This window comes from Streptomyces sp. NPDC017890, assembly GCF_044328675.1.
Classification (GTDB): Bacteria; Actinomycetota; Actinomycetes; order Streptomycetales; family Streptomycetaceae; genus Streptomyces.
In genome coordinates, this window is sequence record NZ_JBIRHU010000008.1 from 55,959 (window position 1) to 167,390 (window position 111,432).

At 72.2% G+C, this 111,432-nt stretch carries 104 protein-coding genes and 7 pseudogenes (2 of these 111 running past the window's edge); 48 read left to right on the plus strand and 63 right to left on the minus strand.

Translation table 11 applies throughout. The features are described 5' to 3' along the window. From ACH4F2_RS12365 to ACH4F2_RS12375, 3 genes are all read right to left on the minus strand, one after another. A protein-coding gene (locus ACH4F2_RS12365) for an FAD-dependent oxidoreductase (RefSeq protein ID WP_398132659.1) crosses the window boundary here: on the minus strand, positions 1-992 show its 5' portion. The gene continues 562 nt to the left of window position 1, outside the view; only the first 992 of its 1,554 coding nucleotides appear in the window; it begins with the start codon at positions 990-992; its stop codon lies beyond the left edge, outside the window. Then, on the minus strand, positions 989-1,795 hold the full coding sequence (locus tag ACH4F2_RS12370) for a methyltransferase domain-containing protein (protein ID WP_398132660.1): 807 nt from the start codon (positions 1,793-1,795) through the stop codon (positions 989-991). Before ACH4F2_RS12370 ends, ACH4F2_RS12365 begins: the two co-directional genes overlap by 4 nt. A gap of 91 nt (positions 1,796-1,886) precedes the next feature. Continuing rightward, on the minus strand, positions 1,887-3,089 hold the full coding sequence (locus tag ACH4F2_RS12375; RefSeq protein WP_398132661.1) for a lycopene cyclase family protein: 1,203 nt from the start codon (positions 3,087-3,089) through the stop codon (positions 1,887-1,889). 403 nt (positions 3,090-3,492) lie between these two features. On the opposite strand from ACH4F2_RS12375, the gene crtI reads away from it, so the two are divergent. The 4 genes from crtI to ACH4F2_RS12395 are packed head-to-tail and all read left to right on the plus strand — an operon-like array spanning position 3,493 to position 7,542. After that, positions 3,493-5,010, plus strand: coding sequence for a phytoene desaturase family protein (gene crtI, locus ACH4F2_RS12380; RefSeq protein WP_398132662.1), 1,518 nt, complete (start codon positions 3,493-3,495; stop codon positions 5,008-5,010). After that, on the plus strand, positions 5,007-6,014 hold the full coding sequence (locus ACH4F2_RS12385; protein WP_398132663.1) for a phytoene/squalene synthase family protein: 1,008 nt from the start codon (positions 5,007-5,009) through the stop codon (positions 6,012-6,014). The genes crtI and ACH4F2_RS12385 overlap by 4 nt, the downstream gene beginning before the upstream one ends. Beyond that, positions 6,014-7,036: a DUF5914 domain-containing protein gene (locus ACH4F2_RS12390; RefSeq protein ID WP_398132856.1), complete on the plus strand. Its 1,023-nt coding sequence runs from the start codon at positions 6,014-6,016 to the stop codon at positions 7,034-7,036. Before ACH4F2_RS12385 ends, ACH4F2_RS12390 begins: the two co-directional genes overlap by 1 nt. Positions 7,037-7,050: 14 nt before the next feature. Beyond that, positions 7,051-7,542, plus strand: a complete 492-nt coding sequence (locus tag ACH4F2_RS12395; protein WP_398132664.1) for an MSMEG_6728 family protein — start codon at positions 7,051-7,053, stop codon at positions 7,540-7,542. Positions 7,543-7,544: 2 nt separating this feature from the next. On the opposite strand, the gene ACH4F2_RS12400 is transcribed toward ACH4F2_RS12395, so the two are convergent. Beyond that, the gene (locus ACH4F2_RS12400) at positions 7,545-8,294 is read right to left on the minus strand and encodes a hypothetical protein (RefSeq protein WP_398132665.1); all 750 of its coding nucleotides are present in this window, start codon (positions 8,292-8,294) and stop codon (positions 7,545-7,547) included. Between the two features lie 192 nt (positions 8,295-8,486). On the opposite strand from ACH4F2_RS12400, the pseudogene ACH4F2_RS12405 reads away from it, so the two are divergent. Then, a pseudogene (locus ACH4F2_RS12405) lies at positions 8,487-8,892 on the plus strand (EamA family transporter); the annotation flags it as partial. On the opposite strand, the gene proP reads toward ACH4F2_RS12405, so the two are convergent. The 7 genes from proP to ACH4F2_RS12440 all read right to left on the minus strand — a co-directional run bounded on the left by proP (position 8,856) and on the right by ACH4F2_RS12440 (position 18,069). Next, positions 8,856-10,391, minus strand: coding sequence for a glycine betaine/L-proline transporter ProP (gene proP / locus ACH4F2_RS12410; RefSeq protein ID WP_398132666.1), 1,536 nt, complete (start codon positions 10,389-10,391; stop codon positions 8,856-8,858). The pseudogene ACH4F2_RS12405 and the gene proP sit on opposite strands and share 37 nt — an antisense overlap. A gap of 165 nt (positions 10,392-10,556) precedes the next feature. Continuing rightward, entirely contained in the window at positions 10,557-11,894 is a 1,338-nt protein-coding gene (locus ACH4F2_RS12415) for a lipase family protein (RefSeq protein ID WP_398132667.1), read from the minus strand. Positions 11,895-12,122: 228 nt separating this feature from the next. Beyond that, positions 12,123-12,716, minus strand: coding sequence for an exonuclease domain-containing protein (locus tag ACH4F2_RS12420; protein ID WP_398132668.1), 594 nt, complete (start codon positions 12,714-12,716; stop codon positions 12,123-12,125). A gap of 56 nt (positions 12,717-12,772) precedes the next feature. Next, positions 12,773-14,842 (minus strand): iron ABC transporter permease, encoded by a 2,070-nt coding sequence (locus tag ACH4F2_RS12425; protein ID WP_398132669.1) that lies wholly within the window; start codon positions 14,840-14,842, stop codon positions 12,773-12,775. Between the two features lie 7 nt (positions 14,843-14,849). Beyond that, positions 14,850-15,836: an ABC transporter substrate-binding protein gene (locus tag ACH4F2_RS12430; protein WP_398132670.1), complete on the minus strand. Its 987-nt coding sequence runs from the start codon at positions 15,834-15,836 to the stop codon at positions 14,850-14,852. Beyond that, positions 15,833-16,693 (minus strand): ABC transporter ATP-binding protein, encoded by an 861-nt coding sequence (locus tag ACH4F2_RS12435; protein WP_398132671.1) that lies wholly within the window; start codon positions 16,691-16,693, stop codon positions 15,833-15,835. Before ACH4F2_RS12435 ends, ACH4F2_RS12430 begins: the two co-directional genes overlap by 4 nt. Positions 16,694-16,887: 194 nt before the next feature. Continuing rightward, positions 16,888-18,069: a spore photoproduct lyase family protein gene (locus ACH4F2_RS12440; protein WP_398132672.1), complete on the minus strand. Its 1,182-nt coding sequence runs from the start codon at positions 18,067-18,069 to the stop codon at positions 16,888-16,890. Between the two features lie 167 nt (positions 18,070-18,236). Here ACH4F2_RS12440 and ACH4F2_RS12445 point away from each other — a divergent pair, with 167 nt between their 5' ends. After that, on the plus strand, positions 18,237-18,434 hold the full coding sequence (locus tag ACH4F2_RS12445) for a hypothetical protein (RefSeq protein ID WP_398132673.1): 198 nt from the start codon (positions 18,237-18,239) through the stop codon (positions 18,432-18,434). Positions 18,435-18,562: 128 nt separating this feature from the next. Here the strand turns inward: ACH4F2_RS12445 and ACH4F2_RS12450 are convergent, their stop codons facing one another. The 6 genes from ACH4F2_RS12450 to ACH4F2_RS12475 form a co-directional block, all read right to left on the minus strand. After that, the gene (locus ACH4F2_RS12450; RefSeq protein ID WP_398132674.1) at positions 18,563-19,204 is read right to left on the minus strand and encodes a sugar O-acetyltransferase; all 642 of its coding nucleotides are present in this window, start codon (positions 19,202-19,204) and stop codon (positions 18,563-18,565) included. Positions 19,205-19,298: 94 nt separating this feature from the next. After that, positions 19,299-21,347 carry a glycoside hydrolase gene (locus ACH4F2_RS12455; protein ID WP_398132675.1) on the minus strand — a complete coding sequence of 683 codons (2,049 nt, stop codon included), beginning with the start codon at positions 21,345-21,347 and terminating at the stop codon, positions 19,299-19,301. Between the two features lie 161 nt (positions 21,348-21,508). After that, positions 21,509-23,554 carry a beta-galactosidase gene (locus tag ACH4F2_RS12460; RefSeq protein WP_398132676.1) on the minus strand — a complete coding sequence of 682 codons (2,046 nt, stop codon included), beginning with the start codon at positions 23,552-23,554 and terminating at the stop codon, positions 21,509-21,511. Positions 23,555-23,647: 93 nt separating this feature from the next. Further along, positions 23,648-24,991: an ABC transporter substrate-binding protein gene (locus ACH4F2_RS12465; RefSeq protein ID WP_398132677.1), complete on the minus strand. Its 1,344-nt coding sequence runs from the start codon at positions 24,989-24,991 to the stop codon at positions 23,648-23,650. Positions 24,992-25,076: 85 nt separating this feature from the next. Continuing rightward, positions 25,077-26,027, minus strand: coding sequence for a carbohydrate ABC transporter permease (locus ACH4F2_RS12470; RefSeq protein WP_398132678.1), 951 nt, complete (start codon positions 26,025-26,027; stop codon positions 25,077-25,079). A 6-nt stretch (positions 26,028-26,033) separates the two neighbouring features. Next, the gene (locus ACH4F2_RS12475) at positions 26,034-26,960 is read right to left on the minus strand and encodes a carbohydrate ABC transporter permease (RefSeq protein WP_398132679.1); all 927 of its coding nucleotides are present in this window, start codon (positions 26,958-26,960) and stop codon (positions 26,034-26,036) included. A 295-nt stretch (positions 26,961-27,255) separates the two neighbouring features. Here ACH4F2_RS12475 and ACH4F2_RS12480 point away from each other — a divergent pair, with 295 nt between their 5' ends. From ACH4F2_RS12480 to ACH4F2_RS12490, 3 genes are all read left to right on the plus strand, one after another. Then, entirely contained in the window at positions 27,256-28,242 is a 987-nt protein-coding gene (locus ACH4F2_RS12480; protein ID WP_398132857.1) for a LacI family DNA-binding transcriptional regulator, read from the plus strand. A gap of 102 nt (positions 28,243-28,344) precedes the next feature. Beyond that, positions 28,345-28,899, plus strand: a complete 555-nt coding sequence (locus ACH4F2_RS12485; protein ID WP_398132680.1) for a thiamine pyrophosphate-binding protein — start codon at positions 28,345-28,347, stop codon at positions 28,897-28,899. Continuing rightward, positions 28,896-30,047 (plus strand): SDR family oxidoreductase, encoded by a 1,152-nt coding sequence (locus ACH4F2_RS12490; protein ID WP_398132681.1) that lies wholly within the window; start codon positions 28,896-28,898, stop codon positions 30,045-30,047. The genes ACH4F2_RS12485 and ACH4F2_RS12490 overlap by 4 nt, the downstream gene beginning before the upstream one ends. 109 nt (positions 30,048-30,156) lie before the next feature. Here the strand turns inward: ACH4F2_RS12490 and ACH4F2_RS12495 are convergent, their stop codons facing one another. The 10 genes from ACH4F2_RS12495 to ACH4F2_RS12540 form a co-directional block, all read right to left on the minus strand. Continuing rightward, complete coding sequence (locus tag ACH4F2_RS12495; RefSeq protein WP_398132682.1) at positions 30,157-30,954, minus strand: ribonuclease BN; 798 nt, start codon at positions 30,952-30,954, stop codon at positions 30,157-30,159. A gap of 502 nt (positions 30,955-31,456) precedes the next feature. After that, positions 31,457-31,858, minus strand: coding sequence for a hypothetical protein (locus tag ACH4F2_RS12500; protein ID WP_398132683.1), 402 nt, complete (start codon positions 31,856-31,858; stop codon positions 31,457-31,459). Positions 31,859-31,955: 97 nt separating this feature from the next. After that, on the minus strand, positions 31,956-33,179 hold the full coding sequence (locus ACH4F2_RS12505; protein WP_398132684.1) for a cytochrome P450: 1,224 nt from the start codon (positions 33,177-33,179) through the stop codon (positions 31,956-31,958). Next, entirely contained in the window at positions 33,176-34,417 is a 1,242-nt protein-coding gene (locus ACH4F2_RS12510) for a cytochrome P450 (protein WP_398132685.1), read from the minus strand. The genes ACH4F2_RS12505 and ACH4F2_RS12510 overlap by 4 nt, the downstream gene beginning before the upstream one ends. After that, positions 34,414-35,043: a GTP-binding protein gene (locus tag ACH4F2_RS12515; protein WP_398132686.1), complete on the minus strand. Its 630-nt coding sequence runs from the start codon at positions 35,041-35,043 to the stop codon at positions 34,414-34,416. Before ACH4F2_RS12515 ends, ACH4F2_RS12510 begins: the two co-directional genes overlap by 4 nt. Continuing rightward, entirely contained in the window at positions 35,024-35,371 is a 348-nt protein-coding gene (locus tag ACH4F2_RS12520; RefSeq protein ID WP_398132687.1) for a DUF742 domain-containing protein, read from the minus strand. Before ACH4F2_RS12520 ends, ACH4F2_RS12515 begins: the two co-directional genes overlap by 20 nt. Next, entirely contained in the window at positions 35,368-35,775 is a 408-nt protein-coding gene (locus ACH4F2_RS12525) for a roadblock/LC7 domain-containing protein (RefSeq protein ID WP_398132688.1), read from the minus strand. Before ACH4F2_RS12525 ends, ACH4F2_RS12520 begins: the two co-directional genes overlap by 4 nt. Further along, entirely contained in the window at positions 35,772-37,403 is a 1,632-nt protein-coding gene (locus ACH4F2_RS12530) for an ATP-binding protein (RefSeq protein ID WP_398132689.1), read from the minus strand. The genes ACH4F2_RS12525 and ACH4F2_RS12530 overlap by 4 nt, the downstream gene beginning before the upstream one ends. A 196-nt stretch (positions 37,404-37,599) precedes the next feature. Then, positions 37,600-38,913 (minus strand): cation:proton antiporter, encoded by a 1,314-nt coding sequence (locus ACH4F2_RS12535; protein WP_398132690.1) that lies wholly within the window; start codon positions 38,911-38,913, stop codon positions 37,600-37,602. A 76-nt stretch (positions 38,914-38,989) separates the two neighbouring features. Then, positions 38,990-39,682, minus strand: a complete 693-nt coding sequence (locus tag ACH4F2_RS12540; protein ID WP_398132691.1) for a GAF and ANTAR domain-containing protein — start codon at positions 39,680-39,682, stop codon at positions 38,990-38,992. Between the two features lie 225 nt (positions 39,683-39,907). Between ACH4F2_RS12540 and ACH4F2_RS12545 the strand changes: the two are divergent. After that, a pseudogene (locus tag ACH4F2_RS12545) lies at positions 39,908-40,091 on the plus strand (ABC transporter ATP-binding protein); the annotation flags it as partial. Positions 40,092-40,124: 33 nt separating this feature from the next. Here the strand turns inward: ACH4F2_RS12545 and ACH4F2_RS12550 are convergent. Then, on the minus strand, positions 40,125-40,565 hold the full coding sequence (locus tag ACH4F2_RS12550; protein WP_398132692.1) for a hypothetical protein: 441 nt from the start codon (positions 40,563-40,565) through the stop codon (positions 40,125-40,127). Between the two features lie 102 nt (positions 40,566-40,667). Between ACH4F2_RS12550 and nsrR the strand changes: the two genes are divergently transcribed. Together nsrR and ACH4F2_RS12560 are read left to right on the plus strand one after the other, a co-directional pair. Next, complete coding sequence (gene nsrR / locus ACH4F2_RS12555) at positions 40,668-41,114, plus strand: nitric oxide-sensing transcriptional repressor NsrR (RefSeq protein WP_398132693.1); 447 nt, start codon at positions 40,668-40,670, stop codon at positions 41,112-41,114. 91 nt (positions 41,115-41,205) lie between these two features. Then, positions 41,206-42,402: a globin domain-containing protein gene (locus ACH4F2_RS12560; RefSeq protein ID WP_398132694.1), complete on the plus strand. Its 1,197-nt coding sequence runs from the start codon at positions 41,206-41,208 to the stop codon at positions 42,400-42,402. Positions 42,403-42,465: 63 nt separating this feature from the next. Here ACH4F2_RS12560 and ACH4F2_RS12565 read toward each other — a convergent pair whose 3' ends face one another. Continuing rightward, a complete protein-coding gene (locus ACH4F2_RS12565) occupies positions 42,466-42,816 on the minus strand; it encodes a hypothetical protein (protein WP_398132695.1) in 351 nt (116 codons plus the stop codon). Positions 42,817-43,073: 257 nt separating this feature from the next. On the opposite strand from ACH4F2_RS12565, the gene ACH4F2_RS12570 reads away from it, so the two are divergent. Next, positions 43,074-43,763: an adenosylcobinamide amidohydrolase gene (locus tag ACH4F2_RS12570; RefSeq protein ID WP_398132696.1), complete on the plus strand. Its 690-nt coding sequence runs from the start codon at positions 43,074-43,076 to the stop codon at positions 43,761-43,763. 117 nt (positions 43,764-43,880) lie between these two features. On the opposite strand, the gene snpA is transcribed toward ACH4F2_RS12570, so the two are convergent. Next, entirely contained in the window at positions 43,881-44,564 is a 684-nt protein-coding gene (gene snpA, locus ACH4F2_RS12575) for a snapalysin (RefSeq protein ID WP_398132697.1), read from the minus strand. 216 nt (positions 44,565-44,780) lie between these two features. On the opposite strand from snpA, the gene ACH4F2_RS12580 reads away from it, so the two are divergent. Together ACH4F2_RS12580 and ACH4F2_RS12585 are read left to right on the plus strand one after the other, a co-directional pair. Further along, positions 44,781-45,719 (plus strand): LysR substrate-binding domain-containing protein, encoded by a 939-nt coding sequence (locus ACH4F2_RS12580; protein ID WP_398132698.1) that lies wholly within the window; start codon positions 44,781-44,783, stop codon positions 45,717-45,719. A 74-nt stretch (positions 45,720-45,793) separates the two neighbouring features. Then, on the plus strand, positions 45,794-46,591 hold the full coding sequence (locus ACH4F2_RS12585; protein WP_398132699.1) for a PepSY domain-containing protein: 798 nt from the start codon (positions 45,794-45,796) through the stop codon (positions 46,589-46,591). Between the two features lie 157 nt (positions 46,592-46,748). Here ACH4F2_RS12585 and ACH4F2_RS12590 read toward each other — a convergent pair whose 3' ends face one another. The 3 genes from ACH4F2_RS12590 to mdlC form a co-directional block, all read right to left on the minus strand. Next, positions 46,749-48,002 carry an MFS transporter gene (locus ACH4F2_RS12590; protein WP_398132700.1) on the minus strand — a complete coding sequence of 418 codons (1,254 nt, stop codon included), beginning with the start codon at positions 48,000-48,002 and terminating at the stop codon, positions 46,749-46,751. A 74-nt stretch (positions 48,003-48,076) separates the two neighbouring features. Next, positions 48,077-49,531, minus strand: a complete 1,455-nt coding sequence (locus ACH4F2_RS12595; protein WP_398132858.1) for a benzaldehyde dehydrogenase — start codon at positions 49,529-49,531, stop codon at positions 48,077-48,079. 42 nt (positions 49,532-49,573) lie between these two features. Further along, a complete protein-coding gene (mdlC, locus tag ACH4F2_RS12600; protein ID WP_398132701.1) occupies positions 49,574-51,154 on the minus strand; it encodes a benzoylformate decarboxylase in 1,581 nt (526 codons plus the stop codon). Between the two features lie 95 nt (positions 51,155-51,249). On the opposite strand from mdlC, the gene ACH4F2_RS12605 reads away from it, so the two are divergent. The 4 genes and pseudogenes from ACH4F2_RS12605 (at position 51,250) to pgm (ending at position 55,091) form a co-directional block, all read left to right on the plus strand. Beyond that, complete coding sequence (locus ACH4F2_RS12605) at positions 51,250-52,188, plus strand: LysR substrate-binding domain-containing protein (protein ID WP_398132702.1); 939 nt, start codon at positions 51,250-51,252, stop codon at positions 52,186-52,188. Between the two features lie 126 nt (positions 52,189-52,314). Next, positions 52,315-52,437 (plus strand): annotated as a pseudogene (locus ACH4F2_RS12610) (peptidase E); the annotation flags it as partial. Between the two features lie 170 nt (positions 52,438-52,607). Continuing rightward, positions 52,608-53,036 (plus strand): hypothetical protein, encoded by a 429-nt coding sequence (locus ACH4F2_RS12615; protein ID WP_398132703.1) that lies wholly within the window; start codon positions 52,608-52,610, stop codon positions 53,034-53,036. 414 nt (positions 53,037-53,450) lie between these two features. Beyond that, a complete protein-coding gene (gene pgm / locus ACH4F2_RS12620) occupies positions 53,451-55,091 on the plus strand; it encodes a phosphoglucomutase (alpha-D-glucose-1,6-bisphosphate-dependent) (RefSeq protein ID WP_398132704.1) in 1,641 nt (546 codons plus the stop codon). A 39-nt stretch (positions 55,092-55,130) separates the two neighbouring features. Here pgm and ACH4F2_RS12625 read toward each other — a convergent pair whose 3' ends face one another. Together ACH4F2_RS12625 and ACH4F2_RS12630 are read right to left on the minus strand one after the other, a co-directional pair. Beyond that, positions 55,131-56,336: a cytochrome P450 gene (locus tag ACH4F2_RS12625; protein ID WP_398132859.1), complete on the minus strand. Its 1,206-nt coding sequence runs from the start codon at positions 56,334-56,336 to the stop codon at positions 55,131-55,133. A 129-nt stretch (positions 56,337-56,465) separates the two neighbouring features. Continuing rightward, positions 56,466-57,434, minus strand: coding sequence for a LysR family transcriptional regulator (locus tag ACH4F2_RS12630; protein WP_398132705.1), 969 nt, complete (start codon positions 57,432-57,434; stop codon positions 56,466-56,468). Positions 57,435-57,541: 107 nt separating this feature from the next. On the opposite strand from ACH4F2_RS12630, the gene ACH4F2_RS12635 reads away from it, so the two are divergent. Further along, on the plus strand, positions 57,542-58,279 hold the full coding sequence (locus ACH4F2_RS12635; protein ID WP_398132706.1) for an SAM-dependent methyltransferase: 738 nt from the start codon (positions 57,542-57,544) through the stop codon (positions 58,277-58,279). Between the two features lie 132 nt (positions 58,280-58,411). Further along, positions 58,412-58,882 (plus strand): ATP-binding protein, encoded by a 471-nt coding sequence (locus tag ACH4F2_RS12640; RefSeq protein ID WP_398132707.1) that lies wholly within the window; start codon positions 58,412-58,414, stop codon positions 58,880-58,882. A gap of 77 nt (positions 58,883-58,959) precedes the next feature. On the opposite strand, the gene ACH4F2_RS12645 is transcribed toward ACH4F2_RS12640, so the two are convergent. Together ACH4F2_RS12645 and ACH4F2_RS12650 are read right to left on the minus strand one after the other, a co-directional pair. After that, positions 58,960-59,511, minus strand: coding sequence for a GNAT family N-acetyltransferase (locus ACH4F2_RS12645; protein WP_398132708.1), 552 nt, complete (start codon positions 59,509-59,511; stop codon positions 58,960-58,962). 69 nt (positions 59,512-59,580) lie between these two features. Next, a complete protein-coding gene (locus tag ACH4F2_RS12650; protein WP_398132709.1) occupies positions 59,581-60,306 on the minus strand; it encodes a hypothetical protein in 726 nt (241 codons plus the stop codon). Positions 60,307-60,408: 102 nt separating this feature from the next. Here ACH4F2_RS12650 and ACH4F2_RS12655 point away from each other — a divergent pair, with 102 nt between their 5' ends. The 4 genes from ACH4F2_RS12655 to ACH4F2_RS12670 all read left to right on the plus strand — a co-directional run bounded on the left by ACH4F2_RS12655 (position 60,409) and on the right by ACH4F2_RS12670 (position 65,739). Further along, a complete protein-coding gene (locus tag ACH4F2_RS12655) occupies positions 60,409-62,304 on the plus strand; it encodes a SpoIIE family protein phosphatase (protein WP_398132710.1) in 1,896 nt (631 codons plus the stop codon). A gap of 489 nt (positions 62,305-62,793) precedes the next feature. Next, entirely contained in the window at positions 62,794-63,561 is a 768-nt protein-coding gene (locus ACH4F2_RS12660) for a hypothetical protein (RefSeq protein WP_398132711.1), read from the plus strand. A gap of 106 nt (positions 63,562-63,667) precedes the next feature. Further along, positions 63,668-64,399 (plus strand): class F sortase, encoded by a 732-nt coding sequence (locus ACH4F2_RS12665; protein WP_398132712.1) that lies wholly within the window; start codon positions 63,668-63,670, stop codon positions 64,397-64,399. Positions 64,400-64,581: 182 nt separating this feature from the next. After that, positions 64,582-65,739 (plus strand): SchA/CurD-like domain-containing protein, encoded by a 1,158-nt coding sequence (locus ACH4F2_RS12670; RefSeq protein ID WP_398132713.1) that lies wholly within the window; start codon positions 64,582-64,584, stop codon positions 65,737-65,739. An 88-nt stretch (positions 65,740-65,827) separates the two neighbouring features. Here the strand turns inward: ACH4F2_RS12670 and ACH4F2_RS12675 are convergent, their stop codons facing one another. Next, positions 65,828-66,856 (minus strand): methyltransferase, encoded by a 1,029-nt coding sequence (locus ACH4F2_RS12675; protein ID WP_398132714.1) that lies wholly within the window; start codon positions 66,854-66,856, stop codon positions 65,828-65,830. 59 nt (positions 66,857-66,915) lie between these two features. Next, positions 66,916-67,986 carry a nitrous oxide reductase family maturation protein NosD gene (locus tag ACH4F2_RS12680; protein WP_398132715.1) on the minus strand — a complete coding sequence of 357 codons (1,071 nt, stop codon included), beginning with the start codon at positions 67,984-67,986 and terminating at the stop codon, positions 66,916-66,918. A gap of 142 nt (positions 67,987-68,128) precedes the next feature. On the opposite strand from ACH4F2_RS12680, the gene ACH4F2_RS12685 reads away from it, so the two are divergent. From ACH4F2_RS12685 to ACH4F2_RS12700, 4 genes and pseudogenes are all read left to right on the plus strand, one after another. Further along, positions 68,129-68,926: a restriction endonuclease gene (locus ACH4F2_RS12685; RefSeq protein WP_398132716.1), complete on the plus strand. Its 798-nt coding sequence runs from the start codon at positions 68,129-68,131 to the stop codon at positions 68,924-68,926. A gap of 77 nt (positions 68,927-69,003) precedes the next feature. Next, complete coding sequence (locus tag ACH4F2_RS12690; protein ID WP_398132717.1) at positions 69,004-69,540, plus strand: isochorismatase family cysteine hydrolase; 537 nt, start codon at positions 69,004-69,006, stop codon at positions 69,538-69,540. Positions 69,541-69,580: 40 nt separating this feature from the next. Further along, a pseudogene (locus tag ACH4F2_RS12695) lies at positions 69,581-69,877 on the plus strand (MFS transporter); the annotation flags it as partial. Between the two features lie 184 nt (positions 69,878-70,061). Beyond that, positions 70,062-70,424: a transglycosylase family protein gene (locus ACH4F2_RS12700; RefSeq protein ID WP_398132718.1), complete on the plus strand. Its 363-nt coding sequence runs from the start codon at positions 70,062-70,064 to the stop codon at positions 70,422-70,424. A gap of 61 nt (positions 70,425-70,485) precedes the next feature. On the opposite strand, the gene ACH4F2_RS12705 is transcribed toward ACH4F2_RS12700, so the two are convergent. From ACH4F2_RS12705 to ACH4F2_RS12725, 5 genes are all read right to left on the minus strand, one after another. Next, positions 70,486-71,451 carry a YihY/virulence factor BrkB family protein gene (locus ACH4F2_RS12705; RefSeq protein ID WP_398132719.1) on the minus strand — a complete coding sequence of 322 codons (966 nt, stop codon included), beginning with the start codon at positions 71,449-71,451 and terminating at the stop codon, positions 70,486-70,488. 293 nt (positions 71,452-71,744) lie between these two features. Beyond that, positions 71,745-72,152 (minus strand): hypothetical protein, encoded by a 408-nt coding sequence (locus tag ACH4F2_RS12710; protein ID WP_398132720.1) that lies wholly within the window; start codon positions 72,150-72,152, stop codon positions 71,745-71,747. A gap of 148 nt (positions 72,153-72,300) precedes the next feature. Next, positions 72,301-73,137, minus strand: coding sequence for an ABC transporter ATP-binding protein (locus tag ACH4F2_RS12715; protein WP_398132721.1), 837 nt, complete (start codon positions 73,135-73,137; stop codon positions 72,301-72,303). 226 nt (positions 73,138-73,363) lie between these two features. Next, positions 73,364-74,092 carry a S1 family peptidase gene (locus ACH4F2_RS12720; protein WP_398132722.1) on the minus strand — a complete coding sequence of 243 codons (729 nt, stop codon included), beginning with the start codon at positions 74,090-74,092 and terminating at the stop codon, positions 73,364-73,366. A 553-nt stretch (positions 74,093-74,645) separates the two neighbouring features. Then, on the minus strand, positions 74,646-75,398 hold the full coding sequence (locus ACH4F2_RS12725) for a sulfite exporter TauE/SafE family protein (RefSeq protein ID WP_398132723.1): 753 nt from the start codon (positions 75,396-75,398) through the stop codon (positions 74,646-74,648). A gap of 337 nt (positions 75,399-75,735) precedes the next feature. On the opposite strand from ACH4F2_RS12725, the gene ACH4F2_RS12730 reads away from it, so the two are divergent. The 6 genes from ACH4F2_RS12730 to ACH4F2_RS12755 all read left to right on the plus strand — a co-directional run bounded on the left by ACH4F2_RS12730 (position 75,736) and on the right by ACH4F2_RS12755 (position 80,948). Next, entirely contained in the window at positions 75,736-76,908 is a 1,173-nt protein-coding gene (locus ACH4F2_RS12730; protein WP_398132724.1) for an ATP-binding protein, read from the plus strand. Continuing rightward, positions 76,905-77,306, plus strand: coding sequence for a roadblock/LC7 domain-containing protein (locus tag ACH4F2_RS12735; protein WP_398132725.1), 402 nt, complete (start codon positions 76,905-76,907; stop codon positions 77,304-77,306). Before ACH4F2_RS12730 ends, ACH4F2_RS12735 begins: the two co-directional genes overlap by 4 nt. Next, positions 77,303-77,680 carry a DUF742 domain-containing protein gene (locus ACH4F2_RS12740; RefSeq protein WP_398132726.1) on the plus strand — a complete coding sequence of 126 codons (378 nt, stop codon included), beginning with the start codon at positions 77,303-77,305 and terminating at the stop codon, positions 77,678-77,680. Before ACH4F2_RS12735 ends, ACH4F2_RS12740 begins: the two co-directional genes overlap by 4 nt. Next, the gene (locus ACH4F2_RS12745) at positions 77,655-78,248 is read left to right on the plus strand and encodes an ATP/GTP-binding protein (protein ID WP_055420198.1); all 594 of its coding nucleotides are present in this window, start codon (positions 77,655-77,657) and stop codon (positions 78,246-78,248) included. Before ACH4F2_RS12740 ends, ACH4F2_RS12745 begins: the two co-directional genes overlap by 26 nt. A 15-nt stretch (positions 78,249-78,263) precedes the next feature. Then, entirely contained in the window at positions 78,264-79,613 is a 1,350-nt protein-coding gene (locus ACH4F2_RS12750; protein ID WP_398132727.1) for a cytochrome P450, read from the plus strand. 207 nt (positions 79,614-79,820) lie between these two features. Further along, entirely contained in the window at positions 79,821-80,948 is a 1,128-nt protein-coding gene (locus ACH4F2_RS12755) for a tryptophan dimethylallyltransferase family protein (RefSeq protein ID WP_398132728.1), read from the plus strand. Positions 80,949-81,048: 100 nt separating this feature from the next. Here the strand turns inward: ACH4F2_RS12755 and ACH4F2_RS12760 are convergent, their stop codons facing one another. The 3 genes from ACH4F2_RS12760 to paaI all read right to left on the minus strand — a co-directional run bounded on the left by ACH4F2_RS12760 (position 81,049) and on the right by paaI (position 84,237). After that, a complete protein-coding gene (locus ACH4F2_RS12760) occupies positions 81,049-82,347 on the minus strand; it encodes a flavin-containing monooxygenase (RefSeq protein WP_398132729.1) in 1,299 nt (432 codons plus the stop codon). Positions 82,348-82,480: 133 nt separating this feature from the next. Continuing rightward, entirely contained in the window at positions 82,481-83,827 is a 1,347-nt protein-coding gene (paaK, locus tag ACH4F2_RS12765) for a phenylacetate--CoA ligase PaaK (protein WP_398132730.1), read from the minus strand. Next, the gene (gene paaI, locus ACH4F2_RS12770; protein ID WP_398132860.1) at positions 83,824-84,237 is read right to left on the minus strand and encodes a hydroxyphenylacetyl-CoA thioesterase PaaI; all 414 of its coding nucleotides are present in this window, start codon (positions 84,235-84,237) and stop codon (positions 83,824-83,826) included. Before paaI ends, paaK begins: the two co-directional genes overlap by 4 nt. 226 nt (positions 84,238-84,463) lie before the next feature. On the opposite strand from paaI, the gene paaA reads away from it, so the two are divergent. From paaA to paaE, 5 genes are read left to right on the plus strand one after another with little or no spacing between them, the layout of a single operon-like run. Further along, on the plus strand, positions 84,464-85,441 hold the full coding sequence (paaA, locus tag ACH4F2_RS12775) for a 1,2-phenylacetyl-CoA epoxidase subunit PaaA (RefSeq protein WP_398132731.1): 978 nt from the start codon (positions 84,464-84,466) through the stop codon (positions 85,439-85,441). After that, positions 85,438-85,731 (plus strand): 1,2-phenylacetyl-CoA epoxidase subunit PaaB, encoded by a 294-nt coding sequence (gene paaB, locus ACH4F2_RS12780; RefSeq protein WP_375916687.1) that lies wholly within the window; start codon positions 85,438-85,440, stop codon positions 85,729-85,731. The genes paaA and paaB overlap by 4 nt, the downstream gene beginning before the upstream one ends. 9 nt (positions 85,732-85,740) lie before the next feature. After that, positions 85,741-86,568 (plus strand): 1,2-phenylacetyl-CoA epoxidase subunit PaaC, encoded by an 828-nt coding sequence (paaC, locus tag ACH4F2_RS12785; protein WP_398132732.1) that lies wholly within the window; start codon positions 85,741-85,743, stop codon positions 86,566-86,568. Next, positions 86,562-87,077: a 1,2-phenylacetyl-CoA epoxidase subunit PaaD gene (gene paaD / locus ACH4F2_RS12790; RefSeq protein WP_398132733.1), complete on the plus strand. Its 516-nt coding sequence runs from the start codon at positions 86,562-86,564 to the stop codon at positions 87,075-87,077. The genes paaC and paaD overlap by 7 nt, the downstream gene beginning before the upstream one ends. Then, on the plus strand, positions 87,077-88,198 hold the full coding sequence (gene paaE, locus ACH4F2_RS12795; protein WP_398132734.1) for a 1,2-phenylacetyl-CoA epoxidase subunit PaaE: 1,122 nt from the start codon (positions 87,077-87,079) through the stop codon (positions 88,196-88,198). Before paaD ends, paaE begins: the two co-directional genes overlap by 1 nt. Before the next feature lie 27 nt (positions 88,199-88,225). Here paaE and ACH4F2_RS12800 read toward each other — a convergent pair whose 3' ends face one another. The 4 genes from ACH4F2_RS12800 to ACH4F2_RS12815 all read right to left on the minus strand — a co-directional run bounded on the left by ACH4F2_RS12800 (position 88,226) and on the right by ACH4F2_RS12815 (position 92,029). Further along, a complete protein-coding gene (locus ACH4F2_RS12800) occupies positions 88,226-89,464 on the minus strand; it encodes an alginate lyase family protein (RefSeq protein WP_398132735.1) in 1,239 nt (412 codons plus the stop codon). 365 nt (positions 89,465-89,829) lie between these two features. Beyond that, positions 89,830-90,735, minus strand: coding sequence for an aminoglycoside phosphotransferase family protein (locus tag ACH4F2_RS12805; RefSeq protein ID WP_398132736.1), 906 nt, complete (start codon positions 90,733-90,735; stop codon positions 89,830-89,832). 67 nt (positions 90,736-90,802) lie between these two features. Continuing rightward, the gene (locus ACH4F2_RS12810; RefSeq protein WP_398132737.1) at positions 90,803-91,396 is read right to left on the minus strand and encodes a tellurite resistance TerB family protein; all 594 of its coding nucleotides are present in this window, start codon (positions 91,394-91,396) and stop codon (positions 90,803-90,805) included. A gap of 252 nt (positions 91,397-91,648) precedes the next feature. Next, positions 91,649-92,029 (minus strand): winged helix-turn-helix transcriptional regulator, encoded by a 381-nt coding sequence (locus ACH4F2_RS12815; protein WP_398132738.1) that lies wholly within the window; start codon positions 92,027-92,029, stop codon positions 91,649-91,651. A gap of 104 nt (positions 92,030-92,133) precedes the next feature. Here ACH4F2_RS12815 and ACH4F2_RS12820 point away from each other — a divergent pair, with 104 nt between their 5' ends. Together ACH4F2_RS12820 and ACH4F2_RS12825 are read left to right on the plus strand one after the other, a co-directional pair. Continuing rightward, positions 92,134-92,541 (plus strand): RidA family protein, encoded by a 408-nt coding sequence (locus ACH4F2_RS12820; RefSeq protein ID WP_398132739.1) that lies wholly within the window; start codon positions 92,134-92,136, stop codon positions 92,539-92,541. 217 nt (positions 92,542-92,758) lie between these two features. Beyond that, on the plus strand, positions 92,759-92,959 hold the full coding sequence (locus tag ACH4F2_RS12825; RefSeq protein WP_398132740.1) for a hypothetical protein: 201 nt from the start codon (positions 92,759-92,761) through the stop codon (positions 92,957-92,959). Between the two features lie 30 nt (positions 92,960-92,989). Here ACH4F2_RS12825 and ACH4F2_RS12830 read toward each other — a convergent pair whose 3' ends face one another. Beyond that, the gene (locus tag ACH4F2_RS12830; RefSeq protein WP_398132741.1) at positions 92,990-94,045 is read right to left on the minus strand and encodes a LacI family DNA-binding transcriptional regulator; all 1,056 of its coding nucleotides are present in this window, start codon (positions 94,043-94,045) and stop codon (positions 92,990-92,992) included. A 128-nt stretch (positions 94,046-94,173) separates the two neighbouring features. On the opposite strand from ACH4F2_RS12830, the pseudogene ACH4F2_RS12835 reads away from it, so the two are divergent. Next, positions 94,174-94,882 (plus strand): annotated as a pseudogene (locus ACH4F2_RS12835) (beta-galactosidase); the annotation flags it as partial. 60 nt (positions 94,883-94,942) lie between these two features. Here the strand turns inward: ACH4F2_RS12835 and ACH4F2_RS12840 are convergent. The 7 genes and pseudogenes from ACH4F2_RS12840 to ACH4F2_RS12870 form a co-directional block, all read right to left on the minus strand. Then, positions 94,943-95,881 (minus strand): TauD/TfdA dioxygenase family protein, encoded by a 939-nt coding sequence (locus tag ACH4F2_RS12840; RefSeq protein ID WP_398132742.1) that lies wholly within the window; start codon positions 95,879-95,881, stop codon positions 94,943-94,945. A 287-nt stretch (positions 95,882-96,168) separates the two neighbouring features. Continuing rightward, positions 96,169-97,011, minus strand: a complete 843-nt coding sequence (locus ACH4F2_RS12845) for a class II glutamine amidotransferase (RefSeq protein WP_398132743.1) — start codon at positions 97,009-97,011, stop codon at positions 96,169-96,171. A 46-nt stretch (positions 97,012-97,057) separates the two neighbouring features. Beyond that, a pseudogene (locus tag ACH4F2_RS12850) lies at positions 97,058-98,535 on the minus strand (glutamate-cysteine ligase family protein). A 149-nt stretch (positions 98,536-98,684) separates the two neighbouring features. After that, the gene (locus ACH4F2_RS12855; RefSeq protein ID WP_398132744.1) at positions 98,685-99,182 is read right to left on the minus strand and encodes a peptidylprolyl isomerase; all 498 of its coding nucleotides are present in this window, start codon (positions 99,180-99,182) and stop codon (positions 98,685-98,687) included. A gap of 49 nt (positions 99,183-99,231) precedes the next feature. Then, positions 99,232-100,230, minus strand: coding sequence for a type I glyceraldehyde-3-phosphate dehydrogenase (gap, locus tag ACH4F2_RS12860; RefSeq protein WP_398132745.1), 999 nt, complete (start codon positions 100,228-100,230; stop codon positions 99,232-99,234). Between the two features lie 229 nt (positions 100,231-100,459). Continuing rightward, positions 100,460-101,416 (minus strand): GlxA family transcriptional regulator, encoded by a 957-nt coding sequence (locus ACH4F2_RS12865; RefSeq protein WP_398132746.1) that lies wholly within the window; start codon positions 101,414-101,416, stop codon positions 100,460-100,462. Positions 101,417-101,441: 25 nt separating this feature from the next. Then, positions 101,442-102,314: an SGNH/GDSL hydrolase family protein gene (locus ACH4F2_RS12870; RefSeq protein WP_398132747.1), complete on the minus strand. Its 873-nt coding sequence runs from the start codon at positions 102,312-102,314 to the stop codon at positions 101,442-101,444. 544 nt (positions 102,315-102,858) lie between these two features. Between ACH4F2_RS12870 and ACH4F2_RS12875 the strand changes: the two are divergent. The 3 genes and pseudogenes from ACH4F2_RS12875 to ACH4F2_RS12885 form a co-directional block, all read left to right on the plus strand. Continuing rightward, positions 102,859-103,104, plus strand: a pseudogene (locus ACH4F2_RS12875) (DUF4303 domain-containing protein); the annotation flags it as partial. A 268-nt stretch (positions 103,105-103,372) separates the two neighbouring features. Then, the gene (gene htpG / locus ACH4F2_RS12880; protein WP_398132748.1) at positions 103,373-105,274 is read left to right on the plus strand and encodes a molecular chaperone HtpG; all 1,902 of its coding nucleotides are present in this window, start codon (positions 103,373-103,375) and stop codon (positions 105,272-105,274) included. Between the two features lie 645 nt (positions 105,275-105,919). Continuing rightward, a complete protein-coding gene (locus tag ACH4F2_RS12885) occupies positions 105,920-107,218 on the plus strand; it encodes a YeeE/YedE family protein (RefSeq protein ID WP_398132749.1) in 1,299 nt (432 codons plus the stop codon). Positions 107,219-107,269: 51 nt separating this feature from the next. Here ACH4F2_RS12885 and ACH4F2_RS12890 read toward each other — a convergent pair whose 3' ends face one another. Next, on the minus strand, positions 107,270-107,827 hold the full coding sequence (locus ACH4F2_RS12890; RefSeq protein ID WP_398132750.1) for a TetR/AcrR family transcriptional regulator: 558 nt from the start codon (positions 107,825-107,827) through the stop codon (positions 107,270-107,272). A gap of 10 nt (positions 107,828-107,837) precedes the next feature. After that, positions 107,838-108,419, minus strand: a complete 582-nt coding sequence (locus tag ACH4F2_RS12895) for a sugar O-acetyltransferase (RefSeq protein ID WP_398132751.1) — start codon at positions 108,417-108,419, stop codon at positions 107,838-107,840. A 122-nt stretch (positions 108,420-108,541) separates the two neighbouring features. Here ACH4F2_RS12895 and ACH4F2_RS12900 point away from each other — a divergent pair, with 122 nt between their 5' ends. Continuing rightward, entirely contained in the window at positions 108,542-109,183 is a 642-nt protein-coding gene (locus ACH4F2_RS12900; protein ID WP_398132752.1) for a CatB-related O-acetyltransferase, read from the plus strand. 42 nt (positions 109,184-109,225) lie between these two features. Next, the gene (locus ACH4F2_RS12905) at positions 109,226-109,942 is read left to right on the plus strand and encodes a GntR family transcriptional regulator (RefSeq protein WP_398132753.1); all 717 of its coding nucleotides are present in this window, start codon (positions 109,226-109,228) and stop codon (positions 109,940-109,942) included. A gap of 50 nt (positions 109,943-109,992) precedes the next feature. Here the strand turns inward: ACH4F2_RS12905 and ACH4F2_RS12910 are convergent, their stop codons facing one another. Together ACH4F2_RS12910 and ACH4F2_RS12915 are read right to left on the minus strand one after the other, a co-directional pair. Next, positions 109,993-110,841 (minus strand): amidohydrolase family protein, encoded by an 849-nt coding sequence (locus tag ACH4F2_RS12910; RefSeq protein ID WP_398132754.1) that lies wholly within the window; start codon positions 110,839-110,841, stop codon positions 109,993-109,995. Next, on the minus strand, positions 110,838-111,432 hold the 3' portion of the coding sequence (locus ACH4F2_RS12915; protein ID WP_398132861.1) for an aldo/keto reductase. Its footprint extends 398 nt past the window's final position; 595 of the gene's 993 nt are visible here — the last part of the coding sequence; its start codon lies off the right edge, out of view; the stop codon is at positions 110,838-110,840. The genes ACH4F2_RS12910 and ACH4F2_RS12915 overlap by 4 nt, the downstream gene beginning before the upstream one ends.

Sequence of the window (111,432 nt, forward strand, 5' to 3'; positions counted from 1 at the left end):
GCGTTCCGCAGCCGCGCCACCCGCTCGCGCCACCCGGCGTCACCCAGGTGCGGTGAGCGGCCCACCACCTCCCGCAGACCGCCGGTGTCCAGAGCGAGCACGACCCCGTCGTACGGCCGGGCGCCGGTGGCGTCGACCACCAGGTGACCGCCGGACGGACCGGGCCGGACGGCCTCGACGGACGTGCTCGTCCGCACCCTCACCCCACGCCGCGTCAGATGCTCCGCGAGGGGATCCCACAGCGCCTGCGGGAACGGCTCGCGGGGGACGTCGAACAGCAGTCCCTCGCTGGAGCCGAGGAAGTAGATGTGGAACATCAGCGCCATCTCCGCGGCGGACAGCTCCCGCGGGTCGGCGAAGAAGCTGCGGGAGAACACCTCGAAGGCCAGATGCCGCGCGGCCGCGGGGAAGCGCAGGGTGTCGAGGAAGTCGTGGGCGCTGACGTCGTCCAGCCGTTCGTGGACGCGGCGCGTGCGGACGTCGAGGAGAGGCAGCGCCGCGGCGGGCCGCATGGCCAGCAGGTCGCGCGGCCTGAAACTGGGGCTCAGGGCGACGAAGCCCAGGGCGCTGAACGGGGGAGTGCGCGGTACCCGGCGGAAACCGTCGCACAGCCCGCTGCTGTGCCGCAGCGGATAGTCCGGCAGGCCGGTCAGCATGCCCAGCCCGGGATCGGAACGGCGCAGCAGGCTCCGCAGGTTGTAGTACTGGCGGAAGAAGGCGTGGAAGCCCCGGCTCATCGTGGCGGGCGTCCCGTCGGGCAGCTCGACCGGCCGGCCGGCGACGCGGCCGCCGAGTACGGGTTCGCGCTCGTGGAGCACCACGCGTACCCCCCGCTCGGCCAGGACGGTCGCCGCCGCCAGCCCCGCGATGCCGCCGCCGATCACCGCCACGGACGGCGGTTCACCGGTCACCCGTGCCCGGCCCGGCCGGGGAGCGACGGCCTGTGCGCGCCGGTCCCGCCCAGGAGGCCGCGCCCCGCCGCGCCGGCTCACCGGACACCGCCCGTCTCCGTGCCGCCCGTCTCCGTGCGGCGGGCTCGCTTGCCCTGCGGTGCTGCGTGGCCCGTGCGCGCCCCGTCCGTCCCCGTGTCGGCGCGGCGGGCGACGAAGGTGTGGGTGACGCCCGTCTGCCAGCCCGGCAGCGGCAGGATCCGGACCCGCTCGAACCCGGCCCGGCCCAACCGGGCGCCGAACGCCGGCGCGGTGTCGAACGCCGCGACGCTGCGCCACAGGTGCCGGTAGAGGTCACGGTCGCCCGTGGCCGTGCCCAGCGGCAGGATGACGCCCCGGCACACCGCGGCCCACACCAGCCGGTGCGCGCGCCGCCCGCCGAGCGCGTACTCGTGAACCGCCAGCCTGCCCCCGGGAGCCAGCAGCCGGTGCACCGTGCGCAGGACGGCGTCGGGGTCGCTCAGGTTCCGGAACAGGTAGGCGGCGAGGACCGCGTCGAAGGGCCCGTCCACCTCGGCCCGGTGCAGTTCCTCCGCCGGGGCGTGCACGAAACGTACCCGCGGCGGCCACGGCTTGGACCTGGCCCGCTCCAGCATGCCCGCCGAGGCGTCCACCCCCACGATCTCCGCGGCGGGGAGGGCCGCGGCCAGCGCCGCCGTCGAGGCGCCCGTGCCGCAGCCCAGGTCCAGCACCCGCCGCCCGGCGCCGCCGTCCGCGAGGCCGAGCCGGCGGGCTGAGCGGCGCAACTGGGCGTGGTACCCGGGGTTGAGTGCGACCAGGCGGTCGTAGCGACCGGCACCGTGGTCGAAGGCGGCGGTCAGCGCTGCGTCGCGCAACAAGGGCATCGGGACTCCTGGTGGCAGGGTTTCTCGGACCGGTGGCTCTCACGGGTGCGTCTCACCGGTGGCTCCTGCTGGTGGCGCTCACCGGTGGTTCTCAACGGACGGAGATGTGGCGACGCGGTACCCACGGCAGCTCCGCCGCCGTACGCAGCATCGGCAGGACCGGAGTGCGTACTCCGACCGCGAGGTCCTCGTACAGCCGGGACCGGCCGTCGAGGAAGCGCAGCAGCCGCCCGGCGGGTACGCGGTCGAACAGCCGGAAGAAGAGGTCGGGGCCGTCCACCCGGCCGGTGCCCAGCGCGCGCAGCAGCACCGCGTCCATCCATCGGGCCCGCGCCGGGTGCGGGGGCGGCGGCACCGGGCGGCGGCCCGCGCGCACGGCGCGGGCGATGGCGTCGGACTGCCGCTGCACGGCGGCGAACGTGTAACCGGTGGAGGCGCGCGTGGCCCCGCCCGCGGCGCCGATCCGGAAAACGGCAGCGGAGCCCTGGGCCCGCCGCTCGAAGACGGCGTCGGTCATCGGAATCACCCCCTGCTCCGTCGACAGGATCTCCGTGGTGCCGGTGCGCAGGACGCGGCGCGTGTAGTCCTCCAGGGCGCTGTCGTACGCGCCGGACGTCAGCGGTGCCGGCCCGAACTCGGTGTACTCGACCAGCGCGGTGTGCCGGCCGGTCGGCAGGACGTAGCCGAAGGACAGGCCGCGTGCCGGCTGAACGGTGCGGAAGTCCATCAGGTCGACCACTCCAGGGTCGAAGACCGGCCGCCGGGTGCGGACGAACCAGCCGCGGAAGTGCTGGAGGAGGCGGGTGCGCGCCGGCGGCAGGCGGTCCGGCGGGCGGGAGTCGAAGACCCAGCGGGCGCGCAGCCCGGCCCGGGTCCCGGTCGCGTCCGTGGCCGGCACGCACACCGTCCCGTCGGGCAGGGTGGTCACCGTGCCGACGGTGGCCTCCAGACGCCGCAGTCCGGGCCGGTCCTTCAGGTCGCGGTCCACCAGCGCCTCGAAGTCGTCCGAGCGGATCATCTTGTAGCGCGCGGGCGCGATGTGCCGCAGGACGACCGCCCCGTCCCGGCCGCGCACCCGCAGCCACTCCCACGACGCCGTCGTCGCCGGGTCGAAGCGGCCGGGGCCCGACTCCCAGAAGCACCAGGTGCGGCGCGGTGCCCGCAGCGGACCGGGCGGCGGATCGATCAGGACCACGGAGGGCGCCGCGCGACGCGGCGCGTCCGCCGGGAGCCGGTGCGCCAGGGAGAGACCTGCCGCCCCGGCACCGACGACGACGATGTCCGCGTCGACCACGGTTACCTCCTTCCGCCTGAACGGCGGCCCGGCTTCCGGCGGAGTATTCCGCCCCGCGCCCTGCGCGGACGCACGGCGCGCTGGACGGCCCGGGGCGGGTACCCGCCCGGCTCGGTCGGTACCCGCCGGGCGGGTGACTGCCGGGCGTGAACGCGCCCGGGCGGCGTCGTAGCGGACGCGACGGGGGAAGGCATGACGCCGAGTCACCCCACCGGCGGCCCACGTCCGGCGCCGGACGGTGCGTCCGCGGCGCGCCGCCCGCCCGAAGGGGCGGCAGCAGCCGACGCACCCGGCACGGCTCACCGCCGCGGCCGACGACGAGAGGACCCGGGATGCCCCACGGAACGTCCGACGACGGGCGGGAACAGCCGCGGCACCGCCCGCCCACGGGCGAGGCCGCGCGATGACCCGGACGGTGACCGGCCGCACCGACCACGTGGTGGTCGTCGGGGCGGGGCTCGCGGGCCTGTCGGCCGCACTGCACCTGCTGGGCTCCGGACGGCGGGTGACGGTCGTGGAACGCGACCCGCTGCCCGGCGGCCGTGCCGGGCGGCGCGAGCTCGGCGGCTACCGCCTCGACACGGGCCCGACCGTCCTGACGATGCCCCACCTGGCCGACGAGGCGTTCGCCGCCGTCGGCGACCGGCTGGCCGACCGCGTGGAACTCCTCCCCCTGCACCCCGCCTACCGGGCGTGCTTCGCCGACGGCGGCACCCTCGACGTCCACACCGACGCGGACGCGATGGAGGCGGAGGTCGAACGGTTCGCCGGGGCGCGGGAGGCGGCCGGGTACCGGCGGCTGCGCGCCTGGCTGCGGCAGCTGTACGCCGTGCAGATGCGCCGGTTCATCGACACCAACTTCGACTCGCCGCTCGGCCTGCTCACCGCCGACCTGGCCCGGCTCGCCGCCCTCGGCGGCTTCGGCCGGCTGGACGCGCGCATCGGACGGTTCCTGACGGACGAACGGCTGAAGCGGGTCTTCTCCTTCCAGGCCCTGTACGCCGGAGTCGCACCGGCCCGGGCGCTGGCCGCCTACGCCGTCATCGCCTACATGGACACCGTGGCCGGCGTGTACTTCCCGCGCGGCGGCATGCACGCCCTGCCCCGCGCCATGGCGGACGCCGCCGCCGACGCCGGGGCCGACCTGCGCCTCGGCCAGGACGTCACCGCCCTGGAACGCTCCGGCGACCGCGTCACCGCCGTCGTCACGACCCACGACCGCATCCCCTGCGACGCCGTCGTCCTCACCCCCGACCTGCCCGCCGTCCACCGGCTGCTGGGCCGCCGCCCGCGCCGCCCGCTCGCACTGCGGCACGCGCCGTCCGCCGTCGTCCTGCACGCCGGCACCACCCGCACCTGGCCGCACCTCGCCCACCACACGCTCTCCTTCGGCGCCGCCTGGCACCGGACCTTCGACGAACTGACCAGGACCGGCACCCTCATGACCGACCCCTCCCTGCTGATCACCCGGCCCACCGCCGGCGACCCCTCCCTGGCCCCCGAGGGCCGCCACCTCCACTACGTCCTCGCGCCCTGCCCCAACACCGACATCGGGCCGGGCGCCCGGGACTGGACCGACCTCGCTCCCCGCTACCGCGACCGCCTGCTCGCCACCCTGGAACGCCGGGGACTGACCGGCATCGCCGCCGCCATCGAGGAGGAGTGCCTGGTGACGCCCGCCGACTGGACCGGCCAGGGGCATGCCGCGGGCACACCCTTCTCCGTCGCCCACACCTTCGCCCAGACGGGGCCCTTCCGCCCCCGCAACCTGGTACGCGGCACGGACAACGCGGTCCTCGCGGGCTGCGGGACCACCCCGGGGGTCGGCGTGCCGACCGTGCTGATCTCCGGGAAGCTGGCCGCCGCCCGCATCACCGGAACACCGGCACGCGCCACGGCGGCGAGGGGCGGCCGACGATGACCCACCGCGAACTGGACGCCGCGAACATCACCGACCCGGCCCTGCGCGCCGCCTACACCCACTGCCGGCTCCTCAACGCACGCCACGGCCGCACCTACTTCCTGGCGACCCGTCTCCTGCCCGCCGACCGCAGACCCGCCGTGCACGCCCTGTACGGCTTCGCGCGGTGGGCGGACGACATCGTCGACGACATGGGGGCGAAGGCGACGACCGCCGAGCGGGCGGCCACCCTCGCCCGCCTCGAGGAGCAACTGCGGCAGGCGCTGTCCGGTGCGCGGCCCGCCGCCGAACCCGTGGTGCTCGCCCTGGCCGACACCGCCGCCCGGTACGCCATCGAACCGGCGCACTTCACCGACTTCATGGCCTCGATGCACAGCGACCTCACGGTCACCGACTACGCCACCTACGACGACCTGCGTGCCTACATGCACGGCTCGGCCGCCGTCATCGGCCTGCAGATGCTGCCCGTGCTCGGCACCGTGACCTCCCGCGCCCGGGCCGCGCCGCACGCCGCCGCGCTCGGCGTCGCCTTCCAGCTGACCAACTTCCTGCGGGACGTCGGCGAGGACCTGGACCGGGGCCGGATCTACCTCCCGGCGGACCTGCTGGCCGCCCACGGCGTCCAGCGGGACCTGCTGCTGTGGAGCAGACGCACCGGCCGCCACGATCCCCGTGTCACCGCCGCGCTGCGAGCCGCCGAGGACCTCACCCGCGCCGTCTACCGCGAGGCCGCACCCGGACTCGCCATGCTGGACCCGGTCGCGCGGCCCTGTGTCCGCACCGCGTTCATCCTCTACCGGCACATCCTCGACGCCATCGCGGACGACGGGTACGCGGTACTGCACCGGCGCGCCGTGGTGCGCCGCCGCCGGCGCGCGGCCGTCGCGGCCGACGGGCTCTCACGGGTGCTCGCCGCCCGGCTGGGGGCGCGCGGCGCGGCAGCCCGCACAACCCCGCCGCTGCCGGGCCGGCACGACGCCTGCTCCGCGAAGGAGGCCGGATGATGAGTCCGAACCCCCGCCCGCGCCGGGGCCGCTACCCCCTGCGGCTGCGTCGCCGCCCCGTCCCCTGGCAGCGACAGCGGCCTACCTGGCGCGAGGCCCGGCCCGCCGTCATCGCCGGAGCCCTGGAACGCGCCCGGGCCCGCCCCTCGGGCAACTGGTACGTCCTCGGCGCGAGCACCGACGTACGTCCCACCCGCCCGCTGTCCGGCACGGTCGCCGGCATCGAGGTGGTCGTCTGGCGCGACGCGCACGGGCGGCTGGTGGGCGGACCCGGCGCGTGCCCCCACCTCGGCGCCCCGCTGGCCGACAGCCCGGTGCGGTGCGGCACCCTCGTGTGCCACTGGCACGGACTCGCCCTGGACGGCGCCTCGTTCGCCGGCTGGGAACCCCTGCCGGTCCACGACGACGGCGTACTGGTGTGGGTGCGGCTGGACGCGGTGGGTCAGGAGCCCCCGTCCCCGGCGCCCGCCGTACCCGCCAGGCCACCGCGGAAGACGGCCCTGACGTCCGTCTGGCGCGGGGTCGGGGTCTGCGAGCCCGAGGACGTCGTCGCCAACCGGCTCGACCCGTGGCACGGCGCCTGGTTCCACCCGTACTCCTTCGTGGACCTCACCGTGGTCGAGGCGCCCGACGGGACGCCGGACGCCGACGAGGACGACGACCGCTTCCTCGTGGACGTCTCCTTCCGGCTCACCGGCCGGCTCGTCGTGCCCGTACGGGCCGAGTTCACCGCACCGGAGCCCCGCACCGTCGTCATGCGCATCACTGACGGCGAGGGCACCGGCTCCGTCGTGGAGAGCCATGCCACACCGCTCGGGCCGGACGAGAGCGGCCGGCCGCGGACAGCGGTCGTCGAGGCCGTGCTGGCCACCTCGGACCGGCCCGGGTTCCCCGTGGCCCGCCGCCTGGCACCGGCCCTGCGCCCGCTGATGCGCGCCGCCGCCGGCCGTCTGTGGCGCGACGACCTCGCCTACGCCGAACGCCGCAGCCACCTGCGCCACCAGGGCCGGTTCCCCGGCTGACCGGAGAGGACAGCATGCAGACCTTCCTGCCCCATCCCGGCTTCCGGGAGTCGGCACTGGCCCTGGACCGCCGCCGGCTGGGCAAACAGCGGGTCGAGGCGCTCCAGGTGCTGCGCGGTCTGACCGTGCCCGGCTACGGCTGGCGCCGGCACCCGGCGGTACGGATGTGGACGGGCTACGAGGAGGCACTCGTCCGGTACGGCCTGGAGATCTGCCGGGTCTGGCGCGAGCAGGGCCACCAGGACAGCTGCGCCGCCTCACTCGTCGCCGGACTCGCCGTGAGCCGCCCGCACGAGCCGGTGCGGGATCAGCCGGAGCTGGCGGCCGCCGGGGAACTGCCGCCCTGGCTCGGTGACGACGCCTTCCACCGCAGCCATCGGTCGGCGCTGGTGCGCAAGGAGCCCGAGGTGTACGCCGAACTGTTTCCCGGGGTCCCGGACGACCTGCCCTATGTGTGGCCGGCCTCGGACCGGGAGCGCGGGGATGGGGGGAGCGGCGCCCGGTAGGGTCAGGCCCGCTGCTCGCCGGCCAGTTCCTTCATGTCGACGGTCTGGTCGGCCGACGGCTGTTCGGGGCTCACCGGCTTGTTGTAGTCACCGAAGGTGACGCTGCCCGGGTTCTTGCCGCCCTCCGTCGTGGTCTTCAGGATGTACGGCTCGCCCTCCGTGGCGACGTACAGCGCGAGGGTCTCGCCCGCCGAGCCCTTCTTCGTGAGCTTGATCGCCTCCTCGCCGTCCACCTCGGTGGTGTCGCCGCGCTTCATGCCCTGGCGTTCGGACTTGTCCTCGTCCATGGCGGCGATGAAGCCCTGCTTGTCGCAGACACCGGTGGTCGTGGCGTCGTTCGCCGGCATCTTCACCCACTTGCCCCGCAGCTTCGGCAGCATCTCCCGCGCCGCGTCCGGCTGCTGCTTCAGGGCGCTGCGCCAGTACTGCTCGTCACCGCGCAGGTACAGCGTCGCGTCGGTGTGCCGCACCTCCGCCTCGGTCTCGCCGGTGCCGATGGTGCCCTGACAGTTCTTCTCCTGGTCGACGGAGACGTCGATGGTGACGGTGGTGCCGTCCTCCAGACGGTTGTCGCCCTTCACGTGCATGGACTTGGCCTGCCGGGTGGCCTCGACCGCCTTCGCGGCGATGTCGTCGGCGCTCTGCCCGTCGAACGGCTTGCTCTCGCCGCCCGAATCGCCGCCGCAGCCGGCCAGTAGGGCGACGGAGACGCTCGCGGTCGCCACAGCGGTCGCCACTTTGATGGTGCGCACTGGAAGTTCCTTCCCATGTCCGTCCATGACCGTCAAATCCCTTGCTTCACCGATGTGTTGGCATCGGGACGTACCGACTACCCCGGATTCCCGCGACATGCACGTGATGGAGGATCCGTGGCGTCCGTGTGACCGCCGTCGCCGTGGACCGGTCCCCGATGACGCCCGTGAATCGGACCCCGTGAGGAGCCGCCGTGCTTTGTCGTGCTGTACGGGGCGCTGTTCGTGGCCGTCGGTGCCTTCACGGTCCGGGGCTGGGGGCGCACCGACGGCGCGGGCATCGCCTTCTCAGACCGGTGCGCTGCTGTGGCAGGCGGCGGTGGTCACCGTCGTCGGGTTCGTGTGCCGGTACATGGGCATGCAGCGGATCGGCGCCGAGCGAGCCACTCTGTTCTCCGGTCCGATCCCGGTCGCCGCCGCCTGCACCGCGCCGCTCGTCGGCACGGGATCCTACGGCGCCGCGCAGGCCGTGGGCAGCGCCCTGGTCTGCGCCGGGGTGGCCGTGGGATCGGGCGTCGCGTCGCTGCGGTTCGCGCGCCGGGGCCGTGCCCCGGGGGCACGTCAGCGGGCCTCGGAGCGCTCCTTGGAGAACCGGTAGAGGTCCTTCGAGGTGGTGATGAGCTCCCGCTGCTCCTGCCGGGAGCCGACCATGGGCTGCGAGCCGTTCAGCGGCACCTGGGCGCTCTCCGGCAGGAACTTCACGGTCACCAGGCCGATGACACCGGCCACCATCAGGTAGTAGGCGGGCATCAGGTCGTTGCCGGTGACACTCACCAGCGCCTCGGTGAGCAGCGGTGTGGTGCCGCCGAAGGCCGCCACGGCGAAGTTGAAGCCGATGCCCATGGCCGCGTAGCGCACGGCGGTGGGGAACAGTGCCGGCAGGGTGGCGGCGCTCGGCGCGGCGAAGCAGGCCAGCAGGGTGGCGAGGAGGAGGACCCCGGCGACCGGTGCCCAGGTGCCCTCCGCCTTCAGCAGGAGGAAGGCCGGCACGGCGAGGACGATCATCGCGACGGCGCCGACGGCGTACAGCGGGCGGCGGCCGACGTGGTCGCTGAGCCGGCCGAGGAAGGTGATCAGCAGCACGATCCACACCATCCCGATCAGCACCAGCACGTCGGCGAAGCCGCTGGAGCGGCCCAGGGTCTCCGTCTGGTACGTGGGCAGATAGCCGGTGACCATGTAGTTGGTGACGTTGTAGAGCAGCACCAGGCCCATGCAGATCAGCAGCTTGCGCCAGTGCTTCTGGATGATGGTCTTGAACTCGCTGCCCGCCGACTCCTGGGCGAGGCTCTTCTCGTGCTCGTCGAGCTGCTGCTGGAAGGCGGGGGACTCCTCCAGCTTGAGCCGCATGTACAGGCCGATGAGGCCCAGCGGACCGGCGATCAGGAACGGGACGCGCCAGCCCCAGTCGAGCATCTGGCCGTCGGTCAGCATCAGGTTCAGGACGGTGACCAGCGCGGAGCCGAGCGCGTAGCCGACGAAGGTGCCGAAGTCGAGCCAGCTGGAGAGGAAGCCGCGCCGCCGGTCGGGCGAGTACTCGGCGACGAAGGTGGTGGCGCCGCCGTACTCGCCGCCGGTGGAGAAGCCCTGGAGCATGCGGGCGAGCAGCAGCAGGACCGGGGCGGCGATGCCGATGCTGGCGTAGCTCGGGATGAGGCCGATGGAGAAGGTGCCGACCGCCATCAGGATCATGGTGGTGGCGAGTACCTTCTGCCGGCCGAGGCGGTCCCCGAGCGGGCCGAAGAAGAGGCCGCCGAGCGGGCGTACGACGAAGGCCGCGGCGAAGGTGGCGAAGGAGGAGATGACCTGGGCGGTCGGGGAGGCGCCGGGGAAGAACACCTTGCCGATGGTGGCTGCCAGGTAGCTGTAGACGCCGAAGTCGAACCACTCCATGCAGTTGCCGAGCGCCGAGGCCCCGACCGCGCGCTTGAGCAGCGGTCCCTCGACGACCTGGACGTCGTCCTCGTGGAAGGCGCGCTTGTTGCGGCGAAGGCGGCGGGTCAGTTCCTCGCGCACCTGCCGCGGCAGGCGCGCGACCGTACCCGGCATCTTCACCCGGCTCAGGGGCCCGGGCCCGCCGTCAGGCTTCGCGTTCATCACGCTGCTGCCTTTCTGTTGCCTCACCACGTTCGCCTGAGTGAATTCTGTGCCGCAATGATCGTCCGGCGCATGCCGGGGGCTGCTGCCCGGGTTCACGTGGGTCGCGTGCGAGGGGCCCCGGCGGACGTCCGCCGGGGCCCCTGTGTCCGTGTCCGGTACGGCTCAGGGCTGTCCGGGCATGCTCCAGCAGTTGGAGCCGGCCGGTTTGCCGGAGAGGCGGTCGGTGAGCCAGGAGATGGCCTTGCCCTGATCGGCGAGCAGCGGAGCGAAGTGGTTGAGCAGGCCACTGCCGGCACCCGGCAGCACGACCGGGTCGTAGGTGACCTTCGCGCCCTTGCGGCACCAGTCGACGGCCAGCCGGCGGGACTGCTCGTGGGGGACCAGGTCGTCGCTGACGCCCGTGGCCACGCGGACCGGGCTGTCCGGCTTCAGCGAGCCGATCCGCTGCTCGGCCAGGAAGGCCTGCAGCGCGGGCTCGGCGCGGATGATGTCGCCGAGCGACTGCCCGGTCCGCGTCCAGGCCGTGCTGCTGTCGCCTCCGTATCCGAAGAGCGCGTCCCCGACGCACATGGTCGACAGGTCCTTCAGGGCCTCCTCGCCCGCCGCGTTGATGTACCGGTCGGTGATGGGTTCGAGGGCCGGCTCGGTCTGCAGGAAGCCGTTGAGCGACCAGCCCAGCGCGCCCGCCAGGTCACCGCCGTCGATCGCCTCGGTCACCTCGGTCAGGTCGGCGGGCGGAGCGCCCGCGTAGGTGCCCGCCAGTTCGACGTCCGGGGCGTAGGACGGCTGGAGCTCGGCCGCGGCTGCCGTCGCCCCGCCGCCCTGGCTGTATCCGAAGAGGCCGACCCGTGAGCCGGGGGTGACCGACGCCGAGTCGAGGGAGCGTGCGGCGCGTACGGCGTCCAGTACGGCGTGGGCTCCGTCGACCCGGTTGACGTAGGTGTGCAGCCGGTCGGTGGCACCCAGGCCCACGTAGTCGGTGACGACGACCGCGACGCCGCGCAGCAGCAGCCGGTAGACCGACAGGTCCTCGTAACCCACCGACACCGTCTCGCCGTTGAGTATCAGCGGGTGCTCCAGGGCCATCGAGGCGGCGCACTGGTCGCCCTGGCCCATGGTGCCGGGGGCGAGGGCGACCAGGGGCCGCGGTCCGTCTCCGCGCCACTTCGCGGCCGGCTCGATGTATGCGCCGGTCACGGCGACCGGTTCGCCGTTCGCGTCGGTGGACTTGTACATCAGCCGGGTCGCCCGCCCCGGAAGGGGCCCGCCGAGGCTGGGCAGGCTCAGCGCGAGGCGCAGCGGCTCGGTGCGGATCAGCGCGCCGTCGGCGCCGGGCAGCGTGGCCGGCGGGGTGTAGAAGGCGGGTATCTCGACGCCGCGGGACACCTCCGTGGTGGAACCGGTGGCCGAGCCGTCGGCCGCGGCGGCCGGGACGGCCTGCGCTCCGAGGGCGAGCGCGACGGTGACGGCCGCGGCGAGCGTGCGTGGGTGTGGGGGCATGGCGAACCTCCTGGGGAAGGGCCGGAATCGTCGTCCGCGGTCCGGTGGGGTCAGGGCCGTGGTCGCGCTGCTCCTGTGGGGTTACGGGACCGTAACCGGACCAGAGTTACCGCGGGTAGCGTCATGCTCATTACGGTTCAGTAACTTGACGCGCCGTCTAACAAGGAGCAGGCCGAGAATCAGGGCTTACCCGATGTGCCATGGGTGATCGTCAGGGCTGCCGCTCCGTCAGGCGGCGGGCCAGACGCCGCGGTCCGCCAGCTGGAGCACCAGGGCCGCGATGTTCCAGGCGTCGTCCACACCCCGGTGGTGCCGCCCCTGCAGCGGCAGCCCGGCGAGTTCGAGCGCCCGCGCCATGCCGGGCCTCCTGCGCAGCCCGTGGGCCTCGGCGAAGACCGCCTTGGCGTTGGTGTGCGTACGCTCGGCCGGACGGCCGAAGGGGTACGCCACGCGGTCCGCCGCGCACTGGCGGACGAACTGGTGCCGGTCGTAGTCGCCCCAGCTCGCCCAGGGCCGGACTCCGGCGCCGTGCTCGCGCACGAGCGTGTCGCAGGCCTCGGCGAAACTCACGCCGGTGCCGGCCTCGGCCTGGGTGATGCCCGTCAGTTCGGTGCAGAACGCGCCGACCCGGGAGCGGGCGGGCCGCACCAGGAAGCGGTGCCGGCCCACCCGCTCCCGGGCGGCGAGGTCGACCACGGCGAGCCCGATTTCGATGATCTCGCTCACCGCACCGGGCGGGGGCCGCCCCTCCCAGCAGGTGGCCTCCAGGTCGATGACGTTCAGCAGGCCGTCGTGGCCCCCGTCCGCGGCGTGCCGGTCCATCCGGACACCGTACGAGGGCGCACGATCACCGTCACCCGGTTTTCGGCCCGGTGTGCCTATCGGCGGCTCCGTACCAGCAGATACAGGAAGTACGGCGTACCGATGACCGCCGTCATCAGCCCCGCGCCGAGCTGGGCCGGGGCGATCACCGTGCGGCCGATCAGGTCGGCCGTGCACACGAGCGTGGCACCGAGGAGGATCGCGACCGGCACGACCCGCACGTGCCGCCGACCCACGAGGGCGCGGGCCGCGTGCGGGGCGACGAGCCCCACGAAGGCGATGGTGCCCGCACAGGCCACGGCCGCCGAGCTGAGTACGACGCTCAGCACCAGGAACCCGAGGCGTCCCCGAGCCACGCGCAGGCCGAGCAGCCGCGGGGTGTCCTCGTCCAGCGAGACCAGGTCCAGCTCGGTGCGCCGGGCGACCGCCACACCGATCCCGACGGCCAGCGCCACCACGACCGGCACGACGTCCGGCATGGTCCGCCCGTAGGTGGAACCCGACAGCCAGGTCAGCGCCTTCGTCGCGTTGAACGGGTCGGTGAGCACGATCAGCAGGCTGATCAGCGCCGTCGTCGCGGAGGCGACACCGATGCCGACCAGCACCAGCCGGTTCTGCTGGAAACCGCCCCGGGCGGCGAGTCCGAAGACGAGCACCGCGGTGACCGCGGAGCCCGCGAAGGCCGCCCCGGCGATCCCCCACGTTCCGGCGGCCGGCACGGTGGTCACCAGCAGTACGGCGCCCAGCGCGCCACCGCCGGAGACGCCCAGGACGGCGGGCTCCGCGAGCGGGTTGCGGGTCACGGCCTGCACCAGCGTGCCGGACAGGGCGAGCGCCGCGCCCGCGCAGAGCGCGGCGAGCACCCGGGGCACCCGCGTGTCCAGGACGAAGGAGACGGTCCGTCCGGCCCGCCCCTGCGCCCAGTTGACGACGTCGCCGAGCAGCAGCTTGCTGTCGCCCACCAGCACGGCGGCGATCACGAGGCCGACCAGGACGGCGACCAGGACCGTCACGGTGACCAGGAACACGGTCCGGCTCGGGATGCGCAGCCGGTCCGGCGCGCCGGCTTTGGCCGTGTCCTTCAGCCGCAGCGCCATCACGACCAGGAACACGGCGCCGACGAGGCTGGTGACGACACCCGTGGGCACGGCGACCGAGAGGTCGTCGGCGACGAATGTCCGCAGCAGCACGTCCGAAGCCAGGACGAGGGCAGCGCCGGTGAGCGCGGCCGCCGGCATGGAGGCACGGGATCGGGCGAAGCCGCGGAAGCGGCGGGCCAGCGGGCGGACGAGGGCGGGCGCGCACAGGCCGACGAAGCCGATCGGCCCGGCGAGCGTGACCGCGGCGGCGGACAGCAGCGCCGCCAGGACGACGACCGTGACCCGGGTGGCCCGGACCGGGACGCCCAGCCCGCGCGCGGCGTCGTCACCGAGCGCGAGGGCGTCCACCCGGCGGGCCGTCATCAGCAGCCCGGCCAGCCCGACGACGGCGACGGGCAGCATCTGCAGGACGCCGTCGAAGCCGTTCTGGGCGATGCTGCCCTGGTTCCACTGGTAGAGGCCGTCGGTCTGCTCGGGGAAGAGCAGGAGCAGCCCCTCCGTCATGGAGTTCAGACCCAGCATCAGCGCGGTGCCGGCGAGCACCAGCCGTACGGTGCCCGTGCCCAGGCCGGACAGACCCAGCACGACGGCCGCCGCCGCCAGACCGCCGGCGAAGGCGATGCCGGAGGAGGCGATCATGGGCAGGGAGACGCCGGTGACGCCGGCCAGGCCGAGCGCCAGGTAGGAACCCGCGTTCACGGCCAGGGTGTCGGGAGAGGCGAGCACATTGCGGCTGACCGCCTGGAGCGCCGCGCCGGCCATGCCCAGCGCGGCGCCGACCAGGAGGCCGGCGGTCATCCGGGGCAGCCGGGACGCGATCACGACCGACGCGTCGTCGGCGTCCGCCTGTCCGGTCAGGGCTTTGAGGACCTCGGCCGGTCCGACGGCGGCGGTGCCCTGAGCGATGTCGACGACGGCGAGGACGGCGACCAGCAGGACGAGCCCTGCCGTCACCGCGGCCGCGCCCGACCGGGACGTGGGTGCCGTCGACGGACGGGCAGCGGGTTCGGTTGCGGTGACGGCCATGACCCCGCTACTTCGTCAGCGCGCCGACGACGGAGTCGATGTACGCCTCCATCGACGCCGGGCCACCGAACATCCAGATGCCGTCGTTCAGCCGGTGCACGTCGCCGGCCTTCACGAACGGCAGGGACTTCCACACCGAGTTCTTGGCCAGCGCACCGGTGAACGGGGTGGCGTTCGGGTCCTCGTCGTTGCCGATGTAGGCGAACTGGACGCCCTCGGGCAGCGTGGTCAGGCCCTCGACGTCGGTGGAGCCGAGACCGTAGGCCTCGTCGCCCTTCACCTTCCAGGCGTTCTTCAGACCGATCGCCTCGTTGACCTCACCGATGAGCGAGGTCGCGGTGTAGGGGCGGACCGAGACCTGGTTGGAGGTCACGTAGCCGTCGGCGAAGGCGATCTCCTTGCCGGCCGCCCCCGCGTCGGTCAGGGCCTTCTTGCCCTCGGCGATCTTCGCCTCGAAGCCGTCGCGGACCGTCTTCGCCTTGTCCGTGGTGCCGGTCGCCTTGGCGATGAGGTCGACGTTGTCGAGCATCTGCCCGATCTGGTCGGTGCCGTCGGCGGACTTCACCTCCAGCACCGGGGCGACCTCCCGCAGCTGCTTCACGGCGGCGGGCGGCAGGTCCGTGGTGGCGACGATGAGGTCGGGGGAGAGGGACGCGACGGTGTCCATGCTCGGCTCGCCGCGCGTGCCGATGTCCTTGGGGTCGTTCTTCAGCGAGACCGACGCGTTCCACGTCTTGAAGCCCTTGACGTCCGCGACGCCGACCGGGTCGACACCCAGCGAGACGAGGCTCTCGACGACGTTCCACTCGGTGGCGACGACCTTGGTGGCCGGGCCGTCGAGCTTCACCTCGGTGCCCTTGCCGTCCGTGAGGGTGATGGCTTCCGAGGCCGCCTTCTTCTCGGACTTGTCGGCGGCGGGCTCGGTGGTGCCGCAGGCGGCAAGGGTGAGCGCCGCGGCGGTGGTGGCGGCCGCGGTGAGCAGGAGGCGTCTCATGAGGTGGTGCCGAGCCTTTCGGTTCGTATGTGGTGGCGGCCGATCGGGCGGGTGCGCAGCCGGCCGGTCAGGGGGTCGGTGTCGACGTCGATCCGGATGCCGTAGACGGCACTCAGGCGTTCCGGCGTCAGCACGTCCTCGGGCAGGCCGTCGGCGACGATCCGGCCCGCTTCGAGAAGCGTGATCCGGTCGGCGACGGCCGCCGCCTGGTCGAGGTCGTGCAGGACGACCCCGACGGCGATCCCGTGGTCGTCCGCCAGGTCGCGGATGAGGTCGAGGAGTTCTACCTGGTAGCGGAGGTCGAGATAGGTGGTCGGTTCGTCCAGCAGCAGTACGCCGGTTTCCTGCGCGAGGCAGCTCGCGAGCCACACCCGCTGCAACTGCCCGCCGGACAGGTGGTCGGCGCCGCGGTCGGCGAGGGAGTCGACGCCGGTGAGCGCGAGCGCCCGGTCGACGGCGGCCGGGCCGTCCGGATCCGGCCGCCCCCAGCGGCCCCGGTACGGATAGCGGCCGAACTCGACGACGTCCCGCACGGTCAGCCCGCCGGGCGTCGGGCGTGCCTGCGTCAGCAGGGCGACGTACCGCGAGAAGTCACGGGACGTCAGCGCCAGGCCGTCGGTGTCCCCGTCGATCCTGAGCGTGGCGCTGCGGGCACGCTGCAGCCGGGCGACGGTCCGCAGCAGCGTCGACTTCCCGCTGCCGTTCGGACCCACCAGGACGGTCACTTCACCGGGCCTGAGCCTGACCGCCGCGTCGTGCACGACATCGACACCGTCGTACGACACGGTCACACCCGTCGCCGACAGCTCATGACCGCGCAGGCGCGGCATACCGGCTGCGTCTTCACCGAATCTCACGTGCCGAAGGTTAGCCTAACCTAAAAACCCCTGGTAGAGACGGGGGTCACACGGTGTCGGGGGTCATCGTCCCGTCTTGTGCGAGCCGGAGCGGCCGGTATTCTCAAGTCACCTTCCACGACTGGGGTTTCCACTGCCCCGCCCGGTTCGGTGACCACGGGCGGTGACGACGGATCCCGTCGGTCTCCAGCCCCTCAGAAGGCGTACCGGACACGCAGCCAAGGTGCGTGGGAGGCGACGAGCACACGGAGCCGCTCGACCGCCGCGGCCTTGGCACCGTCGCGGTAGCGCACGTTGAGCGCGCCGTTCTCCGAGCGTTTGGCCTGCTGGAGCTCCGGCCGCCACAGCACCTCCTCGGCGCGCGGATGCCAGCCCAGGTTGACCTCGTGCAGCTCCCGGTTGTGCGTCAGCATGATCACTTCGGCGGCGGCCTGCCGCTTGACCCGTTCCGGCAGGACGTCGTCGAGGTGCCGCAGCAACTCCGTCCAGGCCTCCTCCCAGCCCGGCCGCACCACCACGGGGGAGAGGTTGAAGTGGACCTCGTACCCGGCGTCCAGGAAGTCGCCGGCCGCGGCGATGCGCTCGGCGACCGGGGAGGTGCGTACGTCCAGCAGCCGGGAGTCGTCCGGGGGCATCACGGAGAAGCGGATCCGGGTCCGGCCGCGCGGGTCGAGGGCGAGCAGGTCGGGGTTGACGAACTTGGTGGCGAAGGACGCCTTGGCCGTCGGCCACTGGCGGAAGGCGTGCACCAGGTCCGCGGTGTTGTCGCAGATCAGGGCGTCCACCGAACAGTCGCCGTTCTCGCCGACGTCGTAGACCCAGGCGTCGGGGTCGCACTGGTTGGGCTCGGGCTTGGGCCCCAGCCGGGCGATGTGCCGGCCGAGGTGGGCGATGATCCGGTCGATGTTGGTGAAGACGGTGACCGGGTTGGCGTACCCCTTGCGGCGTGGCACGTAGCAGTAGGCGCAGGCCATCGCGCAGCCGTTGGAGGCGCCGGGGGCGATCCAGTCCGCGGACCGGCCGTTGGGGCGGGTGGCCAGCGTCTTCCGCTCGCCCAGGACGAGTGTCTCGCCCTTGACCCGCACCCAGCGCTCGACGTTGCCCTCGTTGCCGTGCAGGCCGGGGATGCGCCAGTGGGAGTCCACCTCGATGACGCGGGCCTCGGGGAACCGGGCGATCACCTGCCGGCCGCGCGGCGAGGTGGCCGCCGCCGGCTCGGCGTGGATCTCCCGTACCGGGAGCAGACGGCGGGCCGCGGCGGAGTCCCGGAAGAGCGGCCCGGCGGCGGGCGCGGCGGCCGGCGGACCGGGCACCAGGGCGTCGAGGCCGAACAGGGTGCCGGAGCCGTCGTCCGGTGCGGGGGACGGATCGTGCATGAGGGCTCCGGTGCGAGGGTGGGGGGCGGACCGGCCCCGGCCTCCTGTGCCGCGGACGGTCCCGTCCCTCCACTGTACGAAGCGCGCGGTGCCTTCCGCCGTGTCACGCACCCCGTCGGGGGCATACGCGTGACACGGCACCGGCCCGGTGCCCCCGATCCGAAGGGATGTACACCGTGCTCGCCATCATCGCGGCGGTCCTGTTCCTCATCGCCTGGCTGATCAACGCGGCGGAGGTCTCGACCAACGACATCTTCACCTCCACCAACGTCATGCTCATCGGCCTCGCCCTGCTGGCCCTGCACGTCGCCGGCGTCGGCGGCGGCATCGGCGGCGGCCGGACGACGCGCGGACGCCGCCGCTGAGCCACTGCCGGGTGCCCCTCCCGGTCAGGGGACGGGCGCCACGCCCGCGTGGACACCGCTCTCCTCCGGCATGGCCGGCTCCTGCTCCGCGCCGTACCGTTCGGTGGCCGTGACCAGGCCGGGCGGTATCAGTCCGCACCCCGGCGCAGGGTGCGGGGCGGCCGGTAGGTCCACTCCCGGTCGGCGTCGGTGATCTCGCGTACGACGCGCGCCGGAGTCCCGGCGACGACCACCATGGGCGGCACGTGCGCCGTCACCACACTGCCCGCGCCGACCACCGAGCCCCGGCCGACGGTGACCCCCGGCATGATCAGCGCACCGGCCCCGATCCACACGTCGTCCTCGATGCGCACCGGCGCCGAGAACTGCGTACCGTCCCTGCGCAGGTCCGGGTGGACGGGGTGTCCGGTGGTGCTGATGGTCACGTGGGGGGCGAACATCACCCGGTCCCCGACGAAGACCTCGACGTCGTCGACGAGGGTGAGGCCGAAGTTGACGTACACGTCGTCGCCCAGGTGCACACGGTTGCCGTAGGCCACGTGCAGCGGCGGCTCGATCCACACACCCGTGCCCAGCGAGGCGAGCATCTCCTTCAGTATCATCCGGCGGCCCTCCTCGTCCCGGGCACCGGTCCGGTTGTAGGCGTCGGCCAGCTCCTTGCCCCGCAGCCGCTCCTCCGCCAGGCCCTCCAGGCCCGGCGCGCCGTCCGAGTAGAGCTCCTGCGCCGCCATCCTGCGGCGGACCTCGGTCTCGCGCGGGTCGATCGTCATGTGGCCTCCTTCAGCCATCGCGTGCGTGTGTGGGCGGCCCCGTCCGCACCGCCCGGGAAACGGTGCGGACGGGGCCGTGGGTGTCGTGAGGGTGTCAGCCGGTGCCCGTGGCGGACACGTCCGTCACCGTCCAGCGCTGGTTGGCGCCGGAGTTGGGCGCCCACGTCGTGACGGCCGCACCCTGGTGCGTGGCCTGGCCTCCGACCTCGAGCAGGCGCCCGGTGGCCGCGTTGACCAGCGTCCAGGTGCCGTCACCGGTGGTCGACATGATCCACTCGGCGGCCCGGTCGCGCTTGCCGGTGTCGGGTTCGGCCACCGGGACGTCGTCGCGCACGGCCAGCCGCGTGCCGGCCTCTGGGTCGGTGAAGACATAACGGTCGCGGACGCCGCTGTCGTGGCGCACCGCGCTGAGCCGCCACCGCTGGGCGCTCGTGCCGTCCCCGGCGCCGAGGACCAGGTTCGTGCCGCCCGCCGCCACGGTGACGGCCTTGCCGCTCTGCACGCCGGTCAGCGTGTAGGTGTGCCCCTTGCGCAGCGGGGCGGTGTCCTTCGCGACGCCGGAGACGCCCTTGATCTCGAAGGAGGTCACGGACTCGGCGGGCACGGTGAAGGTGGCCGTGCGGTCGCTCACCCTGATCGGGGCCCGCTGTTCGAGCTTGCCGTCGACGCTGGTCACCACAGGAGTGACGGTGGCCCCGCGGCGCACGTCGGCGAACTTCGACAGGTCGACGGTGACCGTGCGGGGCGCGGGGGTGCGGTTGACGTGGACGAGCGAGGCGCCCTTGCCGTCGCGGGTGACGGCGGCGGCGCTGGAGGTGTCGTCCGTCCTGATCAGCCGGTCGCCGGGCTGGATGAAGCGGGTGAAGTTGCGGGCGGTGTCGAACTTGGTGTTGGTCCGGATCGGGCAGGTTTCGAGGGTGTCCTCGGCGGTGCAGTCGAACGGGAGCTGGATGCTGCCCCAGTTGCCGCCCTCGGCGGACTCACCGCCGGGCCTCATGTTGTCGTAGTCCTCGACGGGCTGCCAGAACACCCAGGCGCGGGGCTCCAGTTCCCGCAGGTCGTCGACGATCTGCTGGGCGAGGCCGAGGCCGGGCCGCATGTCCTCGAAGTCCTGGCCGTCGCCCCAGTCACCGCCGACCTCGCTCATCCACAACGGCTTGTCCGCGGCCTTGGACAGGTCCCGCACGGTGGTGCGCTGCCCGGTGCCGTAGGTGTGGACGTTCATCTGGTCGACGAGGTCGCGGTCGGCCTGGGAGTAGGCGCTCCAGTTCTTCGCGAAGGTACCGGGATTGGTCTCGTCCATCGCCGAGATGTCCGCCTTGACCTTCGCCTTCTTCAGCGCGGGGTCCAGGGCCCGCAGGACCTCGCGCTGAAGCTCGGGGCCCATGTGGGCCCCTTCCTGCCGGCCGCCGACGGGCTCGCCGTCCGCGCCCAGCCGCGTGCCCCAGTAGGGGGTGTTGGGCTCGTTGAACGGGTCGACGGTGTCGACCTCGATGCCCTCGGCCTTCTCCAGCCGTTTCGTCGCACCGGCCAGGTAGGCGGCGAAGTCGTCGACCGACTCGGACTTGAGCTGGTCGGCGCTGGAGTCGAAGCCGCCGGACACGTAGCCGCTGACGGTCATGAACCAGGGCGGGGAGTTGCTGAACGTCTCCCAGTGGTCGATGTCGTCCTTGATGCGCTCGACCCACCAGCGCTGCGTGGCGTCGGCGTCCTCGTTCCAGTCGGCCGGGTCGTCGGCGCTCCACCAGTCGGTGTCCTCGCGGGTGGTGCCCGCGGGGGCCTTCCACCAGCCCTCGACCGCGCCGCCGGCGCGCAGGTAGTCCTTGACGTCCGGCGCGTTGCCGCCGCCGATGTTGTAGCGGGCGATGTTCAGCCCCAGGCCGTCGTCGCCGAAGAGGAGCCGGGCCAGCTTCTCGCGGATCTCGGGCGGGTAGTCACCGGTGGCGTTGGCGAACCAGACCAGGCTGGTGCCCCATCCCTCGAACTCCTCCTGCTGGTACGACGGGTCCGGCCGCACCGTGACGGAGGAGGCGGCCGTGGCCGGTTCGGCCCGGGCGGGAACGCTGGTCAGGGCGGCCCCGGTGGCCAGGGCGGTCAGGGCGGCGGCCCCGAGGAGGCGTCTGCTGCGGGTACGGCGTGCCATCGTGTGCTCCCAACTGGAAGGTGTGGTCGCTGCGGTGGTGGTGGCTCCCCCGGCCCCGAGCAGGCAGGGGGGAGCGGCCCCGGAGCGGGTGCGTGCCGCTCCGGGGGGTCGTGGTCGGCGCGGTGGTGACCTCGGACGGTCCGGGCGGCGCCGGTGTGCGCTCAGCCGGTGGGCGTGCGCAGGACGGCGACGCCCCGGGGTGCGAGGACGACGGCGCCGTCGGCGCAGGTGCTGCCCACCAGGGCCTGACCGGTGACGCCCGGGACGGTCACCTCCTCGTCGGTCCGGTTGACCAGGAACAGGAACCGGCCGCCGGGGCCGCGGCGCACGGTGGCCTCGACCGATCCCCGGACCTCGGCGGGCAGTTCACTCACCACACCGGCCGGCTCCAGCAGCCGCGGCAGCAGCGAGGTGAGCCCGTCGGCGCCGAGCCGGGTGGAGACGTAGGCGGCCGAACCCTTGCCCGTCGGACGCCGGGTGACGGCCGGGCGGCCCGCGTACGTACCGGTGCGGTAGTGGGACAGGACCTCCGTACCGGGCGCGGTGACGGTGACGTGGTCGGTCCACAGCCCGCCGGTGCTCGCGTCGTCCAGCTCCACCGTCTGCCCGGCGGGCAGCGGACCGAACTCCTCGACACGGATGCCGAGCAGGTCCCGCAGGGCGCCCGGGTAGCCGCCGAGCCAGACGTGGTCGTTCTCGTCGACGACACCGGAGAAGTACGTGGTGACCAGGTGCCCGCCCTGCTCGGCGTACCGGGTGAGGTCCTTGGCGAGCTCGGCCGTGACCAGGTGCAGCACGGGCGCGATCAGCACCCGGTGGCGGCTCAGGTCGGCGCCGGTGGCGACGACGTCGGCGCGGACGCCGAGGGAGAGGAGCGCGGAGTACCAGTCGAGGGCCTCCTGGTGGTAGTCGAGCAGCGAGGTGGGGTGCGAGTCCTGCTCGCTCGCCCACCACGACTCCCAGTCGAAGAGGATGCCGACCTCGGCGGGCTCCCGCTCGCTGCCGGCCACCGGCGCCAGTGTCTTCAGGGTGTCGCCGAGCGCGGTGACCGCGCGGAACAGGTCGCTGTCCGCGCCGGCGTGCGGGACCATCGCCGAGTGGTACTTCTCGGCGCCCGCCGCCGACTGGCGCCACTGGAAGAAGCAGACCGCGTCGGCGCCGTGCGCCACGTGCGTCAGCGAGTCCCGGGCCAGTTCGCCCGGCCGCTTGGCCAGGTTGACGGGCTGCCAGTTGACGGCGCTGGTGGAGTGCTCCATCAGGAACCAGGGCCGGCCGCCCGCGATGCCGCTGGTGAGGTTCGCGGAGAACGACAGCTCGTCGCGGGCCTGGGGCTTCGGCACGACGTAGTGGTCGTTGGCGACGAAGTCGACCTCGCCCGCCCAGTCCGCGTAGTTCATGCCCTTGGTACCGGGCATCACCATGAAGTTGGTGGTGACGGGGATGCCGGGCGTGACCTCCCGCAGGACCGCCCGCTCCGCGAGCAGGTGGTCCTTGAGCGCGTGAGACGAGAACCGCTTGAAGTCCAGCTGCTGGGTCGGGTTCGGGTGGGAGGCGGCCAGCCGCGGCGGCAGGATCTGCTCCCAGTCGCTGTAGCGCTGCGACCAGAAGGCCGTGCCCCAGGCGTGGTTGAGGGCGTCCAGCGTGGTGTACCGGGCGCGCAGCCAGTCGCGGAAGGCGCGGGCCGCGTCGTCGGAGTAGTCGTACACGTTGTGGCAGCCCAGCTCGTTGTTGACGTGCCAGGCGACCAGGGCCGGGTGGTCGGCGTAGCGGGTCGCCAGCCGGCGGACCAGGCGCAGGGCGTGCTCGCGGAAGACGGGCGAGGTCGGGCGCCAGTGCTGGCGCGCGCCCGGCGACAGCGTCTCGCCCCGGTCGGTGACCGGGAGGATCTCCGGGTGCGCGGTGGTCAGCCAGGGCGGCGGGGAGGCGGTGGCGGTGGCCAGGTCGACGCCGACGCCGTTCTCGTACAGCAGGTCCATGACCTCGTCGAGCCAGGCGAAGTCCCAGACGTCGGGGCCCGGCTGGAGGCGGGCCCAGGAGAAGATGGCCAGCGACACGATGTTGACGCCGGCCTCGCGCATCAGGCGTACATCCTCCTCCCACACCTCCCGGGGCCACTGCTCGGGGTTGTAGTCGGCGCCGAAGGCGAGACGGGGCGCGGAGGCATCGTCCGTCCCGCTGTGCAGGCGGGACAGGAGAGTGGAGATCATGGCGGTCCTTCCGGTGGGGTGCGTGCGGTGCCGGGCGGCGGTGCGTGAGTCGCGCCGCCGCCCGGCGGGCCGCCGCGTCGTGGGCTGCCTGTGCTACTTCTCGACGGTGAAGCCCTGCTCGGTGCCGTACTTGACGGACGCCTCCTGCCAGGACCGCAGGCCTTCGGCCAGCGTGGTGCCGGAGACGTAGGCCTTGCCGACGGTGTCGTTGAAGACCGAGTTCGCGTAGACCTGGTAGGGCAGGTACGACCAGTCGTCGGCGACGTTCGCGGCCGACTCGGCGAAGATCTTGTTGGCCTTCTGGCCGCCGAAGTAGGGGAACGCGGTGTCCTGGAACTTCGCGGACTCCAGATCCGCGGTGGTCGCCGGGAAGGCGCCGTTGCCCAGCCGGGTCTGCACGCCCGCGCCGGCGCTGGCGTACTCGACGAAGGCGTACGCCAGTGCCTCGTTCTTGCCGAGTTCCGGCAGGGCGAGCGCGCTGCCGCCGTTCTCGGCGCTGGTCTTCCCGCCCGCCTGCCACTGGGGCAGCGGGGCGACGCGCCAGTCACCGGCGGCGTCCTTCACGCCCGAGGCCAGGTTGGCGGGCATCCACGCGCCGGTGGCCAGGGTCGCGATGGTGCCGTCGCCGAGGCCCTTGTACCACTCGTCGGTCCAGCTGGTGACGGGCGCGAGGAGCTTCTCGTCGATGAGCTTCTGCCAGGTGCCGGTGAACGTCGTGGCGCCCCGGTCGGAGAAGTCGACCTTCACCGTGGTGCCGTCGACCGTGTAGGGGCGCGAACCGGCCTGCCAGAGCATGCTGGTGGCGAAGCCCGCGTCGCCGGTGTCGGCGGTGATGTACGCCTTCGGGTCGGCCTTGTGCAGGTCGCGGGCGGCGTCCAGGTACTCGGCCCACGTGGTGGGCACCTGGATGTCGTACTTGTCGAACACCTTCTTGTTGTAGAACAGCGCCATCGGGCCGGAGTCCATCGGCAGCGCGTAGACGTCGTCGCCGCCCGCCTTCACGCCGTTCCACGGGCCGGGGGAGAACTTGCCGGAGAGCTTGTCGGCGCCGAAGGCCTTCAGGTCGGTGAGCTGCTTGGTGAGCGCGTACTGACCCATCGCGTAGTACTCGATCTGCGCGACGTCGGGGACGCCCTTCTTCGCCGATATGGCGTTCTGCAGCGCCGTGTACTGGTCGTTGTGGGTGCCCGCGTTGACGAGGTCGACCTTGACGCCGGGGTGTTCCTTCTCGAAGTCGGCGGCCACCTGCTCGAGCGTGGGCTCCCACGCCCAGACCGTGAGGGTGCCGCCCTCCTTGAGGGCCGCCTGGATGTCCGCCTCGGAGACCGCCTTCCGGCTCGATCCCCCGTCGTCGGAGTCGCCGCAGGCGGTCGCCCCCAGGGCGAGGGCGCAGACGAGTACTGTGCCGCGCAGCAGGCGGCGCGAGTGCTTGGGCATGGGTGTGCTTCCACTTCTTCGTGGCCGGAACCGGCACCGTCGAGGGTTGGGGGCGTTGGGGGAGAGGGGAGTGGACTGCTCGGGGCTACTCCTTGACGCTTCCGGCGGCGAGTCCGGACTGCCAGTACTTCTGCAGCAGCAGGAACGCGGCGATCAGCGGCAGGATGGTGATGAGTGACCCGGTGACGACCAGGTTGAAGACGGCCTCGCCGCCGGCGGTCGCGGCCTGGGCGTTCCAGCTGTTCAGGCCCAGCGTCAGCGGATACCAGTCGGGATCCTTGAGCATGACCAGCGGCAGGAAGAAGTTGTTCCAGGTCGCGACCATGGTGAACAGCAGGACGGTGACGATGCCGGGCGCCAGCAGCGGCAGGGCGACCTGGAAGAAGGTGCGCACCTCGCCGGCGCCGTCGATGCGGGCGGCCTCCATCAGCTCGGTCGGGATGGCCTCGGTGGCGAACACCCACATCAGGTACAGGCCGAACGGCGAGATCAGGGACGGGATGATCACCGCCCAGGGCGTGTCGGTGAGTCCCATCTTGCTGAACATCAGGAAGGTCGGCACCGCCAGCGCCGTACCCGGCACGGCCACCGCGCCGATGACCACGGCGAAGACGGCACGCCGGCCGGGGAAGTGGAACTTGGCGAGCGCGTAGCCGCCGAGCACGGCGAGGAAGGTGGCGCCGCCCGCTCCCAGCCCCACGTACAGCAGGGTGTTCAGCAGCCAGCGGGTGAAGACGCCGTCGTCGTAGGCGAACGTCTGAGTGATGTTGTCCCACAGCGCGAAGTCGCCGTCGAACCACAGACCGAAGGAACGGGCCAGTCCCTCCTGCGTCTTGGTGGCGCTGATGGCCAGCCAGATCAGCGGCACCAGGCTGTACAGGAGCACCAGCGAGGTGAGCGCGGTCAGCAGCACGCTGCGCCGGGGCTTGTCGGCGGAGTGACGGCGCCGGGAGGCGCGCAGCCGGGGCACGGGGCCCGAGGTGCCGGACGGGGCGGTCGCGGAACGGTCGGAGACGGTGACGACAGGACTGGTCATCGCTGTTCACACTCCCTTGCGCATGCCGCGCAGCTGGACGACGTAGGCGATGACCATGGTGATCAGCCCCATGACGATGGCGACCGTCGCGGAGTAGTTGTGCTGCTGGCCGTTGAAGGACAGCGAGTACGTGTAGTAGTTCGGCGTGTAGTCGGTCGTGATGGCGTTGGGTGCCAGCGGCTGCAGGATGCTCGGCTCGTTGAAGAGCTGGAAGCTGCCGATGATCGAGAAGATCGTCGCGATCACCAGGGCGCCGCGGATGGCGGGAAGCTTGATGGCGGCGATCACCCGGATCTGACCGGCGCCGTCGATCTGGGCCGCCTCGTACAGCGAGTGCGGTACGACCCGCAGCGCAGAGTAGAAGATCAGCATGTTGTAGCCGACGAACTCCCAGGTCACGATGTTGCCGATGGAGGCCAGCACCATGTCCGGGGAGAGCGGGTCGGGCAGGGAGACGCCCAGCGCGCCGTTGACGTCGCCGAGCAGGCCGAACCGGGTGCCGTACATGAAGCCCCACATCAGCGTGGCCACCACGGCGGGCACGGCGTACGGCAGGAAGATCGAGATGCGGAAGAAGTCCCGGCCGTAGAGGCGTCCGCTGTCCAGTGCCAGCGCCACCAGCAGTGCGATGCCGAGCATGATCGGCACCTGCACGGCGAGGAAGAGCGAGACCCGGCCGAGCGAGGCCCAGAACCGCTCGTCCTTCAGCGCCGCGCTGTAGTTGTCCAGTCCGACGAAGGTGGTCCCGCCGATGAGCTGGTCGCGGAAGAGGCTGAGGTAGACCGAGTACGCGATCGGCGCGAGGAAGACCAGCGCGAACACGGCCACGAAGGGACCGAGGAACCCCCACCCCGTCCAGGAGCGGCGCTCCCGCCTCGCCGGGGGTGGGGCCGGGCGCGGCTCGGCGGCGGCCGGCGGTTGCAGCGTCGTCATGTCGTTCCTCGCTCGTCCACGTCCTGAAGGCGTCCTGGAGCCTCGCGATGTTTACGTAAACACCAAGCGCCGCGGATGTGCGATTCCGTTGGTCGGAGTGCTGTTATGTTTACGTAAACATTTGATGGCGGCATGTCTACACTGCCCCGAGGACGACGGTCAAGGGTCCTTCGGGAGCCGGGATTCGGACATGGTGGAGAGGTGGCGAACGGCAGTGGACACCGCTGAGGAAGTCGCGGACGCGCGGGACGTGGGGACCCGGCGCCGCCGCGGCGGCCGGGTGCCGACGGCGTCCATGGCGGACGTGGCCCGGCTCGCGGGAGTCTCCTCGCAGACCGTCTCCCGCGTCTCCAACGGCTACGCCGGAGTGACCGAGGAGACCCGGCTGCAGGTGCTGGCGGCCATGAAGGAGCTGGGCTACCGGCCCAACAGCGCGGCCAGGGCGCTCAAGCGCGGCGAGTTCCGCACCATCGGCGTCATCACCTTCTCGCTGGCCACCACGGGCAACGTGCGCACCCTGGAGGCCATCGCCACCTCCGCGGCGAGCGAGGGGTACGCGGTGACGCTGCTGCCCGTCGCCGTCCCCACCCAGGACGAGGTGCGGGGCGCGTTCTCCCGGCTGGAGGAACTCGCCGTCGACGCGGTGATCGTCATCATGGAGGTCCACCTGCTGGACGCGGCGACCCTCAAACTGCCGCCGCACGTCCAGGTCGTCGTGGTCGACTCCGACGCCGGCGACCACTACACGGTCGTCGACACCGACCAGGCCGGCGGCACCCGCGCCGCCGTGCGCCATCTGCTGGACCTCGGACACGACACGGTGTGGCACCTGGGCGGGCCCGAGGGGTCCTTCGCCGCCCAGCGCCGCACGGACGCCTGGCGGCACACGCTCGCCGAGGCCGGCCGTACCCCGCCGCCCCTCACCCGGGGCGACTGGTCGGCGGAGTCCGGCTACCGGGCCGGCCTGGAACTCGCCGCCCGCAAGGAGTGCACGGCCGTCTTCGCGGCCAACGACCAGATGGCCCTCGGCCTGATGCGCGCCCTGCACGAACACGGCCGGCGCGTCCCCGAGGACGTCAGCGTCATCGGCTTCGACGACATCCCCGAGGCCGGCTCCTTCCTGCCTCCGCTGACCACCGTCCACCAGGACTTCGCCGAGGTCGGGCGGCTGTGCGTGCAGGCCGTGCTGCGCAAGATGCGCCAGGACGGCCCGGAGCGGGGCACGACACTCGTGCCGACCCGCCTGGTGACCCGGGCGAGCACGGCGGCGCCGCCGGAGTAGGGGTTCGGTTCCTGGCCGAACGGATGGGTACCTCCTGGTTTACGCCTTCCGGCGAAGGCAACTCACAAGCCGACCGGCGTCCCCCTCGTCCAGGAGAGCTTCATGACCGAAGTCGCCGATTCTGTGCTCCAGCGCCTGTCCGAGTGGGGCGTCCGGCGTGTGTACGGCTGTCCGGGTGACGGCACCATCGGTCTGCCCGGCGCCTTCGACCGGGCCGACGGCGACCCGGAGTTCATCCAGGCCGGGCACGAGGAGACGGCCGCCTCCACGCCCTGCGCCCACGCCGAGTTCACCGGAGATGCGGGCTGCTGCATCGCCACCTCGGGGCCGGGCGCAGGGCACCTGCTCAACGGCCTGTACGACGCCGAGCTCGACCACCGGCCCGTGGTGGCGGTGGTGGGCCGGCGCAAGACCCTGTCGCCGGGCACCCCCTACCAGCAGGAGGACGAGGCGCTCGCCGCCGACCGGCCGGTGGTCCTGGAGTGCAAGGTCGACGCGGAGACCGCGCCGATCCCGCCGCACATCGTGAAGGAGCAGGGCGAGAAGGCCGTCAAGGCGGCGCCGCACGACCCGGAACTCACCGGGATCGCCACCAAGGGCGTACGGCACAAGCCCACCGAGTACGCCGAGCACCTGCCCGGCCGGGGGAAGAAGTGAGCGGCGCGCGACGGACCCGGGGAGGCGGGCGGCCCGGCCGGGCGGACGGTACCGAAGTCGTGGTCGTCACCGGGGCGAGCGGCGGCGTCGGCCGGGCCACCGCCCGGGCCTTCGGCGCCCGTGGGAGCTCCGTGGCCCTGCTTGCGCGCGGCGAGTACGCCCTGGAACAGGCCGCCGAGGAGGTCCGGGAGGCCGGCGGACGCGCGCTGCCCCTGACGGTGGACGTCGCCGACCCGGAGGCCGTCGACGCGGCGGCCGCCCGGATCGAGGACGAACTCGGCCCGATCGACATCTGGGTGAACGCGGCGTTCACGACCGTCTTCGCACCCGTGCCGGAGGTCAGGCCCGAGGAGCTGAGACGTGCCACGGAGGTGACCTACTTCGGCTTCGTCCACGGCACCCAGGCCGCCCTGCGGCACATGACGCCGCGCGATCGCGGCACCATCGTCCAGGTGGGGTCGGCCCTGGCCCAGCGCAGCGTCCCGCTCCAGGCGGTGTACTGCGGGGCCAAACACGCCATCCAGGGCTTCACCGAGTCCCTGCGCTGCGAGCTGCTGCACGACCGCAGCGGGGTGCGGGTGACCATGGTCCAGATGCCCGGGCTCAACACGCCCCAGTTCAGCTGGGTCCTCACCCGGCTGCCCAGGCACCCGCGCCCGGTGGCCCCCGTCTACCAGCCCGAGGTCGCCGCCGAGGCGGTCCTGTACGCCGCCGACCATCCCCAGCGGCGCGAGTACTGGGTCGGCGGATCCACCGTCGCCACCCTGCTCGGCCAGAAGTTCGCCCCGGGGCTGCTGGACCGCTATCTGGCCCGGACCGGGTACGACTCGCAGCAGACCGACGAGCCCGTCGACCCGTCCCGCCCGGTCAACCTCTGGAAGCCGCCGGACGACACCGCACCGGCCGACTACGGCGCGCACGGCGTCTTCGACGACGAGTCCCACCCGCGCAGCCTGCAGTTCTGGCTCTCCCGCCACCGCCGGCCACTCGCGCTGGCCGCCACCGTGACCGGAACGGTCGCCGCGGTCCTGGCCGACGGCATCCTGCGGCGCTCCCACCGCGGTGGGGCCGAAGCGTCGTTGCGGCGGACCGCGTACGCCGGCCGGAGAGCACGGACGACGGCCCGCGGCACGCTGCCGCGCCGCTGACCGGACCTCACCCGCGGCACGCCGCCGCTGACCGGACCTTACCCGCGGTGCCGCGCCGGTGACCGGACCTCCGCGTCGCAGGGCGGACTGGCGTGTGTGAGCGTGTGGGTCATTCACGGTCGATGGTGCGTGTCCACCAGTGGTGCTCGCAGAACCAGTGGCCGACCATCGCGCCGCCGAAGACCACGAACCCCACCCCGATCAGCCAGGACTCCACCACCAGCACGATGCCGACCGTGCCGTAGCTGATCGCGTTGTCCAGGATGAGCGGCGTGAAGACGAGGTACGAGAAGCCGCGCAGTCCGATCAGGCCCACCATGGTCGCGAGAGCCCCCGGCAGCAGGTCCCGCCAGCGGACCTGGCTGCCCAGCAGGAAGTGCTGCCCCCACCAGAAGAACAGCATGCCCGTCGCCGTGGACAGCACGATCCGCGCCGACCCGTGCAGAGCGGTCCGTGTCTGCACCTCCTGGTAGAGGTACGCGGTCAGCGCGATCACCCAGGTCATCTGGCGCCAGACGCGGTGCCACGGTCCGGAGGGGAGCTCCCAGATCCGCTCGTAGCCGTTCTGCACGCTCGCCGCGAACGACACGCCGAACACGGCGAGCGCGATGGCGCCCCACACACTCGTGGTGCCGACGATCTTGGTCGGAGGGCTGAAGATGTCGGTCAGTACACGTGCGGACCGGCCGGACAGCCCCATGCCGTCGACCAGCCAGGTCGCGAAACCGCCCCGTCGCAGGGGGTCGAAGGCGGCCACCACGATCAGCAACGGCGCCAGCGTGACCAGGGCGAGCGTGGCGAACCCCATGGCCCGGTGCATCAGCTCCAGGTCCCGGCCGCGCCGGACGAGGGAGGACGCGGCCAACCGGTCCCACACACGGTGGAACGGTTGCCGGAAGCGGTTCACGGATGCTCCTCGGGCGGGTCCCTTCGATGGCTCGCGGACGCGGAACTGAGTGACCCGTCGGCGGGCCGGACAAACGCGGCGTCACCCGGATGCCCGCCGGGCGCCGGCCCGGACGGCCTTCGCACGGGCCGGACGCCGCGGGGAACCGGCTCCGTGAAGGGCGCGCACCGACCGCTCACGGGACGACCCGGGGGACGAGTACGCGATGACGCCGGCGACCGGCTTCGACGCGCGGGCGCTGGACGAGTGCACGGTCCACGCCGTCGACGTCCACGCCTTCCAGGACCCCACCGACGGCTCCGACCGCCCCCGACGGCCGGGAACAGGACGGCACCCGGGAGGCCTGGAGGTCGAGTGGGCCGACGGGGAGCCCTACCGCGTGCAGGGAAGGCGGCCCCGTCCTGGCCTCGGCCGGGGCGCGGGCCACCGGCGCGCCGGCCGGGGCCGAGGCGGGGGTCGGACACCGGGGCCGGGGACCGGAGTCCGGGACCGGGGTCCGGGGTCAGGGGTCCGTGCGCTGCTGCTCGCGCATGCGCTCGTTGTGCCAGGCGATGGCGGCACGTATCTGCGGCTCCTGGAGGCCCGTCCGGCAGCCGAGCTGTTCCATGGAGAGCGCCTCCGGGCCCGCGGTCAGGGTCCGGGTGAGCTTCGCCGCCCACAGTTCCTCCTCCACGAAGGGCCGGTTCGCGTAGCCCGCCTTCACCACGTCGAAGTGGTCGTCGCAGCACGCGGTGATGAGCCGTAGCCCGTCGGCCCAGACGTGGATGGCGTGCGCCGCGGAGGAGTCCGGTACGTAGCCGGTGACGGACTCGTTCTCGGGGAAGACCCTGGCGCACAGGTCGCACAGCTCCATGGGGACCGTCTTCGCGGTCCGACGGTCCTTCCTGCTCTTGCGCTTCCACATGGCGACTCCCGGGGGTCGGCGTCCGGAATGCCGGAGTTACCCGCAGGGCGGGGAGCAAACGCCCCGCGGGTGACAGCCTCGGCCCGGCCGGACGCCGTTACGCCAGCCTGACCGGCAGCTCGAAGAGGTCGTTCTGCGTGACCACCGGCTTGTTGCGCAGGTCGGACGCCGGCACCGCCAGGTCCAGGTGCGGGAACCGGGCGTAGAGCGCGGGCAGCGCCACGCCCGCCTCCAGCCGGGACAGGGCAGCGCCGGGGCACACGTGCGGGCCGTGACCGAAGGAGATGTGCCGGCTGGGCGAGGTGCGGGTGATGTCGAACTCGCCCGCCGTCGGCCCGTGCGCCGCCTCGTCCCGGCCCAGCGCGCCGTACGACACGATCAGCGCGTCCCCGGCGGGTATCACCTTCTCGCCGACCTTGACGTCCTCGGTCGCGAAGCGGATCAGGACGTGCGAGGTCGGGGTCGAGTGGCGCAGCGTCTCCTCGATCACCGCGGACCAGTCCGCCTCACCGGAGAGCACCAGGGCCCGCTGCTCGGGATGCGTGGACAGGTTGACCACGGAGTTCACGATGAGTGAGATCGTCGTCTCGTGTCCGGCGGCCACCATCAGCTGGAGCGTGGAGACGATCTCCGCGTCCGTGAGGTGGTCGCCGTCCTCCGACGCCTGGATCAGCGCGCTGGTCAGGTCGTCGCCGGGAGCGGCGCGCTTGGCGGCGACCGTGTCGGCCATGATCCCGGCCAGCTCGGTGAGGGTGGCGACGACCTCCTCGGGCGGCGTCTGCGTCGAGAAGAACTTCTCGAACAGCACCTTCAGCCGCGGCAGCCGCGCCTCCTCGATGCCCATCAGGTCGGCGATGACGTACATCGGCAGCGGGTAGGCGAAGGCCGCCTTGAGGTCGACGACGCCGCCGTCCGCGGGCAGCTCGTCGAGCAGCCGCTCGGTGAGCTCGGTGATCCGCCCCCGCATGTGCTCCACCCGGCGCACCGTGAGCGCCTGCGCCACGAGCGTACGCAGCCGGCGGTGCTCCGCGCCGTCCACGGTGAGCATCGAGCGGCCGGGGTTGGCCAGCCCGATCAGCGGCCAGTCGGCGGGGATCTCGCCACGCTGCCACGCCCCCCACACGTTGATGTCCTTGACCAGACGCGGGTCGGTGAGAAGGGCCTTGGCCTCCGCGTGGTGCGTGACCGCCCAGACGGGCACGCCGCCCGGCAGCTCCACGGCGGCGAGCGGTCCGGCCGCGCGCAGCCGGGCGCTCTCGCCGTCCAAGTCGGTGACGAACGGGTCCAGCGGGATCCGGGCTTCTTCGGTGCCGGTCGTCATGCTGACGTGCCTCCCAGGGCAGTGGTCGGAGTGAACCGCACGGGCAACTCGGTCAGCCCCCGCAGCCAGGGCGAGGGTCGACGGGTGAGGGACCCGGCGGGTACGGCCAGGTCGATGTCCGGCAGCCGGTCGAGGACGACCTCGATGCCCGTGCGCGCGATGACCTCGGCGACCTCCTGCGCGGGGAAGGGGCAGCGGTGCTCGCCGTGGCCGAAGGAGAAGTGCGCGTTGTTGCCGCCGGTGAGCGCGGAGCCGTCGGTGCGGACCTGCGGGTCGGAGTTGGCGCCCTGCAGACCGAGCAGCACCAGGTCGCCGGCGCGGATGTGCCGCCCGCCGAGCCGGGTGTCGCGCGAGGCCCAGCGGCCGGCCACGTTCTGCGTGGGAGTGTCCTCCCACAGCACCTCGTTCATGGCCTCGGCGACACTGTTGCGGCCGCCGAAGAGCGAGGCGGCGAACCGGTCGTCGGTCAGCATCAGGCGCAGCGAGTTGCCGATCCAGTCCGCCGTCGGCTGGTGGCCCGCCGCCAGCATCACCATCAGGTCCTGGGCGACCTCCTCCTCGGTGAAGCCGCTGTCGTCGGCCAGCATCCGGGAGGCGACGTCGTCGGCGGGCGCCGCCTTCCGGTCGGCGAGGAGCCGCGCCATCGACGTGCCGAGGTGCGTCTGGCCGGCGATGGCCCGCTCCCGGCCGTCGATCATGTCGTTGAGGGCGGTGACGAGCGCCGGGCCCTGCTCGTCGGGGAAGCCGTACAGACGGGCCAGGACCCGTACCGGCAGCAGCATGGCGTAGTCGCCGACGAGGTCGGCCTCGCCCTTGGCGCACAGCCGGTCCACCAGTTCGTCGGCGAACCGCTCGGCGTGGCCGCGCAGGACGTGCGGGTCGACCGCCTCCAGCGCGTTGCTGATCATGGCGGCGCGTTCGCGGTGCCGCTCGCCGACCGTGTAGAGGATCGACGGCTGCTTGCGACCGATCATCGGCAGCAGCGGCCAGTCGTCGGGGATGCTCTCCCACTGGTTCCAGAGGTCGGAATCCCGGCTGAAGAGCACCGGGTCGCCGGTCACCTGGTGCAGTTCGCGGTAACCGAGCACCAGCCAGGCCGGGACGTCCCCGTCCAGCAGCACCGGGGTGACGGCACCGTGCTCGCGCCGCATCTGCCGGTACAGCAGGGCGGGTTCGGTCTGGAAGCGGGGACCGCCGAGCGGTACGGCGTCCGCGGCGTCGGTGGCTTCGGTGCTCACACGAACTCCTGTCGGGGCCGGCCCGCCCGGCCGGCGTAGTGGGCCTGGAGGTGCTCGACGAGCGCGATCAGCACCTGCTTGCTGGACTCGCGGGACCGGGCGTCGCACGAGACCAGCGGCACCCGCGGATCCAGGTCGAGGGCCTCGCGCACGGCCCCGGGCGGATGCTCGGGACCACCGAAGTCGTTGCAGGCGACGATGAACGGCGTGCCGTGGTGCTCCAGGCGGTCGATGGCGTACCAGGAGTCGTCGATGCGGCGGGTGTCGACCAGGACCACCGCGCCGAGCGTGCCGGAGAACAGCCGGTCCCACAGGAACCAGAACCGCTCCTGACCGGGCGCGCCGAACAGGTACAGCACGTTGCGCGCGTCGAGGCTGATGCGGCCGAAGTCGAAGGCCACGGTCGTCGCGGTCTTGCCGCGCACCTCGCTGATGTCGTCGATCGCCTCGCCGGCCTGCGTCATCGTCTCCTCGGTGTTGAGGGGACGTATCTCGCTGACCGAGCGGACCATGGTCGTCTTGCCGACGCCGAACCCGCCCACGACCACGATCTTCAGGCCGTTGTCGGCGGACGCGCCCAGCGGCGTGCGCGCTGGGGTACGGGCGTCAGAGATTGCGGAGTCCAACGAGCACCTGCTCCAGGATGTCGGGGTCGGGGACGGCTGCCGTGTACGGGTGGCGTGCGCTCACCCGGCCGGCGGCGTGGAGGTCGGAGAGCAGGATCTTCGTGATGCTCACCGGGAGCCGCAGTTCGGCGGCGATCTCCACCACGGCCGTGGGAGCCTCGGTCATCCTGAGGATCGCCGTGTGCTCCGACTGCATGCCGGGCCTCGGCTCGCACTCGGCGACGACGAGGGTGACCAGGTCGAAGGGGTTGTCGGGGCCCGACCGGCTGCGCCCCTGGGTGAGGGTGTACAGGCGGTCGGGTGCGTCGTCCCTGCCGGGGCGGCTCATGACGTACGGGGCTGCGCGGTGAGGTGCTCGCCGAGCTGCTCGATGAGCTCGCTCATGTTGTGCCCGACGAGCCCCTCGTCCGCGTCCTCGGAGGTGACGACGGCGAGGTGCGCGCCCTCACCGGCCTCCACGATGAACAGGATCCCGCCGTAGAACTCGGTCATGGCCGAGCGCACCCCGCCGCTGCCGTCGCCGAACTCCACGGACGCGCCGTGGGACAGCGACTGGATGCCGGCGGCGATCGCGGCCAGCTGGTCGGCCTGGTCGACGGAGAGCTCCGGGGTGCGGCACAGCTTGAGTCCGTCCCGGGAGAGGACGAGCGCGTGCCGCGCGCCCGGCGTGCGCTCCAGGAGGCCCTCGATGAGCCAGGTGAGCTTCTCGTCGGCGGTGGTCGAGCCGGTCATGGAGTGGTGTCGCCTTCCGGGTGCGCGTGCGAGTGGGCGGGGTGGTCGGGGTCGGTCTCGGCCGGTGCGGACGCGGCGGGCTCCGCCCGCGGGTCGTCGTCCCGCGAGGCGGGTCCGGTGGTCCGGACGGCCTGGCGGAAACTGCTGAAGCGGGCCGCGCGGGCCTTGGCGTCGTCGGGGGACGGCGTGACGCGCGGCTGTGCGGACCGGGTGGTGGTCCGGGCACGTTCGGCCGCGGCGAGGGTGCGGCCGCGGCGCCGCTTGGGAAGCCCCGTGTCCGGCTCGGCGGGCACGGCGACTTCGGCCGACGTGTCCGGATCGCGGTCCGCGGGCTCGTGGGCGGGCAGCGGCTCGGAGTCCACGTCGACGTCGCCGGGCCCGGCGACGGCCGGTGCGGGGGTGCGGGGCAGGCCGGCCGGGGCCGCGGGCAGCGGGGCCACCGCCGGAGAGTCGGGGACCGCGGGTCCGCTCAGGATGTCCTGGGGGACGAGCATCAGCACGCCCGTACCACCGCGTGCGGACGGCCGGAAGGACACCTTCAGCCCGTACTTGGCCGACAGCCGGCCCACCACCGCGAGGCCCAGCCGGGTGCCGGTCAGCCCGCCGAGCCCGGCGGACTCGCCGGCCACCGCCTGCTGGGCCCGGCGCAGCTGCACCTCGCCCATCACCAGCCCGCTGTCCTCCACGGACACGATGACACCGGCCGGGACCTCCTCGACGTACACATGGACCTCGGCGGTCGGCGGCGAGAAGTTCGCGGCGTTGTCGAGGAGTTCGGCAAGCGCGTGCATGACGCCTTCGGCGGCGTGCCCGGCGACCGCGGTGTCGCTGGCCGAGTGCACGCGCACCCGCTGGTACCCGGCGATACGTCCCATGGCGCCGCGCAGGATCGACTCCATGCCGATGGGCCGGGCCCAACGGCGCCCGGAGCGGGCGCCCGTGAGGACGGCGACGGAGTCGGCGAGCCGGCCCGCCTGCGCGGTGCGGTGGTCGAGGTGCAGCAGGTCGGCGAGGACGTCCTCGTCGCTGTGCCGTTCCTCCATGGCACGCAGGTCGGCGAGCATTCCGGTGGCCAGCGCCTGCATCCGGCCGGCCGCGTTGGCGGTCGCGGACACGGCGGCGGCTCGCCCGCTGTTCGCCCGCTCCAGCCGCGCCCGCAGCTCGGTGGTCTCCTCGGTGAGCCGCGCGACCTCCTGGGCCCGCTGCTCGGCGAGACGTACCCGCTCCCGCTCGAAACCGTCCGCGAGTTGCTCCCGCTCACGGTCGAACTCCGCCACCAGAAGGATGCGTTCGCGCTCGGTCTGGGCCCGCAGGCGCTCCTGCTCCTGCCTCGTCCGCTCGGTCAGCCGCGCCCGGTCCTGTGCCAGCCCCGCCGCGTCCGCGCGGGCGGCCTCCAGCAGGCGGCGGGTGGCCCGTTCCCGGCGCACGGCGTGCACGGCCACCGTCACGGCCACGCAGAGCAGGACCGCCGCGGCGCTCGCGCCCAGCGCGAGCGGAACGCGTACCGAGGACGGCGCCGCGGCGACGGCACCGCCGACGACGAGTGCCGAGACCACCGCACAGGGCAGGGCCGCGGTTGCGAGGGCGCGGGGAACGGGGCGGTCGCCGGGGCGGGCGGGCGCGGTCATCAATCGGGTCCTCGCCAGGCCGCCGGAGCGGCCCTCGTGTCGTCCTTCGGGGCGCGTGTGAGCAGACAGCTTCCACCCACACGGCACACAACTGGCGATCACTATACGAGGGTTACTGATCCAAAAGAGAGGGGTCTCGTTCAAATACTGCTCGTTCAAGCACTGCCCGCTGTCCTCGAGTTCCGTCCGGCAGACGTCACAGGCGCTCGTTCGCCACGTCGTCCTCGTTCGGCGCCCGCCAGGTCCGCCGGCGGCCGCGGGCCCGGAGCAGCCGCAACCGGTCGAGGTGGGAGATCACCGGGGAGGCGGTCACCCCGTGCAGGACGACGGAGGCGAGGACGGTGAAGGCCACCACGGCCCACAGCTCCCCGGCAGGGACGTGGAAGCCCTCCGTGCCGAGGGCGTGGGCGAGGTAGAACAGCGAGCCGATGCCGCGGATGCCGAAGAAGGCGGTCACGAGACGTTCCCGGGGGCCCGCGGCCGTGCCGAACAGCGCGACCCAGCCGGTCAGCGGCCGGGCGACCAGCAGCACGAGCAGACCGACGGCCGCGCCCCGCCAGGTCAGGTCGGCCAGGGCGCCCTGCGCGACACAGACGCCCAGCAGGAAGAGGAGCCCGGCGGTCAGCAGTCGTTCGACCTGCTCGACGAAGTCGTGCAGCACGGCGTGGTAGCCGTGGTCGCGTTCGGCGGCGCGGATTCGGCAGGCGGTGACGAAGACGGCCAGGAAACCGTAGCCGTGGGCGAGTTCGGTGATGCCGTAGGAAAGGAACGTGGCGCCCAGGGCGACGAAGCCCTCCCGGTGCTCGGACAGCCGCACCGCCTGCCGGCCGGCGCGGAAGAAGAGCCAGCCGAGCAGTCTGCCGACGGCCAGGCCGGCCAGCACTCCGACCACGCACCCGTACAGCACGTCGACCAGCAGCCAGTGCCCGACCCAGCCACCGGACAGGCCGGTGCCCGCCGCCGCGGCCAGCGCGATCGCCGCCATGACGACGGGGAAGGCGAGACCGTCGTTGAGGCCGGCCTCGCTGGTGAGCGCGAAACGCACCTCGTCCTCGTCGTGCTCGGAATCGGTCGGCGCGCCCACCCGCACCTCGGAGGCGAGCACCGGATCGGTGGGTGCGAGCACGCCCGCGAGCAGCAGCGCGGCGGCCGGCGGCCAGTCGAGCAGCCACCAGGCGAGGAGTCCCGTGACCGCGATGGTCAGCGGCATGGTGACACCGATCAGCCGCCACGGAGCCCGCCAGCGGCGCAGGCCGAAGGGGCGGTTCAGGGCCAGCCCGGCGCCCATCAGGGAGACGATGAGGCAGATCTCGGTGACGTGCTCCACCCACACCCGGTCGCGCACCAGGTCGATCTCCGGCAGCGGTGTGGGCAGCAGTTGCAGTCCGGCCCCGCAGGCCAGGAAGACGAGCGGCATGGACAGGGGCCGTCCGGCGACCAGCCGGGGGAGTACGGCCGCCCCGAGCGCACCCGCCCCGAGCACGGTGAAGAGAAAGTCGGCCAAGGTCATCGCTGTCGTGTGCCCGCTGCCGGACGGCCGTACGCAGGCGGCCCGGCCGAATCACCGACGGGCCGCCGGCCGCGGCTCAGGGCAGACCGCCCTGGTCGCAGACCTGGCGGGCGACGTCACGGAGCTTCACGTTGCGGTCTTGCGAGTACCGCCGCAGTGCCGCGAAGGCCTGGTCCTCGGACAGGCGGTGCCTGCCCATGAGGATGCCCATGGCCTCACCGATGGTGTGCCGGGTGCCGATGGCCTCCTGCAGCTGGGCGTACGTACGGGCGCTGGAGAAGGCGACCGCGGCGTGGGACGCCAGCAGCCAGCCGGCCGTCTCGCTGGCGTCGGTGAACGCGCCGGGCTTGTACGAGTAGATGTTCAGCGCCCCGAGGTCCTCGTCCTCGGTGAACAGCAGGAAGCCCATCATGCTGCCCAGACCCAGCTTGCGTGCCTCGGGCACGTACTTGGGCCAGCGCCGCGCCTCGTCCGTGAAGTCGGCGATCCGGAACTGCCGCTGCCCCTCGGAGGCGCGCGCGGCATCGAAACACGGTCCTTCCCCGACGCGTCCCTGAAGCTCGTCGCTGTCGACGACCACCTGGCCGGTGGGCGCGAGCGACCGCACCTGCTTGCCGCGCAGGATGAGGATGCCGGCGGCGTCACAGCCCTCCACCAGCTCCTTGGCCGAACCGGTGATCCGCGCGAGGGTGTCGTTCACGGATTCCTGCGCCAGCAGATCGCGCGCCAATGAGGCCATCTGCTGTGCGAACCCACGCCAGTCCTCCATACCGTTTCCTCCTCGTTCCCTGGAGGAGTGCCCCGCGGACGGCCGGGCGCAACAGGGAGATCACGCCGCACCGGTGCCAGGCGCTCCCTGGCCACCGCGCTCGCCGTCACCCAGGGCTCAGCGCAGGACGAGACCGAGGACGGTGGCGGCCGCGGTGTCGTGCGTCGTGATGATCAGGACGTGCGGCGCCCCGGTCGCGCGGTGATCGCGGCCGTGGCCTGTGCGCTGCTCGTCGACGAACCCACCAGCGCCCTCGACCAGGAGCGGGGCGGCGCCGTACTCGGCCCTGGTCACCCGCCTCACCCGGGAGCGGGCGACCGCCACGGTGCCGCTCACCCACGACCACGTCAGTCCGGCCGCGGCCGACCGTGTCACCGAGGTGCACGACGGACGGCCGGGTCTGCCCGCGCGTCCGCCCCGCACGGGCGGGCTGACCGTGGCGTCAGGCGCCGTCCAGGTCCGGCCGGAGCCGGTCGGCGGCACCCGGCGGCTGGATGCGCATACCCGGGCGGCGCCGGTGCACGGTCAGGTACGTCACCCCCAAGGGGCCGGCCAGGACGGCTCGGGTCGAACCGTGCGGCAGCCAGGTCAGAAGGCCCGCGCGCAGAGGGCGCTCCCCGTCGGCGCAGACGAGCACGGCCTCGCCGTCGAGGACGAGCAGCAGGACGTCGAGGTCCGGTTCGGTGTGCGTGTCGACCCGCCCCGCCGAAAGGACGCGGACCACGTTGGCGTCGAGCTGCCGCCCCGGTTCCGCGAGCTTCCACAGGGCGCCGGCGGCCGCGTCGCCGCCGGGCGGCAGGAGTTCCGCGGTGTCGCACAGGACCCGGGGGGAGGGCGCAGGGGTGGCCGCCGCAGCGGGGGAGCCGCTGTCTTCCGCCGCCATCAGGCGTCACCGTCCGTCGTGGGACGTGCGGTGACGCACTCCACAGAGTCATCGTCATAAGTAAACACGAATCCATTATGCGTATTTGATAGCGTCCGGATTGTGCGGCTGACGAAGTTCACCGACCTGGCGCTGCGTTCCGTCATGCGCCTGGCGGTCGTGAGAGACGGTGACGACCTGCCGACCACCCGCGAGGTGGCCGAGATCGTCGGCGTGCCGTACACGCACGCGGCCAAGGCCATCACGCGTCTGCAGCACCTCGGCATCGTGGAGGCGCGGCGCGGTCGCGGCGGCGGTCTGACACTGACCGACCTGGGCCGGCACGCCTCGGTGGGCCGGCTGGTGCGCGAACTCGAGGGCGACGGTGAGGTGGTCGCCTGTGAGGGCGATCCGCCGTGCCCGCTGCGAGGGGCCTGCCGGCTCAGGGGTGCGCTGCGGGACGCGCAGGAGGCGTTCTACGCCGCGCTCGACCCGCTGACCGTGACCGATCTGGTGGCCTCGCCGACCGGCCCGGTCCTGATCGGGCTGACGGACCGCCCCTCCGGATGACCGGACGGCCGGCCGTCGGGCAGTGCGCCGACGAGCCGGTGCCGAGCCGTGACCGAAAACACGAATATCACCTACCAATCAAGGAGTCGCTGTGCTCTCCGAACAGTCCGTCCCCGTGGTCCGGGCCACCCTTCCGGCGGTAGGAGCGGCCATCGGTGACATCACCACGCTGTTCTACCAGAAGCTCTTCGACGCCCACCCCGAGTTGCTGCGTGACCTGTTCAACCGGGGGAACCAGGCCAACGGGGAGCAGCAGCGGGCCCTGGCGGGCTCCATCGCCGCGTTCGCCGGCATGCTGCTGGAACGCCCCGACGCCCGCCCGGACGTGATGCTCTCCAGGATCGCGCACAAGCACGCCTCCCTCGGTGTCACCTCCGACCAGTACAAGATCGTCCACCGCCACCTGTTCGCCGCGATCGCGGAGGTGCTCGGCGACGCCGTCACCCCCGAGGTCGCCGCGGCCTGGGACGAGGTCTACTGGCTGATGGCCAACGCGCTCGTGGCCGTCGAGACCCGCCTCTACCAGGAGGCCGGGGTCGCCGAGGGAGACGTCTGGCGCCGCATGGAGGTCGCCGAGCGGCGCGAGGAGAGCCCCGACGCGGTCTCCCTCGTACTCCGGCCGGCCGACGACCGCCCCACCGAGCCCTTCCGTCCCGGCCAGTACGTCAGCGTGCGGTCGGAACTGCCCGACGGCTCCCGGCAGATCCGCCAGTACAGCCTGTCCGCGGCGCCAGGCCGGTCCGACTGGCGCATCACCGTCAAGCGCGTCCAGGGCGACGGGCAGCCGGACGGCGAGGTCTCGTCCTGGCTCCACGCGCACACCCGTGAGGGCGACGTGCTCACCGTGTCCGCACCCTTCGGCGACCTGGCCCTGGCCGAGGACGACGGTCCGCTGCTGCTGGCCTCCGCCGGAATCGGCGTCACCCCCATGCTGGCCATGCTCGACCACCTGGCCACCGGCGGCGCCACCCGCCCGGTGATCGTCGTCCACGCCGACCGCACCCCCGCCGACCACGCCCACCGGCAGGAACAGCTCGACCTGATACGCGCGCTGCCCGACGCACGGCTCCACCTGTGGTACGAAGAGCCCGGCGACCAGGCACCGCGGGCATCGGCCGGCCGCGCCGACATCGCCGCTCTCGAACTGCCCCCGGGGCTCACCGCCTACCTGTGCGGCCCCGTGCCCTTCATGCGCGCCGTCCGCGGCGACCTGCTGCGCCGCGGGGTGCCGGCGCAGGCCATCCACTACGAGGTCTTCGGCCCCGACCTCTGGCTCGGACAGCAGTAGCGGGACGCGGCCACACGCTCCCGCACCGGCGACACGCCGCCCCGGGAATCACGTACGGCAGCGTTAGGCCGCCGCGGTGAACGCGGTGGTGATGGCGGTGTCGACACGGGCGTGCACGACCAGCCGCCGACCGGAGGTGTCGGCGTTGTTCTCCAGCAGCCGCCGGACGGGCGCGCTGTGGGTGACGACGCACATCAGGACACCGAGCCGAGCGCACCACTGGTGGGCACGGAGCACGGCACTGACCGCGGCGTGGCCGGAGGCCCGCTCGGTGAGGACGATGACGACGGGGGTCGGCTGATGGGCGTCGACCAGGTTGGTGATGTGCGTGGTCAAGGTGGCCCGCCCGTCGATTCCCGGGTCCTGCTCCACCGTGATGACCAGGACCCCATGCTCCAGGGTGTGGGACAGCATTGCGGCCTCCGATCCGACGCCTGGTGGCGCAGTTGTGTTCAGTGAAGGCGCCCGGTCCCGGGTCCGCAACGCGCCCCGTGTTCACGGGCCGGGCGGTCCGCCCCGTGAACACGGCACTGAGTACGATCGTCCGGTCCGTCCCCGCCCCCGAGGCCTGTCCGCTGATCCCCGCTCCCGGACGCCTGTCCGCTGATCCCCGCTCCCGGACGCCTGTCCGCTGATCCCCGTTCCCTGACCGCCGCTAGGAGCCCCGACCGGTGCCCGCCCTCCTGCCCCCGCCCCGTACCGGGCCCCGCCTCCTGCACCCGGAGTGCCTGACACGTGTGGAGGACGGCGAACGGTTGCACGCCCTGCTGTGGCGATCGGGGCCGGGCTGGCGGATGGCCAGCAGCGCCGTGCTGGGGGGCGGCATCGCCGAGGGCGCCTGGGTGCTCAACGCCCAGGTGGCCCACGGCTACCGGCGCACCGACCCGGCGCGGCACCTGGCCGACCTCGCTCACGCCGCCGGCGTCCGGGGGCCAGGGGTGGGCCTGATGACGGCGGCGGACGTGTCCGCCTCTGCCCGGGCGCGGGACGGCGGTGCGGAAGCCGTGGTGACCGCGGGCATCTCGGTACGCGGATGGGCGGCCTCACCCGAGGAGGGCGCCACCGCGGCCGCCGCACCGGGGACCATCAACATCCTCGCCGCGCTGCCGGTGGCGCTGAGCGACGCCGCACTGGTCAACGCCGTGATGACGGCGACCGAGGCCAAGGTCCAGGCGCTGCTGGAGTCCGGCCTCGACTGTTCCGGCACGCCCACGGACGCCGTGTGCGTCGCCGCCCGCGCCCCCCGGGCCGGCACCGCGGTCCACGCCTTCGCCGGCCCGCGCTCCGAGTGGGGAGCCCGGCTGGCACGGGCCGTCCACCGGGCCGTGCTCGGCGCGCTGCCCGCCGTCACGCGTCCCTGAACGCTGCCGCCCTCGGGGCGACCTGTCCGCGGGCGGCGTCCTGGGACGCGTTGCGGTGGCACACGTGCGTGGGGGCGGTCCGGCCGGACCGCCCCCACGTGTGTCCGTCCCGGGCGCTCAGCGCCGCGAGGTCTTCTGCAGCGCCTTGTCGAGGGCGGCCTTGAAGCCGTAGGCCCACAACTGGTTCACCCTGCCGCGCTCGTTGGCGTTCGGGTAGGCGTTGGTGCAGGACGGGCCGGGGCCGCCGCCCGACATCAGCTCGCTGCACGGACCGGAATAGTGGTCGGGCAGACCGAGCACGTGCCCGGTCTCGTGGGCGGTCACGCGGGTCGAGTCGTACTGCTGGTTCTGCCGGTAGTCGAGGAAGATGTAGCCGTTGCCGTGTCCGTCCGTGGAGGCGTACGAGCCGCGCGAGTCGTTGCCCTCGTAGTACGCGAAGTCGGCGCCCGAACTTCTCTCCGCGAGCCGTACGTTGGACACCGAGCTGTTCCAGATCTGGGTGGAGCGGGATATCTGAGAGCGGAAGCTGGGCGCGTTGGTGGCGCTGTAGTACACGGTGACGGCCGCCGCCGACGTCGGGTCGGCGGCACGCTTCTCGGCGACGGACTTGATGACCGCCTCGAAGAACGCCCGGTTGGCGGCGGCGTCTTCGCCCGAGCCGGCGGAGGGCTGGTAGCCGACGTGGGCGCCCCGGACCTGGGGCTGAGGCGCGGCGGCCGTCGCGGCGGGACCGGTACCGAGCACGGCCGCCGTCAGGCCGAGGCCGACCGCGGTGGACAGCAGGGGCAGACCGATACGCATCGATGACTCCTTGCGTGGGGGAGTGGGGAGAAGTCGTCACCGGTGAGTGTGGAGCGCCCGTGAGCCGCTGTGATGATGGCAACAGGTGATAGGGCAGGGCTATCACTCGCGCCGCACATCGGCCGGGGACAGCTTGGACCGGAGTGCAGAACTCGCCCTGATCCGCCGCGTTTTGTTCACCTGGTGCTACCAACTGTTGCGCCTTACGCTCCCTGCATGGAGCTCGAGGTGAGGCACCTACGCGCACTGTGCGCCATAGCCGACGCGGGCAGCCTGCACCGGGCGGCACGTCAACTCGGCGTCGCCCAGCCCACCTTGAGCACTCAGTTGAGCCGTATCGAACAGTCCCTGGGAGGGCCGCTGTTCATCCGTGAACGCACCGGCTGCCGCCCCACCCCGCTCGGCCGGACCGTCCTCGGCCGGGCCCGTCCGCTGCTGGCCGACATGCGCACCCTGGTGCGCGAGGCCCGCGCCGCCGCGGCCGGCGGCGACAGCCGGCTGCGCGTCGGCTCCACGGCCAGCCGTGCCCTGGCCGGCTGGCTGCGCCGGCTCAGACAGCCGGGCCTCGAACCGACGCTCCAGATGGACGTCTCCGCCAACGCGCTGCTGCGCGCGGTCACCGACGGCCAGCTCGACGTCGCCTTCGTGCACGAGGTCGAGGGCTGCCCGCTGCACGTTCCCGAAGGCCTGCGGACACGGGTCCTCGTCGAACGTGAACCGCAGTTCGTCATGCTCCCCGCCGACCACCCCGCGGCCGCCCGCTCCGTGGTCCGCCTCGCCGACCTGGCCGGCGACCGCTGGATGGTCGACCCCACCGTGGACGGCGAGTGGGACGGAGTGCACCGCATGCTGCGCGCCGTCGGCCTCGACCCGCGCGTCCTGCACGGCGACTACCACACCGCCGCCTCCCTCGTCGCCACCGGCGAGGTCGTGACCGTCTGCCAGCCCAGCTCCCGGTCACGCCCCGACATGGCGGTACGTCGCCTCTGCGGCGACCCCCTCGGCGTGCGCCTGCTGCTGGCCGCGCGCACCCGTGCCGAGCTGGACGCCGTCTACCCGGCGCTGGAGGAGGCGTACTGGGAGGTGGCCCGCCAGTCCACCGCCTACCGGGAGTGGCTGGAAGACACCGGGCCCCGCCTCGTACCGGCCCCGTGAGACATATCGGCCATTGCGGTGGTTTCCCGCCCTGACCGGTATGGCGAGAAGGTCATACGGTTACGGAGAGGTGTATGAGCTCTGTGCGACGTCTTCCGCCTCTTCGTTCGATGGCCGTCATCTGCGCCCTGGGCAGTTCCGTCCTCCTGATGACCGGCTGCACGAACGCCGACACGACACGCTCCAGTGTCGCCGAGGCGGCTCAGACCACTCCCCCTCCCCCCGCCACGTCCCCGACCAGTACCGCTTCCACCACCGACACCGCTTCTCCCACCGACACCGCTTCTGCCACCGACACCGCCTCCCCCTCTCCTTCGGAGACCCTGACCGATGACCAGTCCGAGCGCGAGGCCCTGGTCCCGAAGGCGAAGGTCACCTGGGACAAGGCGGCCGAAACCGCCGTCAAGGAGGTCCCCGAGGGCAAGCTCGTCGACCTCGAACTGAAGCCCACGTCCGCCGAGGCCACCGCGTCGACCGGCTCGCCCAGTCCCAGCATGCCGAACCCGGCCCCCAGCCAGGGCGCCCCCGAGTGGGAGGCCAAGGTCGCCGCCCCCGACGGCACGGTGCACCGGATCGACGTCGACGCGGTCTCCGGCAAGGTCTTCCGCACCCAGGCCGAGGACCAGGACGCGGACGACAAGCAGCAGCTCGCCGACCGGCTGAAGAAGGCGACCCAGACGCCGGAGCAGGCCGTCAAGGTGGCCACCGACAAGACCAAGGGCACCGTCACCGGCGTCGAGCTGGACGAGAACGACAACCAGCAGCTCCTGTGGTCCGTCGACGTCGTGTCGACCGACAACTGGAACAAGACGACCGTGGACGTCGACGCGACGAACGGCAAGATCCTGCGTGAGGACGTGGACCGCGACTGAGCGCCACCCCGGAACGCCGCGGGAACCACCGCGAGAAGACCCACCGGAACAACACGAGAGAAGAACCGGGAGAACAACCGCAACAGGAACCGAAGAAGCGCGACGGGAGCAGTCGGGCGGAGTCGCCCGGCTGCTCCCGTCGCGCGTGCCCAAGGTGTCAGGCGGCGGCCTCGACCGCCTCCGCCCGGCCACCCGCAAAGGTGCGCGGAAGCGTGAGCACCGCCAGGAAGCCGAAGACCGCCACCGCGGCGAAGAAGTAGAACCCCCACGGGTGACCGACCCCGGAGGAGACCAGGGCGCCGGTGATCGACGGGCCGACGATCGAGCCGATCCGGCCGATCCCGGACGCCGAGCCGAGCGCGGTGCCCCGCACGGAGGCCGGGTAGAAGTTCGTCACGTAGGCGTAGACGAGCACCTGGGCCGAGAAGACGAACACGCCGGTGAAGAAGACGACCACGTTGAGCAGCAGGTCGCTCTCCATCTTGATGCTCAGGCACGCCAGCATGACCACCGAGACCGCGAACCAGCCCATCGTGGTGCCCTTGATGCCCCGCCGGTCGGCGACGAACCCGCCGAGGACAAGGCCGACGACACCGCCGACGTTGAGCACGAGGAGCTGGGTGACGGCGGTCGGCACGGGATAGCCGGCGTCGTTCATCAGCTTCGGCAGCCAGGTGTTGAGGCCGTAGACCAGCAGGAGCCCCATGAACGACGCGACCCAGATGCCGATGCCCGCACGCAGGTACGCCGGCTTGAGCAGTTCGGTGAACGGCACCCGCTGAGCCCCGTCCTGCTTGGCCCGGACGAAGGCCTCCGACTCCGGCAGCTTGAACCACTGGATGGCGGCGACCACGAGGCCGACGACGCCGAGCAGGTAGAAGAGGATCTCCCAGTTGTCCGTCACCTGCAGGGCCAGCAGTGAGGTGATCACCGCACCGGTGTGGTAGCCGGTCATCGTCAGGGTGCTGGCCCGTGCCCGGCGGCTGGCCGGCATGTGCTCGGCCATCATCGTGAGCGATACGGGCATGCAGGCGCCCAGGCCCAGACCGGCGGCGAGCCGGAGCGCGGCGAACATCGCGACGGAGTCCGCCAGCGGCACCACGATGGTGAACAGCGAGAACAGCACCACCGAGCCGATGAGCAGGCGGCGGCGCCCCAGCCGGTCGGCCAGCGGGCCGACGCAGACCGCGCCGATGGCCACGCCCACGAGCGACAGCGTCGCGACGGTGGTGGCGTCGCCGGCGGTCATGCCGAGATGGTGGGTCTTGAGCAGGGTGGGGATGATGGCGCCGAGGACGACGAGGTCGTAGCCCTCCAGCAGGACGGTGATCCAGCACAGGATCACCGTCCAGGTGCTGCTGCCGGCGCGGCCTGGCTGCGCGGGCGCGTCGGACGTGGTGGCGGAAGCCATGGTGACTCTCCCCCCGGGGACGGGTGTGAGTGAGCGGATCCGGTCCGGCCGGGGCGGCCGGACGGCCGGACGGATCAGAACGGGTAGTCGGCGATGTCCGGGCGGACCGTGACCCACTGGGTCTCGGTGAACGCCTCGACGTTGGCCGCGGCGCCGCCGAAGCGGGACCCGGTGCCGGATGCCTTGACCCCGCCGAACGGGGCGTTCGGCTCGTCGCTCACCGTCTGCTCGTTGATGTGGACCTTGCCGGAGTCGATCCGGTCGGCGAGCTTCATCGCCGTGCCGACGTCCCCGAGGATGCCGACCGACAGCCCGTACTCGCAGTCGTTGACGATCCGCGCGGCCTCCTCCAGCGTCGAGAAGGAGATGACGGGGGCGACCGGACCGAAGATCTCCTCCCGCCACGCGGGCATCTCGGTCGTCAGGCCGCTCAGCACGGTCGCCCGGTAGCCGGCGCCGGCGATCTCGCCGCCGGCGGCGACCTTCGCGCCCGCCGCGACGCTGTCGGTGACGATGCCGTGCACCCGCTCCAGCTGACGGCGGTCGATGATCGGGCCGAGCGCCACGTCCTCGCGGGCCGGGTTCCCGACCGGCAGGGCCTCGGCCTTCGCGGCGAGCGCGGCGGTGTACTCCTCCACCAGCGACTCGTGCACGATGTGCCGGCCGGTCGTCATGCAGATCTGCCCCTGGTGCAGGTACGAGCCGAACGCCCCCGCCGAGGCGGCCTTGGGCACGTCCGCGCCGGGCAGCACGACCAGCGCGTTGTTGCCGCCCAGTTCCAGGTGGGCCCGCTTCAGCAGCCGCCCGGCCCGCTCGCCGATCGCCCGGCCGACCGGTGTGGAACCCGTGAAGGAGACGACCCGGACCTCGGGAGCCTCGACGACGGCCTGGCCGACCGAGCCGTCACCCGGCAGCAGGTGGAGGACGCCGGCGGGGAGCCCGGCCTCCTCGAAGACGCGGGCGATGACGACACCGCCGCTCACCGCGGTGCGCGGATCCGGCTTGAGCAGCACGGCGTTGCCGAGGGCGAGCGCGGGCGCCACGGAACGCAGGCCGAGGATGAGCGGGAAGTTGAAGGGCGCGATGACGCTCACGACACCGGCGGGGCGGCGGCGGGCGAGCGACCAGCGGGCCTCCTCGGAGGTGAGTACCTCGCCCTGAGGGTGCGTCGGCAGGCCCGCGCACTCGAAGCACTCGCCCACGGCGAGCCCCACCTCGAAGCCGGCCTTGGACCGCACCGAACCGGCCTCACGCACCAGCCAGTCCTCGATCTCGGCGGCGTGCCCGGTGAAGAGCTCGCCCGCGCGGCGCAGCACGGCGGCCCGCTGCTGCGGTGGGGCCGCCGCCCACTCGCGCTGGGCCTCGGCGGCCCGTGCGGCGGCGCGGCCCACGTCCTCGGCCGTGGCGAGGCCGACCGCGCCGAGGCGGTCGCCCGTGGCCGGCTCGGTCACCGGGTGCTCGGTGGGGGAGTCCTGCCAGCCGTCGCTGAAGAACTTCCGGCCCCAGACGTCGCTGTCCAGGAATGTCATCATGTGCCCTTTCCTCGGGAGTCTTCCACGTGCTTGTCGGGGTCAGGAGGGCGTGGTGAGCGCCGTGTCCACCTGGATCAGACGGGGGTGGTCCGGCCGCTCGGCGAGTGCGGCACGCAGCTCCTCGGCCCCGCCGACGTGCTGGGCGCGGACGCCGTAGCCCTCGGCGATGCGGGTGAAGTCCAGTCCCGGGATGTCCAGCCCGGGAGCGTCCGGCACGCCGAGCAGACCGCCGAACCAGCGCAGCGCCCCGTACGTGCCGTTGCGCAGCAGTACGACGGTCAGCGGAACCCGGTGCTGCGCGGCCGTCCACAGGGCGGTGATGCCGTAGTTCGCCGAGCCGTCCCCGATCACACCGACGACCGGACGGTCGGGCTGGGCCATCGCGACGCCGACCGCCCCGGGCAGGCCGAAGCCGAGTCCGCCGGCCGCCGGGAAGTAGTACGAGCCCTGACGGCGCAGGTCCATCTGGCGCCACCACGCGGAGTTGGTCGACGTCGACTCGACGACGTACGCCGTGTCCTCGGGCTGTTCGTCGCGCAGCGCCGCGAAGACCTGTTCGGGGTGGAGGCCCGGTCCCTCGGCGGTGAGCGGCTCGGGCGCGGACCGGTACGCCTCGGCGGGCGTCGCGGGCTCGCCGAGCGACTTCAGGAGCAGGTCGATGACGGCTCCCGGATCGGCGACCAGCGCCTCACCCATCGGTGCCCGGGCTGCGGCCGACGCGTCCTCGGTGACCTGGATCAGCCGGGTGCCCTCCGGGAGGTACCGGCCGGGGAGGTACTCGTGGTAGCGGAACACCGGCGCGCCCAGTACCAGCACGAGGTCGTGGCCCTCGAAGGCCCGCGAGACCGGCGCGATCCCGGCGGGCAGCACGCCCCGGAACTGCGGGTGCCGATTGGGGAAGGGGAGCCGGAAGAGCGAGGGCGCCGCCCACACCGGGCAGCCCAGGCGTTCGGCCAGCCGGACGGCGTCGTCGAAGAGGCCGGCCGAGTCGATGTCGCCGCCCAGCACGAGGGCGGGGCGCCGTGCGGAGGCGACCTGCTCCTCGAGCCGGCGGCCGTGCTCAGGGCCGGGCACGGAGGCCCGCTCGACCCGCCGGCCGAGCACGGCCAGGGCGTTGTCGCCGGCCTCGGCCGACCAGTCGTCGTACGGGACGGAGAGATACGTCGGCCGCTGCTGGAGCCGCGCCTCGAAGACGGCCTGGGCGAGGGCGCGCGGCACGTCCTCGGCGCACGCCGGCTCCGCCGCCCAGCCGACCAGCGGCTTCATCAGGGTCTGCGCGTCGACGCTCGCCAGGTTGGCCTCCGGGCCGATGGCGGGCCGCACCTGCTGGCCGGCCACCACCACGAGCGGGGTGCGCGAGGCCACGGCGTTCGTCAGCGCGCCCATCGCGTTGCCCGAACCCGAGGCGGCGTGCAGGTTGACCAGGACCGGGTGGCCGGTGGCCTGGGCGTAGCCGTCGGCCATGCCCACGACGGCGCCCTCGTGCAGGCCGAGGACGTAGCGGAAGCTCTCGGGCAGCTCGGCGAGGAAGGGCAGCTCGTTGGAGCCCGGGTTGCCGAAGACGGTGGTGAGCCCCTGGCGCTCCAGGAAATCGTGGGAGACACGACGCACGGATGGCACGGACGGTTCCTTTCGCAGTGACGCCGGACACGCTAGGCACCCCGCGACATGGGCACCAATAGATGTTTCGGCACGCAGATATAGAGTTCATCGATATGGGCACCTTCGATCTCAACCTGGCCCGCGTCTTCGTCCTCCTGTACGAGACCGGGAGCGTCACCGCCACCGCCGAGACACTCCACGTCACGCAGCCCACCGTCAGCTACAGCCTGGGCAAGCTCCGGCGGCACTTCGACGACGAGCTGTTCCGCCGCAACGGGCGTGGACTGACGCCCACGGCCGGCGCCAGGCGGCTGTACGAGCCGTTGCAGCGCGCTCTGGCGGAGATCGACGGAACGGTCCGGCAGGGCGACGCCTTCGACGCCGGGACCATGGCGGGCCGCTTCACGATCGCTCTCTCCGACCTCGGCGAGGCCACCCTCCTGCCGAGGCTCCTCGCCGCGGCCCGCGAGCGGGCACCGGGGGTGTCGTTCACCGTCCGCCCGTTCGACGTGGAGGACGCCGAGAGCCAGCTGCGCCGCGGCGACCTCGACGCGTTCGTGGCCACCCCGGTGATCACCTCGCACCTGACCGTGCGGATCCCGCTCTTCCGGGAGCGCTACGTCCTCATGGTCGCCGCGGACCATCCGCGCGTGAGGGGCGACGCGGTCACGCTGCCGGACCTCGCGGCCGAGCACCACGCGACGGTCTTCGGGCCGAGCGGGCACGTCGCACCCCGGGCGGTGCTGGCCGCGCACGGGCTGCTGGAGCGGGTGGCCGTGGACGCCACCCGCTTCTCGATGCTGCCCTACCTGCTGGAGCAGACCGACCTGATCGCCATCGTCCCCGAGTACGTCGGGGAGGTCTTCACCGCCTCCCACCGGGTGCGCCTGGTGCGGCTGCCCTTCGAGACCGAGCCGATCGAGATCGCCCTGTACGCACGGCACGAGTCCTCGCGCAGCCCCGCGCAGCGGTGGCTGGTGCAGTTCATGGCCCAGGTGCTGGGCGAGCAGGTGAGCCCGGCCCAGCTGCCGCCGACCGCGGCGGTGACGTAGGCGTCACCGGACGGCGTCCGGGGAGATGTTCCCTCAAGGGCCGAGGCAGCCAGCGGGGTTGAGGGAACCGACGGCTCCCGCGAACCGACGGCCGTGCCCGACCGTCAGGTCGTCAGGACCACCCTCATGAGCGCACCGGAACCGACCATTCTCGCCACCTCCGGAGGGCATCGCGCGGGTGGCCGGACCAGGGTGTCGTTCGACGCCCTGGTGCACCACGCGGTGGATCTCTCGGGCGCGCACGGCCGGTGGTTGTGGTCGCACCGCTCGGCCTGACCCTTTCGGGCCGGGGATCCGGCTTCACGCTCTGCCGGTTCTGCGCGGCCGTGACCGGGTGAGCCGGAGCCCCGCGCGCCGACCGCGGGCCGCTGAACCCGCCGCACGTGTTTGCCGTCCGTGCGAGAGGCAAGGCGGTGTCCATGAGCGATCCGAACAAGGACACGAACCAGAAGCCCAACACCACACGGACCGCCGGGTCCAAGGCCCGCGACGCCGCGGACAAGGCGACCGCCCCCGCCTCGCGGGCCGGACAGGCCGCCGCGGGCAAGGCCGGTGACGCGGCGTCAGCGGCCAAGGCCGGTGCCCAGCGTTCGGCTCAGGCCGCGAACGGCGCCGTGCAGACGGCGGCCAAGGGCGTCGAAGCGGGCCGCCAGGCGGTCATCACGACCTCGGGGCAAGTCGCGTCCACGGCGAAGACGGCGTGGACGGTCATCGCCCACCGCAAGCTCGTCGCCGCGGGCGTGGGAGCCGGCATCACCGCCCTGAGCGCCGCCTCGTACGCGGTGGGCCGCCGCGCGGGACGCCACACGCACGGTCCACTCACCCGCCTCACCGGCGGCCGGATCTGACGCCTCGGGCCCGTGCCCCGGACCGGACGGCCGCGGCACGGTGCCCGGCTCGTCGACGGCCTCGAAACCTCGCCGGGCCGAACGCGAACACACCGCTGCCCCAGGGCGTGCGGCGCACCCGGGGCGCCGGGTACGACGGTGACGTCCAGCCAGGCGCCGGCGGGGGGCACGGCGAAGAGCACGGGCACTCCCCTCGACGCGCGGGACACGCTCGTCGGCCGGACCGGGCGGGCACGGGCCCGTCCTCGTCACCGCTCGCCCGGCCGGTGCGCGGGCGAGGCGTCGGCAGCCGCAGCAGCGCCACATCCGTCATCACGTGACCTCACCATCGGCCCGGACGTCCGGCACCGCTCCCCGGACAGGGGAAGATGGGACCGCGAGCAAAGTCCCGACCGATGCGGAGGAGTGGGCGCAATGCAGCATGACCGAGCCGGGAAGCCGGCCGGCCCCGAGGACCTGATCGACGTCGCCCGGCTGGTGACGGCGTACTACGCCCTGCACCCGGACCCGGCCGAGCCCGGACAGCGCGTGGCCTTCGGCACGTCCGGGCACCGTGGATCGTCCCTGGCGGCGGCGTTCAACGAGGACCACATCGCCGCCACCAGCCAGGCCATCTGCGAGTACCGCGCCGCCCAGGGCACCGACGGTCCGCTCTTCCTGGGCGCCGACACGCACGCCCTGTCCGAGCCCGCGAGGATCACGGCGCTGGAGGTGTTCGCCGCCAACGACGTGACCGTCCTCATCGACACCGCGGACGGTTACACCCCCACCCCGGCGGTCTCGCACGCCATCCTCACCCACAACCGCGGCCGCGCCTCGGGCCTCGCCGACGGTGTGGTCGTCACCCCCTCGCACAACCCGCCCGCCGACGGCGGCTTCAAGTACAACCCACCGAACGGCGGCCCCGCGGGCTCGGACGCGACTTCCTGGATCCAGGACCGGGCCAACGAGATCATCGCGGCCGGACTGAAGGACGTACGGCGCGTCCCCTACGCCCGGGCGCTCGCCGCGCCCGGCACCGGCCGTTACGACTTCCTCGGCGCCTACGTCTCGGACCTGCCGAGCGTCCTGGACCTCGACGCGATCCGGTCGGCGGGCGTACGGATCGGCGCCGACCCGCTGGGCGGCGCCTCCGTCGCGTACTGGGGCCGCATCGCCGAGCAGCACCGCCTCGACCTGACCGTCGTCAACCCGCTCACCGACCCCACCTGGCGGTTCATGACGCTGGACTGGGACGGCAAGATCCGCATGGACTGCTCGTCCCCGCACGCCATGGCGTCGCTCATCGAACAGCGCGACCGCTTCACCATCGCCACCGGCAACGACGCGGACGCCGACCGGCACGGCATCGTCACCCCGGACGCCGGGCTGATGAACCCCAACCACTACCTCGCCACCGCCATCGCCTATCTCTACGCACACCGCGCCGAGTGGCCCGCCGACGCGGGCGTCGGCAAGACGCTGGTGTCCTCCGGCATGATCGACCGGGTCGCCGCAGACCTCGGCCGGCGGCTGGTCGAAGTACCCGTGGGCTTCAAGTGGTTCGTGGACGGGCTGGTCGGCGGCACGCTCGGCTTCGGCGGCGAGGAGTCCGCCGGGGCGTCGTTCCTGCGCCGGGACGGTTCGGTGTGGACCACGGACAAGGACGGCATCATCCTGGCGCTGCTCGCCTCCGAGATCACCGCCGTCACCGGCGAGACGCCCTCCGAGCAGTACGCCGCCCTCACCGCGCGCTTCGGCGAACCCGCCTACGCCCGTATCGACGCCCCGGCGAGCCGAGAGGAGAAGGCCCGCCTGGCCAAGCTGTCCCCGGCCCAGGTCACCGCCGACACCCTCGCCGGGGAGCCGGTGACCGCCGTGCTCACCGAGGCACCGGGCAACGGCGCGTCCATCGGCGGCATCAAGGTGACCACCGAGAACGCCTGGTTCGCGGCCCGCCCCTCCGGTACCGAGGACGTCTACAAGATCTACGGTGAGTCGTTCCTCGGGGCGGACCACCTCCGGCAGGTGCAGGACGAGGCCAAGCTCGTCGTCCTCGGCGCGCTGGGCGGCTGACGCCGTACCGAACCCCCTCCGTACCGGGCCCCGGGCCGGTCAGCGACGACCGGCCCGGGGGAGTGCCACGGTCAGCCCGCGGATCTCGTACCCGCCGATCGCCTCCTGGAAGGCGACGCGCGGATCCCCGCTCATCCGGACACCGTCGAGGGCGAACAGACGGCTGAGGAAGACATCGGTCTCCAGGAGGGCGATGTGTGCCCCGGGACAGCGGTGCGGTCCGTCGCCGAAGGAGAGCCCCGCACCGACCTCCGCGGCGCGGTCGGGCCGGACCAGCAGCGGGTTGTCGCCCACGGCCTCCCGGTCCGCGTTGGCGTCGTCCAGGAAGAGTTCCACGTACTCGCCGGGGCAGACGGTCACCGGCCCGTCGGGAGAGGACAGTTCGACGGTCTCGGTGGCACGCCGCCGCAACCGCCCGATCACCGGCTCCAGCCGCAGCAGCTCCCGCAGGACGGCGAGGCGCCCGGTCTCGTCCGCCAAGCGGTAGCGGTCGAGCAGTTCGGCGTCCGTGAACAGGTGCCAGGCGGCCAGGCAGATGAACTCGCGCGTGGTGACCATGCCGGCCGCGGCGAACGTCAGGCACTCACCGAGGATCTCCGCGTTGGAACAGCCCTCCGCGATCAGGTGGGAGATCAGGTCGTCGTGCTCGCGGCGACGGTGCGCGCGGATGGCGGGCCGGACATCGGCCAGGTGGATGCGGAGCCAGTTGATGTTCTGCCGCACCATCCAGTGGACGCCCCGCACACTGGTCAGGCCGGGCTCGCCGAACTCCTCGGGGAAGAAGCGCTCCAGCCTGCGGCGGATGCCGGGCCGGCCGTACCGCAGCCCGACGACCTCGCTCACCACGCCGATGGCCAGTTCGAAGGCGAGATCGGAGAGCTGGGCCTCGCCCGCTGCGCACAGAATCCCCAACTGCTCGTCCGCGATACGGACCATCAGGTCGCGGTAGTGCTCGTCCACCCGGCGGGGAGTGAAGAAGCGCGCGGTCTGCCGACGGTGCTCCCGGTGTTCGGGGCCGTCCCGGTAGAGCACGGGCCGGCGGACTCGGGGCGGGAGCTTCTCCACCGTCTCGATGCCGAGACCGGCCTGCACGGTGCCGGGGCCGCGCAGCAGTGCCCGCGCGAGCGCGTAATCGTGCACCTGCCACGTCCCGTCCGCCGCGCGGCCGACCGGGCACACCGGCCGGGCCCGCCCCCGGTCGGCCTTGCGCGCGGAGTCCTCCGCGTCATGTCCGCCCTGCACCAGTGGGCCCCCCGGGTTCGGTGCCGGGCGGCCCGTGCGACCGCGCGGCCTTGACGACGTGGTACTCAGGATCGGCTACGGACCGGTCCCTGACCACCCCCCAAAAACCGCCGGGTCGGGCGTGCGGGGACGTCACGCCCGGGTGCGGCCGTCCCGCGGGTGGGTGCGCAGGGCCCACGGCGGCGTCCAGACCGCCGTGTCGAGGAGGCGGGGCGGCCGGGAGGCCAGGCAGGCGCGCAGCGCGGTCAGCGCGGGGTGCGGATTGTCGGCGTGCCAGAGCAGGGAGTGCGGGTAGACGGGCGTCGGGTCGCGCAGGGGGATGCGCCGCAGATCGTGGCCGGCGGGCCAGACGAGAGGGGTCCGCTCGCTGAGGAAGGTCGCGACCGTCGAGGACTCGGCGATCGTGTCCAGGAGTCCCTCGACGCCGAAGTTCGGGCCGATCGCGTCGATGGTGAGCCCGAACGCGGCGGCAAGGTCGTCGTAGTAGGCCGACCACTCGGTGCCGGGGAGGTTGCCGGGCATCCAGATGCGGTGACCGGCGAGCTGGGCGGGGGCCACCGCCCGGGCCGTCGCGAACTCGTGGGCGGGCCCGGTGAACAGCTGGAGCGGCTCGTCGAGGACGGGCGTGGCCTCGATGCCGTCGGGGAGTTCCCGCCCCGGCACGGTGACGCAGCGGAATGACGCGTCGATCTCCCCGGACCGGATGGCGTTCGCGGCCGCGATCGCGTCCGCGTCGAAGAGGATGACGACATCGAGGTCGATGTCCGGGCGGGTGCGGTGGAAGTCGCGCAGCAGACCGGCCGTGGCCAGCCGTCTGCCGATCACGTCGACCCGCAGGGGGCGGCGGCCGGGCCGTACGGAGGCGGCGGCCCGGTCCTCGGCGTCGAGCAGCGCACGCGCGTGCGGGAGGAACGCCTGCCCGTCGACGGTGAGCCGGGCACCGCGCGCGGTGCGCGTGAACAACGGCACCCCGAGATCCTTCTCCAGCGCGGCGACGCGCTTGGAGACGGCCTGCTGGGTGACGGCCAGTTCGGCGGCGGCGACCCGGAACTGACCGGCCTCCGCGACGGTGACGAAGGTGCGTACGGCGAGGAGATCCACGGCGGCCATCCTAAGGAAACCCCCGCGTGGGTCGTGCCGGGTGCCGTGCTGGGCGGGCTCAGCGGAAACCAGGTGCGTCGGCCGGGCCGTCGTGTGAGGATCCGCCGGTGGACCGACAACTGATCTCCCGACTCGCCCATGCCGATCACCCGATCGCCGCCCCGCTCGACGACGACTCGGTGCGCCGGCTCCTGGCCCAGGGTGTCCCACGCGGCGACGCGCGCGTTCTCGACCTCGGCTGCGGCGGTGGGGAGTGGCTCCTGCGCGCCCTCGCCGCACATCCGCGGCTGACCGCCGAGGGCGTCGACGTCTCCGAGCCCGCGCTCGCCCACGCCCGGGAGGCGGCGAACCGGCTCGGCGTGCCCGACCGCCTCGTCCTCCACCACCAGGACGCCGCGCGGTTCACCTCCCCGCACCGCTTCGACCTGGTCCTGTGCGTCGGTTCCACCCACGCCTTCGGCGGCCTGCCCGCCGCCCTCGCCGCCGCCCGCGAGCACCTGGCACCCGGGGGACGCGTCCTGGTCGGTGATGGCTTCTGGGAAGGCGAACCGTCCGCCGAGGCCGTCGAGATGCTCGGTGAACTCACCGACCTGCCGGCCACGCTGGACCGGGTCGTCGCGGACGGCTGGACCCCCGTCGGCGGGCACGTCAGCACCCGCCGGGAGCTCGACGACTACGAATGGTCCTGGACCGGGTCACTGGCCTCGTGGGCCCTCGACCATCCCACCGACCCCGACAGTGCCCAGGCACTCGACGCGGCCACCACCCACCGCGAGGGATGGCTGCGGGTCTACCGGGACGCGTTCGGCTTCCTCTGCCTCGTCCTGCGCCCGACGAGCCAGTGAGCGGTGAGACCAGCGAGTGCTCGTGACCGGACGGCCGTCCTTGTGATCGGGCGGCCGGTCTCTGGTGTTTCCCGGATTTCGGGGGTAGACGGGCTGGCGTAGCGGTCAAGGCTCAGGAAGAGGGCGGATCGGATGGACAGGGCTGCCCAGAACGGGGGCCGGCCGAGAAGCGAGCCGGTCAGGGTTTCGGCGGAGTACGAGGGCATGCCCGGCGACATCGCCCGGGGCCGTGAGCTGGCCCGGGGGTTTCTGGCACGGGTGCGGGCGGTGCAGGGCCTCGCGGTGTCCGACCGCGCGACGGACCTCGTGCAACTGGTGGTCAGCGAACTGCTGACGAACGCCTGCAAATACGCGCCAGGACCCTCGTTGATCGATCTGGAGCTGGCCGACGACCGGGTGGAGGTCACGGTGTGGGACAGCGACCCGGTGCTGCCGGTGGCCGAGACGGCGGACCCGGGCCGGATCGGCCGGCACGGGCTGGAGATAGTCATGGCCGTCTGCCAGAGCTTCGAGGTGCGCCGGGAGCCGGTCGGCAAACGCATGCGGGCCGCGGTGCGGCTCGCCGACGACAGGAACGGCACGGCCGTCGGCCAACCGTCCTGAACCCGGCGACGACAGCACCGCCCGGCGAAACGACGACACCACCGCCGTACGGGACGGCCGGCCGCCGTCCGCCGCACCTACCGTTCGGCGGGCTGTCGGTGCCCGGCCCGGAGCCGGTGGACCACACAGCGGCGCAGTGGGCCCTCGGGCACGCCCGGGTCGTCGAAGTCGTCGGCCGGGTCGTGGGTCATGCCGATGCGGCGCATCACCGCCCGCGAGCGCAGATTGGTGGCCGTCGTCACCGCGAGGACCTCCGCCAGCCCGATCTCCTCGAAGGCATGGGACACCACGGCCCGTGCGGCCTCGGTGGCATAGCCGTGTCCCCACGCCGGACGGGCCAGACGCCACCCGGCCTCCACCCCGGTGAACGGCATGCCGTCCTCCACGGGGTCGAGGCCGGTGAACCCGATGAACTCGCCGGTGGCGACGACCTCCACCGCCCACCATCCCCAGCCCCGACGCACCAGGTCGGCCTGGAAGAGGGCCGCGGACGCCTCGCTCTGCTCCCGGGTGAGCACCCCGGGGAAATACTCACGGACCACCGGGTCGGCGTTCATGGCCGCCCACGGGGCGAGGTCACAAGCACGCCACTGGCGGAGGACGAGACGATCCGTTCTGAGTTCGGACATCACGCCAAGCTACGGTGAGCGAGCCGGCGGTGCATCCGGATAAGCGGAGCGACCGACTGCCTCACCGGCTCACCGCAGCGCGTCCTGCGCGTCGATCACCTCGGCCGCCTCCGGCGGCCGGATGTCCAGCGGCTCGTCGAAGCCGGCGAAGGACGTGGTCGTGTCGTACTCGGCACCCTTGTAGACCGCTTTGAGCAGATACGGCTTGCCCTCTGTGGCGACGTAGAAGGTGTACGTCCCGTCCGCGTCCTCCTTGTCGGTCACGGTCAGCTCGACGGCATCCCGGTCGCCGACGCGGGTGTTCTTCCCCTGCTCCGCCGTACCGAACGATTCGAAGGGACGCGTGCAGGAGGAGAGCCCGTCACCCGGCTGTGCCGCGTCGGCGGGCGTCCTGATCCACAGCCGCTGCTCACTGGTGACGCTGCCGGGCTTCCGCTTCTCCAGATAGGCGCGGTCGGGACGGACGTAGTCGGTCTCGCCCATCCGGATCTGGTCGAGGGTGCCGCCCTGGGAGAACGTGGTCGTGGCGGTGCACCGGCTGTCGAGGTCGGTCACGAGCCGGACGGTGACCGTTCCGCCCTTCGCCGTGGTGCTGGTGGAGTCGACCCGCACGGACTTCAGTCCCCGCATCACGGCGTTGGCGTCCTCCAGCAGGTCGTCGGCGGACTCGTTGCCGCCGGAGCCGCCGCTGCCGCACCCGGCCACCAGGACCCCGGCCAGCAGACAGGTCAGCACGGTCGACGCCGTGGTCGTGGTCTTCGTCCGCACGCAGCCCTCCAGGTACAAGATCAGCACCGGGAGCCTACCCGACCTCCCCCCTTCGGCCCTCCGGAGCGGTTCGTCCCGGCCGACTGAGGGAACCTGGCGGATGGACGGTATCGGAAGGCTGTGAGGGTCGTGACGTCACGCTGGGCGGACCACCGGGTGGGCGACGAGCCAGGAGCCGAAGGAGCGGACGTGGCCCCGGCACCCGACTTCGCCCGCGCCGTCCTGCACGCTCTCGGCGCCGGCGTCCTCACCCTCGACCCGTCCGCGCGCATCACCTCGGTGAACCCCTGGGCCGAGCACCTGCTGGGGCGGCCGGCGCGGGACATGATCGGACACGACGCGCACGACCTCCTGCACCGGCACGCCGACGGCAGCCCCGTGCCCCGCGAGCGCTGCGCGCTGCGCAACCCGCTGCACGGAGCGTCCTCCGAGGAGGGCAGTGAGGAGTACTTCCAGCGGGCGGACGGCACCACGGTACCGATCATCTGGGCGACCACCCCGCTGGTCAGGGAAGGCCGGCCGGAAGGGCTGGTGCTCGTCTTCCACGACTTCAGCCTGCACCGCAGCGCCACCGAGGAGACTGAGGCGCGCACCACCGCCCTGGAGGACCTCACCGCCCAGCTGCATCTGGTGGCCGAGATCTCCACGGTACTGATCCCCACCGAACGCACCTCCGCCACCATCCGCCGTCTCGTACGGCTGCTGGTGCCGGAACTGGGCCAGTGGGCCGCGGTCGACGTCTACCCGGGGCACTCGGACATCCTGGAGCGGGTCGCCGTCCGCAGCAGCACGTACCCGCACCGGGCGGGACGGCTGAGAGGGCGGGGGACCCCGCTGCCGGACCCGGCCCGCGCCGCACTGGCCCGGCTGATCAACAGTGACCGCCCCGTCGTGCTGAGCGCCGAGGACGCGCTCGACGACCCGCGAAACCCCCTCGCCGCCACGCACCGGGTGCTGTTCGAACGGCTCGGCGGACACTCGGCCGTGGTCGTCCCGCTCCGTACCCGGCAACGCTCGTACGGGATGCTGACCGTGGCACGTGAGGGGGACCACCCCGCCCACACCGAGGGCGAGGTCGCCCTGCTGGCCGACATCGGCCGCCGCGTCGGACTGCTCCTGGACAACGCCCGGCTCTACCACGAGCAGCAGAACGTCGCCGAGACCATGCAGCGCCAGCTGCTGACCCCCCTCCCACAGGTCGACCACGTCCGCATGGCCGCCCGGTACTGGCCCGCCGAGAGCGCCATGGAGGTCGGCGGCGACTGGTACGACGCGTTCCTGCTCGCCGACGGCGTCATGGCCCTGGTCATCGGGGACGTGGTGGGACACGACCTCCAGGCCGCCGCCCACATGGCCGAGGTCCGCAACATGCTGCGCGCCCTGGCCTGGGACCATCAGGAGCCGCCCAGTGTGATCATGCGGCGCCTCGACGAGGCCGTGACCAACACCAGCGACGCCCCCATGGCCACACTCGTCTTTGCCCGCGTCGAAGGCCCGGAAGGCGGCCCCTGGCAGTTCCACTGGGTCAATGCCGGTCACCCGCCGCCCCTGCTGATCACACGGGAGGGCGAGACCCGCTTCCTGGAGGGCGGACACGGCCCGCTCATCGGCATGAGCGCCACCCTGCGCCTCGGTCTGGACTGGCCCGACGCGAGCGAGGAGCTCCCGCCGGAGAGCATCCTCCTGCTCTACACCGACGGCCTGGTGGAGAGCCGCGACCGTCCGATCGACCTGGGCATGGCCAAGCTCCGCCACCACGCCGGCGTCCTGGCCCGCCGGCTGGAGGGGCGGAGCATCGACGAGTACTGCGACGAGCTGCTCGACCGCCTCACGCCCCGCGGCGACGACGTCGCCCTGCTCGCCCTGCGCCTGCCCGCCGCCGGCGTCGGCGCCCCGGGGGACACCGCACCGCCTCCGCCGCCCCAGTCCGCGCACAGCGAGGCCACCCCCGACCGGGCCGCGCCCGGCTCCCGCCGCCAGCAGCCCGAGGTGGCGGACCCGACACACGCCGACCCGGAGGAGTAGGGGAACGAGGACGCCTTCTGGTACAGGCTATGGCGCGGACCATCCAGGCCGGCGTCAGGATCCGGCGATCACCCGACCCCAGCGGGGCCGCCACGTCCGCCACCTCGGGCAGTGCTTCCGTCCGGGCCGTCAGGTCGCGGGCCGCAGCTTCGGCGGCGCGCTCGTCCGGGGCACCCGAACGGGCGGATACCAGTACCTGTCCTTGACTTCACACCCGGAAGCCTTGCCGGGCGGAGCAGTTGACCGACAGAGGTGTCCGGTCGAACCTGCCGTCACTGATCGGTGGACCCGGGTAGGGGGGAAGGCCTCCGTACCCCGTTTCGTACACCCCACTCGTCCGCACGCTGGCCCTGGAACGGGCGGGCGTTCACCCGGCTGAGCGCCTCGAGTGGCGCGATGCGGAGGGCTGACTGACGGTAATTCACGTCAGGTCCGGGTCACCTCAGCTGACGAAGCGCCAGCTGCCCGGTCGTGACGGAAGGAACACAGATGCGCTCAGCTCGCATGGCCCTGACCACGGCGGCGGCCTCGGCCGTCCTCGTCCTCGGTGCTCCCGGCGCCTACGCGGCGGTCTGGGGTGACGGGGACCACGACGACGCTTCGTACAGCAAGGAGCATGACAACGGAGGCAAGTACGAGAAGCCGAGCGGTGGCATGCACACGGGTGGCGGTGCGCTGACCGCTGTGGGCAAGGGTGACTGGGAGGGTGGCTCGAAGGAGGGCGAAGAGAGCCACAAGCAGGACGAGGGCAACTACGGCGAGGGCAAGCAGGACGAGGGCAAGCACGAGGAAGGCAAGCAGGACGAGGGCAACTACGGCGAGGGCAAGCAGGACGAAGGCAAGCACGAGGAAGGCAAGCAGGACGAGGGCAAGCACGAGGAAGGCAAGCAGGACGAAGGCAAGCACGACGAGGGCAAGCAGGACGAGGGTGAGAAGTCGTGGGGCGGCGGTGAGTACGAGAAGCCGCGTGGTGGCATGCACACGGGTGGCGGTGCGCTGACCGCTGTGGACAAGGGTGACTGGGAGGGTGGCTCGAAGGAGGGCGAAGAGAGCCACAAGCAGGACGAGGGCAAGCACGACGAGGGTGAGAAGTCGTGGGGCGGCGGTGAGCACGAGAAGCCGCGTGGTGGCATGCACACCGGCGGCGGCGGGCTGGACGCGCCGACCACGACCGCGGGCGGCCTGGCCGTCCTGGGCGTCGCCGCGACCGGCCTGTACGCCGTCCGCCGCAGGAAGTCGGCTCACGGGGTGGCGTGAGCCATGCCGGGCGCGATAGCAGTCGGGCCGCCACCGAGGCACCGTGCGGCGGCCCGGCTCGCTCCTTCCCACCCTGTCCGCCTGTGCCTCAGTGAGGTGGTCCCCCATGCCAGTCCCGCCTGTCCCGCCGGCGCCGGCCCCCCCTTCTTCCCCTGCCGGTGACGAGCCGGAGCAGACCGGGTCCCGCTCGGGCATGACGCTGCTGTGCGCCATGGCCCTCCTGATCCTGGCGATGAGCCTGATCGGCGGCAACGACACGACGGCCGACTCCATGCGTCCCCCGCTCGCCGCGCAGCCCAGCGCGTCGGCCCCCTCCGCGGCCGCCGGCCGGGCGGGGGCGGCCACGGACACGGCCACGGACGCAGACACCGTCACCGACACGTACCTGCCGCGCTCGAAGCCGGTGCGCCTGCTCATCCCGCAGGCCTTCGTCAACGCCCCCTTCACCGACCTCGCCATCGGCGCGAACGGGCAGCTCCAGGCCCCGCCGTCCGACGACACCAACCTCGTCGGCTGGTACGCCAAGGGCGCCTCCCCCGGAGAGAAGGGCACCTCGATCATCGCCGGGCACGTGGACACGAAAACGTCGGTGGCCGTCTTCGCGTACCTCGGCCGGCTGGACGAGGGAGACGTCTTCCACGTCGAGAGGGCCGACGGACGCAGGGCGTCCTTCGTGGTCGACGGCCTGGAGACGTTCGACAAGGACGACTTCCCCAGCGAGCGCGTGTACGGCGACGCGGACCGGTCCGAGGTACGGCTCATCACCTGCGCGGGCGACTACGACCGCAAGGCCAGGGACTACACCCAGAACCTGGTGGTCTTCGCACACCTCGCCTGAGTTCCGCACGGCCGAGTTCCGCACGGCCGAGTTCCGTACGCCGTCCCGGGTACCGCCCGATCACTCGTGTAGTGCACACGAGTCGCGCGCCCGCGGGGCCGGGCACAGGATCGAGGGACGCTGGCGTCGCATCACCGCGGCCGACGTTCAGTTCCGCCCCCAGCGAAGGAGATGTGCGAAGGATGACCATGACGTCCACCACTGCTTCGAAACCGGTGACGCGACAGGTGTCGCACCATGTCTCCCAGTCCGTGTTCGACGGCTCCAGACTCCGGGTCGTCCTGCTGGTGGACGTCCACGACGGAGCCCAGCAGCAGTTCATCGAGACGTACGAGGAACTGCGCAGCCACGTCGAGTCCGTCCCCGGGCACCTCGGCGAGCAGTTGTGCCAGTCCATCGAGAACCCCTCGCAGTGGCTGATCACCAGTGAGTGGGAGAGCGCCCCGCCGTTCCTGGACTGGGTGAGCAGCGAGGAGCACGTGCGGATGGTGAAGCCGCTGCACAGATGCGTCCGGGACACCAGGTCACTCCGCTTCCACGTGGTCCGCGAGACCAGCCACCCGGCCGCGGGTGCCGGGACCGCCCGGGGCGGGCTCCAGGCGTCGCCGCGCCTCGGTGACGGCGTGATCCGGCACGCCCTCACCTTCACCGTGAAACCGGGCAGCGAGGAGGCGGTCGCCGGGATCCTCGCCGACTACGCCGCGCCCGAACTGCGGGTCGACGACACCACGCGGCTGTGCCGTACCTCCCTGTTCCTGCACGGCAACCGGGTGGTGCGGGCCATCGAGGTGCGCGGGGACCTGCTCGCGGCCCTGCGGCACGTGGCCGCACAGCCCGAGGTACGGGCCGTCGAGGAGGCCCTCAACCCGTATCTGGAGCAGGACCGCGACCTCGGCGACCCGGAGTCCGCCCGGGTGTTCTACACACGGGCGGCACTGCCCGCCGTCCACCATGTGACCGCGGGTCAGGACGATCCGGCGGCGCGGCGGTACGCGTTGTCGTACCCGGCCCGGCCGGGCTGCGGCATGCGGCTGGCCCGGCTGCTCGCCGAGCGCGACGAGGCGGCGGCGGACGACCCGGACAGCGTGGTCCTGCGCAGCACGATCTTCCAGCGCGACGACGTGGTGGTGCGGCTGGTCGACGTACGAGGCGGCCTGGACGCCGCCGGCCCGGCGGTGTCCCTCGGCCTTCCGGACCCCGGCCAGGTGGCCGGGCTGACGACGCTCCTGGACGGCCCGGCCGCTACGGACGCCGCCGCGCCGGCGGGCGACGACCTCGCCCGCGCTCTCGAGGGCGCCCGTATGGAGCTCGTCACCGACCGTCGCTCGCCCGGTGCCTGATCCGCCGCCCCCCGGCGTGCACATGTCGGCCGCCGGACCGCGCACGTAGCGGTCCGGCGGCCGACATGTGCCGCGCCTCCCGGTCAGCTCACCGGGGCACGGTGCAGTCGAACGCGTGCAGGTAGGGGTTGACGGGACGGATGTCGTCGATGACGAGGCCCGCGTCGGTCAGCCGGCCGATCATGCTGTCGGTGGTGTGCTTCGCGCCGCCGACGTTGAGGAGCAGCAGCAGGTCCATGGCGGTGCTGAACCGCATCGAGGGTGTGTCGTCGACGAGGTTCTCGATGACCACGACCCGCGCCCCGGGCCCGCCCGCCGCCATGACGCCCCGCAGCGCGCGGGCGGTGCTGTCGTCGTCCCACTCCAGGATGTTTTTGATGATGTACACATCGGCCTGGACGGGGACGGCCACCCGGCAGTCGCCGGGCACGACGTGTACCCGGTCGGCGAGCGATCCGCCCTCGCGCAGCCGCGGGTCGGCGTTCTCCACGACGCGCGGCAGATCGAGCAGGGTGCCGCGCAGCGCGGGGTACTTCTCCAGCAGGCTCGCCACCACGTGCCCCTGGCCGCCGCCGATGTCCGCGACCGAGGTGGCGTCCGACAGGTCGAGGAGGGCCGCGACGTCCTGGGCCGACTGGCGGCTGGACGTCGTCATGGCACGGTTGAAGACCTCGGCCGACTCGGGTGCGTCCTCGTTGAGATAGGTGAAGAACTCCTTGCCGTACAGGCCCTCGACGACGTTGCGGCCGGTACGCACCGCCTCGTCCAGCTGAGGCCACGCGTCCCAGGTCCACGGCTCGGTGCACCACAGCGTGATGTGGCGCAGGCTGTGCGGGTCGTCCTCGCGCAGCAGCAGCGACATGTCGGTGTGCGTGAACCTCCCGTCCCTGCCCTCGGCGAAGACGCCGTAGCAGGTCAGGGCGCGCAGTAGCCGGCGCAGCGGTCCTGGCTCGGTCTTCACCGAGGCCGCGAGATCCTCCACGGCCATGGGGGTGTCACCGAGCGCGTCGGCGACCCCGAGCCGGACGGCCGCGCGGAGGGCGGCGGCACATGCCGCCCCGAACACGAGCTCCCTCAGCCGCATGGGCGGGGGTGGGGCAGTCTGTGCGGTCGTCATGTGCCGCTTTCCTTCCTGCTTCGGTCCGCTCGGGCCCACCGGTGGCTACGGCCGGCCGGTCAGCACAGTCCCGCGGGCTTGGAGGACCCGCAGGTGTTGCCCGCGAAGGTGTTGCCCTTGGCGATGTCGCCGGTCTCGGTGTTGACGAGGTCGGCGGGGGAGTTGCCGCGCAGCCTGTTGCCGTTGATGTCGTTCTTCTCGCTGGTGACGCCCACGAAGCTCTTGAACAGGACGATGCCGCCCGACATCGGGGACTTGCCGGAGTTGCCCTCGACCGTGTTGTCCGCGACCAGGACCTGCTCGGTGCCGGTCAGGACGATGCCGGAGCCCTGGAGCGCGTCCAGCCGGTCGGTCTTCGGGCAGGACTTGTTGTTGCGCACGACGTAGTTGTCGCGTACGACCAGGTCGCCGGCCCTGGGCTTGTTCTCGTCGCCGACGACGAACACGCCCGCGCAGTTGCCGCCGACGTAGTTGTCCGCGACGGCGAGGTTGCGCAGACGGCGGACGGTGACACCGATCCGGTTGCCCTCGAGCCGGTTGTGTGCGACGAGGGTGCCCTCGCTGTCCGCGGCGCCTTCCTCGGCCGTGACGGTGTTGGCGAGGAAGATGCCCGCGTCACCGTTGTCGCGCGCGATGTTGTCCCGGAACGTGCCGTGGATCGACTGCTCCTGGGCGATGCCCCAGACGCCGTTCTTCACCGCCGTCACGTTCCGCACGGTGAGTCCGTCGGTGGCCGCGGAGAACAGGCCGGTGCGCTTGAAGCCGGTCACCGTCAGGTCGGCGACGGTGACGCCCTTGACGTTCTTGTCCTTCGTGCCGACGACGCAGATGCCGTTGCCGCCCTCGGCACAGGTGTTGTCCGCGGCCTTCTGCGTGCTCGGCTTGACGATCGTGCCGTGGCCCACGCCTCGCAGGGTGAGCCCGTGGGTGCTCACCCTGACGCTCTCGTGGTAGGTGCCGGGGGTGACGAGAACGGTGTCGCCCGGCTCGGCGGCGTCCACCGCCTTCTGGATGGATTCGCCGGGGTGGACCACGTGGGTCGTGTGGTCGGCGGATGCCGGAGCCGCGCCGAGCCCCGTTCCGATCATCGCTGCGGTGCACACCAGGTACACAACATGGCATTTCTTCATATTCCTCACGTTATGCCTGGAAGATTTACGCAAGGGATGGATGAGCCATCCGACGGCGTGTCATGAACGGACGGTGAACCGGCGGTTCTTGGGCAGACGGCGTACGTGATCAACATGTCGGCCGCAGGGAGGAACGACCATCGTGACCGTGTCCGCACGCCGCACCCGCCCGAGACGCTCCGGGCGCCGCTTCGACCTCCGGGCGACGGCCATGTACTTCGGCCTCGCCGCCGTCGGTCTGGTCGTCGCGGGGTGGGTCGTGCGGATGGCGTTCGACGTCGCGGAGCGGCGCCCCGCCTGGGCCGTCGTACTGGTGCTCGGGGCGGTGGTGGCAGGTGTCGTCTGCCGGCGCGGGCGCTCGGGATTCTCCGCGAGGAGACTGGCGCGCCGCACCACCGGAGCGCTGGAGGAAGCCACGGCGACGGCTTTGGACGTGCTGGAGGAGCAGCGGACGGCCGCGCCGACGGACGAGGCGCACGGTTTCGATGAGCCCGCCACGGCCGCGGTCGTCGACCACGAGGCGCTGAGCCCCGACGAGTTCGAGCAGGTGATAGCCGATCTCTGCGTACGGGACGGCTGCGCCGAGGTGGAGGTCGTGGGCGGAGCGGGCGACCTCGGCGCGGATGTGGTGGCGCTGGCCCCGGACGGCCGGCGCGTCGTCATCCAGTGCAAGCGCTACGGCGACGACCACAAGGTCGGCTCCCAGGACCTGCAGCGCTTCGGCGGTACCTGTTTCACCGTCCACGAGGCAGACGTCGCGGTCCTCGTCACCAGCAGCGACTTCACCGCACCGGCAGTCGAGTACGCCGAGCAGTGCGGAATAGTCTGCGTGAACGAGGGGCGGCTGCGCGACTGGAACGAGGGCCTGGGACCGGCGCCCTGGGCGCTGAGTCCCCTCGCCGGGGAAGAGACGGAACCCTCCGAGCGGGCCCGCGGGTGACCTCCCCGAGGACTCCTCGCCCCGCCGTCCGCCGGCAAAGTGTGGTTTTACCGCCGCCCAGTGGCAACCTGGGCTGCATGGGCAAGACCGCGCTGATCGTCATCGACATGATCAACACCTACGATCACGAGGACGCCGACTCGCTGATTCCCGTCGTGGAATCCGTGCTTCCGGCGCAGACCGGCCTGCTGGAGCGGGCGCGGCGGCAGGGCGTCCCCGTCATCTACGTCAACGACAACTTCGGTGAATGGCGCTCGCACCACGGTGAGATCCTCGACAAGGCCCTCTCGGGACCGCACGCCCGACTCGTCGAGCCGCTGAAGCCCGACGAAGCCTCCCTCTTCGTGGTCAAGGCACGCCACTCGATCTTCTTCGAGACCCCGTTGACGTACCTGCTGCACCAGCAGGGGATCGACCGGCTCGTGCTGTGCGGGCAAGTGACCGAACAGTGCGTGCTCTACTCGGCGCTCGACGCCCACATCCGCCACCTGCAGGTCATCGTCCCGCGCGACGCGGTCGCACACATCCACGCCGACCTCGCGGATGCCGCGCTGCGCATGATGCAGCGGAACATGGGCGCCCGGTTGTGCGACAGCGGCGAATTGTGGACGTGAGACGATCCGCCGCGGTACGGCACGCCGGCGCGGGCACCCGGGCATCTCGGTTCTGCTGCCCAAGTTCACCGCCGGTCACTTCCCGACCGAGACCAGGGCGGCGTCCCTGGGCTTCACCTGCAACGTCGGAGCGCTGGGCAGCGCCGTCGCGCCGGTGCTCGGGGCCGGGCCGGCGTCGGCCATGTACCCGGGCCAGTCGCTCGCGGTGCTGACGTTCTCGCTGACCCTCGTGGTGCTCCTCCTGATCGGCTTCGACGTCCCGAACCGCGTCAACCGCCTCGTCGCCCCGGAGGCCGTACCGGACTGCCTCGCCGCCGAAAGCGGTGGCGGACGGCCCGGGCCGCGTACGGTCGGCGACGTGACGCGGGCAGTGGGTGACGATGAGCGCAACACCTCGCCGGCACAGGCCGGTTGGCTGCACCGGGCAGGCCTTTGCCGGGGGTGGTTCGGGTGCTCCGACCGGCGTAAGGACGGGGTCGTCGGCACGGCGGAGGGCCGCCACGTGGTGTATCAGTCTTTGTATGATCTGTAGACGAAATGCTCATACGGGCGACGTGCGCAGTTCGCAGGGTCGCAGGATCCGGACCGCCGTGGTGGTCCTGTTCGCCGCGACGGCACTGGGTACGACCACCGCGGCGGCATCGCCCTCGGTCCCCCTGCGCACCGACTGGGACGCCATCGCCGAGTGCGAATCCGGCGGCAACTGGAAGGCGAACACCGGCAACGGCTACTACGGGGGCCTGCAGTTCGCACGGTCGAGCTGGATCGCGGCGGGCGGCCTGGAGTACGCCCCGCGCGCGGACCTCGCCTCCCGCGTGGAGCAGATCGCCGTGGCCGAACGGCTGGCCCGGCTCCAGGGGATGTCGGCCTGGGGCTGCTCCTGACGTTCCCGCCGGCCGGGCCCGGGGCCGGCTCCGCCGGGCGACCCGTGGTCGCCGAGGACCGTCAGGCGCCCGGCCCGGGGTCCGGCCGCACGGGCGTACGGATGCCGGCCCGGGCCGCTTCCAACTGGGCGGCGAACGCGATGCCGAGGAAGAGTGCCACGGCCGTGAGGTTCGCCCACAGCAGCAGCGCGATGAACGCGGTGAGCGGACCGTAGACGTCACCGAAGGCGCCGCTGCGACCGACGTACAGCGCGAGGAGCCAGGTCGCCGAGACCCACAGCACGAGGTGGACCGCCGAACCGAAGGCCAGCCAGGTGTAGCCGGGCTGGTCGCGGCGGGGTGACCAGCGCAGGATCACCGCCGAGGCGACCCAGGCCAGCAGCAGCCCCGTCGGTACCTCCAGGACACCCCACCACCCGGTGACGCCGTCCCGGTCGCCGACGGAGCGGGCCACGGCGTCCCCGACGGCCTCGCCCGCGACGAGCACGAGGAACCCCGTCACCATGGGCAGACCGGCGGTGACCGCGAGCACCAGCGCCCTCGCGTACTTGCGGGGGAAGGGGCGGTCGCGCTCGATGCCGTAGATGCGGTTGGCGCCCCGCTCGATCTGGCCCATGGCCGAAGCGAGGTTCAGCACGGCGAACGCCAGGCCCAGCCACAGCGCCAGCGTGCTCCACGCGTCGCTGTCGGCGCTGCGCCGGGTGCCCTCGAACGCCTTCTGCACGACGTCGGCGCCGGCGCCCGGCACGATCCGGCCGAGAGTGAGCTCGATGACCCGGCCCACGCCCTCGGTCTGCACCGACGTGGCCAGACCGACGAGCGCGATGGTGAACGGGACCAGACCGATCACCACCTGGAAGGCGAGGGCCCGCGCGTTGGTGAAGCCGTCCGCGTAGCGGAACCGGGTGAAGGCGTCGGTCAGCAGCCGCAGGCCGCCGTACCGGCGCAGGGCGGTCAGGGCTTCGTCGCCGGAGAGCTCGTCTCCGAGCATGTCCCTTGTCTGCGGGACGTGGACGGCGGTTCCCATGGGGTGGCTGCTCCTCGGGTCGGGGCGGGCGGGTGAAGCAGGGTCCTCCACCCGTGCGCATGCCCCGTCAACGAGCCGGCAGCGCGGACGGGACGACCTCGCACCTCGCCGGCATCACCGTGTTGACCGGGGTGACCCGTGGGGGTGCACGTGCGCCCCGCCGCCGCGGGTCCCGTTTTCATCGGCCGGCGGCTGGGCAGGCCCCCGGCGGGGGAGCCGAGGGGCGGTCCCGGACGTTCGGTACGCCGATACGCCCGGGGCCGCCCTCGCGCGGCCTCCCTCCGCCACGCGGGCTACGCGTCGGCCCGGCCCTTGCCCCGGTCGGCGAGTTCTTGCAGGCGGGCCAGGTCGGCGGCGTGCTCGCTCACCCGCACACCGATGAGTCCGTAGGTGAGGAGCACCGCGCCCGCGACGGAGACGGGAATCGAGAGGCCGAGCAGAGCCAGCACCTCGGGCCAGTCCCGTTCGTCACCGCAGGGATCCTTGGACGGACCCTCGTTCGCCGTCCCGTCGTCGGTGAACAGGCGGGACTCGCACTCCACCGGGTGGGTCGAGTACTCGCGCTCGATCTCGTACGGGGTGGTGAGCAGTACGCCGCACCACACCCACAGCAGAGTCGCGACGGCCAGCAGGCCGAAGCCGAAGCTCTTTGTCCGGCGGCCGCGTTCACGGAACTGCATGTCGAATACTTGTGGATGCACGGGAGGTGAACCTAGCAGTCGTGGAGCGACGTGCCGGTCCCGCCGAGGGCGTGCTCCTCCAGGAAGGCCCCCGCACGGGGGGCGGCCTCCTCTTTCGCGACGTACCGCGAGTTCGAGCGTGAGTGATGGCCTTCGAGCAGAGGAGCCGCTAACCCCGCGTGCGGCGGCCCGAGTAGGCGGACCAGCGGCCGTCGCGCCTGGCCACCGTGATGTCACGGCCGAAGCAGGTGGTCAGCAGGGAGTCGGTCAGGACGTCGTTCACGGGTCCCTGGGACAGGGGCCGGCCCTCGCGCAGCAGCAGAGCGTGGCTGACGGCCGGGAACAGTTCCTCCAGGTGATGGGTGACCGTCACGGTGGCCAGCTGCGGGCGTCCCTCGGCCAGTTGGTGCATGGCCTCGACGAGATCCTCGCGGGACGGCAGGTCCAGGGCGTTGAACGGCTCGTCCAGGAGCAGCAGGGCAGGGTCCGCCATCAGCGCCCTGGCGAGGAGGACGCGGGCCCGCTGCCCGCCCGAGCAGACGCCGTAGGGCCGGTCGGTCAGCTCCTTGACGCCCAGTTCGGTCAGGAGTTCGTGGGCACGGAGCCGGACCTCGTCGTCGTACGTCCGCCACAGTGGCTGCACGGTGCCGCTGTGTCCGGTGAGTACGACCGCGTGGGCGGTGAGGTCCTGCGGCACCCGCTGGGCGGAGGTGACATGGCCGATGCGGGTACGGAGCTCGCGGACGTCGACCCGGCCGAGCCGGCTGCCGAGGACGTCGACGCTACCGGCCGTGGGGTGCATGAGCGCGCCGAGCAGCCGCAGCAGGGTGGTCTTCCCGGCGCCGTTGGCCCCCAGCAGGGCCCAGTGCTCTCCCGGCCGGACCGACCAGTCGATCCCGTCGAGGATCGACTGGTCCGTCGTGTGACGGCGGACGCTCACGTCCTGGAGCCGCAGTACGGCCACCTCGTCTTCGTTCACCAGGGGCTTGTCCGTCTGCCCGGCCATACCGGTGCTCCTTCGCGCGGGACGCCGATCGTTCTCGGTGAACGGTAGATGCATTCACCACGCGCTTGCCGGGCCGTCCGGTTCCTGGACGCCGGGTACCAGGGCGCATCGGGGGGCCGGCCGGTACCGGCGACGAGCGCCGGGTCCCGCGGCCTGCCTGCCTCCGCCGGGAGGGAGGCAGGCCGCGGTCGGCCGGACCGCGGTTCGCTCCTTGGGGCGGGACGGGTCAGACGCCCGCGACGGACTGGATCCACGAGCGGTAGGCGGTCACGTTCGTGTACGCCGTGGTGGTCTGCCGGTCGCTGGTCGAGGCGACGCCCACCTGGATGCCGCCGGCCATCATCGGGCCGCCCGAGTCGCCGCCCGCGGTGATGCCGTCGACGGGACGGGCGCAGATCGCCGAACCGTAGTAGGCGTCGCGGCAGCCCTGCGTCACGCTCACGTTCGCGACCTTCAGGTACGGGGACTGGCAGTTGATCTCCGAGCCGCACCGGGAGGTGGCGCCCCAGCCGTAGACCTGTACGGTCTGGCCGACCCGTACCGTGCCCGGCTGGCCGAGCTGTGCGTAGGAGGCGGAGACGGAGCGGTCGAGCCGGACCAGCGCGAGGTCCGACGAGCCGTGGGTGACGGTCTGGACGCCGTTCGCCACGGTGCCGCCGGACCGCTGGTCGAGGCTGCCGATGCGGAAGGAGAGACCCCCGCCGCTCACGCAGTGTTTGGCGGTGAGGATCCAGGTGGGGGAGATGATGGTCGCGCTGCAGGTCTGGGCGCCGTTGGAGAACAGCCGGGCGGCCCAGGGGGCGTTCTGCGCGTAGCCGCCGCCGATGATCGGCTGGGGGCCGCCGTCGCCGGGCCGCGGTTCCGCCGCCGAGACGCTCGGCGCGAGCGTGAACGCGGACAGCAGCGCTGCCAGGAGAGCGGCCGTCAAGGTGGGGACGAGTCTGGATATGCGCAAGGCTCCTCGATTCCGACGACACGCGTAGGGGCGCGTGTGGGTGTGTGGGGGCGCCGCTCAGCATGTCGGGAGCGGATCAGGGGCCGCCAATCCCGACTTCTCATAACGCGCCGTTATGCCGACGGGCCCGGGGCCGGCCGCCGGGCCCCGCCGGCCGGCCCGGCGCACGGGCTCAGCCGGCGGACGGGGCCGGGGGACCCTCTCTGGTGCGTACGGTCATCAGCAGGTTCCGGGGCCGTACGGTGGCCGCGGCGACGGGCCGTACCGTCTGGCCGGGGGCGAGTTCCAGCGGTACCCGCCGGATGATCGTGGCGACCGCGGTGACGAGTTCGGCAGCGAGCCCGCTGCCCTGGGTATGGGGGAGGCGCCACGAGCGTCACGAGGGTGCGCCCCTTCGAGTCGGTCTTGGGCGCTCCCATGGCTTCCCTGATCGCTCCCCTGGGCAATCCGCGCGACGGCGTGGTGTGTCCCCGTGCCCTGCCCGCGCGGTCACGGTGTGAAGGAACAAGAGATGGGGAAGGTTCCGCTCTTGCCCGCCCCGTAGTCGGCCGGGTCAGCGGAGCAGCAGCTGCACGAGGGCGACGGTGCCGACCGTCACGACCAGGATCCGCAGGACCAGAGGGCTGAAACGCCGGCCCACCTTGGCCCCGGCGTAACCGCCGAGGGCCGAGCCGGCGGCGATGAGTGCGACGGCCGTCCAGTCGAAGTCCGCGGCGAAGAGGAAGAAGAGCGCGGCGACGGTGTTGACGAGGGCGGAGAGCACGTTCTTGACGGCGTTGAGGCGCTGCAGGGACTCGTCGAGGAGCATGCCCATCAGGGACAGGTAGATGATCCCCTGCGCGGCCGCGAAGTAGCCCCCGTAGACGCTGGCGAGCGTCAGGCCGGTGAACAGCAGCGGGCCGCCGTCACGGCGGGGGGAGGCGCCGGTGCGCTCGCGGCGGCGCTGGACCAGCCTGCTGAGCTGGGGCTGGAGCGCCACCAGCACCAGGGCCAGACCCACCAGAGCCGGCACGATCGTCTCGAACGCGTCGGCGGGCAGGGACAGCAGGAGAGTGGCGCCGGCGAGACCGCCCAGCAACGCCCCGGCGCTCAGTTCGAGGATGCGCCGGCGCTGGCCGCTCAGCTCCTTCCGGTAGCCGACGGCCCCACTGATGGAACCGGGGATGAGGCCGAGCGCGTTGGAGACCGTGGCGGTGACGGGCGACAGTCCCGTGGCCAGCAGGACCGGAAAGGTGATCAGCGTTCCGGAGCCGACGACGCTGTTGATGGCGCCGGCCCCGAAGCCCGCCGCGAACACCGCGGTCATGGCCTCCGGCGTCACGCCGTGCCGTCCCGCGCCGCCCCCGGGCCGGGGCGGAAGGTGTCTTGTGCATCTTTCACGGGGCCGACTGTACCCACCGCCCGGGTACGGCCACCTGTCGGTCCCCAACCGCTGCCGTATGAGCATTTCTTGACGTCAATTCAGCTGATCATGCGGTGATACGATCACCGCGTTTGCGGAGCGGGCGGATGGGTGAAAGACGGCATCCCCGACTTCAGGGACAGCCCGGGCACAGCACCCACCTCGGTGCGGGCGGTCCACCGGGCCGCCCGCGTAGACGGGAACTCAGCAAGCCGGCCTTCAGTCGCCTGAAGAGAGTCTTATGACGGAATACACAGGGAACCCATTGCTCTGGGCCGCCCTCGTCGCCCTCGTCGCCGCCGCCGCGCTCATCAGCCGCCAGCGCAGGGCGGCGCGAGCTTTGCGGCAGGAGGTCCAAGGGCTCAGGGCCCATTACACAGAGCTGGAGAACGATTACGGCAAGTCCGTGCAGGCGGCGCAGGAGCGGGCCGAGGACGAGACGAAGACCGTCCTGAAATCGGCCATGCGGACCCTTCAGGGTCTCGCCGCCGAACAGCAGTTGGTCCTCTCCCGGCTGCAGACGAAGTACGGCGACTCGGCGCTCCTCCAGGACCTGCTGGAGATCGACCACACCAACTCGCAGTTCGGCCGGCGTGCCCAGTCCATCGCGGTCCTGTGCGACGGCTGGCTGGGCGGCCGGCGCGACACCGCCTCGGTGTACGACGTGGTGCGCAGCGCGCAGGGGCGCGTCCGGCACTTCCGCCGGGTGGAGATCCTCTCGCAGGTCGACTTCGGCATCACCAGCCGGGCCGTCGAACCCGTCGCCCTGGCCCTCGCCGAACTGCTCGACAACGCCACCAGCTACTCCAGCCCGGACACCGTCGTCGAGATCAACATCCGGACCGTGCCCAAGGGCATCTGCGTCGTCGTCGACGACGCCGGTGTCGGCATGAGCGACGAGGAGCGAGCCCGCGCCGACAAGCTGCTCGCCACCGAGCGCGCCTCGGGAGTGGCGGGACTCGGCAATCCGCCGCAGTTCGGCTTCGCCGTCATCGGCCTGCTGTGCGAGCGCTTCGGCTTCGAGGTGTCGGTGGACTCCTCTTCCCCCTACGGAGGTGTACGCGCGGTGGTCCTGTTGCCGCACGAACTGCTCACCGCCATGCCGGAGAAGAAGGCGCCCGCCCCGGCCGCCCGCGCCACGGCCCGGCCCGGCCAGGACGGCGGACCGGACACCGCGCTCACCCCGGCCCAGACCGACGACGGTCTGCCCCGGCGGCGCCGCAAGCGCCCGATGGCCATCGTGCCCGGCAGCGCGGCCACCCCGCGCTCCGCAGGCCGCTCCGACTCCGAGCAGGCTCAGATCATGGCCGCCTTCCAACGGGGCACGCAGACCGGCCGCGTCACCCGGCCCCAGGAGACGGACCGGACGAGCAGAACACCCGGTGCAAGAAGCGAAGGACATGAGGACTCGTGAACGACGATCTGTCATGGATGCTCGACAGCGCTCTGGAGATTCCCGGGGCCCTGCACGCCGTCCTGATATCCGCCGACGGACTGCTGATGGCCCGGACGCAGGACTTCGACAGGGACGACGCCGACCGGGTCGCCGCCGCGATGAGCGGCGTGCAGTCGCTGAGCCGCACCCTCGCCTTCTTCTGTGAGGACCCGGACCAGGCGTGGCGGCAGACCCTGGTCGAGTTCGACGGCGGCTGGGTCTTCCTGATCTCCGCCGGCGAGGGCGCCTACCTCGGCGTCTCCGCCTCCCCCGAGGTCGACATGGCGGACATCACCTTCCGGATGCAGCAGCTCGTCGCCCAGCTCGGCAAGCGGCTGACGACACCGCCGCGCGAGAACCTCGGCACCCGCTCATGACCGGCCACGACGGCTGGGAGCCCGAGTCCGCGGAATTAGTACGCCCGTACGTCATCACCAAGGGCCGCGGCCTGCCCGACGACGAACACCTCTCCCTCATCACCCTGGTCACCGCCTCCGCCGAGGACACACGGCGGCCGGCCCGGCTGTCCCCCGAGGAACAGAGCCTGCTGGACCTCTGCTCCGCCGGCTACCTCTCGGTCGCCGAGATCGCGGGACACACCCACTTCCCGCTGGGCGTGGTGCGGATCCTGCTGGCTTCCCTCATGGAAGGCGGCCACCTCATGACCCGCCCGCCCGTGGCCCGCGCCCGCCTGGCCGACAAGGAAATCCTGGAGGAGGTGCTCAATGGCCTCCGCGCCAAGTTTGGGTGAGCAGGACTACGTACGCGGCGGAGCGACCCAGACCGCGGTGAAGATCCTCGTCGTCGGCCACTTCGCGGTGGGCAAGACCACCCTCATCGGCTCCATCTCCGAGATCGAGCCGCTGTCCACCGAGGAGACGATGACGCAGGCCGCCGAGTCGGTCGACGACCTCAAGGGGGTCCAGGGCAAGACCACCACCACGGTCGCCATGGACTTCGGCCGTCTCACCATCAGCGACCGCGTCGTGCTCTACCTGTTCGGCACACCCGGGCAGCAGCGCTTCGTCCAGATGTGGGAGGACATGGCCCGCGGCGCGCTCGGCGCCCTGGTACTGGTCGACCCCGAGCGGCTGGCCGACTCCTTCCCCGTGATCGACCTCATCGAGCACTACGGACTCGACTACGCCATCGCCGTCAACCACTTCGACGGCGCGCCGCTGCGCGACGAGCGGGCGCTGCGCGAGGCACTGGACCTGCTCGACGACACCCCCGTCGTCACCTGCGACGCCCGCGACGAGAAGTCCTCGGCCGCCGCACTGACCACCCTCGTCCGCTACTTGCTGGACCGCACCCGCTAGGAGCTGGGAGCAGACATGAACGCCCACGACACCGCCCCGGTGCCGCCGCCCGGGTGCCCGGCACACGGCTCCGGCGCCCGCGTGCCGCTGCACGGGCCGGAGTTCGCCGCCCACCCGCAGGCGTACTACGAGTACCTGCGCCACTACGGGGCCGCCGCGCCCGTCGAACTGGCCCCCGGCGTCGAGGCGACGCTGGTCACGGACTACGCGGCGGCGCTCCAGCTGCTGCAGGACTCCGGTTCCTTCCGCAAGGACGCGCGCCGCTGGCGGGCCTTCAACGAGGGCAAGGTAGGCCCGGACAGCCCCGTCGCGCCGCTGCTGGCCTACCGGCCCAACTGCATGTTCGCCGACGGCGCCGACCACCTGCGCCTGCGGCAGGCGGTCACCGACAGCATGGCGCGGGTGGACTCCCGCCGGCTGAGCCGGAGCACCGAGCAGATCTCCGGTTACCTCATCTCCCAGTTCGGCGGCCGCGGCTCGGCCGACCTGCTCGGCGACTACGCCAGGCAGCTGCCGCTGTTCGTGTTCAACGAACTCTTCGGCTGCCCCGCCGACATCGGGGACCGGGTGCTGTTCGGCATCTCCGGCATGTTCGACGGCGTCAACGCCGACAAGGCCACCGCGGTGCTGTTCCAGGCGGTGGAGGAGCTGGTGGCGCTCAAGCGGAGCAAGCCGGGCGACGACGTCACCTCCTGGCTGATGCGGCACGAGGCGCGGCTGACCGACGAGGAGATGGTCCACCAGCTCGCGCTGCTGCTGGGCGCGGGCGCCGAACCGCTGCGCAACCTCATCGGCAACACGCTGCACCGGCTGCTCACCCACGAGCGCTACGCCCGCGAGGGCGGCCTGATCGACGAGGCCCTCGACGACACGCTGTGGGAGAACCCTCCCATGTCGAACTACGCGCCGCACTACCCCGCCGCCGACACGGAACTCGCCGGACAGCACCTGCAGGCGGGCGACCTGGTCCTGGTCAGCTTCGCCGCGGCCAACACAGGCCCGGCCCTCGAGGCCTCGCGTCAGGCCGGCAGCAACCGCGCGCACCTGGCCTGGAGCGCGGGCCCGCACGCCTGCCCGTCCAAGGAACCGGCCCGGCACATCACCGTCACCGCCATCGAGCACCTGTTCAACGAGCTGCCCGACGTGCAACTCGCCGTCCCCGAGGACAGCCTGACGTGGCGTCCGGGCCCCTTCAACCGGGCTCTGGCCACGCTCCCGGCCCGCTTCACCCCGGTGCGGTCCGGACGGCGTACCGGCCAGGAGCCGGGCACCGGGACAGTCGCGGAGGAGAAGGCGGCGAGCCCGGCCCACCCGGCCGAACGCAGCGGAATGTGGAGCCAGTTCCTCAACTGGCTCACCAGGTGACATGCGCAACACCTGCCCAACCTGCCCCTTCCGCATGAAGATCCAACGGCACGGGTAGTGAGCAACGCGGCATTCAAGTTGCTCACGAGTAAAAGGAGGTGTCGTGGACCACATATCCACGGACGCCGCTTTCCCACCGCCGATCCCCCCGATACCCGCCTCCCCAGGCGGGTATCACTTTGTGCGGATCCGGCGGGGTCCGGGCCGGTGACCCCCGAAACGACGGGCACGGTCCTGCGGGGCGCACCGACGCTCGGCGCCCTCACCAGCGGTCAGCTGCGAAGACTCGGCGCGGTCGCCGGCCTGTCCGCGGCCGACGTGGAGACCTACGCCCGGGTCCTGACCGACTCTCTGGGGCCGGTGGCCGAGCGACCGCTGAACCTGCCACCGCCCACCCGCACCTTCCTGTCCGACGACCACACCCCCGTGGAGTTCTCCCTCTCCTTCCGGCCGGACGCGGCTCCCGCCCTGCGGCTGCTGCTGGAACCGGGCTGCGGCGCAGACAGCCTGGTCCGCAACGGCCGCGTCGGACTCGAGGCGATCCGGGCGATGGCGCGGCGCTGGCACTTCACCACCGGCCCGCTCGACGCACTCCAGGACCTCTTCCTGCCGCCCGCCCCGCACGGCCCCCTGGCCCTGTGGTGCGCCCTGGAACTGAGGCCCGGCGGTGTGCCCAAGGTCAAGGTCTATCTGAACCCGGCCGCGAACGGGGCGGAACGTTCCGCCGCGACGGTGCGCGAGGCCCTGCACCGGCTGGGCCACCACAGGGCCTTCGCCTCCCTGCCCCGGGGCAGCGGATACCCGTTCCTCGCCCTGGACCTGGGCGACTGGGAGGAACCCCGGGTGAAGGTCTACGTGCGCCACGACAACCTCACGGCCGGCCAGGCCGGGCGGTTGTCCCGCATGGACCCGGGCCCCTCGCCCGCGGGGATCGAAGGCTTCTTCCGCGCGGCCGCGGACCTCGGGCCCGACATCAGCGGGCTCAGCAGGCGGCCCGGTCTGTCCTGCCACTCCTTCACCGACACCACCACCGCCCGGCCGAGCGGCTTCACCCTCCACATCCCGGTCCGCGACTACGCCCGGCACGACGGGGAGGCCCTGGCGAGGGCGGCGAGCGTGCTGCGCCACCACGGCATGGACGCCTCGGCGCTCGTGCGTTCCCTGGCCGCCGTCACCGACCGGCGGCCCGAGGACGGCGTGGGGCTGATCGCCTACCTGGCGCTGGCCCACCAGCAAGGCCGCCCGCCGCGGGTGACGGCCTACCTCTCCTCGGAGGCGTACGCGGTCCGGCCACCGGTCGTGGAGGCCGTCCGCCATCCGGTGGCGGTGCGCTGAGCGGACCGTCCCGACACCACAGGGCTCCCGGCGGCACGCACCGGGGGCCCTGGTCGCGGACGGGGTGGCCGGGCGCCGCCGACGGCGCCCGGCGGGGCGGCTACACGGGCAGCGACTCCCGGAACTCCGCCAGGTACGGGCCCACGTCGACCTGGATCGAGGCGCCCTGCGTCCGGCCGTAGCGCTGGACGATGGCAGCGAGGTACGTGCCGACCTCCTCGCGCATCTCGTCCGCCGCGGGCAGTTCGGCCTCGCCGCCGATGATCTGCGCCACCCACTGCGCCTGGGCCTCCACCAACCGGGTGATCGCGCCCACCGGCCGGACCAGTCCGACGAAGTACAGGCCCGGCCGGTCGGCCGGGACGACCCGTCTGTACAGCTCGACCGAGCCGTCCGCCGCCACCGGACAGCCGGCGGGCAGGAACGGGAAGGTCATGTGGAAGCCGGTGCAGTACACGACGGCGTCCGCAGCCACCCGGGTGCCGTCGGTGAAGACGACCCGGTCGCCGTCGAAGGCGGCGATCGCGGGCTTCGGGGTCACCGCGCCGTGCCGGATACGGCTGAGGATCTCGTCCGAGAGGGTCGTGGCGGAGGAGAAGAGCGGATGGTCGGGCTCGGGCAGGCCGTAGTCCGCCAGCCTGCCGCGTGCGACGAGCAGGGCATCCTCGGCCCACTTGCGCCGCTCGGCGAAGGACATCTCGTTCCACCACGGCGCTTCGGCGATCTCGTCGAGTGACTGCCCGTACAACTGCTTGGGCACGATGTGCAGTCCCCGGCGCACCGAGAGCACGGTCTCGGCGGCATGCCGGGAGAGGTCCGCGGCGATGTCCACCGCGGAGGCGCCTAGGCCCACCACGACGACGCGCCGGCCGGCGAAGTCGCCGCCGTCGCGGTAGTCGAGGGAGTGCAGAACCGTCCCGGTGAACGAATCGGAACCCGCCGGAAGAGGGTCGGGCAGTGCGGGGTCCGTGTGATGCCCCGAGGCGACGATCACCTGCTCGAATCGTCGCGCCGCCGTCGCGCCGTCCCCGTTCCGGCTGACGACCGTCCACATGCCGTCCGTGTCCTGGTCCACGGACACCACCTCGGTCCGCAGCTCGACGTGGTCGCGTATGCCCGCCCAGTCGGCGAAGGACCGCAGGTAGGCGGCGACCTGGCTGTGCCGGGGGTAGAGCGGATACGAGGACGGCATCGGGAAGCCGGCGTAACCGGTCAGCTGCTTGGCGGTGTTGAGGTGCAGCGACAGGTACCCGGGGCCCCGCTCGCCGGCCTCCGGCTGACGCCAGATCCCGCCCACGTCGGGAGCCCTCTCCAGGCAGACGAACCCGATGCCGCGCTCCTTGAGGGCGTGGGCCACCGCCAGCCCGGACAGACCTGCACCGATCACACACACACGCACGGGATTTACCCCCAGGACGTACTCAATCTCCCCCGATCATGCATTCACTGCCCAACCGCACCTCTCCGCACACCAGAGCGACAGGTGAACAGGCGTGTCGGTGATCACGTTTGGTTCCTGCGCCGGCCCACGATCACGCCTTGCGCAGGTCCCTCACCCGGCGGAGCTTGCCGAGCGAGCGCTCCAGGGACTCCGGGTCGGTGATCTCCACCTCCACGGTGACGCCCACGCCGTCCTTGACGCCCTGGGCGATCGCCGTGGCCGCGGCCTCGCGCTGCTCGGGACCCGCGTCGGGGCGGGCCTCGACCCGCACGGTCATGTGGTCCATGCGGCCGCGCTCGGTGAGCTGGATCTGGAAGTGCGGGGCGACGCCGGGCGTGCGCAGCACGATCTCCTCGATCTGGGTGGGGAAGACGTTCACCCCGCGCAGGATGATCATGTCGTCGCAGCGGCCGGTGACCTTCTGCATCCGGCGGAAGGCGGGCCGTGCGGTGCCTGGCAGCAGCCGGGACAGGTCGCGCGTGCGGTACCGGATCACCGGGAGCGCCTCCTTGGTGAGCGAGGTGAAGACCACCTCACCCTCCTCGCCCTCGGCCAGTACGGCGTCCGTGAGCGGGTCGACCACCTCCGGGTAGAAGTGGTCCTCCCACACGTGCAGCCCGTCCTTGGTCTCGGCACACTCCTGTGCCACGCCGGGGCCGATCACCTCGGACAGCCCGTATATGTCGACGGCGTGGATGTCCATCCGCTCCTCGATCTCGCGGCGCATCTCCTCGGTCCACGGCTCGGCACCGAAGATGCCGACCTCGAGGGAGGTGCTGCGCGGATCGACGCCCTGCCGCTCGAACTCGTCGAGCAGGGTGAGCATGTAGGAGGGGGTGACCATGATGATCTCGGGCCGGAAGTCCTGGATGATCTGCACCTGCCGCGCCGTCATGCCGCCGGAGGCGGGAATCACCGTGCACCCGGCGCGCTCGGCACCGTAGTGCGCGCCGAGGCCCCCGGTGAACAGGCCGTAGCCGTAGGAGATGTGCACCTTGTGGCCGGGACGGCCGCCCGCGGCCCGGATCGAACGGGCGACGACGTCCGCCCACATGGACAGGTCGTTGTCCGTGTAACCGACGACGGTGGCGCGGCCGGTGGTGCCGCTGGAGGCGTGCACGCGCCGCACGTCGGCCATGGGGACGGCGAACATGCCGAAGGGGTAGGTGTCCCGCAGGTCGGCCTTGGTGGTGAAAGGGAACCGGGCCAGGTCCGCGAGGCTGCGGCAGTCGTCGGGCGTCACGCCGGCGGCGTCGAACTTCTTCCGGTACAGCTCCACGTTCTCGTAGGCGTGCCGCAGCGTCGTGCGCAGCCGGTCGAGCTGCAGCTCCTGGAGCCGCTCCCGGGGCAGCCGCTCGGCGTCGTCCAGCAGGTCGTGGGGGAGGGGCTCACCCCGGCGGGGTGCCGGGGCCGCCCCGGTCGTCGGCTCGCTGATCATCGCGACTCCTTCGTCGTCGTGCCCGGCGTCTCGCGCGCCGTAGTGTCCCGCATGCTGCGGCTGCGTCCGCGGAACTCCGCGATCACCTCTCCGGCGCGCCGCACGGTCACGTCGTAGACGCCGCTGCGGCCGAACCGGGCGCGCTCCTCGGCGCGTGCCACGAGCACGTCGCCCTCGCGGGCCGGCGCGACGAACACGATGTCGGCGCCCGCAGCCACGGTCACGGGCCCGTGGCTGTTGCACGCGCAGGCGAAGGCGGTGTCGGCGAGCAGGAACAGGTAGCCGCCGTGGGCGGTCCCGTGTCCGTTCACCATCGACGGGGTCACGGTCATACGGAGTACGGCGCTTCCCGCGCCGTGCCCGACCAGCTCGATGCCCAGCCGCCGGGACGCCTCGTCCGCGCAGAACATCACCTCCGTGGGCGTCGGCTCAGCGGCCTGCGACACCTGCTCCACCACGTGGTCCCACCACCCTGTCTCCCGACCGACCATTCGGTCATCGCGCGGCTGGGCCCAGTAATCCAGCCGTGCGGTCGACCTGTCAAGGGTGTGGCCGATGGGGCTTCGGGTCTTGCCCGGCGCCGGGAAACGCGTCACACTGATACCGAACGAATGGTCGGTTGGGAAGCTGGTGACGATGACCACGACACACGCCGCCGAGGCGCCGCCCCCGGACGGGCTGCAGGAGCACTTCGACGCGACGATCGCGCACGACCAGCGCATCGAACCGCGCGACTGGATGCCGGACGGCTACCGCAGGACGCTGGTCCGGCAGATCGCCCAGCACGCGCACTCGGAGATCATCGGCATGCAGCCGGAGGGTGAGTGGATCACCCGGGCGCCGTCGCTGCGCCGCAAGGCGATCCTGTTCGCCAAGGTCCAGGACGAGGCAGGCCACGGGCTCTACCTGTACTCGGCGGCCGAGACCCTCGGCGCGGACCGCGCCGATCTCACCGAGCGGCTGATCGACGGGCGACAGAAGTACTCGTCGATCTTCAACTACCCGACGCTGAGCTTCGCCGACGTCGGCGTGATCGGCTGGTTCGTGGACGGCGCCGCGATCTGCAACCAGGTGCCGCTGTGCCGCAGCTCGTACGGGCCGTACGCGCGCGCGATGGTGCGCATCTGCAAGGAGGAGTCCTTCCACCAGCGGCAGGGCTACGAGCTGCTGATGACGATGATGCGCGGCACCGACGCGCAGCGGGAGATGGTCCAGGACGCGGTGAATCGCTGGTGGTGGCCGTCCCTGATGATGTTCGGCCCGCCAGACGACTCCTCGCCCAACTCGGCGCGCTCGATGGCCTGGAAGATCAAGCGGCACAGCAACGACGAACTGCGGCAGCGCTTCGTCGACATGACCGTCCCGCAGGCCGAGAAGCTCGGCGTCACGCTTCCCGACCCCGGACTGCGCTGGAACGAGGAGCGCGGGCACCACGACTTCGGCACCCCCGACTGGGACGAGCTGACGCGCGTCATCAAGGGCGACGGCCCGTGCAACGAGCAGCGGATCCGGAGGCGGCGGACCGCCCACGAGGAGGGCGCCTGGGTGCGCGAGGCGGCCACCGCCCACGCGGCCAAGCAGGCGGCCCGTACGGAGAAGGGAGCGGCGGCATGACCTCCGACAAGCAGGGCTGGCCGCTGTACGAGGTGTTCGTGCGCGGCAAGCGCGGCCTCAACCACGTCCACGTCGGCTCGCTGCACGCCGCCGACGACACGATGGCCCTCACCCACGCCCGCGACCTCTACACCCGGCGCAACGAGGGCGTGAGCATCTGGGTCGTGCGCTCCGAGCACATCGCCGCCTCCACCCGCGACGAGAAGGACCCCTTCTTCGCCCCCAGCGCCGACAAGGTCTACCGCCACCCGACCTTCTACGACATCCCCGACGACGTCCCTCACATCTAGGAGCAGGGCATGAGTGACGACCACGTCTACCTGACCCTGGCCGAGGGACACGAGGACGACACCCGCTGGGCCTACGGCACCGGCTTCGAGGACCCGCTGCACGGCGTCGACACCACCGTGCCCGAGGGCGTCGACACCGGTGAACTGGCCGCGGCCTGCGTGGCCCTCGCCGACGACGCCCTGGTCTCGGCGCAGCGGCTCGCCGAGTGGGTCACGCGTGCGCCGGAGCTGGAGGAGGAGGTGGCGCTGGCCAACATCGGCCTCGACCTCCTCGGCCAGGCCCGCCTGCTCTACTCGCGCGCCGGCCAGGTCGACGGCACCGGCCGCGACGAGGACGCCTACGCCTACTTCCGGGACGCCGGCGACTTCCGCAACGTGACCCTGGCGGAACTGCCCGGCGGCGACTTCGCGTTCGCCGTCGTGCGGCTCCTGGTCCTCTCCAGCTGGCGCCTGGCCCACTTCCAGCGGCTGGTGGCCCATCCCGACCCCGTCCTCGCGGCGGTCGCCGCGAAGGGCGTCAAGGAGCTGACGTACCACCGGCAGTACGCCGCCGAGTGGGCCGTGCGTTTGGGCGACGGCACGGACGAGTCGCACCGAAGGATGCGCGCGGCGCTGGACCGGGTCGCCCCGTACCTCGGCGAACTGCACACGGCGTACGACGTACGGGACGAGGTCGCCGACGACCTGCGCCAGGTCACCGAGGCGGCAGGGCTGCCCCTGCCGGTGGACCGTCCGCTGCCCGGCTCCGGCCGCGCGGGCGAGCACACCGAGCATCTGGCGCCGCTCCTCGCCGAGTTGCAGGGCGTCGCCCGCACCCACCCGGAGGCGACATGGTGACCGCCGGCCTCGCACCTCTGGACGCCCGCCGCGCCCGGCACGTCGCCGAGCAGGTACCCGACCCCGAGCTGCCCATGCTGACGCTCGCCGACCTCGGCGTGCTGCGCGGCGTCGAGATGACCGGCGACGGCACGGTGGTCGCGAGCCTCACTCCCACCTACTCGGGGTGCCCGGCCATGGCCGAGATGCGGGCGGACGTGGCCACGCGACTGCGGGACGCCGGGTACGCGCACGTGGAGATCCGCACGGTCCTGAACCCGCCCTGGACCACCGACTGGATCACCGAGGCCGGCCGCCGCAAGCTCGCCGAGCACGGCATCGCCCCGCCCGGCGCCGCACCCCGCGGCCCGGTCTCCCTGGTCCTGTCGCCCACCCGGCCCGCGGTGCCCTGCCCCCGGTGCGGCTCGGCGGACACCGAGGAGACCTCCCGCTTCGCCGCCACGTCCTGCAAGGCGCTGTGGCGCTGCCGGGCCTGCCGCGAGCCGTTCGAGTACGTCAAGGAGATCTGATGGCCCCGACCGCCCCCGTCTCGGCGACCGCGTCCGCCTCGGCGCCGCCGGCGCGCACCCGCCGCCCCGCCTTCCACCGGCTGCGCGTCGCCGCGGTCCAGCGGCTGTGCGCGGACGCGGCGGCCGTGACCTTCGAGGTCCCGGACGAGCTGGCCGAGGAGTTCGCCTTCGCGCCCGGCCAGTCGCTCACCCTGCGGCGCGAGGTCGACGGCCGGGACGAGCGCCGCTCGTACTCGATCTGCGCGCCGGCCGGCTCGGTGCCGCGCATCGGGGTCCGAGTGGTGCCGGGCGGCCTGTTCTCGTCGTGGCTGGTGAGCGAGGTGCGTGCGGGCGACACCGTCGAGGTGATGGCCCCCACCGGCTTCTTCACGCCCGACCTTGCCGCCCACGGCCACCACGTGCTGATAGCGGCCGGCTCGGGCATCACACCCATGGTGTCCATCGCCGAGTCGGTGCTGGCCGCCGACGACCGCTCGACCGTCACCCTCTTCTACGGCAACCGCCGCACCGACACGGTGATGTTCGCCGACGAGCTGGCCGACCTCAAGGACCTCCACCCGGCCCGCTTCCACCTGGCCCACGTGCTGTCCCGTGAACCCCGCGAGGCCGAGGTGCTCTCCGGCCGCCTGGACGCCGAGCGGCTCTCGACGCTCATCGAGTCCCTGGTGGACGTGGAGGGTGCGGACCACTGGTGGCTGTGCGGACCGCAGGGCATGGTCGCCGACGCCCAGCGGGTCCTGGCCGGCCTCGGTGTCCCGGCTGACCGCGTCCACCGGGAGTTGTTCTACGCCGATGACGAGCCCGTGCGGCAGGTCCGTCACGAGGAGGCCGGCCCGCAGGGACCTGTCAGCGAGGTCACGGTCACCCTGGACGGCCGCTCCACGACCGCCTCCCTCTCCCGGGAGCGGTCCGTCCTCGACGGCGCCCAGCAGACCCGGCCCGACCTGCCCTTCGCCTGCAAGGGCGGCGTCTGCGGCACCTGCCGCGCCCTGGTCACCGACGGCAGCGTCGACATGCGCCGCAACTACGCGCTCGAGGCGGCAGAAGTCGATGCCGGCTACGTCCTGACCTGCCAGTCGTACCCGGTGTCCGAGAAGCTGACCGTGGACTACGACAGCTGAGCGGACGGCACCCTCTTGCCGCCGGCGTCAGGCGGGGTTGTCGCCGTGGGTGAGGGTCTCCCAGGCGACGAAGAGGTTGTTCGAACCTGAGGGACGGGTGCGTGCGGTCAGGGCATCGGTATGGGGCATGGCGAAACCGAGGCGGTTGTGCAGGGCGTTGTGGCCGACCTCGGTGACCGGTCCCAGCCCGAGGTCCACCTCGCCCCCGCACAGCCAGTCCGGGACGGCCGCGCCCTGTTCGTACTTGGCCTGGAAGCCGAGTGCGTGGCGCAGCCGCTCGCCCACGTCGGTGCCGTACAGGTCCCGTCCCTGGATGCGGCTGGTCTCGGCGACGTGGGAGATGGACGAGATGCCGTAGCCGGTGTGGGTGAAGTCCCGGCAGGTCTCCTGGGTGAGGCCGGTGACGAACGTGGACTGGCCCTGCCAGTACGTGACGACCTTCTCCCGGGTGTCGAGGTTCTGGCCCGGCACGGTCTTCGGCAGATCCCCGTCGGAGGCCAGGTAGACGTAGGCGGCCGTGCGGGGGCGGAACCTGGCCATGGCCTTGTAGTAGGAGGCACTGTCGTCCACGAAGACGGAGATGCCGACGGCGGCCTCCATCATCGTGAGTTCCCAGTTTCCGTTGGAGTGGGAGCCGTTGATGACCTCGGGCAGGTAGACGTCCCGGAGCATGGTGGCGAAGCGGCTCGATCCGGCCCACGGCCCGGTGTACGTGTACTTGATGATCTCCGCCGCCTTGGGCCAGGAGGAACCGGCCCATCCGGTCTGCAGGGGCGCGTTGCTGCCGGTGTGGTCCCGGACCACGGCCGACCACGCGTCCATCAGCTGGATGGCCTTGCGCGCGTACCGCTCGTCGCGGGTGACGTACCAGGCCAAGGCATTGGTGTAGGCCGCGATCGCGTCCTGGCGCTCGTCGGTGCAGCCGTGGTCGGGGTTCGAGTACGAACCGCACTCCACGACCGCGCGGGGCTTCGGGGTGCGGTTCTGGTCCGCGTACTTGCTCGCCGTCATCTGCTCGAAGGCGCCCTTCCAGGGCTGGGCCCCGGCGTCGACCATGGCCCGGGCGAAGTCGAGCTGGCTCCTGGAGACGGTGACTCCGGGATGCGTGAACGAGGCGATAGCGGCACCGGCAGGGGGAGCGATCGCTCCCGGGGCCGCCGGAGGGGCGCCGGCGAGAGCGGTGGTGAGAGCGGTGGTGAGAGCGGCGGTGAGGGTCGCGAGGAGGACAGCGCGAAATCTGCGGTGACGTGCGGAAGCAGAGGACATGTGGGGGGTCCGTCCGTTCGTGTACGCGTACGTGAACGTTGAGTGTCTTTCTGAACCTTCGGCTGCGCGGGTGACGTTAGGTAGAGACCAATGGGCCGTCAAGAAGCCACGCACGGAGTCCGCGAACGCGCGGTGGGCAACGTCGGACGAACGCCAGGAACGCGCTGACCGAAGGGTGGCGCCCGGTTTTCAGGGGGTTCCTGACACACCTGACGCGCCACCCGCGGCCTCTCCCTGAGCGTCGTACCGCCGAGGCCGTCCGGCAGTACTGGCCGCCGCCCTCGCCGCCGTGTTCCTCGGTGCGCTCGGCGACCTGCCCGCCGCCCACGTGCGGACGGTGCGGGGACCGCGCCGTAAGCGGTCGCTCAGTCGTCGTCCGCCAGCACCGCCCGGATCACGTGCCGGGCGTTGCCGGCCATCGCGGCGTTGGTCTCCCGGTAGTGCGGCAACGCGATCAGTGCCTGGGAAAGCGTCCGGCCCCGGCCGCGCCTCCAGGTCGCGTCGTCGACGCCGAGCGCCTCACGGAAGACCTTCCTCGCCCCGGCCGGCAGCAGGTTCCATGCAGGGAAGAGATCGCAGGCCGGATCACCCATTCCCATGCATCCGAAGTCGATCACCGAGGAGAGTCTGCCGCCGTCCACCAGCAGATTGCCCGGCATCAGGTCGGCGTGCAGCCAGACCGGCGGGCCCTCCCACTCCGGGGCCCGCAGCGCGTCCTCCCAGACGGTGGTCAGGGCATCGCAGTCGACGCCTTCCTCGGGGAGGCCGCGCAGTTCCCCGATCGCGGCTCGCGTCGACTCGTCGAGCGTGGAGAGCGGGCCGCCGCGATAGGCCCGCGGTGCTCCCGGCAGGGTGACGCGCCGCATCGCCGCGACGAACGAGGCCAAGTCGTCGGCCAGCAGCTCGGGTTCGCCCAGCGCCCCGGCCTCGGGGATCTCCCCGGGCAACCACCGGTACACCGCCCACGGCCACGGATACCCCTCGGCCGGCACGCCGTCCCCGAGCACCTCGGGGACGGCGATGGGCAGCAGGGGCGCCAGGCGGGGCAACCACTCCCGCTCCGCCAGCACGTCCCCGGCACCGTCCTCGACCAACGGCAGTCGTACGACCATGTCGTCGCCCAGACGGTACATCGCGTTGACCGTGCCACCGGACGGGAAGCGCCGGACGGGCAGTCCCGTCCACTGCGGGAACCGCCCGTCGACCAGGCGCCGCACGAGACGGACGTCGAGGGGGAACGGGCCCGGACGCGTCTGCTGCCCTGAACTCATGGGCCTCATCCGACCCTTCGGCGCCGATGGTCGTCAAATGCTTTCTCGTTCGCGGGACCAGGCAGGGTCAGACGCCGAACTCCGACGGCGGTACGCCGAGCGCGGTGCAGGCCTCGCGGATCGCGTACTGCTCGGACGGCTCGAAGACGCCGTCGGCCCCGGCGATGACCATGCCGGTCTGGATGACCGCCCGGGCCTCGGCGGGCTTCTTGGCGGCCTTGGCGATCACCTGCAGGGCCTCGCTCTTGCCCAGCTCGAAGTTGCCGACGAGCCGGTCCACATGCTGGTTGAATCGCTGACGGAGCTGGTCCGCCGGGAAGTTCTGCAATACCTCGTTGGAGACGATCAGCTCCTCCACGCGCTGCCGCTCCGCCGGCTCCACCTGTCCGTCGGCCGCGGCGACCAGCGCGCACATGGCCATGCTGGCGTCCCGGTAGGCGCCGCTCTTGAGCTCGGTCTTGACCGATGCGAGCTGGGTCTTGAACATCCCGATCAGCTGGGCCTTGGAGCCGCCGGAGGACGATCCCGGCCGACCGGAACCCAGGGGGCCCTGATGACCCTGCGCTCCCTGATGTCCCTGCCCGGGTCCGCTCGCTCCCCGAGTGCCCTGGGACTGCTGGAAGGTCTTGGCCTGGTCCTTGATCTTGTCCCACATCGCCACTCGTGCCACCTCGGCTTCTGTTGCTGCTGTGTATCCGTCTTGGTCCTCGGCTGCGATTTCTCGCGGCTATCAGGATGAACGTACCCGGGGGCCACGCGGTTCCCGAAAGGCAAAGGCCGGGCAAAGTGTCTCACGGTGGCGCAGTGGACCGCGCGACCAGTTGACGGCCGGTCGGCTGGTTCGCCGAGGCCGGCATCGTGCCGACCGGCTTCCGCGGCCCGGCGCCGGCGACGCTGACCCGCGCGCCGCCCGTCAGCGGCCGAAGCTGCGACGGGAGGCCTCGATGTGGCCCAGGTGCTGGTGGGTCCAGTCGCACATGTAGTGCGTGGTCTTCAGCAGTCCCTGACCCGGTTCCGTGAGGGTGTACTCGACCCGCGGCGGCACGGTGGGGTGCACGCATCGCTCCACCAGTCCGTTGCGCTCCAGCATGCGCAGGTTCTGCGTGAGCATCTTGTGGCTGATGCCCTCGATCTCGTTGCGCAACTCGCTGAATCGCAGGGTGCGCTCACCCAGCGCCTCGATGATCAGAAGCGCCCATTTGTTGGCGATGTCGGAAAAGATCTCCCGCGCCAGGGAGTCCGCGCGCGTCAGGTCCGCGTCGTCGGGCGAGCCGGTGAACTGCTTGGTCACCATCAGGTTCCCCAGTCACTGAAAAGTGCGTTCTTCCATGTCAGCGGTCACTCTCCTACGGTTCCCGAGTAACCACAAGAGAGTGAACGGGCAAGGAGACAGAAGACATGGCCATCACCTTGGTGAACCCTGCCGGACTGCCGGAAGTCGACGTCTACCGGCAGGTGTCGATCGCCTCCGGATCGAAGCTGGTCTTCATCGCGGGGCAGGTCGCCTGGGACGCCGACGGGAGCACGGTCGGCGAAGGCGATCTCGCGGCACAGGCCGAGCGGTGCTACCTGAACGTCGGCATCGCTCTGGCCGAGGCCGGCGCCACCTTCGACGACGTGGCGAAGGTGACCGTCCACGTCGTCGACTGGACCCCCGACAAGATGCCCCGGCTGCTGGAGGGGATTGCCCGGGCGACGGCGAAACTCAAGGTCACCGCGGCGCCGCCGGCCACCCTGATCGGCGTCGCGGCGCTGGACGTGCCCGAGCACCTGGTCGAGGTCGAGGCCACCGCGGTCATCGACTGAACAGCCGTCCCGCGGCCCGACCGCCCACTCGTCCTGTCGGCGCAGCCCTGGGCCGGCAGGGGGAGTGGGGGGCCAAAAGGGGGCGGTCGCCCGCCCGGCCGGGCTCGCCCGGGCGCCTCTGACGTGGCTTGTTGCCTGTCCGCGCTCGGGACAGGCGGTCGCTGGACGCCGCCGGCCGGTGGCGTCGACCACGCAGGCGATCGTACGGAGGCCAGTGATGGTGGAGAGGAAGGCAACGGGCGGCGGGCCGCTCGATCGGCCGGCGATGCCCCAGGAGGAGGCGGAGCTCTCTCCGCCCTACCGTTTCCAGCGCCGGCAGCGCCCCGGCCTGGAAGAGACGATGGAAGTGCGCCCGCGCTACCTCGCCGCCGAGTACCGGGGCTCCGGAAAGCACCACGCCGAGGTCTACCTGACCTGACCTGACCCGATCACCCGGCCGACCGCCCCGTCATCGCCGCTCGTGGCCCTCCGTGCTCTCCCTCAGGACGAGCCGGTGGTCCACGATGCGGTCCTGGGGCGAGAGCACGCCGGATTCCGGCCCCTCACTCACGCCGTTCGCTCCCGTCGCTTCCTCGATGCGGCGCTGCAGCAGGTGTACCGCGACCTTGGCCACCGCGGCCTTGTCGGGAGCCACCGTGCTCAGCGTGGGCACGGAGAACCGCCCGCCCTCCACGTCGTCGAAGCCGATGACGGCGACGTCCTCGGGCACCCTGACCCCGTGCTCGTGCAGGGCGCGCAACGCGCCCAGCGCCAGTTGGTCGTTGAGGCAGAGCAGCGCGTCGGGCCGGGCGCCGCCGCGCAGTGCCACTGCCACGGCCTCGGCGCCGTCGGGCATCCTGAAGGAGTCGACCGGCAGCAAGGCGGCCGGATCGTAGGCGATGCCCGCCTCCGACAGGGCGGCCCGGTAGCCGCGCGTGCGGGCCTCGGCCGTCCCCAGACCCGAGTCGTCGCGCCCGCCGACGGCGAGGACGGCGCGGCGTCCGAGACCGATGAGGTGGGCGGTCGCCTCGCGTGCGGCACGCTCGTTGTCGATGGCGACGTGGTCGGCGCCCTCCTCCAGCAGTTCACCGAGCAGCACGGTGGGCGGGGCGCCCGCGCGGTCGCGCAGGTCGTCGGCGGTCAGTGCGAGCGGACTCAGGATGATCCCGTCCACGAAGGCGGAGCCGAAACCGGCCAGCGCCGCCAGCTCATGGGCGCGGTCCGCCCCGGACTGATGGATCAGGACGGTCAGGGAGCGCTGCTCGGCCTCGCGGATGACGTGCCGGGCCAGCTCGGCGAAGTACGGGATGTCCAGTTCGGGAACGACGAGGGCGATGATGCCGGTGCGGCCCCTGCGCAGATGACGGCCGGCCAGATTCACCCGGTACCCGAGTTGTTCGATGGCCTCGCGGACCACCTTCCTGGTCCGGTCGGACACATGGGCGTAGTCGTTGATGACATTGGACACCGTCTTCTCCGAAACGCCCGCATGACGTGCGACGTCCTTGATCCTGGGCCGTGCCACCGAGACCCCCTGCCTCTCACGCGGCTGCCGAGTCTATGTCGGAGCACCCCGGGCCTGGCCGGCTCCGCCTTCCACCTCGGACTGCCGCTGTCCGGCAACCGGCCCGGCCACCGGGTACGCGCCGTCCTCTCCACCAGAAGGTCTTCGAGGAGCGCTTCCCGTACCACGCGGACCGCCTCGGCTACCTGGTCCGGGGGGAGTTCGGCGAATGGGGCTGCGGGACGGGCGGCTCCTTCGGCGACAACCAGCAGCCCGACACCTCCTACGTCGGCCGATGGCCGGCAGCCCTCGAACGTGACTACTCGCACCCCTCGATCACCGGCTGGTGCCGGCTGAACGAGACCTACCAGAAGCTGCACGACCGCATCACCCAGCCCGACGCCGTGCCCGCGCGATGTTCCTGGCCATCAAGGCCATGGACACCCCCCGACCGGTCATCGACGCCTCCGGCCACGCCCACCGGGTCACCGGGACCGACATCTGCGACGCCCACAACCACGAGCAGGACCCGGCCGCCTTCCGGCATCTGATGTCCGGCCTCGCCAAGGACGCTCCTTCGCCGACGCCCACGAGAACGGCACTCCGTACTCCCGGCCGAACCGCGGCCGGCCCTGCTTCGTCAGCGAGTTCGGCGGCATCTGGTGGGACCCGGAGGCGGCCGCGGACCGGTCCGGCGAGGACCGGACCGTCTCCCGGGGCTACGGGAAACGGGTCCGCAACGAGGACGAGTTGCACGAGGAGCAGAACGGCATCTACCGGTTCGACCGCGGCGAGAAGCTCGACGTCTCAGGCGTCCACTCCGCGCAGCTGCGCCCGGCCGCGATCGAGGAACAGGACCCGGCCCCGCGAAAACCGGGGCCGGAGGCGAACGCCGCCTTCGGCCCCGTGGCGCGCGGCTCAGAAGGGGCGGTCGCCCTCGATGGCTACACGTTCGGCGACGCGGCGGTCGGATCCGTAGTCGCCCACGGCGTAGTGCTGCGTGGCGCGGTTGTCCCAGAAGGCGATGTCGCCGGGCTGCCAGCGGAAACGCACCTGGTACTCGGGAACGTGCGCCTGCTGGAACAGGAACCGCAGCAACCGGTCGCTCTCGTCCCGGTCCATGCCCGTGATGTGGGTGGTGAAGGAGGTGTTGACGAACAGCATGCGCCTCCCGGTCTCGGGGTGGACGCGCACGACGGGGTGCTCCACGGGCGGGAAGAGGTCCTGGTGCGGGATCAGCCGCTCGGGTCCGTAGAACCTGGCGAAGCCGGGGATGAAGTCGTGCACGGCGCGGGCACCGTCGACGCGGTCCTTCACCTCTTGGGGCAGGTTGTCGTAGGCGGCGGCCATGTCCGCCCACATCGTGTCCCCGCCGAACGGCGGCACCTCCCGCAACTGGAGGACCGCGCCGAGCGCGGGCCGCTCGCGGAAGGTGACGTCCGTGTGCCAGACGTTCTCGTACGTCGGGGCGGCCCCGGCCCGCTTGTCGAAGCGGACCACGTCGTCACTGGAACCGGTGGCGAGCAGGGGATTGGTCTCCAGCTCGCCCCAGTTGCCCGCGAAGTCGCGCTGCTGGTCGGAGGTGAGGTGCTGGGCGCGGAAGAAGAGCACCTTCCACTCGAGCAGGGCGCGGTTCAACTCCTCGCGCAGGGCGGCACCGAGCGGGCGCGACAGGTCGACGCCGCGGATCTCGGCACCGATCGTGCGTGCCTGCGGAACGACCTCGAACAGTTCGTAGGGCCGCTCCTGCCACCCCTCGGGCAGCCGGCGCAGCGTGCGCGATCCCTCGTACATACCGCCCTCCGGGATGCGTGCTTCGCGCAGGGCGACGGTCGGGCCGGTGGTCGTGACGGTCATGGGAGTCCTCCCCTTGTGTGGTGGGCTGGGTCGGGCCGGGCCATGGCGGGACGACGTCATCGCCGGATGGCCGGGGAAGAGTGAAGGAAGCAGAAAGAGTTCCGGGCCGTACGCCGGAAGAAGGGCCGGCCCGCTCGGAAGGCGCGCGTCGGGACCTCGGCTCGTGGACAGCCGTTATCGGCCGGAGCGCTCACACCCGGTTCGCTCGGGCACGCGGGGACACTCCGCCGTGATGCCGAACCGGTATGTGGTCATGGCACCGATTGTGTGATCTTCCCGGGCCCGTGTCAACAGGGCCGGACGGTCTGCGGGACGAAGGGAAGCATGGCGTCCCCGCCGGGCTGGACGACGCCGTAGCTGCTCTCGGGCACCTTGTTCCAGACGCCGGGCAGATCGCCCAGGGGCTCCGAGACGATGAGGCGGGTGTCGTCGGACACCTCCCGCAGGAAGGGCAGGTCGGGATGGAGTGCACGCAGGCTCTCCACGCGTGAGCTGTAGTAGAGGGAGCGTGAGGCGCCCTGACTGGAGTAGCGGAAGGCCCACAGTCGCCGTCCGTCGGTCACGGCGACCGTCATCTGCAGCGGGTACTCAATGCCGTGCGCGTGACCGACCTCCTCCACCAGCCCCGCCATCCGTGCCACGGCCGCTGGAGGATCGTCCTCCAGACCGAACGTGAGGGCCAGGTAGAACATCATCTCGGAGTCCGTCGAACCCTCGATGTCCAGGAAGAGCCGCGGATCGACGGCCAGGGCGAGCTCGCGCCGTACGCGGTGGAACTCGGCGATCGCGCCGTTGTGCATCCACATCCAGCGGCCGTGGCGAAACGGATGGCAGTTGGTCTGCTGCACCGCACTGCCCGTCGAGGCCCGGATGTGCGCGAAGAACAGGGGCGAGCGGACATGGCTCGCGATCTCCCGCAGGTTCTGGTTGCTCCACGCCGGCCCGATCTCCCGGACGATCGCGGGCGTCGTCATCTCGGGGCCGAACCAGCCGACGCCGAACCCGTCCCCGTTCGTCGTCTCGACGCCCATCCGGGCGTGCAGGCTCTGGTCGATCAGCGAGTGCTGCGGCCGGTAGAGGATGGTCTCCAGAAGCACGGGAGTTCCCGAGTAGGCGAGCCATCGGCACATCGTCTGCCGCCTCCCTGGTCCTGGCGCGTGCGCGGGGCGCCGGACCTCAGTCGACCGGCCAGGTGTGGACCGGGGCGTTGAGGTGCATGTAGTCCATGTACTGCTGGGTCATCCGGCGCAGGGCCTCGTGGCGGCCCGGACGCGCACCGGCCTCGATGTGGTGGAACATCTCCTTCTGCCAGACCGCGCCGTTGCGCCCGGTGACACATCGCTGCTCGATGATGCCGAGCAGCGGCTCCCGCCAGGCCGCGTCCATGCCGGAGAGCTCCAGTCCGCGGTGCGCCAGCGGCAGCAGCCGCCGCAGGACGAGTTCGGGCACGGTCACCTCGCCGACGCCTGGCCAGTACAGCCGTGCCTCGATGCCGTGCCGGGCCGCGGTGTGCAGGTTGTCCTCGGCGACCGAGAAGGACATCCGCGACCACACCGGCCGCTCCTCCTCCACCAGGGCGCGGGTGAGCCCGTAGTAGAAGGCGCCGTTGGCGAGCGTGTCGGCGACGGTCGGGCCGGCGGGCAGTACGCGGTTCTCCACCCGGACGTGCGGCTTGTCGTGGGCGACGGCGTAGACGGGCCGGTTCCAGCGGTAGATGGTGCCGTTGTGGAGGGTGAGCTCGCCCAGTTCCGGGATGTCGCCGCGGTCGAGTGTCTCCACGGGGTTCTGCTCGTCGCACAGCGGCAGCAGCGCCGGGAAATAGCGCAGGTTCTCCTCGAAGAGGTCGAAGACGCTGTTGATCCACCGTTCCCCGAACCAAACCCGGGGCCGCACGCCCTGGGCCTTGATCTCCTGCGGCCGGGTGTCGGTGGCCTGCTCGAAGAGCGGGATACGGCTCTCGTGCCAGAGTTCCTTGCCGAGAAGGAAGGGCGAGTTGGCGGCGAGGGCGACCTGGACACCGGCGATCGCCTGGGCCGCGTTCCAGTAGTCGGCGAACTCGTCGGGGGACACCTGGAGGTGGAACTGCGTGCTGGTGCAGGCGGCTTCCGGCGTGATCGTGTCCGCGTAGGTCCGCAGACGGTCCACGCCGTCCACCTCGATGTGCAGATCCTCGCCCCGGGCGGCGAACACCTGGTCGTTGAGCAGCCGGTAGCGGGGGTTCTCCGACAGTGCGGCCTCGCCCACGTCCGCCTGGCGCAGTGTGGGCAGGGTCCCGACCATGATCAGGTGTGCGCCGATCGTCCTGGCGCGGTCCTCCGCGTGGTTCAGGGCGGCGCGGATCTCGGTCTCCCAGGAGTCGGGGCCGCCCGCCGTCAGCCGGCGGGGCGGGATGTTGATCTCCAGGTTGAACCGGCCCAGCTCGGTTGACCAGGCGGGGTCCGCGATCGCTTCGAGCGGTCGCTGTTGCACATCGCCGGCTCGGCCTTGTCGTCGACCAGGTTCAGCTCGATCTCGAGCCCCACCTGGGGCCGCTCGGTCTCGAACCGTGACTCGCGCAGCATCTGCGCGAAGGCCTCGAGGCACTCCTGCATCTTGCTCCGGTACCGGCGGCGGTCCTCGCGGGTGAAGACCAGCGCCGGGACGTCCCGTCCCATCGGCCCTCCCGGGGTTGCCTTCCTCGGACGCTCTCCACCCCAGCGTCGCACCACCTGGCGCCCCTCACCAGGCGGGACGGGGCGGGGGCCCACCGCACGGTGTGCGGTGGGCCCCCGTCTGTTCAGTTCCTGGTGCGGCCGGTCAGCCCTCAGAGCTTGCCGGACTCCCGCACCGTGATCTTCGCGGAGGTGCGGCCCGACGGGGAGGAGCCGTAGCCCTCGATCTTGTCGACCACCTTCGTGCCCTCGACGACCTTGCCGAAGACGACGTGCTTGCCGTCCAGCCAGGGGGTGGGGACGGTGGTGACGAAGAACTGCGAGCCGTTGGTGTTCGGACCCGCGTTCGCCATGGACAGCAGGTAGGGCTCGGTGTGCTTCAGCTGGAAGTTCTCGTCCGCGAACTTCTCGCCGTAGATGCTCTTGCCGCCGGTGCCGTCGCCCCGGGTGAAGTCACCGCCCTGCAGCATGAACTGCGGGATCACGCGGTGGAACGAGGAACCCGCGTAACCGAAGCCGTGCTGGCCGGTGGCCAGCTCGAGGAAGTTCTTGGCGGTCTTGGGGGTGACGTCCTCGAAGAGCTCGAAGACGATGCGGCCCGCATCCTGGCCGTCGATGTCGATGTCGAAGTAAACCTTGGAATTGCTCATCGCACCATTGTGACGTGTGATCCCCGGTGATGTCGCACCGGCCGTACTTTCAGCGTGTGGCGAGCAGCCCGAGCGTGTCGATCACCCGGTTGGAGAAGCCCCACTCGTTGTCGTACCAGGCGACCACCTTGACGTGGCGGCCGTCGACGCGGGTCAGGGCCGAGTCGAAGATCGACGAGGCCGGGTTGCCCGTGATGTCCGAGGACACCAGCGGGTCGTCCGAGTATTCGAGTACGCCGGCGAGCGGCCCCTCGGCGGCGGCGCGGTACGCGGCCAGCACGTCCTCGCGCGTCACGTCACGGGCGACGGTCGTGTTGAGTTCGACGATCGAGCCCACCGGTACCGGCACGCGGATGGAGTCGCCCGACAGCTTGCCGTCGAGGTTCGGCAGCACCAGGCCGATCGCCTTGGCGGCGCCCGTCGTGGTCGGCACGATGTTGACCCCGGCGGCGCGGGCCCGGCGGGGGTCGCGGTGCGGACCGTCCTGCAGGTTCTGCTCCTGCGTGTAGGCGTGCACCGTGGTCATGAAGCCGTGCTCGATGCCGGCGAGCCCGTCGAGCACCGCGGCCAGCGGCGCGAGCGCGTTGGTCGTGCAGGACGCGTTCGAGACGATCGTGTGGGCGGCCGGGTCGTACGCGTCGGTGTTCACGCCGTACGCGAGGGTGACGTCGGCACCGTCCGACGGCGCGCTGACCAGGACCTTCCTCGCGCCCGCGGTGAGGTGGGCGCGGGCGGCGTCGGCCGAGGTGAAGCGGCCGGTGGCCTCCAGTACGAGGTCGACACCGAGCTCGGCCCAGGGCAGCCGCGCCGGCTCGCGCTCGGCGAGCACCTTGATGCGGTGGCCGTCGACGACGAGGATGTCCCCGTCGACGGTCACCGGGCGGCCGAGCCGGCCGGACGTCGAGTCGTAGGCCAGCAGCCGTGCGAGGGCGGTGGGCTCCGTGAGGTCGTTCACGGCGACGACCTCGAGCTTGCTGTCGCGTTCGAGCAGGGCGCGCAGCACGTTGCGTCCGATGCGGCCGAATCCGTTGATGCCGATGCGAGTCATGAGGGGTGCCCTTCCGGTTCGCCTTGCGGTCCGCCACCAGGTTCGCGCGCGGCGTCAGCCCGCGGCAGCGGCGTGAGTGCCACGGTTCGCAAGGATCACGCCAAGCGGCGTGCGCGGGCGCCGCGCGGTCGGCCCGAGCCGAGTGTCGGGCGGTGTGCGCCGGGCGGCAGGCGCCGGGCGCCGAGCGGCATGCGCCGAGCCCCAAGCGCCGAAGGCGGCGGCGGTGGGGTCACTCGCCCTGGGCGAAGGTGCGCCGGTACTCGCTCGGGGTGGTGCCCAGGATGCGCTGGAAGTGCAGTCGCAGATTGGCGCCGGTGCCGAGGCCGACGTCGGCGGCGACCTGTTCGACGCTCCGCTGCGAGCGTTCGAGCAGCTCACGAGCCATGTCGATGCGGGCGCGCATGACCCACTGCATCGGCGTGTACCCCGTGTCCTCGACGAAGCGCCGCGAGAAGGTGCGCGCGGACACCGCCGCATGCCGGGCGAGCGTCTCCAGGGTGAGCGGCTCCGCCAGGCGCCGCAACGCCCACTCGCGGGTGGCGGCGAACCGCTCGCCCAAGGGCTCGGGCACACTGCGCGGTACGTATTGCGCCTGGCCGCCGCTGCGGTACGGGGCTGCCACCAGACGCCGGGCCGCGTGGTTCGACGCGGCCACGCCGAGGTCGCCGCGCAGGATGTGCAGGCACAGGTCGATGCCGGAGGCGGCGCCCGCGGACGTGAGCACGCTGCCTTCGTCCACGAACAGCACGTTCTCGTCGACCCGCACGCGGGGATGCTTCGCCGCGAGCGCCCGCGTGTAGTGCCAGTGCGTCGTGGCGCGCCTGCCGTCGAGCAGGCCCGTGGCGGCGAGCGTGAAGGCCCCCGTGGAGATGGCGGCGAGCCGTGCGCCCCGGTCGTGGGCCGTCGTCAGCGCGTCGACGACGGTCCGCGGCGGGTCGTCCAGGCCGGGGGTCCGGTGGCCGGGGAGGAAGACCACGTCGGCCCACGCCAGCGCGTCGAGGCCGTGGGCGACGTGGTACGAGAGGCCGTCACCGCCGGTCACGAGGCCGGGCGCCGCGCCGCACACCCGGACCTCGTACGGCATGCTCGCGCGCGTCGTGAACACCTGCGCGGGGATCCCGACATCGAGCGGTTTCGCACCGTCGAGCACGAGGACGGCGACGCGACGCAGGGGGGAGGACGGCACGGGGGACAGCGTACGGGGACGAGGGTCAGCTCAGTCGCAGGACCTTCATGGTGTGCTCGGCCATGCGCCGCTCGCCGAGGGCGTTGGGATGGACGGGAACGAGGCTCCGCCCGAAGAGGAGCGGCTCGATCCACCGGGTGCCGACGGCCTCGCAGGCGTCGTGGCCCTCGGACACCTGTGAGAAGTCCACATAGGTCACCCCGGTCTCCTTCGCGGCGCGCTCGACGACGGCGTTGAGGTGCGTCTGGATGCCCCGCAGGTAGGGCACGTCACCGGCGGCGATCGGCAGCTTCGCGAAGCAGGACGGGTCGGCGGTGGCCGGCGTGATCCAGGGGTAACCCAGGGCCGCCACCCGGGCGTTGGGTGCTTCGGCGCGGACAGTGCGCAGCGCGGCCTTGAGCGCGGGATAGGTGTTGGCGTCGATCTGGTCGTCGAAGGAGGTGCCGTGTCTGTCCTTGCAGGGGCTGCCCTTCCCGCCGCTGAGGACGCCCGCGGAACCGCAGGCCGTGATGGCGTTGATGAACGTGCTGTTGTCGTTGCCGCCGATGGTCAGCGTGACCAGGTCCGTGTCGGCGGTGAGCGCGTCCACCTGGGGAGCGACACCCGGGTACTGGGCCTGCGTGAAGTGGGCGGTCTGGGCGGCGCCGCAGGTGACGTCCTTGAGGCGGGCACCCGTGGAGGCCGCGATGACGTGGGGATAGTTCGCCGTGGAGCGCAGGCAGAGCAGATTGGTGGGATCGACGGGCAGGACGCCCGAGCCGGCACTGTAACTGTCGCCGAGGGCGACGTAGTCCAGGGAGGGCGTGGCGTGCGCGGTGGCGTCGGTGAGACCGAGGGCCAGCGTGCCGACGGCGGCTACTGTCGCGGTCATGACACGGCGCAGGGCATGCTTCGGCATGTGCTCTCTCTTCTCGAGGCGTGGGTGCGGGAGTCGTGCGAGCGCGTGACCGCTGGTTACCGGTCGGTTCTACTTTTAAGTAATGTGCACGCGCCCTGATTTTGAGTCAACGTTGCTGACAGGACTTCTTGCGGCGGGATGCCGGGAGTCGATCGATTTTCGATCGATTTCAATTGAGAAGCGATATATTCACCGTGTCCGGACGCGGCAACGTACGGTTCTACGAACGCCTCGGCCTCGAGGTGACGGCGGAGGTGAGCCTGCCGGATGACGGTCCGCAGACCTGGTGCATGCTCCGCAGGCCCGGCCGCTGACGGAGCGGGACCGGCCACCCGCCGTCCGGGCGCTCGTCCCGCCGACGCCCAGGTGGTGGTGTCGGCCCCGTCGCCGTGCTCGCCCAGCCCGTTGCGCCCCGCCGCATTCGGAGCCGACGCCGCGTTCCCGACCGAGTCCGAGCCGGCCGACGCCGTCCACCGCGCGGCCCGCGCCGCCTTTCAGGACCTGTTCGGGACACCCCGACCACTGCTTCCACTACTGCGCCCTGGTGACCCCCGGCGAGGCCTACGGGCCGGCACTGTCCGCCTGGTCCCACCAGGCCCTGGCGGCGGAAGCAGCACGGCACGGCTGCCCGCCGCCCGGGCTCAAGTGGCCTTGCGCCGACTCCCCGTTCCACTGCTACGGCGAACGGCATCTGGAGCCGGTACGGCCCCTGTTCGCGGCCCGGGGGCATCTCTTCGACCTGCCCGACGGCGAGTGGGAGGCCGAGTTCGACCTGAGACTGCGGGTGATGGAGACGGCCATGGCCCGGCTGGACGCGGAGGGACTCCTCGGGACGGGCCCCGACCGCACCCGGTCGTCGGCGACCTCGAGGTCGTGCCGCCCGACACGGGCGACGACGAGCGGGCGCTGCGGTTCAACCCGCCCCAGGCGCTGGGGACCTGGCTGGAGGAGGCCGCCGTTTCGGAGGATGCCTGAGCGGCAAGTACGGGAACGCGGGCTGTTCTAGAGTGACTACCGCCAGTTCAGACAACCGCGGACCTGTGAGGTACTCACCAGCCATGCCGACCGAAACGTTTGAGTTCCAGGTAGAGGCACGTCAGCTCCTGCAGCTGATGATTCACTCCGTCTACTCGAACAAGGATGTCTTCCTGCGCGAGCTCGTCTCCAACGCGTCCGACGCGCTGGACAAGCTGCGCCTCGCAGCCCTGCGGGACGACACTCTCGACGTCGACGTGACCGACCTGCACATCGAGCTCGACGCCGACACCGAGGCCCGCACCCTCACCGTGCGGGACAACGGCATCGGGATGTCGTACGACGAGGTCACGCACCTCATCGGCACCATCGCCAACTCGGGCACGGCCAAGTTCCTGCAGGAGCTGCGCGAGGCCAAGGACGCGGCCGGGGCCGACGGGCTCATCGGCCAGTTCGGCGTCGGCTTCTACTCCGGTTTCATGGTGGCGGACGAAGTCACCCTGGTGACCCGGCGCGCCGGCGAGACCCAGGGCACCCGCTGGACGTCGCGCGGCGAGGGCACGTACACCCTGGAGACGGTCGACGAGGCGCCGCAGGGGACCTCCGTCACCCTCCACCTCAAGCCGGCGGACTCCGAGAACCAGCTCCACGACTACACCTCCGCCTGGAAGATCAAGGAGATCGTCAAGCGCTACTCGGACTTCATCACCTGGCCGATCCGCCTCCTGCCGGAGCCGGGCGACGACGACGCCGAGGCCCGTGAGGCAGAGACGCTCAACTCGATGAAGGCCCTGTGGGCACGCCCGCGCGACGAGGTGTCCGAAGACGAGTACCACGAGCTGTACAAGCACATCTCCCACGACTGGCGCGAGCCGCTGGAGACGATCCGGCTGCAGGCGGAGGGCACCTTCGAGTACCAGGCCCTGCTCTTCGTGCCCTCGCACGCCCCGCACGACCTGTTCACCCAGGGATACCAGCGCGGCGTACAGCTCTACGTGAAGCGCGTCTTCATCATGGACGACTGCGAGGAACTGCTCCCGCCCTACCTCCGCTTCGTCAAGGGCGTCGTCGACGCGCAGGACCTCTCGCTCAACGTCTCCCGCGAGATCCTCCAGCAGGACCGCCACATCCGCATGATCCAGCGCCGCCTGACCAAGAAGATCCTGGCCACGGTCAAGGACCTGATGGCGTCCGCGCCGGACCGCTACTCCACCCTCTGGCGGGAGTTCGGCGCCGTCCTGAAGGAAGGACTGGTGACCGACTCCGACAACCGGGACGCGATCCTCGCCGCCTCCTCGTTCGCGAGCACGCACGACGCCGACGAGCCGACCACGCTGAAGGCCTACGCCGAGCGGATGAAGGACGGCCAGGACGCCGTCTACTTCATGACGGGCGAGTCCCGGCAGGCCATCGAGGACTCCCCGCACATGGAGGCGTTCCGGGCCAAGGGCGTCGAGGTGCTGCTGCTCACCGACGCCGTGGACGAGGTGTGGGTCGACGCGGTGGGGGAGTACGAGGGCAAGCCGCTGCGCTCCGTGGCCAAGGGCGAGATCGACCTCGCCGGTGCCGAGGACGAGAAGACCGAAGCCGAGAAGGACAAGCAGGGCGAGGAGTACGCCGGCCTGCTCGGCTGGATGACCGAGCACCTGGGCGAGGACGTCAAGGAGGTCCGCCTGTCCTCCCGGCTGACGGTCTCGCCGGCCTGTGTCGTCTCCGACGCGCACGAGCTCACGCCCGCGCTGGAGAACATGTACCGGGCGATGGGCCAGGAGGTCCCGCACGCCAAGCGGATCCTCGAACTCAACCCGGAGCACCAGCTGGTGAAGTCCCTGAACCGGGCCTACACGCAGCAGCAGGACCGGACGGAGCTCACCGAGACCGCCGAACTCCTCCACGCCCTGGCGGTACTCGCCGAGGGAGGCCGGCCGCAGGAACCGGCCCGGTTCGTGAAGCTGATGGCGGATCGCCTGGAGCGGACCCTGTAACCACGCCGGCCGACGTCCTGCCGGCCCGTACGCGCCCTGAACCTCCACGAGGTCGTCGCGTCCGGGAAGCGGGACAAAGGCAGGGGATCACCGGGCCGAGTCGATGACCGGGCGCGCGCCGTGGCGAAGACCGCACGGCGCGCGCCGTGCGTCACGTGAACGCCCGAGAAGACGACTGGCGCGCCAGACGCCCTCTCGTCGCGCCGCGGGAAGCGGCGCCCCTCCCGGTGCGGTGTGCTCGGTGCCGCGGGCGCCCTGGCAGCCGGGGCCGGGGGCGGACCGCCTCCGGCGGTGTGCGCGGTCACCGGCTCCGACGACGGCGACGCGGGGTCCGCGATGGTCCCGGCCCGGGCTCGCCGACCCGCGGGGCACGGAGGGCGCCGTGGCCCGGCGCCTCGGCATGTCCGCCGTCCACCGCGTCATCCACATGGCGAGACGGCATGGCATTCGGAGGGATCCATTCCGTACATTCGCACGCATGTATGCATCGGCTCCGCTGCTGTGCCTCGCGCTCTTCGCGAACTCGGCGTGGTGCGTCGACGACGGCCTCTGTCGCCGCTGAGCCCCGCGCCGGCCGCGTGAACCGCGTCGCCGGTCCGCCAGCGCCCCCTCCGCCGTCCCCGTGCACCACACCGGAGATCTTCCGTGACCACCGCACCCCCAGCCGGGTCGACCCCGGCCGCGCCGCCGCGCGCGCCCGCCGCCCTGTTCGCCCCGTCCCCCACCTCGTCCGCACGGCCCGAGGCGCCGCCCCTGCCCCCGGTGCGGCGGACGCCGCTCGCGGTGTCCGGGCTGCTCGCCGTGGCCCTGACCGCGTACGTGTGGTCCGCGCACGGCGCCAAGCCGGGCGTACTGCTCCTGCTCGGCCTCGGCCTGGGCGTCGCCCTCTTCCACTCCCGGTTCGGCTTCACCTCCGCCTGGCGGCAGCTGGTCGCCGTCGGCAACGGCTCCGGGCTGCGGGCGCACGCCCTGCTGCTCGGCACCACGGCCACCCTGTTCGCACTGCTCATCGGCACGGGCACCGGACTCTTCGGCTCCCAGCCCGCCCCGTCCGCCGGGCCGATCGGCGTCGGGCTCTTCGTCGGGTCGGCGCTCTTCGCGATCGGCATGCAGCTCGGCGGCGCATGCGCCTCGGGCACCCTCTTCGCCGTCGGCTCCGGACAGGGACCGGTGGTGCTGACGCTCGGCGGCTTCATCGCCGGCGCCACGCTCGCGGCCTGGCAGTTCGACCTGTGGAAGGACCTCCCGGCCTGGGAACCCGTCGTGCTGTCCGACCACATCGGCTGGCTCGGCTCCTGGGCGGTGACGATCGTCGCCCTGCTGTTGGTGGTCCTGGTCACACGGCGTGTCCAGGCGCGCCGCAACCCGCCGCCGCTCGGCGCCGTGCCCTCCGCGCGCGGCGCGGCCCTGCGCGCCGTCCGCGGCTCCTGGCCGCTGGCGGCGGGCGCCCTCGCGCTGGCCCTGCTCGGCGCGGGCGTCCTGCTGGTCTCCGGCGGCGCCTGGGGCGTCACGAGCGCCTTCAGCCTGTGGGGCTCGGAGCTGGTGGGCGCGCTCGGCGGCCACCCGGAGAACTGGACGTGGTGGCAGCGGCCCGGCAACGCCGAGATGCTGGCGGGCCCGGTACTCGCCGACAAGACCAGCCTCACCGACATCGGCATCATGATCGGCGCCGCCGTCGCCGCCGCGGTCGGCGGCACCTGGGCCCTGCACCGGCGTATCCCCTGGCGTACGGCGGTCGCGGCGGTGCTCGGCGGCGTGCTGATGGGCATCGGCGCCCGCCTGGCCGGCGGCTGCAACATCGGCGCCTATCTGGCGGGCATCGCCTCGGGCAGCCTCAGCGGCTGGCTGTGGGGAGCCTTCGCGCTGGCCGGCACGTGGGTGGGCCTCAAGCTGCGCCCCCTGTTCGGCCTGGGCAACCCCAAGCCGGGCGACGGCGTCTGCTGAGACAGGGGATGCCCGTGCGGCACAGGGGTCAGGCCTGTGCCGCACGGGCGGCTAGGGGGCGCTGCGGCCCGGGGTGGTGACACGGGCGATGGCCTCCAGGGTGAGCGCCCGCCCGTGGGGCTCACGGGCCAGCGCGCGGTGCAGCGTCAGGCCCTCGATGAGGGCGTCGAGCTGGCGGGCCGTGTCCGCGTCGAAGTGCTTCTCCAGGTGGACGCGGCTGCGGCGCATCCACTCGTGGGTGAGTTCCCGGTAGGCCGGCTGGCGTGCGGCGAGGGTGTACAGCTCCTGGGTGAGCACCAGGTCCCGCTGGCTCCCCTCGGACAGGAGGTGCACGAGGTCGGCCACCGCCTCCCGGGCCTGCTCGCGGTCGGCCGCCGCGCCGAGGTGGGCGTCGAACACGGCGACGATGTGGTCGGTGAAGCGGCCGAACGCCTCCCGCAGCAGCTGGTCGATGCCGCTGAAGTGGTAGGTCATCGAGCCCAGGGGGACCCCGGCGCGCGTGGCGATCTTCCGGTGGGAGACGCGCGCGATGCCCTCCTCGGCGATCAGGTCGAGCGTGGCGGCGATGATGCGTTCACGCCGCTGCGGATCCGTGTGTCCGGTTGCCATGGGAGCAGGCTTACACCTTCCGCACCGGCCGGGCGGGGTTGCCGACGGCCACCACGTTCGCCGGTACGTCCTTCGTGACGACCGCCCCGGCGCCGATGACGGCGTTGTCGCCGATGGTCACGCCGGGCAGGACGACGGCGCCACCGCCCAGCCAGACGTTGTCGCCGATGGTGATGGGCCGGGCGGCCTCCAGCTTGTCCCTGCGGGGCTCGGCCTCGAGGGGGTGCGTCGGGGTGAGCAACTGGACGCCCGGCCCGATCTGGCAGTCCTCACCGATGGTGATCGCCGCGACGTCCAGCGCGGTCAGGTTGTAGTTGACGAAGGTGCGCGCGCCGATCGTGATGTTGCTGCCGTAGTCGACGTACAGCGGTGGTCGCACGTGCGCCTCGGCGCCCAGGGAGCCGAGCAGCTCCTCGAGGATCGGCTGCGCGGCCGCCGCGTCCTGCGCGTACGCGGCCTGGTAGCGGGCCGCCAGCCGCACGGCGTGCTGCTGCCTGCGGGCGATCTCGGGATCGTCGGCGATGTAGAGGTCGCCCGCCTCCATGCGCTCGAGGTTCGTGCGGGGGTCCTGCGCGAAGTAGTCCGTCGGCATGCCCACGATCGTACCCCTGAAGCGTACGAACGTACACTCACGATAAAGCGGTGTCCCGCGAGCCCCATCGCGGCGATCATGGGGCCGAGCGATCACCCACGCGATCTCCAGGAGCCGCCGACATGTCCGAGCCCGCAGACCCGACAGTGCTTCACCCGATGCCCGGGCAGCCGAGGGTGGTGCTGCTCAGACCACTGGTGACCTCCCCGCTGATCGAGGTGGGGGAGTACTCGTACTACGACGACCCGGACGACGCGACGGCGTTCGAGACGCGCAACGTGCTCTACCACTACGGGCCGGAGAGGCTCGTCATCGGCAGGTTCTGCGCACTGGGGACGGGCACCCGGTTCATCATGAACGGCGCCAACCACCGTATGGACGGCCCCTCGACGTTTCCGTTCCCCACCATGGGCGGCTCCTGGGCGGAGCACTTCGACCTGCTCGCCGGCCTGCCGGGCCGGGGCGACACCGTCGTCGGCAACGACGTCTGGTTCGGACACGGCGCGACGGTCATGCCCGGCGTACGGATCGGACACGGCGCGATCATCGGCGCGGGCTCCGTGGTCACCCGGGACGTGCCCGACTACGGGATCGTCGGCGGCAATCCCGCCCGGCTCATCCGTACCCGCTACAGCGACGAGGACGTCGCCCGACTGCTCGCGGTCGCCTGGTGGGACTGGCCGGCCGACCACATCACCGAGCATGTGCGGACCATCATGTCGGGCACCGTCGCCGACCTCGAAGCGGCGGTCCCACCTCGGTAAACTGGCGCCCGCCGTAACGCACAGCGCACTGAGGAGACCCGGATGCCGGCACACGACCCGTCCGTCCGTGACGACGTGGCCGGCGTCAGGGGACCGTCGGCGGCGCCGGTCCGGCAGGTGCTGTCCGACACCGTCTACGAGGACGTCAAGGCCATGGTCATGGACCATGAGATCGCCCCCGGGGCCCGCGTGGGCATCGAGGCCCTGGCCCGCACGCTCGACGTCTCACCGACCCCCGTGCGCGAGGCCCTGGCCCGGCTGGAGGCGGACGGGCTGGTCGTCAAACGCTCCCTGTCCGGGTACCGGGCGACCGAGCTGCTGACCCGCCGGGGAGTGGAGGAGCTCTTCGAGATGAGGCTGCTCCTGGAGCCGCGAGCCGCCGCCCTGGCCGCCCGCCACGCCGACGAGTCCCAGCTCGACGCCGTCGAGGCGATCCTGGAGGACATGCAGGCCCACCCCGGCCCCGCCGGACCGTACGCGGCCTACCGGGACTTCGCCGCCCTGGACCAGCGATTCCACGACGCGGTGGCCGAGGCCGCCCACCGGCCCCTGCTCGCGGACGCGGTGGAACGGCTCCACTCCCACCTGCACATCTTCCGCCTCAGCAGCCTCCAGAGCGACGGGGCCCCGACCCTCGCGGAGCACGAGCGCGTGGTGCGCGCGATCCTGCGCCGCAGCGCCGAACGTGCCGCCGAGGCGATGGCGGACCACCTCACCCGCAGCCTGGAACGCCGGCTCAGCCGTCTCGGGCCCGGCTGACGCCGCGCGGTCACCCGACGCGGAACTCGGTGCCGGTCACTCGGTGTCGGTCACCCGGTCATCCCGTAGACGCGCCGGGCGGTGCCCGACCACACCTGTGCCCGTTCGGGCGCGGTGAGGGAGGCGGTCAACTCCCGGGTGGCGGCGAGAACGTCGCCGTAGCGGGCGGCGAGGGTGCTCACCGGCCAGTCGGAGCCGAACATGAGCCGCCGGGGGCCGAACGCCTCGAGCACCGTGTCGGCGTACGGCCCGAGGTCGCCGACGGTCCACGACCGCCGGTCGGCCTCGGTGACCATGCCGGAAAGCTTGCAGACCGTGTTCGGCAGGGCGGCCAGCGCACGCACATGCCGCGCCCACGGTTCCCGTCGGCCCGACGCGATCGGCGGCTTGCCGAGATGGTCGAGGACGAAGGTGAGTCCGGGAACGGCGGCTGCCGCCCTCGTCGCCGACGGCAGCTGGTGCGGGAGGACCACGAGGTCGTGCACGAGTCCGGCCGCCGCGACCGCGCGCAGCCCGCGCAGTACCTCGGGCCGGGTCAGCCAGTCCGGGTCGGACTCGGCCTGGACCTGGTGCCGGATGCCGCGCAGGAACCCGCCGCCGGGCAGTGAGCGCAGCCGCGCCAGTTCGTCGGCGACCTCGGGCGACGTGAGATCGGTCCATCCGACGACCGCGCCGACCACGTCGCTGCCCGCCGCCAGCGCCAGCAGCTCCGGCGTCTCCTCGGGCACGGTGACCGTCTGCACGAGCACCGATGCCGTCACATCGGTCTCCCGAAGCCCGGCCTCGAACTCGGCGAGGAGGAACGAACGCCGCAGCGGGGCGAGTTCCGGACCGGTGATCCACTCCTGGTCGCGAACGCCGAGGTCCCAGACGTGATGGTGCGCGTCGACGACGCTCATGACCCTCCCCGGGCCGGCACCGGTACCTCGTCCGACAGCAGACCCCGCGTCCGCAGACCCTCCCACACGCCGGTGGGCAGGCGCCGGTGGAACTGCTCGGCCGCGTCCCGGACCTGGGCGGCCGACCGCGCCCCGACGAGTACGGAGGCGACCGCCGGATGCCCGAAGGGAAAGCGCAGCGCGGCCGCACGCAACGGCACTCCGTGCGACTCGGTGACATCGCGCATCCGCACGGCCCGGCGCATGATGTCCGACGGAGCCGCCGCGTAGTCGTAGGTGGCACCCGGCGACGGATCGGCCAGCAGCCCGGAGTTGAGCACACCGCCGATGATCACGCTCTTGCCGGCCGCCGACGCGGCGGGCAGCAGGGTCTCCAGCGCGCCCTGTTCCAGGAGGGTGTAGCGGCCCGCGCACAGCACGGCGTCGACGTCGGTGTCCGTCAGGAAGCGCGTCAGCATCCGGGTCCGGTTCATTCCCGCGCCGATCGCCCGTACGACCCCCTGCGACCGCAGTTCCTCCAGCGCCGGATAGGCCTCCCGGAACGCCTGCTCCTCGTGGTCGTCCGGATCGTGCAGCAGGACGAGGTCGACG

Excerpts from the sequence above, each read along its gene's own strand:
- gap (WP_398132745.1), bottom strand. The coding sequence starts at position 100,230 with ATGACTCGCATCGGCATCAACGGATTCGGCCGCATCGGACGCAACGTG.
- ACH4F2_RS12840 (WP_398132742.1), bottom strand. The coding sequence starts at position 95,881 with ATGACCGTCACGACCACCGGCCCGACCGTCGCCCTGCGCGAAGCACGC.
- proP (WP_398132666.1), bottom strand. The coding sequence starts at position 10,391 with ATGAACGCGAAGCCTGACGGCGGGCCCGGGCCCCTGAGCCGGGTGAAG.
- ACH4F2_RS12450 (WP_398132674.1), bottom strand. The coding sequence starts at position 19,204 with ATGACGATCGACCCGCGCGAGACCGAGGTCCGCCGCAGGATGGCGGCG.
- ACH4F2_RS12900 (WP_398132752.1), top strand. The coding sequence starts at position 108,542 with ATGTCCGAGCCCGCAGACCCGACAGTGCTTCACCCGATGCCCGGGCAG.
- ACH4F2_RS12455 (WP_398132675.1), bottom strand. The coding sequence starts at position 21,347 with ATGGCACGCCGTACCCGCAGCAGACGCCTCCTCGGGGCCGCCGCCCTG.
- ACH4F2_RS12500 (WP_398132683.1), bottom strand. The coding sequence starts at position 31,858 with ATGTGGAAGCGCAAGAGCAGGAAGGACCGTCGGACCGCGAAGACGGTC.
- ACH4F2_RS12890 (WP_398132750.1), bottom strand. The coding sequence starts at position 107,827 with ATGGCAACCGGACACACGGATCCGCAGCGGCGTGAACGCATCATCGCC.
- ACH4F2_RS12725 (WP_398132723.1), bottom strand. The coding sequence starts at position 75,398 with ATGACCGCGGTGTTCGCGGCGGGCTTCGGGGCCGGCGCCATCAACAGC.
- ACH4F2_RS12425 (WP_398132669.1), bottom strand. The coding sequence starts at position 14,842 with ATGGCCGTCACCGCAACCGAACCCGCTGCCCGTCCGTCGACGGCACCC.
- ACH4F2_RS12385 (WP_398132663.1), top strand. The coding sequence starts at position 5,007 with ATGACCCACCGCGAACTGGACGCCGCGAACATCACCGACCCGGCCCTG.
- pgm (WP_398132704.1), top strand. The coding sequence starts at position 53,451 with ATGCAGCATGACCGAGCCGGGAAGCCGGCCGGCCCCGAGGACCTGATC.
- ACH4F2_RS12745 (WP_055420198.1), top strand. The coding sequence starts at position 77,655 with ATGGCCTCCGCGCCAAGTTTGGGTGAGCAGGACTACGTACGCGGCGGA.
- ACH4F2_RS12440 (WP_398132672.1), bottom strand. The coding sequence starts at position 18,069 with ATGCACGATCCGTCCCCCGCACCGGACGACGGCTCCGGCACCCTGTTC.
- ACH4F2_RS12895 (WP_398132751.1), bottom strand. The coding sequence starts at position 108,419 with ATGCCGACGGACTACTTCGCGCAGGACCCCCGCACGAACCTCGAGCGC.
- paaB (WP_375916687.1), top strand. The coding sequence starts at position 85,438 with ATGACCTCCGACAAGCAGGGCTGGCCGCTGTACGAGGTGTTCGTGCGC.
- ACH4F2_RS12415 (WP_398132667.1), bottom strand. The coding sequence starts at position 11,894 with ATGCCCCCACACCCACGCACGCTCGCCGCGGCCGTCACCGTCGCGCTC.
- ACH4F2_RS12665 (WP_398132712.1), top strand. The coding sequence starts at position 63,668 with ATGCCAGTCCCGCCTGTCCCGCCGGCGCCGGCCCCCCCTTCTTCCCCT.
- ACH4F2_RS12645 (WP_398132708.1), bottom strand. The coding sequence starts at position 59,511 with ATGTCCGAACTCAGAACGGATCGTCTCGTCCTCCGCCAGTGGCGTGCT.
- ACH4F2_RS12855 (WP_398132744.1), bottom strand. The coding sequence starts at position 99,182 with ATGAGCAATTCCAAGGTTTACTTCGACATCGACATCGACGGCCAGGAT.
- paaI (WP_398132860.1), bottom strand. The coding sequence starts at position 84,237 with ATGTTCTGCGCGGACGAGGCGTCCCGGCGGCTGGGCATCGAGCTGGTC.
- ACH4F2_RS12705 (WP_398132719.1), bottom strand. The coding sequence starts at position 71,451 with ATGGGAACCGCCGTCCACGTCCCGCAGACAAGGGACATGCTCGGAGAC.
- ACH4F2_RS12905 (WP_398132753.1), top strand. The coding sequence starts at position 109,226 with ATGCCGGCACACGACCCGTCCGTCCGTGACGACGTGGCCGGCGTCAGG.
- ACH4F2_RS12550 (WP_398132692.1), bottom strand. The coding sequence starts at position 40,565 with ATGGCGGCGGAAGACAGCGGCTCCCCCGCTGCGGCGGCCACCCCTGCG.
- ACH4F2_RS12660 (WP_398132711.1), top strand. The coding sequence starts at position 62,794 with ATGCGCTCAGCTCGCATGGCCCTGACCACGGCGGCGGCCTCGGCCGTC.
- ACH4F2_RS12815 (WP_398132738.1), bottom strand. The coding sequence starts at position 92,029 with ATGGTGACCAAGCAGTTCACCGGCTCGCCCGACGACGCGGACCTGACG.
- paaD (WP_398132733.1), top strand. The coding sequence starts at position 86,562 with ATGGTGACCGCCGGCCTCGCACCTCTGGACGCCCGCCGCGCCCGGCAC.
- ACH4F2_RS12690 (WP_398132717.1), top strand. The coding sequence starts at position 69,004 with ATGGGCAAGACCGCGCTGATCGTCATCGACATGATCAACACCTACGAT.
- ACH4F2_RS12475 (WP_398132679.1), bottom strand. The coding sequence starts at position 26,960 with ATGACGACGCTGCAACCGCCGGCCGCCGCCGAGCCGCGCCCGGCCCCA.
- ACH4F2_RS12445 (WP_398132673.1), top strand. The coding sequence starts at position 18,237 with ATGTACACCGTGCTCGCCATCATCGCGGCGGTCCTGTTCCTCATCGCC.
- ACH4F2_RS12715 (WP_398132721.1), bottom strand. The coding sequence starts at position 73,137 with ATGGCCGGGCAGACGGACAAGCCCCTGGTGAACGAAGACGAGGTGGCC.
- ACH4F2_RS12870 (WP_398132747.1), bottom strand. The coding sequence starts at position 102,314 with ATGCCGAAGCATGCCCTGCGCCGTGTCATGACCGCGACAGTAGCCGCC.
- ACH4F2_RS12800 (WP_398132735.1), bottom strand. The coding sequence starts at position 89,464 with ATGTCCTCTGCTTCCGCACGTCACCGCAGATTTCGCGCTGTCCTCCTC.
- ACH4F2_RS12740 (WP_398132726.1), top strand. The coding sequence starts at position 77,303 with ATGACCGGCCACGACGGCTGGGAGCCCGAGTCCGCGGAATTAGTACGC.
- ACH4F2_RS12505 (WP_398132684.1), bottom strand. The coding sequence starts at position 33,179 with ATGACGACCGGCACCGAAGAAGCCCGGATCCCGCTGGACCCGTTCGTC.
- htpG (WP_398132748.1), top strand. The coding sequence starts at position 103,373 with ATGCCGACCGAAACGTTTGAGTTCCAGGTAGAGGCACGTCAGCTCCTG.
- ACH4F2_RS12580 (WP_398132698.1), top strand. The coding sequence starts at position 44,781 with ATGGAGCTCGAGGTGAGGCACCTACGCGCACTGTGCGCCATAGCCGAC.
- ACH4F2_RS12530 (WP_398132689.1), bottom strand. The coding sequence starts at position 37,403 with ATGACCGCGCCCGCCCGCCCCGGCGACCGCCCCGTTCCCCGCGCCCTC.
- snpA (WP_398132697.1), bottom strand. The coding sequence starts at position 44,564 with ATGCGTATCGGTCTGCCCCTGCTGTCCACCGCGGTCGGCCTCGGCCTG.
- ACH4F2_RS12540 (WP_398132691.1), bottom strand. The coding sequence starts at position 39,682 with ATGGAGGACTGGCGTGGGTTCGCACAGCAGATGGCCTCATTGGCGCGC.
- ACH4F2_RS12565 (WP_398132695.1), bottom strand. The coding sequence starts at position 42,816 with ATGCTGTCCCACACCCTGGAGCATGGGGTCCTGGTCATCACGGTGGAG.
- ACH4F2_RS12485 (WP_398132680.1), top strand. The coding sequence starts at position 28,345 with ATGACCGAAGTCGCCGATTCTGTGCTCCAGCGCCTGTCCGAGTGGGGC.
- paaA (WP_398132731.1), top strand. The coding sequence starts at position 84,464 with ATGACCACGACACACGCCGCCGAGGCGCCGCCCCCGGACGGGCTGCAG.
- crtI (WP_398132662.1), top strand. The coding sequence starts at position 3,493 with ATGACCCGGACGGTGACCGGCCGCACCGACCACGTGGTGGTCGTCGGG.
- ACH4F2_RS12605 (WP_398132702.1), top strand. The coding sequence starts at position 51,250 with ATGGGCACCTTCGATCTCAACCTGGCCCGCGTCTTCGTCCTCCTGTAC.
- paaC (WP_398132732.1), top strand. The coding sequence starts at position 85,741 with ATGAGTGACGACCACGTCTACCTGACCCTGGCCGAGGGACACGAGGAC.
- ACH4F2_RS12805 (WP_398132736.1), bottom strand. The coding sequence starts at position 90,735 with ATGAGTTCAGGGCAGCAGACGCGTCCGGGCCCGTTCCCCCTCGACGTC.
- ACH4F2_RS12670 (WP_398132713.1), top strand. The coding sequence starts at position 64,582 with ATGACCATGACGTCCACCACTGCTTCGAAACCGGTGACGCGACAGGTG.
- ACH4F2_RS12820 (WP_398132739.1), top strand. The coding sequence starts at position 92,134 with ATGGCCATCACCTTGGTGAACCCTGCCGGACTGCCGGAAGTCGACGTC.
- ACH4F2_RS12590 (WP_398132700.1), bottom strand. The coding sequence starts at position 48,002 with ATGGCTTCCGCCACCACGTCCGACGCGCCCGCGCAGCCAGGCCGCGCC.
- ACH4F2_RS12595 (WP_398132858.1), bottom strand. The coding sequence starts at position 49,531 with ATGACATTCCTGGACAGCGACGTCTGGGGCCGGAAGTTCTTCAGCGAC.
- ACH4F2_RS12390 (WP_398132856.1), top strand. The coding sequence starts at position 6,014 with ATGAGTCCGAACCCCCGCCCGCGCCGGGGCCGCTACCCCCTGCGGCTG.
- ACH4F2_RS12395 (WP_398132664.1), top strand. The coding sequence starts at position 7,051 with ATGCAGACCTTCCTGCCCCATCCCGGCTTCCGGGAGTCGGCACTGGCC.
- ACH4F2_RS12910 (WP_398132754.1), bottom strand. The coding sequence starts at position 110,841 with ATGAGCGTCGTCGACGCGCACCATCACGTCTGGGACCTCGGCGTTCGC.
- paaE (WP_398132734.1), top strand. The coding sequence starts at position 87,077 with ATGGCCCCGACCGCCCCCGTCTCGGCGACCGCGTCCGCCTCGGCGCCG.
- ACH4F2_RS12825 (WP_398132740.1), top strand. The coding sequence starts at position 92,759 with ATGGTGGAGAGGAAGGCAACGGGCGGCGGGCCGCTCGATCGGCCGGCG.
- ACH4F2_RS12700 (WP_398132718.1), top strand. The coding sequence starts at position 70,062 with ATGATCTGTAGACGAAATGCTCATACGGGCGACGTGCGCAGTTCGCAG.
- ACH4F2_RS12480 (WP_398132857.1), top strand. The coding sequence starts at position 27,256 with ATGGCGGACGTGGCCCGGCTCGCGGGAGTCTCCTCGCAGACCGTCTCC.
- ACH4F2_RS12525 (WP_398132688.1), bottom strand. The coding sequence starts at position 35,775 with ATGACCGGCTCGACCACCGCCGACGAGAAGCTCACCTGGCTCATCGAG.
- ACH4F2_RS12675 (WP_398132714.1), bottom strand. The coding sequence starts at position 66,856 with ATGACGACCGCACAGACTGCCCCACCCCCGCCCATGCGGCTGAGGGAG.
- ACH4F2_RS12640 (WP_398132707.1), top strand. The coding sequence starts at position 58,412 with ATGGACAGGGCTGCCCAGAACGGGGGCCGGCCGAGAAGCGAGCCGGTC.
- ACH4F2_RS12430 (WP_398132670.1), bottom strand. The coding sequence starts at position 15,836 with ATGAGACGCCTCCTGCTCACCGCGGCCGCCACCACCGCCGCGGCGCTC.
- ACH4F2_RS12615 (WP_398132703.1), top strand. The coding sequence starts at position 52,608 with ATGAGCGATCCGAACAAGGACACGAACCAGAAGCCCAACACCACACGG.
- ACH4F2_RS12730 (WP_398132724.1), top strand. The coding sequence starts at position 75,736 with ATGACGGAATACACAGGGAACCCATTGCTCTGGGCCGCCCTCGTCGCC.
- ACH4F2_RS12680 (WP_398132715.1), bottom strand. The coding sequence starts at position 67,986 with ATGAAGAAATGCCATGTTGTGTACCTGGTGTGCACCGCAGCGATGATC.
- ACH4F2_RS12845 (WP_398132743.1), bottom strand. The coding sequence starts at position 97,011 with ATGTGCCGATGGCTCGCCTACTCGGGAACTCCCGTGCTTCTGGAGACC.
- ACH4F2_RS12420 (WP_398132668.1), bottom strand. The coding sequence starts at position 12,716 with ATGGACCGGCACGCCGCGGACGGGGGCCACGACGGCCTGCTGAACGTC.
- ACH4F2_RS12460 (WP_398132676.1), bottom strand. The coding sequence starts at position 23,554 with ATGATCTCCACTCTCCTGTCCCGCCTGCACAGCGGGACGGACGATGCC.
- ACH4F2_RS12465 (WP_398132677.1), bottom strand. The coding sequence starts at position 24,991 with ATGCCCAAGCACTCGCGCCGCCTGCTGCGCGGCACAGTACTCGTCTGC.
- ACH4F2_RS12750 (WP_398132727.1), top strand. The coding sequence starts at position 78,264 with ATGAACGCCCACGACACCGCCCCGGTGCCGCCGCCCGGGTGCCCGGCA.
- ACH4F2_RS12535 (WP_398132690.1), bottom strand. The coding sequence starts at position 38,913 with ATGACCTTGGCCGACTTTCTCTTCACCGTGCTCGGGGCGGGTGCGCTC.
- ACH4F2_RS12470 (WP_398132678.1), bottom strand. The coding sequence starts at position 26,027 with ATGACCAGTCCTGTCGTCACCGTCTCCGACCGTTCCGCGACCGCCCCG.
- paaK (WP_398132730.1), bottom strand. The coding sequence starts at position 83,827 with ATGATCAGCGAGCCGACGACCGGGGCGGCCCCGGCACCCCGCCGGGGT.
- ACH4F2_RS12370 (WP_398132660.1), bottom strand. The coding sequence starts at position 1,795 with ATGCCCTTGTTGCGCGACGCAGCGCTGACCGCCGCCTTCGACCACGGT.
- ACH4F2_RS12520 (WP_398132687.1), bottom strand. The coding sequence starts at position 35,371 with ATGAGCCGCCCCGGCAGGGACGACGCACCCGACCGCCTGTACACCCTC.
- ACH4F2_RS12585 (WP_398132699.1), top strand. The coding sequence starts at position 45,794 with ATGAGCTCTGTGCGACGTCTTCCGCCTCTTCGTTCGATGGCCGTCATC.